The following is a 115343-nucleotide window of genomic DNA, read 5'->3' as shown; positions in this document are numbered from 1 at the left end:
GGCTCAGCATCAACCGTCGGGTTGATCGACAAGCTAATGCACGTCTCGGAATCGTATGTGCGGCAAGAGATCCACGGCTTCAACAAGGTGGGATTCGAGGCGTTGGATCCAGAAGGGAGCGGGGCAGGCCGGGCAAGACCAATCAAGCGACACGTGATCGGATCTGTCAGATCGCCCGGTGCAGTTCCCCAAGACGTGGGATGGCTATTCAGTATGTGGGGCTTGTCGAAGCTGGTAGAAGTGTTGCGGGGCAACGAGATCGCCGACATCAGCCGAGAGACACTGCGGCAGATACTCAAGGCTGGTGGGGAGTCAGTGGCAAGCGACGAAACATGGAAGACCAGCAACGACCCCGAATTCGTAACCAAGATGAACCGAGTCCTGGACCTGTATAACAACCCCTCCGCGCACGGGCGGGTCATCTGTGTCGACGAGTCCGGGCCGCTGAACCTGCAGCCCCGCACCGGCCGCGGCTGGTGCGCTGCCTGCCGACCCAAGCGGCTACGGGCGACCTACAACCGCACCCAGGGTGTTCGGCACATGTTCGGTGCCTTGAACCTGGGAACCGGGCGGTTATGGAACCACATCAGAGACCGGAAGCGGTGGACGGAGCTCCTGGCGTTTCTGAAGTCGTTGCGGGCTCGTTGGCCGGGCGAGAAACTGTAACTGATCTGCGATAGCTACTCGGTCCACAACCGAGCCGACGATCTAGCGTGGTGTTTAGAGAAGCTAGCTCGAGTTGGTGTTCTTGCCGACGTATTCATCGCGGTTGAACCGGATCGAGTGCGAGTGCACGGTGTCGCATTACTTCGCGCTCAATGGCACTGATCACCGCAGCCATCGAACAAGACGCCACGATCGGTGACGACATCCGGTGGCGTAACCAACACGCCGGAGACCGGTCGCGACTTCGCCGTCGGTTCCACGATCTGGCGTACGGATTACCTACCCAACGTCGCTTGACGCGGCGCTAGCTGCTCGTCAAGTATGTTGTTGCGCTTGATGGTTCGCTAGCAGCCGATGAGTATCGTCGCAGCGTTTACGTTCGCGGAGGGGGAGATCTGAACGTCGACGAAGTGTGGAGACTCAGCCGAAATGCCCTGCTAGAAGTCGGCATACAACGCCAATGGCCGGCTGGGACCGTGCTGATGCACGAAGGCGAACGGTCAGAGCACGTCGTGGTCATCGAGGTCGGCCGCGTAAAGGTGACCTCGGTGGCGGCCAGCGGCAAACAGGCTTTGCTGGCGATTCGCGGACCCGGTGACTTGATCGGCGAGTTCTCCGCTATCGATGGCCGAGCGCGCTCGGCGACAGTGACCGCTTTGTCGTCGGTCACCGCGACGTCGGTGTCTGGCTCAGCCTTTCGCGACTTGCTCATCGGCGACGGCAAGATCGCGTTCACGCTCCTGCAGGTGGTGGTCAACCGCCTGCGCGAAGCCGATATTCAGCGCCTCGAGTTCGGCGCCTACAGCGTCACCGAGCGGATCGCGCGCCTGCTGATCGACTATGCCCGGCGCTATGGCGAGCGCGGTGATGACCGGGTGATCATCACTCTGGCGTTGTCGCAAGAGGAACTGGCCCATGCCGCGGGGGCATCCAGAGAAGCAGTTTCCAAGGCTTTGAAACGGCTCCGCGACCTGGGCGCGGTACGGACCGGGAGACGGCGAGTGGAGTTGCTGCGAACAGATCTCCTCGCCGACATCGTAGAAGGCCTGCCGAGTGTGCATTTGGACGCAGACGCGGCGGGACACGCCCGATAAACATGAGGCGACCCACACCGTATGGAGGTAGACCATGAACGGACCGGTGCACCGCACATTTGTCGTCGTCGATGTCGAGAACTCGAGTCGGCTGAGCAACCCGGAAATCACAGCGATGCGTTCGAACCTGTACCGAATCCTCGACGAGGTGACCGATCGCACCGGATCCGTTGTCGCCAATGATGATCGGGGCGACGGCTGCCTGCTTGTCCTCGAGCTTCCAGTGCTGGAGGTGCTCGACAAGGTTGTCGAGTCGGTCGTAACGGGGGTTCGTGCCCACAACCACACAGTCGGCCCGCTCGAGTGGATCCGAGTACGCGTCGCCGTGCACGAGGGCTACGTGAACAGGGACGATCGGGGCTGGTCGAGCGATGCGCTGACTGCCACGTTCCGCCTCAACGAAACCTCGGTAGTCAAAGGCACTCTGAAGAACGCGAGCAGGGCCGTCGGGGTCGTCGTCGTCTCCGATGTCGTGTATCAGGGAGTCGTGCGGCACAACTACCGGCCGACGGTGACTGCCGCTGAGTATCGCGCCGCCGACATCAGGACCTCAGAAGGCGAGGTCAGAGCATGGCTTCGGGTGCCTGGCTACCCTGAGCCGCCGCTTCCCGTCGACATCGCCGAGCCGACGAAGACAAGGACCAAGCACAACGTCCGGGCAGATGAGTTCGGAGCGATCAACGCCAACAACATGATCATCGGGGATGTTCGGGCCCGCACCATTATCGGCGGCGACAACCGAGGAGGGGCCGCGTGAGTGATTCTGAGGAGCCGGTCGCAGGTGAGACGATCGCACCAGATCCGGAGCCGATCGAGGACGCGGAGTCGGAGGCGAACAAGATTCGCGAACGAGCCACCGATGCTGAACGCAGACGCGAATCGCGCGCTGCAGCGAACGCCAGGTTCGACGCGTTAGGAGCATTGAGCGGGCTCTCGCTCAACGCAAATACCGTGATCTTCGGTGACGCACAGGTCGGCACTCTGATCGGCCGCGACAGCTACCGGGGTGGGTCCGGGGTGGGTTTCGAGCGAAGCGGTCGAGTGGAACCACGCAGGCTCCACGATCTCGACCAGATTTTCGTACCACCGCCGAAGTTCGAGCAGTTGTGCGATCGGCTGGGGGCGCAGTCAGTACTGCTGCTACGCGCTCCGAGAGGCTGGGGAAGAACCGCCACCGCTTTGCGGGCGCTGAGCCGGCAATGCGCATCAGGTGTGCACAAGCTCAGCCCTGACGTGGAGTTGAGATCGCTGGACCTCGAGTTCGATCACTGCACGGGCTACTTGTTCGATACACCGGACAGCCAGCAGCTACGCACGCTGAGTGAATTCCACCTCGAGCAGCTCGGTCGGCGGTTGGTCGAGGTCGAGAGTCGATTGATCGTCGTAGTCGATGATCAGGCTGAGGTCAGCCCCGATGTTGGCGCATTCGTGCACGACGTCGGTGAGCCAGCCGACGTTACGGCGATACTGAGAAAGCACCTGCGCCAGCAGCTCGCCGATGACGATCTCGGCGTGCTCTCGCGCCTCGAGGTAACGGCGCTGCTGAGCTTGGTGACAGAACATCGTCCGTCCGCCCATGAACTCGTCAACCTGGCCGCGCTGCTTGTCGATGTTGCGGCAGATCGAATCGACATCGCCGAGGTGGTCAGCCGGTACGTGGCCGCCGAGGACAATCGGTTCCGGCAGTGGTTCGACGAGCTCGATACCGATACTCGCCCATTCGCGATCGCCTTGGCGGTGTTCAACAACATGCCGCTGCACATCGTGTCCGAAGCCGGCCGAGCACTGGCCAGTTCGATCGTCGATGCGGAGGTTCTCGGCGAGGGCGCCAGGTCAGGTCAGACGGTGTTCGGCGTGCGGAGCGCCGAATTGATGAGTAGAGCTCAGGCACAGTCGTATCGGTCCCATGAGGACACGTTGTACGGCCGAATCACCGTCGACGCAGTGCGATTCGTGGACGAACGTTTTCCACAGCGGCTGCTCGAATACATATGGCAGGAGTATTCGGCGGCGCACCAGGTGGTTCGTGACTGGCTGCGTGAACTCGGCGGCGCAGACGACCTCAGAGTGAGCACGCGTGCGGGCGTCGCCGTCGGGTTGTTGTCCACCTTCGAGTTCGAATACGCCAGACGGTTGGTGATCGAACCATGGGCTGACAGCGGTCAGCGGCACGACCAGTACGCCGCGATCGGCGCGCTGCAGTTTTCCAGTCTGCAGCCCGAGCTCGCGCCGCTGGTCGCAGAGATGCTCGAGGCATGGGTCCAGCCGACGCAGCCGATGGCTCGGCGGGTCACGGCGACGGCTGCTCTGGGCAGCACCGTGGGGCAACTCATGCCGGACCGTGCACTCCGGCTGTTACGACGCTCAGCTCGTAGCTCCGACCCGGATCTGCGAGATGCTGTGTGTTACAGCATGATCGAACTCTTCAGTAGTCGTGAGCTGGATGTCCGTGTGTTGCGTGATCTGCGGAGGTGGACCGTGTCGCGACGGCGGGGGGTGCGCTACACCGGATTCTTGTGCATCCTGCAACTGAGTTTCGATCTGGTAGCCGAGACAGTCGGCGGTGTTCAGCCGTGGCCGAGGCTCGTCTGGCTGGCCGATCAATCCGACGAGCACCGTGATCACATCGTCGTGCTCTTCGCCCGCCTCATGCAAGCGCCATACTACCCGCCCGCGGCATATGCCGAAATCAAGCGATGGGTTCATGTCGCCGAACGCGACCCGCAGTTCCGCGGGCCGCTGGGACGGCTACTCGTCGACCTGGAAACGGCAGATCAGAACAACGGAATGGTGCCGTTTCACCTCCGTGAATGGGCTGGCGAGGACGGCGGTCCGAGGGCGGCCGTCGACGAACTGCTGACAATGCTCGACGCGAAACAGGGGGTTTGACATGACAACCGACCGGACACGGCAACTTATCCAATATGCGGAAGTGCAGAGGTCCGCATGGCGCGCCTTCCGCCCTCCGACAGACGGGCATGCGGCCGTATCGGTAGACCGGGCAGGGAGACTGACGCTACTGACGCGCCAACCCTCGGCAGGGGAGATATTCTTCCGGCCCCCAATGGGCGTGTACTGGGTGGACGTCGCCGTCCACCACAACTCGTGCAGATTCGATCTGCCCACGGCTGAGGGCGTATTCACCTTCGCCGCCGACGTCGATGTGACCTGGCGGGTAGTCGATCCCGAGAAGGCGGTCAAAGACCGACCGGCCACCGGTGAACTGGTGTATCGGCCCTACCTCGAACAGCAACTACGCCGGCTGAGTCGCGAATACCAGGTGGAGCACTTCGCGATAGCAGAGCGTGAGATCAATGATCACTTCGACAAACCAATCGCGTTGGATTGCGGCATATCGCTATTGAACTGCTCGGTGAAGCTGTCTCCCGAAGCCGGCACGCACGCGTATCTCCAAGAGGCCACTTTCGATCACCGGAAAGCTCAACGTCGTGAAGCCGAACACGGTGCCCGCATGCACACTGCGCATTTGCAGTCGAGTGAGAACGAAACCCAGCATGGGTTGCAGCTGCAGACGTCCCACCAGAGCTATGAGCTCACCAAGTTCGCCCAGCAGCGCAGCCTCGAGCTGGAGCAGCAGCGGATGAGCTTCTATGCCGAGGCGATTCAGTGCGGTGACCTCAGCCCTCTCGCGCACCGGCTGGCATCCAACCGCAACGATGTCAACGAGGTCATCGGGCTGATGATGCAGCAGAAGCAGATGGATTTCGATGCCGCGCACGCCATGTTGAAGGCGCTGCTCAACCAGAACCTGGTCAACAAACGTGATGTCCAGGACATCCTGTCGCACGCGTCCGCGGCGTTCGCCGACCAGGTGAATCCGGCGTCGGTGGGGCCTGGTTCAGTGGCGTCGCCGAAGCCCGAGCTGGTCGTATCGCCGATGGCGGCGCTCGTGCAGAATGCCGAGGTGCTCGACCGGTCCGACGACGACGATGACGATGACTAACCCCGGCATCACGGTGAACCCGTTGACCGAGCTTCCTTTCGGCGGCGGACTGATCAGGCAGTTCGACAAGCTTCTGCTCGACCTGGGATTCACGGTGAGGTGGGCCGAGACGGTCGAATTCTTGATCATCGTGGGGGTGGTGTTCGCCGTGCTGACCCTTGCTGTGGGCAAGTTGGTGCCATGGGTGAGCGGCAAACTGGCTGGGCACGAAGAACGTCTCACGGCTCCTGTTCCGGCCGTGCTGCTGGCGCCGGAATGGGTGGTTACCAAGGCTCTGGTGAGGGCTGGGCGCGTACCAGGGTCCTTCGTGCATGGCTACGGTGAGAGTGTGCTCGTGCTGGCCGATTGGCTGCAGGCGGCTTTGGCCGCTTTCCTGCGACTACTCGGATCGGTCGGCAAGCATGGCCGACCGATCGCGGCTGTGCTGCTCGTGCTGGGATTTCTGTCGTGGAACAGCAATTCATGCGTGACCGATACGCTGCCCTGCGTGTCTCCGGTCCAGCACTGGACCACGCAGTTCGAAGGACCACTGGTCAGGCCGGCGCGCTGAGTAGTGCTGCGGTGAACCAGGCCAGAAAGAAGACGAGGCTGATCGCCGTCCAGCGGAGTGCCACACCGAAGCGGCGGTACTTGTGCTGGGCGATCTGGGCGAGAGTGCCAGCCTGCTGCCACGCCTGGTCGGCCAGCGTCGGAGCTGTCGGCCGACTGCTCACGTCGGTAGGGAAGCTCGGAAAACAAAACCAGTTCCCGGGACCAGCACTACTGAGCCGCGGCCGCAGTGTCGCGGCGAGGTAGCCCATGCACACGAGCAGGCTCGCCGCGAGTCCGATGGCTATCACGACCAGAGCGGTGCTCATGGATGTGCGTGCGGTGGTAACCAGTCCCGTTAGTGCGAATCCGTTGGCGGTCAACAACAGTCCCGCTTTGGTATCAGCGGCGAGTATGACGCGGTTGAACTCGGCGACGGTACGGAGTGCGGCGTTGAGGTCGTCGACTGGGCTGAGGCTGTTGCGAAACATCATGGGATCAGCACAGCAGTGGTTTGAGGTGCACTCCAGGTACAAAGGCACACTTCAGCATCAAAATCTTACTGCTGCTCCAAGACCGTCGCGAACCATGGGAACGCCACCACGCGGCCGAGGCGGCGATACTGGTTCGACACCGGTCGCGCAGTTGCCGTCGATTTGGCGACCTGACAAAGCCCTCCCGCCGACCTGGCCGAGATGCGAGCCGCCATGGGCACTTTACGAGCACTGGGTATTACCCGCTCGGACACGAATCTTCTGGCGCTGCAAACCAGACTGATCGAACGCGGCCGCCGCGAGGCCGCCGACATCGCTCCATACAGCTGTGAGGCACCTCCCAGCGCGTAAGTCAACACTCCTCAGGAATTGGAATGCCCAAACCAAGTTGCCTTGCTGTTGGCTGGAGCCCCATAAGTAGGTCGAAAGGTTTGTGAAAGTTCTGATGGACCAGGATGGTCACGGTGACGCACTACGGAGTATGTAACCAACATCTCGCCCCAGCGAGCAGGGCCGACTCTGCACTCTTAGGGCTCGGAGCAGCCCGCGCGATCAGTGGCATTTCAGTGCTTTCGGGCGGCCCCGGATGTCGATCCGATGTGCTCGGTGCCGAGGGCCACCTCGCCGCGCGGCAAGGATGGTCGCCAGTGGTAGCAAGTCCGGTGATCTGCTGACCCTGGCGGACCGGCCCGGCGAGTCGCTCGGATGTCAACGGAGCCACGGGATTCCGCGCTGAGGACAGTGGGTCGATCAGGCGTTCCAGACGATCGAATAGTTGTCGGTGGGGTCTGCCACTATGACCCATATGGCGACAACTGATCCCCTGGCCCCATTCCAGTGGCTCAACGCATCCGAGAGCCAAGCGGACCCGCTGGGCGAGATCTTCAGCGTCGGCTTCTTCCGAAACCTCGACCCGTCGGAGGTGGTGCGCCGCTTCAGCAAAGGCGACGACTCCGGCCAGGAGTTGGACTTCGAAGAGCTCAACGACAGGATGGTCGAGTTCCTCGGCAAGACTGGCGGCGGGCACGGAGGCGGTCACGTGGGCGTGTTTCGGGCCGGTGCATGGAGCGTGGCCATCGAACCGGTCGGGTGGTGGATGACTGACCGCACGGCGCTGGCGGAACTATCGCGAGACTGTGAGGTCCTGGCGATCACCATCCACGGCTACGCCGAGCACAGCCTCGAGTACGCGATCGACGGGACGATCGTGACCGGCCACCGACTGGAGTACCCGCATATCCGTTGGGGTTGCGACCCCGACCGGCTCAACGACTACATGCGCGAGCTGGGGATGGAGCTGGACACGACCGACGATGACTATGTTTATGACGCCGATGAAGACGAGAGCGACTCGGACACCTGGGACATCAGCTACAGCACCGTCGTGCCGAGAGCCTTCGCCCTGGCGGCGAAGGTCACTGGGGTGTCGTTCACGGCAGACATGCTGGACCAGCGCCTGCTCGTCGGACCTATCGCCTACCGATGGTCACCGCCCGACCACACCACCGCTTGACCCGGTGCGCTTGCTGGTACGGCCGGTGAAGTCGTAGAACGCATCTCGGTCCGCTCTACATCCACCTGCCGGGCGACGTAGTCGACCGCGGCGTCGGAGATCTCGGCCCGGGCACGCGGAACCCGACCCCGCTCGGTATAGAACCGGTGACATCGTCGTCTGTCTCCTGTGTTCGGGTATTCGAGGAGTGTGTAACCGACATCTCACCCCGGACAGGTGCGCGACCTCCTCACGGCGCAGCCCTTCGACCCGGCGACGCGAGTCGACGGGAATGCCGACAGACCCCGGATCGACTCCGGTCCGCCGCGTGCGCAGGGAGTCTGCAAGATCATCCATCACTCCAGCATCCCGACCAGGCGGTCCGCGAGGGTGGCCGCGCAGACACCGGGAAAGTCCTGTCGGATGTAAGAAACAGTCCCGAACACCGCCCTCGACGGTTCGGCGAGGGCACCCGCGAGCGCGCGATGCTCGCGGTGACCATCGGCGGCCAGGAGTCGCATTACACCGATCGCGGAATCAACGGCACCATCGAGGAGTGCTGTTCCCGATCCACCACGGCATCCTCTGCTCCCCCGGCATGGATGTGCTGCCGCCGTTGGTCGTGTACGGAAACCACGCAAGTGTCATCCGACGATTTTCGCGAATGCGGCCGAGGCGTGGAACAGCGGCTGCTGATGATCGAGGAGACCGCCCCGTCCCCTTTCGCAAACAGACCGGCGGCGATGACGAGCTGCCGGCGCTTCGGCTCCGGGAAGGGCTGGAAGCCTCGGACGGCAAGGGTTTCAACCTGTATCACCATCGCTGATCGACCCTCCCATCATTGGGAAGCAGCGGCCACAGGAGCTCGGCCGCACTTGCTACTTTCGGCGCGGAAGTCGGGCTCGGCACGGCTCGCCGAGCCCGCGGACCAGGTGGTATTCACAAGCTCATGTCGATAGCGATCGTCAATGGAATTCGGTTGAGCCACCACGTGGTCGGCGAGGGACCCTTGGTCCTGCTGATCATGGGAAGCGGCAGTCCTGGTCGAGTGTGGCGGACCTACCAGGTGCCCGCCCTGGTTGAGGCCGGTTTCCGGGTGGCGACGATGGACAATCGAGGGATCGCGCCGTCCGAGGAGAGTGCGGACGGCATCACGCTCGACGATCTGGTTGCCGATTCGGCCGCGCTGATCGAATACTTGGGCGCGCCTGCGCATGTCGTGGGTACCTCACTCGGCGCACTCGTAGCGCAGGACCTGGCCCTCGAACGCCCCGAATTGATAGATCACGCGGTAATGATGGCGACTGCGGGTCGCCCGCACCCCATGCTGCTCGCCCTCAATGCCGGCGAGGCGGCTCTCCACGATCAGGGTGTTCGGTTGCCACCCCAATACGCTGCGGCGATCAAGGCGACGCTCAATCTGTCACCTCGGACGCTCGAAGATCCCGAGGCAGCCGAACACTGGCTCGACATGTTCGAGTTCTCGGCCTCGGCGACGGCGGCGCCCGGGGTGCGTGCGCAACTCGACATCGACTACTCGCGCGATCGACTCCACGACTACACCAGAATCACCGCGCCCAGCTTGATCATCGGCTTCACCGACGATCAGCTTGCGCCGCCGGTGTACTGCCGGGAAGTTGCCGACGTGATACCCGGCGCCCGGTATGTCGAAATCGATCGATGCGGCCATCTCGGGTATCTCGAGCGGCCCGAAGAAGTCAATCGGGTGGTGATCGACTTCCTGTCCAGCCGGGAGTAACCGAGATCACCGAGTGATGTAAACCCAAGGCTATTCCCATTGTTGGTGGTGCCGTAACGCGTCGGACCGGTCGGTCGCTTACAGTCACGACCGTGCAAACACCTGATGAGGTGCCGCTCCAACCACCGAATCGGTCCTGGTTGCAACGGTTAGACGAACAAACTGTCGGTGTGGCGCACGAGGTTGCGCTGATAGGTAGCCAGTTAACGCTGACATACCGGGATCTGGATCACTGGGTCGGTCGAATCTGCCGGGAATTGACCGAAGCCGGTGTTGCCGAGTCGGATTCGGTCGCCGTGGTGGTGCCCTCGCGCCGCAGTCCCTATACAACCGCGGCGATGGTGGCGATCTGGCGTCTCGGCGCGGTGTATGTACCACTCGCCGCGGATCAACCCCGAGAACGAACGCGAGCCATCCTCGCGGTGTGCGCGATTCGAGTCGCCCTGCTGGAGCCGGGAAACCCGCCGCCGGAGCTACCCGAACAGATTGTCACGGTGACGATCCCGTCGCCCGACACGGTGGCTGACACCGTCCAAGATCCACCGACCTACCCGGCTATCGATCCGGACGACCTCGCATACGTCATCTTCACCTCCGGCTCCTCGGGCGCGCCGAAGGGTGTCGCGGTGCCGCATCGAGGCATCGCGGCGATGGCGGACGCCACCGCGGCGGCGCTCGAACTCCGGCCCGGCGCTCGCATGCTGCAATTCGCCCCGCCTTCCTTCGACGCCTCGATCTCGGAAATCACCTCGACGCTCGGAGCGGGCGCGACCGCAGTGTTCGCCGCGCACGATGCGCTGACCGACGGTGTCGGCATCGCCGAAGTCATTGTCGCGCATCGCATCAGCCACGCGATCATGGTGCCTTCCGTCCTCGCGGCGATACCGGAGCACAAGGTGCCCCCGGGCTTGCGACTCATCATCGCGGGCGAGGCGGCGAACTCCGCCGTGGTCGAGGAATGGACCGTCCGGCACCATCTCATCAATTCCTACGGCCCCACCGAAACCACCGTGTGTGCCACCATCAGCGATCCGCTGATCGGTACGGCACGACCCATCCCGATCGGCCGCGCCATCGAGGGCACCACCTTGCGGATCGTCGGCGACGATGGCACGAACGTGGAGCCGGGCACCGTGGGCGAGCTCTGGATCGGCGGCCTCGGAGTCGCGCACGGATATCTGGGATTGCCACGGGAGACCGCCGCAGCGTTCATCGACGAACCGGTGACCGGCCGAAGGTTCTATCGGTCGGGCGATCTCGTGCGACAGCTCCCCGATGGCCAGCTCGAATTCCTCGGGCGCATGGACCGGCGCATCAAGTTGCGCGGGCGGCGGATCGAGCCCGGTGACATCGAAACCATCGCACTGCGCTGCCCCGGTGTTCGCCAAGCGGCCGTGGTGTCGACCGACACTCAGCTGGTCTGCTGCGTCGTGGTCGACGATGCGATCGGGGCAAGCGAGGTCAAGGGTTTCCTCACCGAACACCTTCCCGGCTATCTGCTGCCCGAGCGCGTCGAGATCCGCACCGAAATGCCGCGCACACCACACGGCAAGACCGACTACGCCGCTGTGACGGAATCGGTCCGCCAGACCGCCTCCCCTCGCACCGCGCCGGAGACGATGACACCGGCGGAGCGGGTGCTGTGCGCACTGTTCGCGGAGACGTTGAGCCTGCCCGAGTTCCATCCCGCGGACAGCTTTTTCGACCTCGGCGGCGAATCGATGGAGGCCGCCAAACTCACCCGCCGGATCCGGAAGGTCCTCGGCGTGCAGATGACGATGCGCATGCTGCTGGATGCCCCGTCGCCCACGCAACTGGCTGCGCTGCTGTCGATTTCGGAACCGGAGTTGGTGATCAGGGGATGACCGGAGCAGTCCGGTCGACGAGCCCGGATGACACACGGATCTGGAATCTCACCGAACCGACGACGCACTTGCGCACCGACATATCGGAATTCTGGCGCGACCGACGTCGTCGACAACCGATCTTCTGGCACGAAGGTGCCGCCGACCACCCCGGATTCTGGGTGGTCTGCGGCTACGACCCGGCGGTGACCATATACCGCGACAGCAAGCGATTCACCTCGCAACGGGGCAATGTCCTGCTCACCCTGCTGGCGGGCCGGGACAACGCGGCGGGCGCCATGCTGGCGGTGACCGATCCACCCCGGCACACCCGCCTGCGTCGCCTGATGACAGCGGCACTGACACGAGATGCGGTGCGCGCGTTGGCCCCTCGCATTCAGGAACGCACCAGGCGATTACTGGCCGAGTGGTCGGGTTCGGGCACTTTCGATTTCGCGGAGGAGATCGCCTCTCGGATCCCGATCTGGACGATCTGCGATCTACTCGGTATTCCGGACAGTGATCACGATCTGTTGGTGTCATTGACCAAGCAGGCCCTGAGCTCCGACGACGCCGCGCAGTCGGATGTCTCGGCCATGGCCGCGCGCCAGGAAATACTGCTGTGCCTGCTCGACCATGTGGAGGACCAGCGCCGACAGCCGGCCGACGGCCTGATCACCGCGCTGATCGGCGCGGAATTCGAGGACGCGCCACTGTCGGACGACCAGATCGTCACCAATTGCTACAGCATCATTCTGGGCGGCGACGAGACGAGCCGGTTGACCATGATCAACGCCGTCCACGCCTTCGCCGAGTACGCGGGCCTCTGGGAGGGCTTCGAGGCGGCGAGCGACCTCGCCACCGCGGTCGAGGAAATCATCCGATGCTTCGCTCCCACCATGCATTTCGGACGGGTCGCGAACACCGACGTAGAAATACACGGCACGCACATCACCGCGGGAGAAGTCGTCACGATGTGGAATGTCTCCGCGAACCGGGACGCGACCCGATTCGCCGACCCCGACACGGTGCAGTTCGATCGAAAGCCCAATCCCCATCTGGCGTTCGGATACGGTCCACACTTCTGTGTCGGCGCGCATCTGGCTCGCTTGGAGATTGCGATCGTGCTGGAGGAGATGCGGCGCACTGCCCGAACCATCATCCCCACCGGCAACCCGAGACCGCTGTACTCGAACTTTCTGCACGGGTATGCCACCTTGCCGATCGAGCTCGTGTAGCTCTCCCCCCTCAGGCGGTACACATGAACCTTTCGAACTCCGACCGGTACCGGATCGGCCACTCCCCTCGACCGGCGCAGGAATCGTGCGCGCCGCTGGACACGTTCATTGCCGACATGCGGGCCGAAGCGTCCTACATCGTGGGGTTCCCCGCCAATCTCGACTTCGGCTTCAGCAGGTTCGCCGGTCTGCTCGACATTTTCGCCACCAATGTCGGCGACCCGGACAGCGAGGACAAGGCTCGCGTCGGTGTCAAGGACATGGAGCTGGCCGTCGTCGACTTCGTCGCCCGGCTCGCCAATGGAGATCCGAGCCGGACTTACGGATACGTCACCGGCGGCGGCACCGAGGCCAATCAGTTCGGCCTCGACCGCGGGTGTGATCTGCTACCGGAAGCCAAAATCTATTGCAGTCGAGCAACCCACTATTCGGTCCGCAAGAGCGCCAAACTGATGCGCAAGGAATTGGTCGTCGTCGACTGTGACGAGCAGGGCCGGATCGACATCGACGCGTTGGCCCACGCGTGCGCCGCCGACGCAGGCCGCGGCGCCGTCGTCGTCGCGAACATCGGGACCACCATGACGGGCGCGATCGACGACGTGGACGCGATCATCAGGGCGGCATCGGCGGCGGGCCGGGTGTATGTGCACCTGGATGCGGCACTGAGCGGACTGATCCTGCCATTCACCCCGGAGCGGGCGTCATGGGGTTTCGTGCGCGAGGAAGTCGGCAGCGTCACGGTCTGCATGCACAAGGCGCTGGGCATGCCGCTGCCGAGCGCACTCGCGCTGTGCCGATCCGAACTGGTCAGCTCCGAAGTGGCAGGCGAGTACATCGGCGCGACCGATGCCACTCTTGCCGGATGTCGCAGCGGACTGGCTGTCGCACTGATCTGGCAATCGTTGGCCGCACAGGGAATGGCGGGGTTGGAGCTGACCGCACAGACTGCTCTCGAGATGGCCGAGCGGGCTGTCGAGAAACTCGCAGGCGCCGGGCTGCGGCCGGCCCGGAACCCTTTGTCGATCATGGTCACTTTCGACCGGCCCGCCGAATGGATCTGTCGGAAGTACCATTTGGCCACTGTCGGCGACCGGGCTCGCATCGTCACCGTGTCCCATGTGCGCAAGCAGGTGATCGACGAGCTGTGCCATGACGTCACGACCGATCGTCGATAGCCACCGACGGTCGTGGTCAGGATGCCGTCGGTGTGGCCTCGTCATGGGTCGGGGGGTGCCGGTGAATCGGTAGCGGCGTCACCGGCGCAGCGTCGTTCGCCGCGACAGGTACGAATGCCGCCGCGGGGTGATGGTGCAGCATGCGTGCGAACGTTCGCGCCGAGGCAGGCCATGGGTTGGTGACACGCCCCTTCTCGTGTTTGTACCAACTCGCGCCGGCCGCGGGCCATACGGTCTTCGCGATGGCTCGTTCCAGCCATTGCCGGTACTGCCGCATCGCATCGCCGCTCACCTCGATCGCGGGTGCGCCGATCGCGTCGCGCCACCTCAGACACGCCATGATGTAGGCGATCTGGCGTTCCTTCATGCCGGGATTGCTGCCCGCCGGATTGAACGAGTTCGGTCCGGCAATGAGGAAGGCGTTGGGGAATCCGGGCACCGCCAATCCCAGAAACGCCTCCGCCCCGTCCGACCATTGCTCGCGCAGGAGTCGACCGCCCCGGCCGCGGACCGTCATCGGCGTCAGGAACTCCGACGCCCGAAAACCGGTGGCCCACACGATGACATCCGCGCGCCGATGGGTGCCGTCGCCGGTTTCGATCCCGTTGCGGGTGATGCGCGCGATGGGATCGGTGACCAGCTCGACATTCTCCCGGCCCAGGGTGGAGTGGAACCGGCTGTCGAAAACGATCCGCTTGCTGCCGATCGGGTAATCGGGAGTGAGTGCCGCGCGTAGTGCCGGATCACTGACGTGTCGGCGCAGGTGGATACGTGCCAGCCAGTGGGCAGGTCGGGCCGACCAGCCGCGGTGCACGATCGGCGCCAACGCAATGTCGGCGCCGTAGTACAGGGCCTGCCGGTAGAGCCGATGCGCGCCCGGCATCCGCAACACCCAGCGGCTGATCGCACCGAACTCGGCCGCGGGTTTCGGCAACACCCAGTGCGGTGTGCGTTGATACACGGTCACCGTGCGGGCATCGGCGGCGATCTTCGGCAGCAGCTGTCCGGCGCTGGATCCGGTGCCGACCACCGCCACATCCCGGCCGCGCAGGTTCTGGCGATGATCCCAGTGCGCCGAGTGGAAGGCCGCGCCGGTGAAGTCCTCGCGGCCAGGGATATCCGGGACATAGCGGCGATGCAACTGGCCTACGGCGAAGACGAGGAGGTCGGCCACGATGTGCTCTCCGGTACCGGTGGTCAATTCCCACCGAGCGATGTCCTCACGATAGGACGCTTCGACGACGGTGGTGTGCAGGCGCAGGTGCGGTAGCAGGTCGTAGGTGTCGGCGACTCCGCGGAGATAGGCCAGGATCCGTTCCTGGCTCGGGTACCGCGTCTTCGCGCTGCGGTAGGGCGCGAACGAGAACGAGTACAGGTGCGAAGGAACGTCGCACGAGCAGCCGGGGTAGGTGTTCTCCCGCCACACCCCGCCGACATCACCGCCCTTCTCCACTATCGCGAAGCTGTCGATTCCGGCCTTCTTCAGCGCGACCCCCATGCCGAGTCCGCCGAACCCGCCGCCGACGATCACCACCTTCAGGTCCAGCTGCTTGTCCATGACGTTCCTCGATTCGTCGGCCGCACCGGTGGACAACACTCGTGTCAGCAAACTATCCGCTGCGGCGTTATTACCAGATTAATGGTTATGAAATCGAAAACCAGTAACAGTTCAGCCTTCGGCGTTTCATCGATATGAGCGGGAGTTAGTCGTGCCGATGCCTCACATCAACGAGACATGCAGGAAGCTAGTCGCGTCCTACCACTTAACCCACCAACGTAGATAGTTAGGCACAGCACACATACAGCTATCAATCATGGAAACCGGGGCCTGCACGACCACCTCGACTGAGCCCGACGCGTCGACTCGGCGGGTGTGTTCGTCATCGTGGCGACCGAAGGGGTAGAAAGGTCGAGGCCGAACAGCTTCGCGCGGTCACGCACATTGCACCTGTCGAACGAAGAGAGCGGATTCATGGCGACCTCTACAGCGCGCGCACAGATCGGGGTTACCGGCCTGGCAGTCATGGGCAGCAACATCGCCCGAAACTTCGCCAAGCACGGCTATACAGTGGCGCTGCACAACCGCAGCGTGGCCAAGACAGACGCCCTGCTCGAGGCGCACGCCGGCGACGGCGACTTCGTGCGCACCGAGACCATCGAGGAATTCGTCGCGGCGCTGGAGAAGCCACGCCGGGTGCTGATCATGGTCAAGGCGGGCGATCCGACCGACGCCGTCATCGAGGAGCTCGCGGCGGCAATGGAGCCGGGCGACATCATCATCGACGGCGGCAATGCGCTCTACACCGACACCATTCGCCGTGAAGCGGCCATGAAGGAACGCGGACTGAACTTCGTCGGCGCGGGCATCTCCGGCGGCGAAGAAGGCGCGCTCAACGGTCCCTCGATCATGCCCGGTGGCCCGAAAGAGTCCTACGACTCGCTCGGCCCACTGCTGGAATCTATTGCGGCACAGGTCGACGGCACGCCCTGCTGCACCCACATCGGGCCCGACGGCTCGGGGCACTTCGTCAAAATGGTCCACAACGGCATCGAGTACGCCGACATGCAGCTGATCGGTGAGGCCTACCACCTGTTCCGTGATGCGCTCGGCTTCGGTGCCAAGCAGATCGCCAAAGTGTTCACCCAGTGGAACGCCGGCGACCTGGAGAGCTACCTCGTCGAGATCACCGCCGAGGTGCTCGAACAAGTCGACGCGAAGACGGGCAAGCCGCTGGTCGATGTCATCGTCGATGCCGCCGAGCAGAAGGGCACCGGCCGCTGGACGGTGAAGGCGGCGCTCGATCTCGGTATTCCGGTGACCGGTATCGCCGAGGCGGTGTTCGCGCGGGCGCTGTCCGGGTCCAGGGCCCAGCGCAAAGCCGCGGTCGGCCTCGCCTCGGGCAAGCTGGCCGACAAGCCTACCGACGTAGCGCAATTCACCGAAGACATCCGGCAGGCACTCTATGCGTCGAAGGTCGTCGCCTATGCGCAGGGCTTCGATCAGATCGCCGCGGGCAGTGTGGAATACAACTGGGACCTGCACCCCGGCGACCTGGCGACGATCTGGCGCGGCGGATGCATCATCCGGGCTCGCTTCCTGAATCGGATCAAAGAGGCCTACGACCAGAACCCTGCCCTGCCGAGCCTGATTCTCGCTCCGTACTTCCGCGAAGCGATCGAAACGGCCATCGACAGCTGGCGGCGCGTGGTCTCTACCGCAACCCTGCTCGGCATTCCGGTGCCCGCATTCGCCTCGTCGCTGTCGTACTACGACGCCCTGCGGGCCGAGCGTCTCCCGGCGGCACTGACCCAGGGCCAGCGCGATTTCTTCGGTGCACACACCTACGAGCGCACCGACGCCGAAGGCAAGTTCCACACTCTCTGGAGCGGTGACCGCAGCGAAGTCTCGGCCGACTGACATCCCTACCGATATCGACAGCATGACCGGCGTGCGGTAGCCATTCACGTCGGTCATGCTCTGCGCAGGACTTCCGCCGACAGTGTCGGCGCCTGCCGCACGTCCGACCCACCGGCTGCTGCGGATCCCAGCCTTGGCAAGCCCTACGGTTGCTCACCACGCGCAGAGCCTGTACAAAACGGTGCGGCGCGCGGGATCTCGCGTTGCCTTGCCTAGCGGAGTGGTGATGTGAGCTTCTGGATCGACGTACGTGCCGAGACCGATGAACAGCGGGTGGCGGCCTGGCAGCGGCAGCTCGCGCCGTTGGTGGCGGATGTGTTCACGGCCTATTCGGCTGGGTTCTTCGCCGACTACTCGCCGGAGTCGTTGGACGACCTGGAGCAGTTCGTCCTTGCGGCACTGCGAGATCCGGGCGTCATGATGGAACCCTCCGCCTTACCCGTCGTCAAGGCCGCCGTCGGGTACCTCGGCGAGACGCTATTGCGAGCGGGCGGCGGCGAGTGGCTCTGGGGGCAGGGGAAATACGCGGGCATGCCGTGTGTCACGCTCGAAGCGGAGTCCGCGCAGCTGGCTCCCTTAGAATACATCACCGAAGCCGTCCGCGTCCGCGACGGCAAGCAGTTCACCCAGCTGTGGTCGCGCATCGAGGCCGGACACGACGCCGACTCCTCGGATCTGCTGCTCACGTTGGTCGAGACGATCGTGCAGAACCACGGCTATTCCTGCACAATCGAATCCGACGAATTGCTGCTGTCCGGGTCCGACTGGGTGCTGCCGTTGGACAATCTGCGCCGCAAGGTCGCCGCTGAGCCGCAGGACCAGTGGCCCGCCTTGGTGGCCGATCATCTGACCACGATGTTCAATGAGCTGGACGTGACGACGACGGACCCGCTCGACATGGACGACTTCGAACGGATACGGCCACTATTGCGGGCACGGATGTATCCGGAGGATATGGCGGACGTCGGTATCCCGGTTGTGGCACGAACCCTGGCTCCCGGACTCGTACAGCGGGTGGTGATCGATCAGGTCCAGACGATGGTGGCCGTCACCTCCGACCGCCTGTCCCACTGGCGAATTCAAGAACAGGACCTGTTCCAGCTCGCGGAGGACAATACCTACGACGACGGACTTCTCACGGTCGAAGATCTCGAAGACGAGGACGGCGAGCGGATTTTCGGCCTCTACGGCTCAGCCGACTACGCCAGCGCACATGTGCGCTGGCGTAGCGAATATCCAGTGATCGGTCGATGGGGCGCGGCATTCGTGGTCCCGTGCGAGGGCACGGTCTTTATTCACCCGCTCGATGGCACGGACGCCTATGTCACCGTGGGCACGCTGGCGAAAATGGCGATGGTGACGCATGCCCAACGGCCTTCCCCCGTGAGCCCGTCGGTCTATTGGTGGAACGACGGCATCATCGAACTCGCGGCCGATGTCCGTGAGATGGGCGACGAGCTCGAGCTGCACGTCTCGGCGGAATTTCAGGAAGTGATGGAGCAGATCGCCGAATATGCCGACGACCCGAGCTGATGGGTAACCGAATGATGTCATTGCCCGGCTGAGTCTGCTCGATTCCCCGGCCGCCGGGACCGGCGGCCGGGAATCCGCCATCGATAGAGTTCGTCCGCCCAGAGCGTAATGACTAGGCACACTGGGCCGAGGTGGCCTTACGCTCTGACTATGACCGAGCATCCGAGACTGCACTCGATCCCCGGTGGACGCGACGAGCGGCATCGACAACCGGAGCAGCAGTCCGAACGGGAGCCGCTGTGGCGTGAAGTGCTCGGGCAACAGTTACGCATGCTTCGCCAGGACCAGCGCGACACCATCGCCGAAACGGCAGCGCGCGCAGGCGTCTCACCGCAATACCTGTCCGAGGTGGAGCGTGGCCGCAAGGAACCCTCCAGCGAGATGATCGCCGCGCTGGCCGGGGCTCTCGGCACCACCCTCGGTGGACTGACCGAGCAGGTGGCCGACGCACTGCGCGCTCATCGCCGGCTCACCCTTCTCCCCCGGCCCACACCGCGGTCGGGCACCGCACCGACACTGCTGTTGCTCGCGGCTTAGTCACTCCCGATCATCCAGTTTTGCAGGGCAATTCAACGCCGCGGAATCACGAGCGCGCTACCAGCAGGCGGTCGACGAGACCGTAGTCGACGGCAGCCTGCGCGGTGAAGACTCGATCGCGGTCGGTGTCGTGCCGCAGCCGTTCCGGCGGCTGCCCGGTGTGCTCGGACAGAATGGACTCGATCTCCGCGCGCATCCGCACCAGCTCGTCGGCCTGCAGGATCAGGTCGGGAATCGCGCCCTGCCCGCGCGAAGCGGGCTGGTGCAACACCACTCGGGCATGCGGCAGCATCGCGCGGCGGCCGGACGCCCCACCCGCCAGCAACACCGCACCGACGGCGATGGCCTGACCGACACAGGTGGTCTGCACCGGTGCACTGATGTGCTGCATGGTGTCGTACACGGCGAGCATCGCAGACAGGTCGCCACCCTCGCAGTTGATGTACAGGTCGATCGCCTGCTCAGGGGCCTCCGAATCCAGGTGCAGCAGCTGTGCGATCAGCGCATTCGCCACACCCGAGTCGATCGGCGTGCCGAGGTAGACGATCCGCTCGGCGAGCAGGTGCGAGTAGATGTCGGTGATCCGCTCACCGCCGCGCGGATGCTGCGCGATGACATTGGGAATCGTGTAGCTGGTCATGCCGAAATTCCGATCCGCTGGCGTTGGGGCACGATCTGCCCGAACGAGTCGACAATGTGGTCGATAAAGCCGTACTCCTTGGCCTGTGTCGCGGTGAACCAGCGGTCGTGCAGCGAATCCTCGTAGATCCGATCGAAAGGCTGCCCGGTGTCCTCGGCGATGATGCCGAGCACGGTGTCCACCGTGTACCGCAGGTCTTCGGCCTGGACCTCGACGTCGACCGCGCTGCCACCGATGCCGGCCGAGCCCTGATGCATGAGCACCCTGGCGCGCGGCAAGGCGAAACGACGTCCTTTGCTGCCGGAGGACAACAGGAATTGCCCTGCACTGCATGCTAATCCGAGTGCGAGCGTGGACACCTCGCACGGCACGAGCCGCATGACGTCACGGATCGCGAGCATCGCGGGCACCGAGCCGCCGGGAGAATGAATCCACAGCGAAATATCCGCCTCCGGGTCCTCCGCGGCGAGCGTGAGCAGCTGTGTCATCAGCAACGTGCCGTTGTCGTCGTCGAGTGGACCGTCGAGCACGAGTATTCGGCGGCTGAGCAGTTGCTCGCGAGCTCGCCAGCTGAACATTCGAGTGTTGTCATCGTGAGCCATACGTCCACCGTGCCGCACCGACCGCCTGAAAAGCGGCCCCCGCTGCTGTCAGCAGATCTGCCCACAGCAGCGACGTCGAGCTCGCCCCGCGACGTAACCATCGCATCCGGCTGGAAGGCACATGACATCTCAACGTTTTTGGGCGCGGGTGCGGACGTGGATGCGTTCGCCGTGCTTTCCGAAGAGGCTGAGGACTTCGACGCTGCCGCGTCCGGCGGCGCCGAACCAGTGTGGAACCTGGCATTCGAACTCGGATGCTTCACCGGCGCCCATGATGAAGTCGTGGTCGCCGAGTTTGACGCGGAGTTGTCCACGGAGCACGTAGAGCCACTCGTAGCCTGCGTGGGTCCGCAGGTGGGGTTCCTCGTCGTGTGCGGGGATGGTCATCTTGTATGCACGTGGTTCTCCCTGTCGACCCGACAGCGGAATCAGCACTCGGCCCTCTTTTCTGGTGGGATGCTGCGGCACGCGAGGGTCGAGGATCCTGGGTGCTGTGGCGATCTCGTCGAGTGGGATGCCGAGGGCGGCGGTGATCGGCAAGAGGAGTTCGAGGCTGGGCTTGCGCTGAGCTGATTCCAGTCGGGACAGGGTGCTGGTCGAGATACCAGTGGCCCGGGCAAGGTCGGACAGACTGACACCCTTCTTCTCGCGGGCGCGCCGCAACCGGGGAGCAATCTGCTCGATCACGGCAACGACACTCGGTTGCTCTTCCATGAGATCCATTCAAATCACTGTGTCCCGGATTTCCATCAATGTGTCCCGGATTCAGCAACAGTGTTTGTCGGTTCCGGGTGGCATCCCTGATGCTCCTGCTCGGAGGTGATCCGAATGAACGCAACAACGGATACAACGAACAGCTCAGTGTCAGAGGTGTTTTGGGACACAATCATTATCGGTGGTGGGGCTGCTGGGCTATCGGCCGGCATCGTTCTCGCGAGAGCACAGTTCGCGACCTTGGTCGTTGATGGTGGTCCGCCCCGGAACGCGTCTGCCGACCACATGCACGGGTACCTGACACGCGATGGCATGTCGCCGAGCGAGTTCATCACGGCCGGAAAAGCCGAGTTCACGGCGTTCGGCGGGTCGCTCGTGAAGGCTTCAGTGGTCGACGCGCAGCGCAAGCCGGACGGCACGCTCGAGATGCGGCTGGCCGACGGGGGCACATTGCGGGCACGGTCGGTGCTGGTCGCAACCGGCATTACCGACGATCTCCCCGACGTCCCGGGGCTATCCGAGCGTTGGGCATCCGAGGTGCACCACTGCCCTCACTGCCACGGCTACGAGGTGCGGGGCAAGACGATCGTCGTCATCGGCAGCACTATGGCGGCGGTATCGACACATCTGGCAGCACTGCTGCGCCGCTACAGCTCATCGGTGACCTTCTGCCTCAACGGCATAGAACTCAGCGACGCGCAGCGGCAACGGCTCACGGCATACGGCGTGCGGTTGATCGACGGATACGTAACCCAGGTCGTGACGAGTACCGGCGCCGAGACCCGAGGCCTCGTCGGAATCGAACTCGACAACGGCGAAATCGTCCCGTGCGAAGCCATCTTCGTCGCACCTCGCCCGAGACCGCATGACGCGATCTTGACCGCACTAGGCGTGACCACGGTCGGTGGACTTCTTGCCGTCGACGCCCAGGGTGCCACCGACATCCCCGGGGTCTGGGCAGCCGGGAACGTGGTCAACCCCCGAGCGCAGGTCATCGCCGCCGCTGGCGCGGGCTCGACTGCCGCGATCAGCATGACCGGTTGGCTGCTGGAACAAGAGCTGTCCGCTGCGGTCGCTCGCGACGGGCTCGATGTCGGGGGTGTCTACTGATGGCCACCACCGTAGAGTCGTCCCGGACCAGTCGCTCCGACAGGCTGCCCGCCGGGGTGTACCTGCTGGGTTTCAGCCTGTTCGCGATGGGCAGTGCCGAATTCCTGATGGCTGGAGTCCTGCCCGCGGTCGCCACCGATCTCGACGTCGCGCTCTCCTCAGCCGGAATGCTCATCACCGCGTTCGCGTTAGGCGTTGTCTTCGGCGGTCCGCTTTTCGCCGTGTTCAGCCTCCGCTGGCCACGTCGCACCGCCCTGGTGGCCACTCAGGTGGTCTTTGCTGTCAGCATCAGCGTCGGACTGCTGGGCAACTACCAAGTCATGCTGCTCTCCAGGGTCGTTTCCGGACTCGCCTACGCCGGCTTCTTCGCTGTGGCGTCGGTGACCGCGATCAGCTTGGTAACCCCGGATCGAAACGCTCGCGCGTCCGGCGTCGTCGTCAGCGGCCTCAGCGTAGCTATGGTCGCCGGTGGTCCCGCCGGGACGCTGCTCAGCCACTTCACCGAATGGCGCGGAGGATTCTGGGCCGTCGTGGTCCTGACGCTGGCCGGAGCCATTGCCTGCATAGTCGGACTCCCCGCCGGCACATCGGCCGCCGACCCTGCCACCGGGTCGAGCCTGTCGCGGGAACTCGCCACGATGCGGAAACCATCGCTGTGGGGCGTTTACGGAATCACCATCCTGACCACCGCGGCGTACATGATCTCGTTCAACTATCTCGCGGCCATGCTCGCCGACATCACCGGTATCCCTGAGGTCTGGATTCCGGCCATCCTCGCGCTGTTCGGGGTGGGCGCGTTCATCGGACTTTCCATCGGTGGCAGGATCTCCGATCAGCGCCCTCACTTCGCACTGCTCACCGGCGCGGTCGGCGTCGTGATTCTGTCGGTCGTCATGGTTGTCGTGATCGAGCAGATCTGGGCGGTGGCGCCTGCGGTGTTTCTGACAGGTATCGCGGCGTTCGTGCTCAACCCCGCCCTCTACGGGCGCGTATTCGCCATCGCTGCCGAAGCCCCCACCATCGCGGGCGCCACAACCGTGTCGGCTTTCCAGCTCGGCATCAGCATCACACCCGTTCTCGCCGCCGCGACACTCACACACGGTGCCGCTCTCACCTCGGTGTACTTGATCGGAACCGCTCTCGCCGCAGCTGCTGTCCCGCTCATCCTCCTTGACCGAGCACGACAGGCACGATCAACGGCAACGGGCAACAGCTGACATCACCCACCACCCAAACCACCAACCGTTCGGCGTGTACTCGCGCTGCTGTGAGCAGATTTGCTCACAGCAGCGCGTCCAGCACATCGAGCGCAAGGGGAAAGCCGGCTTTCGACCCTTCCACCCGCTCGAGTCCTATACTTAGCTACCTCCGTCACTATCGATGGACGCCAACGCGGGTCGGGAGATCGGCGAGATTCTTATTCGATCAAGGCAACCAGCGGCGGGACCCCGGAGCACAGATGAGCGCTTCGGTATTTCACCGAATTCCGAAGCGCGACAAGCGATCTCGGCCGAACTATCGAGCAGTGCCGAAGCTTACGCACCATTCGCCGCACGATAGGGGAATATCGATGGGCACGACATTGCAAGAATTGCGTGAACAGGTGCGCGCACCTGTCATTACCGCCGACGATCCGGGTTACCACGAGGCACGCACGGTCCACAATGGAATGTTCGATCGCCATCCGCTGGTCATCGTGCGACCGGAGCAGGTCGCCGATGTCGTCGCGGCGGTGAACTTCGCGCGCGACGCAGGACACGATCTCTCGATCAAGGGCGGCGGGCACAGCGCGCCCGGATTCGGTACCAACGACGATGGCGTCGTCATCGACTTGTCGCTGATGCGCTGGGTGCACGTCGACCCGAGGTTTCGCACCGCACGGGCCGGGGCCGGGGCAACCTGGGGCGACTTCAATTACGCGACACACACCTATGGGCTCGCAACGACCGGCGGGATCGTGTCGACCACCGGCATTGCCGGGCTCACCCTCGGTGGCGGTATCGGATATCTTTCCCGCGCATATGGATTGACGATCGACAACTTGCTGTCGGCCGATGTGGTCACCGCCGACGGGCAGGCACTGACCGCGAGCCCGACCGAGAACGAAGACCTCTTCTGGGCGCTGCGCGGCGGCGGTGGCAACTTCGGCGTTGTCACCTCGTTCGAGTACCGGCTGCACCCCGTCGACGAAGTCTACGTCGGCCTGTTCTTCTACGAACTCGAGCACGCAGGCGCGCTGCTGCGCTTCTTCCGCGACTTCATCCCCGTCGCGTCCGAAGCCTACGGCGCATTTCCTGCCTTCCAGATCGCTCCGCCGCTGGAGTTCATCCCCGCTGACCGGCACGGTGACACGCTCTGCGCCGCGATCGCGCATTGGGCCGGACCGCTCGACAAAGGCGAGGAAGCGATGCAGCCGTTCCGGGACCTGGCACCCAGGGTCGGCGAAATGGTCGGGCCGATGCCCTATCCAGCCCTGAACACCGCGTTCGATGCGATCTTCCCCAAAGGCATCCGCAGCTACTGGAAAGGCAGCTTCGTCACCGAATTGACCGATGCCGCCATCGAACAACACCTGATCTACGGCCCGAAAGTGCCCGAGGTGAGTGCGACGATGCATATGTATCCGATCAACGGCGCCTGCCATCGAATCGCGACAGCGGACACCGCATTCCCTTATCGCCACGCGACGTTCGCGACCGTCTTTCTGGCCTCCTGGCAGAATCCCGCCGACGACGCGGCGCGCATTCAATGGGTTCGCGATTACTACAACGCGACCGCACCGTACTCCGAGCCCGGCGGCTACATCAATTTCATGGACGACGACGACCGGTCCCGCGTACCGGAGAATTACGGCCGGAATTACCAACGGCTGGCCGAGGTCAAACGAACCTATGACCCGGACAACCTGTTCCACCTCAATCAGAACATCAGCCCGAGCAGATGACCGAGCAGATGACCGAGCTCGTCTCGCGTGCGGAGGGCGTGCGATTCGACGAGCTCGCCCTCGCCACGCGCAACCATGGCATGCCGCTGGAAGGCATGCGTTACGACATCACGCCGATCGGCATGCACTACTTGCTGATCCATTTCGATATCCCCGAGGTCGACGCGTCGACCTGGCGGTTACATGTCACCGGAAACGTCGAGCGAGAACTCGAGTTGTCTGTCGAAGACATCAGATCGCGGCCCGCGACGACGATGGCGGTCACCCTGGAATGCGCGGGCAATGGACGCACTGCGATGGACCCGCGCAATATCAGCCAGCCGTGGGGACTGGAGGCGATCGGCACCGCTTCGTGGACGGGCACACCGCTGCGCGGCATCCTCGACGAGTGTGGTGTGCGAGACGGGGCGGTCGAGGTGGTCTTCACCGGCGCCGATCGCGGTTTCCAGGACAACGTCGAGCACAACTACCAGCGCTCGCTCGGCCTCGGCGAATGCCGTCGACCCGAAACACTGCTCGCGTACGAGATGAACGGTTCGCCGCTACCGCCGCAGCACGGCTTTCCGCTACGGCTGCTCGTGCCCGGGTGGTACGGCATGACAAGCGTCAAATGGCTGCGAGACATCGAGGTCGTCGACCGGCCGTTCATCGGGTTCCAGCAAACGTCGGCCTACCGCTACCAACAGCACAATCACGATCCCGGACAACCGGTTTCACGCATCAGAGTGCGTGCGTTGATGATTCCGCCAGGCATTCCGGACTTCCAGACTCGGCGGCGCACGGTCGATGCAGGCGCCGTGACGATTCGCGGCCGGGCATGGTGCGGCACGGCCCCCGTGGCAGGCGTCGAGGTCGGCATCGATGGCGTGTGGCAGGACGCTCGAATGAGTCCTGCGCTCGCCGAATTCGCCTGGCGCGGCTGGAGCTACGGGTGGGACGCCCGACCGGGTGAGCACCTGCTGAGCTGCCGTGCCACCGATGCGGACGGCGGCATCCAGCCGGCCGGATCGGTGTGGAACCTCCAGGGAATGGGAAATAATCTGATGCACAGCGTTGCCGTAACGGTCCGCTGACCGGGGTCGGGAAGCGGCACCTTCTGCTGCGCCGTGCCCATCGCGTGTGCGCGCCGACGTTTCGACAGCGCCTCCGATGCGCGCCGTTTGTGGCATGCCAGGAGGTTTCCACGAAGGTGCCGACGGGCTCGGTGCTGTCGTCGCCGACGTGAACGATTACCCGCGGACGAGGTCGTCGTCGGGCGCACCCAGCACAGCCACTGCACAAATGACGGGAACAGACGCGGGCGTCGAGATGTTGCCAGATGGTGGCCGGGGGCGACAACGTGAGAGGATGACCGTGCAGGTCGAGATCTGGACCGATATCAACTGCCCCTTCTGTTACCTGGGGAAAGAACGCTTCGAGCAGGCGTTGACGGCGTTCGCGCACCGCGACGACGTCGAGGTGGTGCATCGTTCGTTCGAATTGGACCCGACGCTGCCTGCCGACGAATCCGGTCCGGTGATCGCGAAGATCGCGCGTAAATACGGAATCAGCGAAGCGCAAGCGGCGGCCAATGAACGCGGCATCGGCGCCCAGGCCGCCGAGCTCGGCCTCCCGTATCTGACCGAGGGGCGTGACTACGGCAGTTCCTTCGATATGCATCGGCTGCTGCACCACGCACTGGCGCAGGACAAGCAGGACGAACTGCTCGACGCCCTCTACCGCGCGAACTTCGCGCAGCAGCAGTCCTTGTTCGGCAACCACGAGCGATTGGTCGAGGTCGCCGTCGGCGCCGGGCTCGACGAATCGGGCGCCCGCGCGGTACTCGCCGACCCCGATGCCTACGCCGACGCGGTGCGTGCCGACGAACAGGAAGCGGCCCAGCTCGGCGCCACCGGTGTGCCGTTTTTCGTCATCGACCGAAAGTACGGCGTCTCCGGTGCCCAGCCATCCACGGTGTTCACCCGAGCGCTGGAGCAGGCATGGGGCGATCGTCAACCCCTCGTGCAGATGGCCGGCGGTGCGGATGTCTGCGGCCCGGATGGATGCGAGCTGCCTACTCGCGATTGAACTGCGGGACAGCCGAATCCGGATCGCGACGCAGCGGCGCACCCGGGCAGCTTCCACCGCGGAAGAGTTCGCCGTTAGCCGGCCGGGGGCTTGCGCCAGACCAAAAGATAGCGCCAGAAGAGCAAGCGCCGGACGTCTGCGCCGGGTAGCGCCGCAGTCGCGCCGGCGCGGACTTGGCGCGTCGTCAGGGACGGGTCGAGCATGACGGGCATCTCGTCATGCGCGGGTTCTCGCGCGTACCAATCGCCTCCGCTGGTGGCCCTGGCCACCGCGAATACCGCGGCGAAAACCCGCTGCGCGGCGAAGGCGGCGAACTCGACGGGGAGTTCTCGGGGCAGGTCGGTTCTCGGCAGTGCGATCGCGGCGAGTACTCCGCCGGGACGTAGCGCTGCCGCCATGCGGGGCAACGCGTCCGCCAGCGTCATGTGGTGCAGCGCGGTTACCGAGAAGACCGCGTCGTAGCGCCCCTCGGGCACGACGCCATCGGACAGGAAGTCGGCGCGCACGCACGTGACATTGGCGGGCACCGTGCGTTGGGCCGCCGCGATCATCTCCGGCGAGCGGTCGAGCGCGTCGACATGAGGAACCCGGGCGGCGAGCGCTGTGGCGAAAGCACCTGCGCCGCAACCCACATCCAGCACATCCGCGCATGGTGTCGGCAGGTGGCGCAGCAAGGTCCGGTGGTAGTACGCATTGTGGTCCCAGGCGAATCGGCTCACCCCGGCAAGCCTAGTGCGTCGGCGAGCCTGCGCCCCTGTCCGATCAGGACAGCGCCACGTGGCGGAACACGTTCTCGACGACGAGTGCGATCGCTCCACGCTGCTGCCTACCGTTGCGGTGGTCGACATTTCACTGAGTGGGGCGACGGTCGACGCTGTTCGGCGCCACCTGTGTACCGATGCCATTCTCGTGGATGAATTGCCGTATCCGTGCAAGCTCTCCGAGTCGGTGCCCACCTGAGCGGGCTGCGCGGGCCATAGTGGTTCCTATGGGCCACCGAGCAACTGTCGCCGACATGTTTCGACCTTTGCTGCGCGCCGCTCTAGGGCCCCGACCGGCGATCGGGTTCGAGTTCTGGGACGGAAGCGTAATCCGGCCCGAGGGCGAGTATCCGGGCACGATGCGCGTGCGATCCAAAGACGCGCTCAGTCACCTGGTGTGGGCGCCGGGCGAACTCGGCCTCGGCCGCGCTTTCATCTCCGGCACTGTCGATCTCGACGGCGACCTTTTCCAGATCCTTCGATCACTGCAGTCGACAGCGCCCCGCGACGCTCGCCTCGGTCTCGGCGCCGCATGGCAGGCCATCGGCGCCGCGCGGCGACTCGGCGCGCTCGGCCGTCCGCCGCAACCACCTCCCGAGGAGGCGCGGCCCCGGCGCGGACGACTACACACCGAACGCCGCGACGCGGCGGCGATCAGCCATCACTACGACGTCGGCAACGACTTCTACCGGCTGGTACTCGGGCCGAGCATGACCTACTCCTGCGCACGGTTCGCCACGGCGGACGACGACGGTCGCGGCGGCGCGCACGCCACGCTGTCGCTCGAAGACGCCCAGCGCGCCAAGCACGACCTGATCTGCCGCAAACTCGGTCTGGCCGAGCAACGGGGGATGCGACTGCTCGACGTCGGCTGCGGCTGGGGCGCTATGGCGATGCACGCGGCGTCGACGTACGGCGCGCGGGTGGTCGGTGTCACGATCAGCAAGGCGCAGGCCGCGCTCGCGCGCGAGCGCGTCTCGGAGGCCGGGCTGTCCGCGAGCGTCGAGATCAGGCTCGCCGACTATCGCGAGCTGCGCGGCGAGACATTCGACGCCATCTCCTCGATCGGCATGTTCGAGCACGTCGGCACCGAGCGCGCCGCAGAGTACTTCGACACCCTGCGCACCTTGCTTCGCCCGGAAGGACGTCTGCTCAACCACGCGATCTCTTCCCCGGGCGGGTCCACCATGCGCAGCCGCTCCTTCATCGGACGCTACGTCTTCCCGGATGGCGAACTCGTGGACGTCGGCGAGGTCCTGCTCGCCATGGAGCGCGCCGGCTTCGAAGTGCGCGACGTGGAGTCGCTGCGCGAGCATTACGCGTTGACCCTGCGCACCTGGGTAGCCAATCTGGAAGAGGCTTGGGATCAGGCGGTTTCACTGGTCGGCGCGGGCCGCGCACGGGTGTGGCGGCTGTACATGGCAGCCTCGGCACTCGGCTTCGAGGACGGCGGCCTCGGACTCCATCAGGTGCTCGCAGTAGTGCCCGATGCGCAAGGACGGGCGGGCATGCCCGCGACCCGCCGCGCCTGGGGCTGAACCCTGATTCCGCCGGGCGATCGACCAACAGGGGGCGCAGCCGGTTGCCGCCGCGGACATCCGGAGGTAATCACCGCCGAGGGCAACCTGAACGAATGCCGTTGCTTCGGTGTGTATTACGTGCGCGGTACCCGCGGCGAAGTGAGATCGTCGACGAAGCTCGGCGGACCGAGCCATCGCCTGTCACGGTTGCACGACTACACCACCGGTAACGGCGGCGCCGCCGGGAAGACGACCGGCAGCGCGGTCAATGCCCGGTGGAATGGACCAGGCCGCCAGGTCAAGTCCGAAGGTGATCCGGCCAATCGGATCTCGGGTAGCGCATCGAGGAGTTGGTCGATGGCATCCTGGGCGATCATGTAGGCCATCGAGCTGGCGGGACACACGTGCGGGCCCGCGCCCCAGGATAGGTGAGACCGGTTGCCGGAGTGCTGGTGGACGCTGATCTCGGGATCGCTGTTGCAGGCGGCCATGCTGATGACGACCGGTTGATGGGCGGGCAGCCAGACGCCGTCGATCAGGATCGGCTGTCGCGGAAAGCTGATGCAGAAGTTCGCCATCGGTGGATCGGTGAACAACACTTCATCGAGGGCGTCCCTGGTCGAGAGACTACCGCCGAGCACCTCGCCGCCGAATCGCTCGTCGGTCAGGATCAGCAACATGGTGTTGACGATCAGGTTCTGCTGCGGTTCGATGCCCGCGCCGTAGAGCGTGGCCAACTGGTGCACCATCTCCGTATCGCTCAGGCCCGAAGGATGCTGCACCATCCGTGTGGTGACATCGTTGCCAGGTTCGGCGCGCTTGAGCTGCGTCAGCTCCAGCAGCGCACCGACGAGCATCTTGTTGCCACGATCGGCATCGACACCTTCGAAGACTGCTGCCATACCGGTCGCGGCTTTCTCCGCGATCTCGGCCGGACAGCCGAGCATGGCGTTGAGCACCGCGAAGGCGAGCGGAAACGCATACCCGCGAACCAGATCCGCGGACCCCGCCGTACAGAACGAATTGATCAGCGGGGTCGCGATCTGGGCGACGGTGTCGTGCAACCAATATGGATCGACCTTATCCAAACCGGCGGTATTGGTCTGCCGATAGCGGACGTGTTCATTGCCGGCATTACGCAAGGCGTTCGGCCGCCACTGCATCATCGGCAACACCGGGCAGTCGGTCGGAATGTTCTGCTGCCAGACGCGCGGGTCGGCCGGAAAATGGTCTTGGTCGTTGAAAATCCGAAGCGCCGTGTAGTACCCGACCACCAACGTGGCGGGCACACCCGGCGCCAAATCCACCGGCACCAAAGACCCATATCTCTTCCGCATCTCGCGATAGGCGCCATGCGGGTCCGCCGCGAACTCCGGCGAATACAGCGACGCCCGTGGGCCATCGGTATCGATCGGCGAACCCAGCTGCACGCGACCGGAGTGGTCGGACGTTGAGGACGGGGGCATTGTCATCGGAGGAACTCCAGGCGGTTGGTCAACAAAGCTCAGTGAGCCTAGGCAGCTACCGGCGGGTACGCACCCGGAATCATTCCCCGATCAGGTAACGATGCGGAGCGGATGTTCGAGTAGACCCTTCAGTTGCTGGAGGAAGGTGGCGGCGGTGGCGCCGTCGACCGCGCGATGGTCGGCGGACAACGTTACTCGCAGAATCTTGCGACCGACAACCTGACCGTCGACCAGTTGCACCTCGTCCGCGGCGGCGCCGACGGCGAGAATGGCCGCCTGAGGTGGGTTGATCACGGCGGTGAATTGTTCGATACCGAACATCCCGAGGTTGGAGATGGTGAAAGTGCCGCCGCTCATTTCGTCCGCGCGCAGCTTGCGAGCGCGGGCCCGTTCGGCCTTGTCCCGGCTCTCGGCGGCGATCTCGGAGATGCTCTTACGGTCGGCATCCCGGATGACCGGCACGACGAGCCCGGCCGGAATCGCGACTGCCACCCCGATATGAACGCCGTTGTGCCGCAACAGCTTGTCTCCGGCATAAGAGACGTTCACCGACGAGTCGGCGCGCAGCGTCGCAGCGACTGCCTTGACGATCAGGTCGTTGACGCTGACCTTTCCGGCACCGGCGATGCGCAGTGTCTCGTTGATGTCGGCGCGGAAGGCCAGCAGGTCGGTGACATCGATGGCGCTCGTCAGGTAGATGTGCGGTGCCTGCTGCATGCTCTCGGTGAGGCGTTTGGCCGACACCTGCTGGACCGTGGTGAGCGGCACTTCCTCGAAATCGTCGTATCCGACCGGAATCCCTTGGGCAGGAGATGATTCAGCGGCATTCGGTCCCGCTGCCGCCGTCGCTTCGGCGCCTGCGTGCACAGCGACACGCTGCGCGGCCGATTCCACATCCTGTCGAGTGATCCGACCGGCAGGGCCCGTCCCTGTCACGGTGGCCAGATCGACGCCCAATTCGCGTGCCACCTTACGAGCGAGTGGCGAGGACTTCGGGCGGCCACCCTGAGCGGCGGCGGTCGAAGTCTCCTGTGTTCGAACGAATTCGACTGTCGTGGCTGCCGCAGCAGCGCCGTCGGTTGCCGATTCGGTCGACACCGGCGGAGCAGACACCGGCGGAACGGATTTCGCGGCCGAACCGGTACCGTCCCCGATCAGCGCGATCGGGTTGCCGATGGAGACACGGGTCCCCGGCTCGGCCAGGATCTGTTCGAGCACCCCGTCGTCGTAGGCCTCCAGCTCCATGAGGGCCTTGTCGGTCTCGATCTCGGCAAGGACCTCACCGCGGGTGACCTTGTCGCCGACCTGCTTGAGCCAGGCGACGACGACGCCCTCCTCCATCGTGTCGGAGAGCCGGGGCATGGTGATTTCTGGCATGTTGTCGTCCTCGGTTCTCAGCGGCGGCGGCCGACGGCGGCGAGCGTTTCCAACGCGGCCGTGTGCAGGGATTCGGCCGACGGCAGCGCGGCCTGCTCGAGCGATTTGGCATACGGCAGTGGCACTTCCGCCGCGGCAACCCGCCGGACCGGTGCGTCGAGGTAGTCGAAGGCGCCGTCGGAGATGGTCGCCGCGACCTCGGCGCCGATGCCGTAGGTCAGCCAATCGTCTTCCGCCACCACAGCACAGCCGGTCTTGCGCACCGAGGCCACGATGGTCTCGCGATCGAGTGGACGCAGACTGCGCAGATCGACGACCTCGGCGCGGATACCGGATTCGGCCAACCGCTCGGCAACCTGGGTGGCGATTGTCGCCATCCGCGAGTAGCCGATGAGCGTGATGTCGGCGCCCTCGCGAGTGACCGCCGCCTTGCCGATCTCGGCAGGCGGAAGATCATCCGGCACTTCACCTTTAGTGTTGTAGAGCGCGAGGTTTTCCAGGAAGAGCACTGGGTCGTCATCCTCGATCGCGGCCCGTAGCAGAGCGCGGGCGTCGGCCGGGGTGCTGGGGGCGACCACTTTGAGGCCGGGCACGAAGGCGTAGTAGAGCTCGATGTTCTGCGAATGTGTCGCGCCCAGTTGCTGACCGCCGCCGCCAGGGGTGCGGATAACCATCGGCACGCTGGTCTGCCCGCCGAACATGCCGTAGATCTTGGCGGCATGATTGACGATCTGGTCCAGCGCCAGCAGCGAGAAATTGATCGTCATGATCTCCACGACCGGGCGCAGCCCCAGCATCGCGGCGCCGACCGCGGCGCCGACGAAACCCTCCTCGGCGATCGGAGTGTCGCGCACCCGCTTCTCGCCGAACTCGGCGAGCAAGCCCGCGGTGATCTTGTAGGAGCCTTCGAAGACTCCGATCTCCTCCCCGATCAGGAAGACATCCTCGTCGCGTTGCATTTCCTGGCGCAGGGTTTCGCGCAGCGCTTCGCGATAGGTGATGACAGGCACGGTTGTCCTTTGCGATTCAGAAGAGCGTGCGGTCAGAAGAGCGGATCGGCCGGCAGCCTGCGTGACGCTCCCCCCGCCACCGGGGTGGCGTAGGTGTAGTCGAACAGGGTCGACGGGTCCGGGTGCGGGCTCGCGTCGGCGAAGGCCACCGCCGCGTCCACCTCGGCCTCGACGGCCGACTCGATGGCCGTGACATCGGATTCGTCCAGCACGCCCGCGCCGATCAGTTCCCCGCGCAACCGCACCACCGGGTCGGACTCGCGGGCGGCCGCGGTATCCTCGCCACTGCGATACTTCGCCGGATCGACCACCGAGTGCCCCTTGAGCCGGTAGCTCACCGTCTCCAGTAGCGCCGGTTTACCCTCGCGCCGAGCGGTTTCCAGCAGTTCCCTGGCCATGTCGCGGACGGCGAGCACATCGGTGCCGTCGACCTGTTCCCCGCGCATCCGGTAGGCGGCGGCCCGCTTGTAAAGATCGGGTTCGGCCGAGGACTTCTCGACCGTGGTGCCCATCCCTAGCTGGTTGTTGATCACTACGAACACGACCGGCAGATTCCACAGCGCCGCGATATTGAGGGATTCGTGGAACGCACCGATATTTGTTGTGCCCTCACCCATTTGGCACACCACCACGTCGTCCTCGCCGCGGTAGTCGATGGCAAGCGCGGCGCCGACGGCGAGCGGAAGCTGACCACCGACGATGCCGTAGCCGCCGAGCAGGCGGGTAGCGGTGTCGAACATGTGCATCGAACCGCCCCAGCCCTTGGAGGTGCCGGTGGTGCGACCGTACAGTTCGGCCATCACCCGCCCGGGCTCGATGCCTTTCGCGAGGGCGTAACCGTGTTCGCGATAGTTGGTGAACAGGTAGTCGGTGGGCCGCATTGCCGCGCCGAGGCCGACGACGGTAGCTTCCTCACCGAGATTGAGATGGCAGTAGCCGCCGATCTTGGCCTGGGAGTATCCCTGCGCCGCGCGTTCTTCGAAGCGCCGGATGAACATCATGTCGCGCAGGTAACCGCGCAGGGTGTCGGGCTCCTCGACGGCGAAGGCGTGGGGAGCGCGGTCCATTGTTTCGGTCACGGTGATCCTCCTCAGCGCTTCCGCGGCGCGATGTGTACGGGCAGGCCGAGCGCGGTCAGCGCGGCCTCCATCCCGATCTCGCCGAGGGTGGGGTGGGCATGGATGGTGTCGGCGAGTTCGTCGAGCGTCGCCTCGAGACTGATTGCGAGGGCGCCCTCGGTGATCAGATCGCTTGCCGAAGGTCCGATGATGTGGACGCCGAGAACTTCCTGATACTGCTTCCCCGCAATGATTTTGACGAAGCCTTCGGTGTCGCCGAAGGTCTTCGCCCGACCCAGCGCCGCGAACGGGAACCGCGCGGTGACGATTTCGCGTCCGGCCGCGCGCGCCGCGGCCTCCGTCAGGCCGACACTGGCGATCTCGGGATGGGTGAACGTCGCAGCGGGGATGGCGGTGTAGTCGATGTGACTGTCGTGTCCGGCAATGACATCGGCCGCGGTGAGGCCCTGGTGCGAGGCGACGTGCGCGAGCAGTGCCCGGCCGGTGACGTCGCCGATCGCGTAGACATGCTCGACGCCGGTGCGCAACCGATCGTCGACGGGAATGAATCCCCTTTCGTCGGTGGCGATTCCGGCGCGCTCGAGTCCGAGGTCGGCAATGTTGGGCCGACGTCCCACGCCGACGAGCACCACATCGGCGTCGAGTTCACGTGCATGCTTCCCTGTCACCGTGACCCGCAGCGCCTCGCCCTGCTCGATCGAGGCGACCGTTGTTCCGGTCAGCACCGCGATGCCATGCTTGGTGAAGGAACGGCCGAGGGCGGCGCCGATGTCGCTGTCTTCGGCGGGAACCAGGCGGTCCTGCATCTCCACGATGGTGACGTCGCTGCCGAAAGTGGCGAACAGGCTTGCCCATTCGGCGCCTACGGCGCTGCCGCCGACGATCACCAGCCGGTCCGGAACGGCTGTCAGTCCGAACGCACCGTCGGAGGTGATCACCCCGGGCAGGTCGGATCCTGGCACGGGCAGGCGCGCGGGCACGGACCCGGTGGCGACGATGATGTCGCGTGCGGTGAGCTGCCGGATCGCCGCGGCGGGCGCGGCCGCGTAGCGCGGGCCATCGGGACCGATCGGGGACGGACCGACCTCGTGCACGTCGACGGTGGTCGGTCCGGTGAAACGAGCGTGTCCCTCGATGACGGTGACACCGTTGGCCGCGAGCAGCCCGGCGACACCGTCGGTAAGCTCCTTGACGATGCCGTCCTTGCGCTGCCGGACCGCGGGGAAATCGAACCGCGCATTGTCGGCGTACACGCCGTAATCCGCTGCGGCCTTGACTGTTTGGAACACCTCGGCCGACCGCAGCATTGCCTTCGTCGGAATGCAGCCCCAGTTCAGGCACACCCCCCCTGGTCGTTCCTTCTCCACCAGGCCCACCGACAGGCCACGCTGGGCCGCACGGATGGCGGCGACATAGCCGCCAGGCCCGCCTCCGATCACCAGCAGGTCGAACTCCGGCACTCGTGGTGCTCCTCAATCTCGAATGAATCGACTACGCCGAGGTGGTGGCATAGGTCGTTTCGATCGAGTCTTGCCGGACCGGAATGCACATACAATGCCTTCGAAGCCCAGCAATCAGGCCGTGAAAATGGGCGCAGCGCCCAATCCGCCTGCTCCCGGATCGGTGCGCAGGCGGGGTCAGTCGGTGCGGCCCATCAGCTCGAGCGCCGATAGTGCGAGCGAAAGTTCGAGATAGGCGCGCTGTCCGTCCACCGGGCGGCCGATCAGGCCGGAGACGCGCTGCAGGCGGTTGAGCACGGTGTTGCGGTGGCAGTGCAGGCGGATCGATGCATTGGCTGCCGAACAGTTTTCGGCCAGCCAGGCCGCGAGGGTCTGCAGCAGCACGTCACGTTCTCGCGGCGGCAGCTCCAAGACCGGGCCGAGCGTGCGGGCGACCAGCAGTCGGGTCAGGTCCGGGGAGTTCACCAGCAGGGCCTCGGGATAGCGCTTCTCGAGCGACACCAGCTCGACCGCGCTCTCGGGCAGCGTGTCCATGGCAATTCGGGCCAGCGCGTGGCCCCTGTCCACCTGGGCAAGCCCGGGTACCGCAGGCGACGATGCGGCCCGGCCGCGGACCAGGGGACGCAACGGGTCGAGCACGGCGGCGACGTCCCGCTGTTCCAGCGACACCAGCCCGATCATGCTGTCGACGCGGGTGTGCCACACCGACCGGATACCCAGTGCCGCCAGGACGGTCTCGGGCCCGACCAAGGCGGGCCTGCCGTCTGCGCGTACATCCGCTGCCACCACCAGATACGCGCCGTTCACCGGCAGCTCGAGCTCACGGGCCGCCCGCGCGGCGAACGTGGCATCCTGGGCGCGCCCGGCCAGCAGATCCTCGATCAGCGCATGCCTGCGTCGCTCATCTCTGCGCACCTGCTCGAGTTCGGTGTTCCGATACGACGTGGACAACGCCGAGGACAACCCATCGATCACCGTCCACATGGCGGTACCGGCTTCGCGGATCTCGTGCGGCTGCGAGCCTGCGCTTTCGGCGTTGTCCAGCAACGCTTCCCACACGATTCGTCCGCCGAGCCGGAAGGTGCGCAGCATCGCTTCCAGCGGTACTCCCTGTTCGGCGCGATGCCTACCGATCGAGGCGGCGACATCGTCGCGTTCGGGATCGGTCGCTGCGCCGCTGAGCAGTTCCAGGATGCGCGTCAGGTAGCGACGGCAACCGTCACGCAGATCCGCGCGCGGCACCGAGGTGTAGTCGGTCCATTCCGGGTTGTCGGTGAAGATCGCCGCCAGCAGGCGACGGGTGAGCACCGGAATGTCGGCGAGGCATTCCGCGGCGAGCTTCCGCGTGCCCACCGTGGATAATGCGGATCGAGGCGCTCCCATGTCGATCGACGCTACTCACCGGGCGTCGTTTCTTCGCGATCCGGCCGCGACAGCGCGGCCAGCGTGTCAGCTATCGCCCGGTAGCCCTCGTCCGCCGCACCCAGTATCGCCTGCTGCACGGGTGCATCGATGACGGCGTCGTTCATCCGTGCGGCGAAAGCCGCCCAGCGTTGCCGGTCGCCGCTGCTGTAATAGGCGAGGCCGCGACCGTCCGCCAATCCGAACGTGGCCCGGACATGTGCGGTCAGCTCCAAGCCGCCCATCGTGGACCCTTCCATCACATACAGGAACCCGAGCGCGGCAGCGGGAGCCGCGGTGATCCGATCGGAGATCAGTGCCGCGAACTGTGCTGCCTCGGTAACGGCCGCGACATCATCGATCACCGCCTCGAAGTACCCCAAATCCTGCTCCAGCAGTGGCACTTTGACAAGATCGGAGCGCCACACCGCGGTCACTGTCGCGTCGGCGGAGCCGGCCAGTCCGGCCTCCAGGGCGCCGAGGATGATTCGATAGGCCCGCAGCTGGCCGACATATCGGCCCAGTGGCAGCGTCCTGCTCAGGAGTTCGAGGTTGAACGGCGTCGCCTCCAGCGCGTCGTGCCAGGCCCGGGTTTCGGCACGTAGCCGTTGCATGATCATGGTTGCCACGTCGCGCTACTCGTTCGAGTACTGGGCTCGAACGACGTCGTGCAACCGCTCCATCACGTGACCCTTGCGATCGATCGTCATGTCGAAATACGCTGCGCTGTCGGTCGATCGGCACAGTTGATGGATCCGACTCTTGGCCTGTTCCTTGAGCTCGACCGCCTGTGCCGCGAGCTCGACCAGCGTCGCACCGAACCCGGGGTGTCCGAGGGTGAAGGTCTTCAGTCGCTCGCCGACCATGTCGGCGCCGAGCTCGGAGAGTGAGGGTTCGGCACCGAGCAATTCGAGGCACACCCGGTTGGTCAGCCCATCGAAGTCCTCGTGGGTGTTGGCGCCGCCGAACTCGGGCACGAAATCGGTGAGGTCGTTGAAGATCTGGCTTGCCAGGCCCAACTCCCGCATGGCGTCGTCGAGCACGGCCAGTTCCTCCTCCGGCACCTGTAGCGCGGTCGCGGCCGCGTTGAGCGGCATCCGGAACAGGGTCGAGGTCTTCAACGTCGCGACCGACTCCCAGAACTTCACCCGATCGCTCACGTGTGCCGCGACGATCTCGCGTCGGACCTCGGCCAGCCGGGTGGACATGTCTATCGACTGACCGATGAAGCCGTTCTCGACGGCCTGCACGAGGTAGCCGACGACGGCAGGGGTTTGCGCGTGTCGCAGCGCCGCCAGCACCATCCAGGCTCCGGTGTTGAGGGCGAGCGGCACCCCATGGGTGGTATGCAACGCGGGCTCGCCGTAGCGCACCGCACTGCCGTCCTCGATATCGTCGAGGACGACTGCGGCCTTCAAGAGAATTCGAACCGCCACCGCTACTCGGCGGATGACCGCCAGATCAGCGGCCGCCTCGCCGGAACCCGCGAAACCCCGGTAGTTGCGGAAGACCCAGTACACGATCGATGGCCGAAAGCCGGCGCCGCCTGCCGGGCGCAGGGCCTCCTGCCCCACCTTCGACCCCAGTGCGTCGGTGATCGGGTCGTGAAATGCCTGCCGCAGCGCGGTATCCAGTTCCCGCGGCCCGTAGGCAGCGCCTGCCACCTTCGATGCCGAGACCGTCAATTCAGCGAGAAATACCCGCAGATCGGTCTCCAGCAGTTCCGAGTCGCCGCGCACGAAGTCGCCTACCTGCGCGCCATTGCCGACGGCTGTCATCTTTGACCTCCTTATCGTCCGGACCGGCCCGGAGGCGGTCCGGCTCCGGCCTCAGTCCAGCTGTGGAGGCCGTGCACCATGGAGGAGTTTATGGACGACGCAAACTGGACGGTTTCCCAATTGCGGGGAGGGTTTTGTCCGCTTGGCCCGATCAGCAATGCGGCTCGGTCAGCGCGCCATAGTGCGTAAACGCAGCGTTCGCGGAGCGAGCACAAACCTGGGTGCGGCTACGGTTCGCGTGTCGGCGACCGCTTCGAAGCGCCAGCGCGCGGCGAGAGTGGCCAGGGCAAGAATTGTTTCGGCCAAGGCGAAGCTCTCACCGATGCATTTGCGGGCACCGACGCCGAACGGGACGAGCGCGCCGCGGGCGGGCCGCCCGTCGTGTCGGTCGGGGTCGAAACGCCCTGGCTCGGAGTGCAAGTCGCCGCGGTGATGGATGAGATAGGGGCTGCAGACGACTGTGGCGCCCGCCGGGATGCGGTGCCCGGCCAGCTCGGTGGCGGCCGTCGTGACACGCGTGAGAAACCACAGCGGCGGGTATAGGCGCAGCGTCTCCATAACGACCCGGCCGGTGAACTCGAGTGCGGGCAGATCGGCCAGCGTGGCAGTGCGGCCCGACAGCACCGCATCGGCCTCCTGATGCACGCGGTCCGCGACGTCCGGATAATCGGTCAACAGGTGCAATGCCCAAGCCAGGGCAACCGCGGTGGTGTCGACCGAAGCCGCGAAGAACGTCACGACCTGGTCGGCCAGCTCCGCCGCCGACAGCCCGACACCGTGCTCGTCGCGCGCTGCCATGAGAACCGACAGGATGGCGCCGCGGTCGGCGACCCGCCCCTCGTCGACGATCTCCTCGCCGAGGCCGCGCAGGCGCGTCACGGCCTCGTCATAGCGGCGTTTGCCCGGCGTAGGAATCCGGTCCAGCAGTGGCGGGAGGAGAACACGCCGATACACCCCAGACATGAAGGTGTCCAGATCGCTGGTCACCTGGGCGAGGCGGTCGGCAGGCATTTCGGTGGCAAACATCGTCGCGCAGCTGATCCGCGTGGTGATCGCGTACATGGCCGCGAGCGCATCGACAATCCCACCGTCTTTCCAGGGCTCGGTCACCGCCGCGACCTGTTCGGCCATCACCTCCGCGTAGCCGGGCAGCAGGTCCCGCCCGAAGGCCGGCTGCACCAGCCGCCGCTGCCTGCGGTGGTCGGCGTGACTGCACGTGACCAGGCCGTTGCCCGCGATCTCCCTGGCCCGCTCGGCGAGCACGCCGCCTTTGTCATACATCCGGTCGTCGACAAGGACCTGTCTGGTCAACTCGGGATCGCAGACAACGAACACCTGCCACCGCCCCAACCCGATCGGGACGATGTCGCCGTAGGCGGGCAGTTCGGCCAGCGCTCGCAGTGGATCGGTCACCAAGCGGACGGTACTGCCGAACAGCCGCAATCGCCCCGGCGCGGACGTGGTCTCGGTGGTCACCGGACCGACAGTAGACGGGCGCGGGCTACTACCCAGTGTCGAGAACTCGGTTCGGACAGCGACGCGACCTACCCCTTCGACCAGCATCGACATCGCATGGCGTGCCATTGACTACGGCCGAGCCCGAGGCAATCATGAACCATGGGAAACGACCAGGTGTACAGCAGTCGAACTACCGAACACCTTGCGGTGCAGGTCAATTGATACGGATAGCCGATGCTCGACGAGTCCGACATAGAACAGGCGCGCGTGTTCTATGACCTGCTCACCCAGGAGGCCACAAACCTGACCAGCACCATCGAAAGGTTGACGACTCGACGCGGAGTTCTCCGATCGACCGCGCAGGCACAGCTGTTCGGTAGAGAGTTGGATGAGGTTCGCCGCTGCTTGGACCAACTCCGAGCCAGATTCCCGGAGGTCGGCAATCCGGTCGACTGAACCGCAGGGCCACCGAGCCGGGCTACCCGACCGGCTCGGTGTTACCGCTGCACCATGTGATCAGTATCGATTGTCGCGCTGCGGCCACTGACCGCCCTGACGCTGGGCGACTCGCCCGCGCGGACGGCGACGTTCGTCAGGATCATCATCCCAATCATCCTGTTCTCGACGACTTTTCGGATCCCAGTTCATTGCCGTGGCCACCACGACCAGCAGCACAGCGACCAGCAACACAACGAGAACGACTACGAAGAGTCCCCCGTCAAACACAGATTCCCGCTTCCTTCGATCCGACAATTGCCTACCCGGCACCGTTGCGCGGATGGCGCACTCGCACAGATCTTTTCACGGCCGACGGCACGGTCCTCACCCGCGCTGAGAAGTATGCCCTGGGCGCGGGAGCGGATATCGGTTATTGCTGCACGAGCAACCCGAGTTCCTCGGTGAGGATCTTGACCGTGTCGCGAATCTGGTCCTCGGTATGGCAGGCGGTGACGAAGAACCGCAGTCGTGCAAGGTCTTCCGGGACGGCGGGATAGATGATCGGGTTGACGTTGATGCCACGGGCCAGCAAAGCATTGGACAGTTTCAGCGTCCTGAGCGAGTCACCGACGATGCACGGTATGACCGGGGTGTCGTTGCTGTCACCGGTGTTGATGCCCGCGTCACGGGCCAGCCGCAGGAAAAGTCGTGAGTTATGCCGCAGGCGTTCGAGTGGCTCGCGGTCGGCCCGCAGCTGTCGCATCGCCGCCAGCGAGGCGGCCGCGTTCATCGGTGTCATACCGACGCTGTAGACGAATCCGGGTGTCGTGTACTTCAGGAAGCGGATCAGCTCCGCGGTGCCTGCCACGTAGCCACCACATCCGGCGAGTGCCTTCGACATGGTGCCGGACCACAATTCGACGTCACGCCGATCGACATCGAAGTATTCGCCGATCCCGCCACCGTGCGCGCCGAGCACACCGATGCTGTGCGCCTCATCGATCATCAACAACGCCTTGTGCTTTTTCTTGATCTCGATGATCGCGGGCAGATCGGGGATGTCGCCGTCCTGGCTGTAGATACCCTCGATGAGGATAAGGACGCGACGATACTGGTGACGGATGTCATTCAGCAGCGCATCGAGTGCCGCGTGGTCGTTGTGCGGGAACGGCCGCCGGGTCGCGCCCGAGAGTTTGCAGCCCTGCATGATGCTGTCGTGCGCGAGGCTGTCGTGGATCACGAGATCTTCCGGCCCGACGATATGGCCGATAATCGTGACGTTCGTGGAGTGACCGCCGACGAGTGCGATCGCATCCTCGGTGCCGAGCAGCGTGGCGAGTTCGGCCTCCAGCTCGCGGTGCACCGGCTTCTCACCGGAGAGCACCCGGCTGGCCGAGACCGAACTGCCGTAGCGGGCGACCGCGTCCTGAACGGCCTCGACGACCGCAGGATGGCCGGACATGCCCAGATAGTTGTAGCTGGAGAAGTTGACCACCTGCGCGCCGCCGATGATCGAGGTGTCCCTGGTGACGCCATCGTTGATCAGGAAGTACGGATTGGACAGGCCGAGCGCCTCGGCGCCGGAAAGCCGATCGGCGATGGCCTTCACCTCGGCGAACTCGGCGATCAGGCATTCCGGCTGCACAGCGGTGGATCGAGGTTCGGGTGCGATACCGGGACCGGCGGTGGCGATGGTCGGCGCGGATACGGCGGCATGGACAGCAGGCGCTGCGCCGTCAGGGGAAGACCGACCAGCGAACTGATCCGTGGCGTAGCTAACGACGTCACCCATGGTCGTCGCCGCCGTGAACCAGGTCGGGTCGATGGTGAGTCCAGGAAGTTTGCGGACGAGCCCGGCGAACAGGTCGGTCAGCATGAGGGAGTCGAATCCGAGTCCGTCACTGAGGGTTTGGGTTTCACGGAGCCGGTCGACAGGGAATCCGCTGACCCTGGCAAGTTCTGCACGCACGATTCCCGCGACGGCGTCCGGGGCACGGGCGGCAGACGCGGAACTGGACCGTTCGGCGACAGCCTGCGGCGCGCGCGCTTCGGCGGGTGCCGTGACCATGCGTGCCAATACGGCGTTCTGCTCACGGAAGAGTGCGATCAGTTGGTCCATCGTAGTGTCCTCGCGTTGTGCGAACGATGCTGGGAGAGTGTGCAGTTCGGCATGATTCGCGGTTGCGTAGGTCGACGACCCCAGCGCGTCCGCGGCCGTCGCGCTGAAGGCGGGCGGCTCGACCCAGAACCGGTGCTCGGTCGAGAATTCGTACACCGGCAGGCGACGGCGGATGCGCTGTGCCGGTTCGTAGAGTTCGTCCCAGGCGGGGTCCGCACCATCGCGATACAGCGCAGCGATCACCTCCGCGAGTTCGCTGCCGGTCGCGCCGGGACCCGGACTCGGCGCCAGGCAGCGCGCAATCATGTCGGGCCGGAGTCGACCGACGAGCGGGACCAGGACACAACGCGGACCGATCTCGATGACATGGGTGGGCTCGGTGCCCAGTGCGGCCTCGACAGCCGCGCCGAAAAATACAGTGGCACGGACATGTTCGGTCCAGTATGCGGCATCCATCGGTTCGTCCGCGTCGAGCAGACGGCCTCGCACGGTCGAGTAGACCGGGAGCCCGGGTGCGCGGAAAGTGCACGCGCGCGCGATGGCTTCGAATTCGGCCAGCATCGGATCCATCAGCGGGCTGTGGAACGCGTGGGACACCGTAAGCGTTTTCGTGGTCACCGCACGCGCGTCCAGTGTTGCCCTGATGCGCGTGATCGCGTCCGCGGCGCCGGAAATCACCACCTCCTCGCGACCGTTGACAGCGGCGAGCGCGACCATCGGTTCGGCGGCGAGCGCATCCGCGATGTGCGCCGGGGCAGTTCGCGCGGCGAGCATCATGCCGCCCGGCGGCAACTGCTGCGTCAGTCGGCCGCGCGCGACGACGAGACGGCACGCGTCCTCGAGGCCGACCACCCCCGCCACTGCCGCGGCCGCGAACTCGCCGACGCTGTGACCGATCACCCACGCGGGCCGGAGGCCCGCATCGGCGAGCGACTTGGCCAGTGCGTATTCCATCGCGAAGATCGCGGGCTGCGCGAGTTCGGTGTGGTCGATGTCGGCACGCTCATCGAGCAGCAGATCCCGCACCGAGCGGCCGAGGTGAGCGGCCATGGCGTCGTCGACCAGTGCCAGGGCACGCCGGAACGAGGGGCTCGCCGCATACAGGGCCCCGGCCATTCCGGCGAACTGCGATCCTTGTCCGGTGAACATCCAGCCGGCCGCGATCGGGTGCGCGACACCGGATTCCGCACCCGACCGCAGGCAGGCAATGGCCTGGTCGCGGTCGTTCCCGACGATCGCGAGCCGGCTGCGGCCGGACGATTTGACCTGGTTGCTCGTCCAGCAGAACTGCGCGAACCGGTCATCCGGAACCGACCCCAACGTTTCGGCCAGCCGAAGGGCGTTGCGCCGCAGGCCCTCCTCGTTGTCCGACGACAGCGTCAGCACCGCACTCCCCGAAGCCGCCGCTGCGGTCCGGCCGGGCACGCCGCCACCTGGCAGCGGCGCGATCGTGGGCGCGGTCGCCAGCACCATGTGCGCGTTCGTGCCGCCGATGCCGAAACTGCTGACGCCGCCGTATGCAGACCCGTCCAGCGACATCGGCTCGGCAAGCAGGCGCAGACCGTGCTCGGCCATCCGCAGCCGCGGGTTCTCCTGGTCGGCGAACCGCGACGGCGGAACAACACCGTGGTGCAGGCTGAGCGCGACCTTGATGAGGCCCGCAACCCCGGCAGCACCCTCGGTGTGGCCGAGATTGCCTTTGATGGAACCGATCCCGCAGGGCCGCCGCCGGCCGTTGGCATGCAGCTTGCCGAGTGCCTTGACCTCGATCATGTCGCCGAGCACCGTTCCAGTGCCGTGCGCCTCGATGAAGTCCACGTCCTCGGATCGGACTCCGGCCCGCTCATACGCCTCGCCGATCACCTGCTGCTGCGCCCACCGGTTCGGGGCGGTGATGCCGTTGCTTCGCCCGTCGGAGTTGACCGCACTGCCTTTGATCACCGCATAGATCGGCAGGCCCGCAGCCTGCGCGTCCGAGAGGCGACGCAGCACCAGCACTGCGACACCCTCACCGCGCACGATCCCGTCGGCGTTGCCGCTGAACGGTTTACACCGGGCATCCGGGGCGGAGAGACCGGCCTGGGTGTAGAACACTCCGACGGCCGGGGTCAACACGAGGTTCACCCCACCCGCGACCGCCTGGTCACATTCGCCGGAAGCCAAAGCGGCGCAGGCGAGATGGACCGCGACCAGGGAGGACGAGCAGGCCGTGTCGACCGCGATGCTCGGACCCTTCAAATCGAACTGGTAGGACAGCCGGTTGGCGGTCATGAAGTATCCGTTGCCCGATCCGTGCTGCGGGGTGATCGCGCTGTAGTCGCTCATCTGCAGGTTGGCCCATTCATTGGCCATGACGCCCACGAAAACCCCTGTTCGCGAACCGGACTGGGCGCGCGGATCGAGTGTGGCATCCTCGAATGCGCGCCAGGTGGCCTGCAGCAGCAACCGCTGTTGCGGATCCATCGCCTCGGCCTCACGCGGTGTGATGCTGAAGAAATCGTGGTCGAACGCATCCGCGTCGTCGATGAATCCGCCACTACGGGTGTTGATCGTGCCGGGCGCTCCGGCCGGGTCGTGGAAGGCCTCGGCGTTCCAGCGACTGGGCGGGACCTCCGAAATCACCTCACGCCCATCGATCAGCAACTGCCAGAAAGCAGCTGGATCGGCTGCTTGCGGGAACCGGCAGTCGAGACCGACGATGGCGATATCGTTCATGCGGCGACGGTGAACTCGGCAGCGAGGTAGGCGGCGATTTCGGCGATGGTGGGGTAATCGAAGACCAGGGTCGGGTCGATGTCCAATGACCACCGGTCCTCGATCTCGCCGCACAGGGTCACGGCCGATACGGAGTCCATGCCGAGCTCAGCGAGCGGGACTGTCGGATCCACCTGGTGCGGTTCGCGTTCGGTGTAGTCGGCAATGCGCTCCACGAGCCAACCCTGAATCGTCGACGGGTGGGTGACGTTTGTGCTGAACATATTTCGGCTCCTCGGCGGGGCAGGTCGATCAGACGGTCAGTGCTCGGCTCAGCGCCGGTTCGAGGTCTTCGTGCAAGACACCTCCGACGCCGTCCTCCAGAAACGCGGCGCGCATCGAGCTGCGCTGGACCTTGCCGCTGGTGGTGTGGTGCACCGATCGGGCCTCTACGAGAACGACACTCGGTGCAGGCACATCGAATCCGCGAGCGACCGCGATTTTGATCGCCGCAGTCAGCTCGGCGAGCGTGGTGTCACCCAGCAGGCCCTTCTTGACGCCCTGCACCACGACCAGTCGTTCCCGTCCGCCCGCATCGACGGATACCGCGACCCCGGCGGTGAGGGCCGGGTGTAGCTCGCTGACCAGTTCCTCGATGTCCTGGGGATACAGGTTGCGGCCGTTGACGATCAGCAGATCCTTGAGGCGGCCCGCGACGAACAACTCGCCGTCACGCAGCAGGCCGAGATCACCGGTGCGCAGGAACGGCCCCTCGCTGCCGATGTGGGCATCGAAGGTCTCACGGGTCTGCTGCGGTCGGTTCCAGTACCCGGCGGCGACGCTGTCGCCGCGAATCCAGATCTCGCCGACGCTGCCGTCCGGCACCTGCTGATGAGTACTCGGGTCGACGATGCGGATGTCGAGACCGCGAGCCGCACTCCCGCACCCGACGAGCCTGCCGTCATTTCCGTGGTCCATGACTACGGGAGCCGCGTTGACCTCGTGTCTGGCGCTGGCGAGCAGCGTCACCTCGGCCAGGCCATAGGCAGGCAGAAATACTGTCGACCGCCAGCCCACGGGCCCGAACCGCTCCAGCACCGCCGCCATGGTTCGTTCGCGGACCGGCTCGGCGCCACACAGCGCGACCTCGAGCGTGGACAGATCGAGATCGGCCAACTGCTCGTCGGTCACTCTTCGAGCGATGAGTTCGTAGGCAAAGTTCGGCGCGCTGGTAAACGTTGCGCGGTACTTGTCGATGGCCTGCAGCCAGCGCACCGGGCGCTTGAGGAAGGTCGTCGGCGACATGAACACCAGGTTCGCTCCGGCATACATCGTGCCGAGCAGCATGCCGATCAGTCCCATGTCATGGAACTGCGGGATCCAGCTGACTCCGGTCGCGGCATCATTGAGCCCCCCGTTCGCGGTGATCGCGGCCTCGTTGTGCATGAGGTTGCCGTGGGTAACGACGACGCCCTTCGGGGTACCCGTCGACCCTGAGGTGTACTGCAGGAAAGCGATGGTTGCCGAGTCGATATCGGGCATCCGCCATGCGTCGGGATCGCCGAGCGGTTCGTTGGTCGCCACGACGGTCGCGGTCGTCGCGGTCGCCGCGACCATCGGCTGGAAGTTGGCGGTCGTCAGGACCAAGCGCGCACCGGAATCCGCGATCACGCTCGCCACTCGTTGGGTACTGCGCTCGTCGTGCGGCACGGGCGCGGGCACCGCAACAACGCCGGCATACAGGCAGCCGAGGAAGGCTCTGAGGAACTCCATTCCATCCAGATAGAGCAGCACGACAGGCTCCGCCGATTCCGGGCGGCCGGCCAGCCAGGCGGCCACAGCCCTGGCATCGCGATCGAGTTCACGATAGGTGACGATCTCCTCGGTGAGTTCGCGTCCGGACTCACGAAGATAGGTGTACGACCGGGTCTCCCCGTATTTCACAACTTGCTGCCTGACGTGGTGAACGTAACTTGGCTGCATTCCGTAGGTCCTTCGTGATGGAGATCGTCATAGGGGACGACTATTACTATCCGCTCTCCACGCGCCTGGAGATAGAGACCACAGGTATCGCCCAGCTAACCCCGGGGGTGAGCCCAAATCCACCCTGGGTGGGCAGACGGGCACCGATTCCGCGCGCCGATGCGAAGTCCGCTATGTCGGCAGAACCCGCTTCGAGCACACCTCGGGTAAATCAGAGGTTCTTCCCTGCCAGGTCCAGGGATACCCGGCCGATGAGCCAGGAGGTCGACGACCGCGAGCGCGACTACGCTTCGTAGGCGGCCACGCCCGACTCGACACCTCAGGTATCCGCGAGTAGCAGCCCCGCGGCTCATCGACTCAGAGAATCCGGTTAGCGGCTCCTCGGCACTACATCAATGTTCTTGTCCGCGCCAAACTTGGCGACGCTCGTCATCAATCGCCGCTCGATGGCACCCGCGCCAGGCCCGCCGACGGCGTCCTTCACCAAGAACTCGAGCGCGACATCAGCGAACACGAAGTGGAAATCCGCAGGCGCGACCACCACGGCAGGTAGCCACTCGAACACCTCGGCACAGGTGCCTCGCCCACGAGCGCCGTCATTGCCTCGGGCCCTGAGCGCATTTCGCGCTGTGCGCGGTCCGGGTGCCCGACGCTTGCAGTTTGCGTCCCACTTCGCCGAGCACGACGACCGTTGCCACGAGGACCAGGGCGAAGGAGAAACCGGCGAGCGGTGAATCCTGGAAGGTGTTGCCGCCGAAGTAGCCGAGCAGAGCACCCGTCGCACCCCAGAGCACAGCTCCGATGATGTCGAATGCTGCGAAGGTTCGTGGTGGGACGCCGACCGCGCCCGCGGTCAGCGTCATGATCGACCGCATGCCGGGCAGGAACCGGCCGATCACGATGAAGACCGGTCCGCGCCGTTCCAGCACGCTCGCGATCCAGCCAACCGCTCTGTACCGCTTGGTTCCCACCGGAATCTTGCGCAGCAGCGGGCGTCCCGCGTGCCTCCCGATCCGATAGCTCACCTGGTCGCCGACCGCCGCACCCGCCGACGCGGCGAGGACGAGTAGTCCGAGATTCGGACGACCGGTCGCCGCGATACCTCCAGCGGCAAGCAGCACGACTTCGCTGGGGAATATCGGAAGGACTCCGTCCAGCGCGGCGACGGCGAAAACAACGAGATAGACCGAAGGCGAGCTCATTACCTCGCGCGCCAGATCCAGCAGCTGAGCACTCATGCCAGAATGATACTCATATCATTTGTTACTAGTATCATAATGGGAGTGGGTGGGGACACTCCCCCACCAGCACCGAGAGGATCCACCGTGACCGAGAACCTGTCCCCGTTCGACGGCCGCGCGGCATACACGCCTTTCGAGGAGTACGCCGAGCGGTACCGCGAGTTCTTCGTGATGACCCGCCGCGATGGGATCATCGAGCTGAGGATGCACACCGACGGCGGACCGTTCCGGCACAGCTGGCGCGGCCACAACGCCTGGCATCGGGTGTGGACCGAGGTCGGCAACGACCCGGAGAACGAGGTCGTCATCATCACCGGAACCGGCGATTGGTGGCATACCGGCGATCCGTCGCAGCTGTGGCACACGCCCTTTCCCGACTGGACAATAGACAGTCAGCTGAAGATGTACGACGACATGGTGTTGCTGCTGCAGAACCTCTTGTTCGCCATCGGCGTACCGACAATCGCCGCCGTCAACGGACCGGGAACCCATTGCGAATTCGCGACAGCCTGCGATATCACACTCTGTGTCGAGGACGCCGATTTCTTCGACCCGCACTTCCTCGCCGGTGGCGTCCCCGGCGACGGCATGGCATTGACCCTGCAGCGCACCATCGGCGTCAAGCGCGCGTCCTACTACATGTACACCGGTGAGCCGATAAGCGGCCGCACCGCAATGGAATTGGGCCTGGTCAACGAGATCCTCCCTCGGGATCGACTACTGCCGAGGGCGTGGCAGATCGCCGAAATGATGATGGCGCGACCGCGTAGCTCCCGCCGGCTGACGCACGCGATCGCCACCCACCCATGGAAGCGCGCCCTCGTCGAAGATCTGGGGTTCCACGCCGCACACCAGCTCTGGGGTATGACAATGGGCGAAGCAGGTGACCTCGATAAACTGCGCACAATGAACAGCCGGTTCGGTACCTCGTGACGTCACCAGATCGTTCGACCTCAACAACAGGGTCGCACCGCGAACGAAAGAAGGCGCTGGTACAGGCCACGTTGCAACGCGAAGCACTACGACTGTTCCGCGAACAGGGCTACACCGCGACCACCATCGACCAGATCGCCGCCGCCGCAGGCGTGTCACGCGTGACCTTCTTCCGCTACTTCCCGACCAAGGCCGATGTGGTGCTGCACGACGTCGCCGACCTCGCGGTGCTCGCCGCACTCCCGGAAAACCTCGAAGGCATCAATCCCGTTCGGGCACTTCGCGACACAGTGCGGTCACTGACCGAATCGGCAACACCCGCCGACAGGGCCGTGAGCGCGGAACGCGAACACCTCCTGCGCACTGTCCCCGAACTCCGCGCTCGCGTCCCCGAGCAAATGGCCGCCGCGATCCCGCTGCTCGCAGGCGAACTGGCCGAACGCCTCGGCAGGCCCGCCCCCGACCTGCCGACCACCACCCTCGCCGGCGCCATCATCGGCGTCGCGATCGCAGCATGGACCGCAGCGGCCGACGACCTGTCGGAAGGGTTCATGCAGCGCCACCGACAATTACTCGACGACTGCCTCGCCCTGCTGGAGAACGGGATGGCGAGCCCGGACTAACTACCCGGAAGTCCGGGACTGCCGGGGATCCGGAAGCCTGCCTCGAACCGCGGACCTGGCGGAAGACCACGCAGGCCCCGCCGGTCCACGCCACCGACGGCGGTATCAGCTCGTCCCACATCCCATGCCACCAGAAGAGGGACTGTCCGGAATCTGTTGACCGAGACTTTGCTCCTCGAGCACCTGCATGACCTCGGGAATGGATTCCAACGTCTTGCCCGGCTAGTCGCCGATGAGTCGGTACATTCCGGTCAGCGCAATGGTGTAGCAGCGGCGCTGCACATCCTGCAGAATGCTTTGCCCCTTCACGGTCAGCATCTTCTTTGCGTCGAATACCTCAGGGCATTCACGCGACAGACCCGCGAGACCGAGCCACATGGGGAAGTTGCTGATTCCGGTGAGTCCGGGTTGCTGCATGGTCGCGTAGCGCGCCTGCAATTGCGGATTTCCCGGTGTACCGCCGGTAGCTGTACCCAACAGCCGCACATCGGGAGCGTAGGTTTGCGCAGTTCGGTCGCCCGGATCGGACCGGAACCGCCGCCGGAGTAGCCGTACAGCGCGATTCCCGAATCGGCAATCCCCGGCGCCGATCGTTTTTCATGGCGCGAAGACTGTCGAGCACCCTCTTACCTTCGTCGAAAGAAGGTGTTGAACGTGCCATCGAAATCCGGGACGTTCAGCGCAAAGCCCTGCATCAGCCTATATTGCGCAAGCAGACTTTCTTTCATGGCGCCCGCTGACAGCGTGAACGACGGATTGCACGACGAGTCGGTCGAGTCGATCGCTTCCTGACTCCGGGCGGGGGCTACCGAGCCGCGGGATGCCCGGAGTTATCACCGAGGGGACGGTCGCGATGGGGGCGACCCCGGCGGACACCGGAAGGCATAGCACCACCAAGGGCGCCGCGACCCACTCGAACCTACGCCGAACCCCGAACATATAGCCCTCACCTCGACGCGTGATCCAGCCATCCGACCACCGGACTGCTGACAAATAGACCGCCCGACCGAGCTACGACGCCATCCGCATTCCGACAGCTTCCGCCGCGATCCAGTTGTGCACATCGCCAACCGACAGCGCAGCGCCGCCCGTGCTGTCCACGCCTTCGCCGCCGGTTCCCCCGCGTATCGGTGCCGCCGAAGGACGCGGCAGCGACGTGACGTGTCCCTGCCGACCGCGCCCTGAGTACGCGGCCACCGAACCGAACCGATGCCGTACCGATTCACCGCGAATTCCATTTCGGAACAGGAGTTTCCCCCCGTTTCCGAACAGCAGTTTCCGCGACATCAACCATCGGAAGGACAATTGCAACCAATAATCGACCGTTTCGATACCCATTCGTTATAAAAGGAGGGCGGTAACCGAAACTAGTACTGCGCTACATTCGTATTTCGCGAGGTAGCGCCCTTGTTATCTGCCATTTCATACTCGAAGTCGGCAATGCTCACAGTTTGCCCCCAGTCTGGACCAAATATCACACAACTGTTTGCGGCGACGCCGTAGAGTACGAATCCTCGGTCGCCAAACCCTTTCGAGCGATCACACGCAGAGTGTGACCGTTCGGGCAATCCGCCGAATTCGGGCGCGTGCTTTCCATCGCTCCCATTCGGTAGAATTGCGGACAGCCTCGAATGCCCAGCGTCGGCGCGCATTACCAAAGGCTGCGCCAAACCACAATGCCGACGCGCCACGAACTGGACGTTAACCGAGCCGTCCGGAATGAGGAAGCAGCGATGGTCGTTATGACACCGAGCACACCCGTTCGGCTAGACGCGACACCTCGGCCGTCAGACAACGGCCTGCCGATCGATTCGCGACACCGGCTCGGCGAGCTGCTCGCCGAGATCGCCGCAGGCGATCGGGCCGCGTTCACCGAGTTTTATCACGCAACCAGCCATCGGGTCTTCGGGCTCGCGGTACACATCGTGCGCAGCCGCACGATAGCGGAGGACATCACCCAGGAGGTCTACCTACAGGCCTGGACCACCGCCGATCGCTACGACCGCACTCGATCCGCCCCGCTGACCTGGCTGATGATGCTCACTCATCGGCGCGCGGTCGACCTGGTGCGAGCCGAGCATGCCATCGCTGCCCGGGAGAACAACTACGGCAAAACCGAAACGCGGCGCGGTCACGATGTCGTCGCCGAACAGGTCGACGATCATTTCGACCACCAATCCATCCGAGACAATCTAGCGAGATTGAATGCGCGCGAACGCGAATCGATCGCCTTGGCCTACTACGGTGACCATACTTACCGCGAAGTCGCCGACCTCCTGGGAATCCCATTACCGACGGTCAAGAGCCGCATTCGCGTCGGACTGAAGCAGATGGAGGTATGGCTGAGCAACGAATGACAGGGAGGTGCTGCGCTAGGTCCGGTGGCGCGAGGAATCCAACTTGACCTTCCCGCCTTCCACCAAAGCTCTGAGCGCGGCAGCCTTACGGTCGCAGATGTCGACGCCACAATTGCGGTGCCGCTGCATTTCGTCATGCGCCTCCGCGATCGTGAACGGTTGCGGTGGAGCCTCATGGGTCCAGGCTGCAGGCCAAATATCATGCCGAACAACCTTTTTCGTCGGCGTTCGATTCACGGCCGCAGTGCGCCTTCGTATTCCGGCCCCAGTGACCCCCGGCGGATGGTGCAGAGTCCGTAGATGAATCGCGCTGATGGCGACTGTCACCACCAGAACCATCAAGACGACAAGTATGAAGAAAATACGTGAGTCGAGCATGGGACATCAACTTTCCTGCGCACGTGACGACAGGTTGTTTCGCACCGCACCGCCGTCGAGGGCGATTGATCGGCACTTCACTGTCGACCCCTTCGAGTCTCCTCTTGCCGACCACCACACATTTCCCAGTACAGGGAAGAATCGTCCGGCCGGCGACCACCTTCGAGCAGGCCACAGCCCAGAGCCCATCGACTCTCCCCTGGCAGCATCCGGACATGTACGGGCGCAAGAGCACAGTCCCGATCGGCTGACGCGAAGGCGGTCGATCCGTCAGCTGGTGAATCTGAAGCTATGCCAAGTCTCACCGAGATACTTGCTGCTATGTGAGTTCAAATAGTCGGAGTTTCCCCGGCAATCCGGTTCGGAGTAGAGCGTGACAGTGGCAGTTGTCTGATTGTCTACCGACCCATTGCCAATAACTATGTTATAGGTCTGATATTCGTCAGGATTCTCGATCCGCTCGGGGTATCCGTCGTCATTGTTGAAGGTGAAGGTTCCCGTAGCCATAGCCTGCTCCATTCTTGTCGCGACTGCAAAAACAGCCCTGAACTGCGATTTTCGGCCGAAGCCTACGCTCGAGATCTCAGCACGCCGCATATCGTCGACCCTCGAATCAAAAAGCATCGATGCCACAATCAAGATCATTTACCGATACAGAGCTTTACGCTGCATAGCAAATCGGCAGGGACCCAACAGGTTTCACTGTGCAGAATTCGCCGAGCCGCTGCGGACGTCGGCGCACGCCGAACGCTCGAATGACGCATCCGTGACTATCCCCAAGCCTGAGAACTCAGGTGACCAGGTATTTCGGCCGAGCACCGAGGTCCGACCGACCGGTCAACCGGGCCACGCACCCGGGCCGATCAACCCAGGATCAGGCCCACTACCGCCTTGGGAGCGGCAAGCCACTCACGGATATTGTTGCGCACCAGAGTTATCCGCCTACACTCGCAATACGCGGTTACTCCGTCGGCATCGATTCCTTCCGCACGGCACAACGCGACAGCCCGCGGCACATGTCGATACTGAGTAACGATGATCGCGCGCTCGACATCGAACAAACGTTCTGCTCGCGCACAGGTCTCCCGCGTCGACAGCCCCTCCCCGTCGGAGCGTACGAGCGCCGGATCGACACCGTGGTCGAGGAGGTACCTCGTCATCGAAGCAATTTCGTCCCCCGAGGCACCCGCCGCATCGCCGGACACCAGGATCTCGCGGGCTTTCCCGACCCGCACCAACTCGATCGCGACATCGAGCCGCCCGCGCAGGTACGCCATCGGCGCACCATCGGGCCCCACCTTCGCCCCCGGCACGATAACCACTGGAACCGTTGGCGCCTCCGCAGGCTCGAACCGGTGCCCGGACGACATCACCGACAGCCGCACGTTCGCCCCGACCACGACCAGTACCACCCCCGCCGCCAGCGCAACGCCGAACTCGAGACCCCTGCGCACCGGCCGTCGCACCGCCCCACCCCCGGACCTCCCGCCCCGCGCCGCCCGACCATCCACCACGGCAACCTCTTTCAGTCATCGCGAAGGGGCACTGGACCACGAAAGCCGTGCACCGGGCTAGCCGATCCGCGACGATCGTAAGCGAATAGCCGAACCGCACGCCATAGCCACGCTCGAGGAAAACGTGGTCGCGAAGCCCCGGCTCGATCCAATCGAAGTGCGCCGGGCGGATCGCCGGCCGGTGCCCGTCCTCCTGGCGGAGGGCCGCTACGACGCCGATAGTTAGTTTCTTCACCAAATGAGCCTCCGCGCGCGTAGCCCGGCGCCTCGGTGTCGTCGGGCGGTCACCGACGCCGTCGACCACCGCGAATCCGTGCACGATCTTGCGCATATCTGTCGGATTCGTGGGCATTCGCAGATTAGGAGAACTGGGAGTTACAGAGAAGAGCGCCGATGCCAGAGTTCGCGCTGCTCGGACGTGGTCCGGAAGGCGGCGGGGCCGCCCTGGATCAAGTCGCGCTGATGACCGGGGCCGCGATGGTGGTCGCCGTCGCGTTGTTCTGGGTCGCCTACCTCCATCGCACCCGCAGGATCACCTGGTTGACAACCACGGCCGATCGGCTGGGTCGGCTCGCCAATCGGCCGGGCTGGGTGGCATTGCCGCTGGCGCTGTTCATCGCCACCACCCTCACGGCGCTGTTCGGCTTCATCTGGGATGTGAGCCTGCACATCGGCAAGGGCCGCGATCAAGGTCCGCTGGCCAATCCGGCCCACTACTTCATCCTGGTGGGGTTGTTCTTCCTGTTCATCGCGGGGATGTCAGCCATCGTCCTACCGCTCGACGAGAAGCCTGGTCCGGCCGCCATCCGAATCACCCGCGACTGGCACGCACCGGTCGGTGGCGTGCTCATGGCGGGCGCGGGGCTCTACGCCCTGATCGGCTTCCCGCTCGACGACATCTGGCACCGGCTCTTCGGCCAGGACGTCACTCTCTGGGGGCCGACGCATCTGATGCTGATCGGTGGGGCAGGGCTATCGCTGATCGCGGTCCTGCTGCTCGAATTCGAGGGCCGCTTCGACCGACCCGACCCGGAACGCGCGGATGGCCCGTTGATGTGGCTGGTGCGGGCCTTCGCCTTCGGCGGATTGCTGATCGGACTATCGGTGTACCAGGTCGAATTCGACTTCGGTGTCGAGCAGTTCCGCCTCGTCTTCCAGCCGGTGCTGATCGCCGCCGCGAGCACGATCGCCCTGGTCGCGGCGCGCTACACCCTCGGGCGCGGGGGCGCACTGGTGGTCGTCGCGTTCGCGTTCGTGGTGCGCGGGTCTGTTGCGGTGCTGGTCGGTCCCGTGCTGGGCGCACCGCACAATGTGTTCCCGCTGTACCTCGGCATCGCGCTGGTGGTGGAGTCGATGGGGGTGCTGCCGCTGATCGGTAGACCCGTGTGGTGGGGTGCGCTCACCGGGCTGGTAGCCGCCACCGCCGGACTCTGGCTCGAATCCTTGTGGGTACGGCGAATGTTCGTCGCCCCCTGGCCCCGCGCCATGTGGCCGGAACTGCTCGCAATGGCGGTGCCGGTCGGGGTCGCGGGCGGCGTACTCGGGGCGATGCTCGGCCTCGTCCTGCGCGGCGAGCCTTTGCCTGCGCCCTCGGTGCGGCGCGTGATCGTCATCGGCGCCGTGGCGATTGCCGCCCTGGCCACTGCCAACGGTCTGCGCATCGACGTCCCCGAGAATGCCTCCGCGACAGTGCAATTGCGCGATGCCGAACCGGTGGACGGCGGGCGAACGGTGACCGCCGATGTCACATTATCCCCGGCCGATCTGGTCAGCGCGGATCCGGAGTGGGTGCAGATCCTCGCATGGCAGGGCGGTATCGGCCTAGCGAGTCCTGGTCGCGGACTGGTGGTCGATCGGCTGCAGCAGGTCGGTCCCGGACACTACGTCAGCACGAAACCGGTTCCGGCCTACGGCAACTGGAAGACGATCCTGCGAGTGCACGACGCCCGCACACTGACCGGACTGCCGATCTACATGCCACACGACCGCGGCATCGATGCGGCCGAGGTTCCCGCGCTGGCTCAGTTCACCCGGCCGTTCGTCGCGGAAGTCACCGTGCTGCAGCGAGAACGATCCTTCGATCACCCGGCCTGGCTGCTCACGACCGCGTCGATGGTCGTGCTGCTCTGTTCGCTCGCCCTCATCTGGGCGTTGTCATGGGGCGCGGCTCGCATCAACCTCGCCTACCACCGTGCCGCGCAGCCCGACTCGTCGACGCCGACGGCACCGCGGTGAGAGTCGAAGACGGCGTGGAGGTTCTCGCCGATCACACTGTCTTGCTGGCCATCCCCGCGTTCGTGCCGGCGCTGGCGCTGGTGGGTGTCATCGTGGTGATCGCGGTGCGTGATCGCCGCGCCGAGGCCCGCGAGGCGGCCGCCGACGACGACAGCGAATCACGCTCGGAGGAGAAACAGAATTGATGCGCGAAGCCGGGCGAATACTTGCCGCGCTCATTGTCGAGTCGGCGATCGTCGCCGCGTGTTCGACGACTTCCGATTCAGACGCAGACCGAGTGTCGCCGACCGTATCCCCTGGCGCAGAGGTCAGCATCGCGGTGCGAATCGCCGGAGGGACGGTCACTCCCACGAACTCACGCACCGAGGCACGAGTATTTCAGCCGATCGTCCTTCGCGTCGACAGCGACACCACCGAGGAACTGCATGTGCACTCCGAGCCGAGCTACACCTTTTCTGTCGAACCCCGCGCCGGGCAGGAATTCCGGTTCACGGTCCTGGTGCCCGCTCGTGTCGACGTGGAACTGCACCATGCCGGTAAGACCGTGACCACGCTGCTGATTCGCCGGTGACCTCGCTGGCGCACGGTATCGACGGCGCCGCCGATCTGCCGATTCCGTTGTCCTACGCGCTGATCGGAGCGGCCTGGACGCTGACGTTCTCGTTCGCGGTACTGCTGGTGGTGTGGCGGCGGCCCCGGCTGGACCCGGACTCACCCGGCGTGCTGTTGCCTGCCGTCGTCGGGTCCATGGTCGATTCTCGGACGGTTCGGGCACTGATCGCCGCGGCGAGCGTCGTTGCCGCGAGTGTGGTCGGACTGATCGTGGTATCGGGTTCGCCTTCGCCGCAGCGCAATCCGGTCCCCGGCGTGGTGTACATCTACCTGTGGGTCGGGGTGATGCTGGCGTCACTGCTACTCGGGCCGGTCTGGAAGGTGGTCTCACCGGTGCGGGCAATACACCGATTCGGCTGCCTGATGTCGGGTCGTAGTCCCGACGACGGCGTCTTCGGCTACCCGTCGTCGTGGGGGTGCCGCCCTGCGGTGCTGGGACTGTTCGCCTTCGTCTGGCTGGAACTGGCGGCACCCGATCCCGGTTCGGTTGCGGCCGTCGGCTGGTGGCTGCTCGGGTATGTGCTGATCACGAGCGCGGGTACGGTTCTATTCGGCACGGTGTGGGCCGAGCGTGCCGACCCCTTCGAGGTCTACAGCAGTCTGCTGGCCCGCCTCGGCCCGCTGGGACGCCGTCGTCGGTCGGGTGCCCTGGTGTTGCGCGCACCGTTGAACAACCTGGCCGGGACTCCGGTACTGCCCGGGTCCGTGGCGCTCGCGGCGACGCTGTTGGGTTCCACCGCCTTCGACAGCCTCTCCGCGCTGCCCGCCTGGCGGAATCTCCGCGACTCGCTCAGCGGCGATTCGGTCGTGGCTGCCACGATGATTCGCACCATCGGACTGCTCACCGTAATCCTGGTCGTGGGAACAGTTTTCAGCCTGTCGGCCCGCGCGACCGGTGGTCTCGACCGCGTCGAGCGGGCTCGGCTGCCCGGTCTGCTCGCCCACAGCATCACACCGATCATCGCGGGCTACGTGATCGCGCACTACCTAACCTTTCTCGTCGAGAAAGGCCAGAACACGCTGCTGCTCTTCGAAGATCCGTTGCAGCGCGGCTGGAACCTTCTCGGGCTCGCGGGCCACCGCGTGCACTACGTGCTGTCGAACCATCCCTCCGTGCTGGCCACCACGAAGGTGCTCGCCGTCCTCACCGGCCACGTACTCGGCGTCACCGCCGCCCACGATCGCTGCCTGTACCTGCTCCCGCCCGCCCATCGCGCCACCGGCCAGCTCGCCCTGATGCTGACCATGGTCGGATTCACCTTCACCGGGTTGTATCTGCTGTTCGGCGGATGAATCAACCGCGGGACGGGTTGGCGCACTACCGAAACGGCCGTCGTTCAGTCGTCGATGGTCCAGACCTTGGCCGCTGCTTCCCTGGTGAGCTTCGCGAGCAATACACATCGCGGAATCGTCTGGCCGGCAAAATGATCGAGCGATGGCACCACCACATGGTGCGCGTCGGCCCGCTTGAGCTCCTGCGTGAGCTCGGCGAACGCGGCGCCGTCACCCGAAGTCGATTCATGGAACGTTGCTGCGAAGCAGAGGCCCGCCTCGCGGGCGAGGGTGCTCATCGCATCCTCTAGCTCCGCACTCCGACCATCGGCCAAATCTTCACGCAAGTACCCATAGATCAACGCCTCCACCCGAACCTCCATTGGATTGGGATCGGTGTTCTTTGGTGTGGAACACCCCGCCTTCCGTGGCGTACGGTACTCCTGCAAGGACAGATGTACTTGCAAAAGCAATCTGGCGACCTTCCCACACCGACATCCAGTATTGCGAACTCCACACTGCGAATGCAGCTGTCAACTCGCGGACACCTGCATGCCCTGGCCCGCCTCGTCGGCGCTACGGCGCCTTGGCTATTGGGCCGCACATCACTTGCCGAGACGATTTATCACGATATCGACCAACCTCCGCCGATTCGAGCTGACTCGAGTTCACTTCTGGCTATCCTCATGCGCCATGGACGAGATCGAACTGCAACCGCCGACAGTCACGTCCCCACGCCACACCGGACTCATCGTGGACGTCGCGGACGTCGGCCTCGGCGACCCGATGGCCACAACGGGCGAACCGACCCGCCCGTACATTCGCTGCACCGACAGCACCCTGCTACAGCTGCCCGAACAACTGCACGACTGGGCGATCACGGTCATCGCAACCACCCACGCCCACTTGGCCACTCGTCATCCGACGATGTTCCCCCGCCAGATCGAGTTCGGCGTCCTCGACGGCGCCATGTACGCCGAACTGCTATAGGCACCCGCCGACCGCGCGGCCCGCGGGTGCCGTGCCGGTGGCAGGATGGGACCGGTCAGAATCCTTGGGGCCGAGATGCCCGCTCCCATTCATGCTCCAGCATCGCGTAAACCGCGGTATCGCCCCATTCGTTCTCGAGCCACATGTCTTGCGCGTGCAAAGCTTCGCGACGCATTCCGATTCGCTCCAGCACACGGGCAGAAGCATGATCGCGCGCATCCAGCCTTGCGGTAATGCGGTGCAGCGACAGCTCTTCGAATCCCAATCGCAAGAGCACGCACGCCGCCCCGGTGGCATAACCGCGCCCTGCCGCATCCGGCGAAAAAACGAACCCGATCTCACCGGTGCGGTTGTGCGCATCGCGCCAGAACAAGACAACATCGCCGAGCAGCCGACCCGACGCCACCTCCTCGACGCATAGATTGAGCGCCTGACCAACTTCGGTGAGCTCAGTTCTGGCCCACACTCCCGAGATCCGCTCCGCCATCTCCGCGCGAGACATCGGCTCGTACGGCAAATACCGACAGACGTCGGGGCGGGATTCATAGGCATGCATGTCGTCGATGTCCGCGACGGTTGCCGGCCGAAGTGCGAGCCGCTCGGCCACGATCGGATAGTCCGGTTGCAGCACGCCTTCCGACCCTAGCGGCCGCCGATTTTCGGCAACGTCGCCACAGCGAGTCACAAGCGGCTTTCACATCCATCGGGGATAGGTCCGGCAAACTCCGCAGCCCTTGAATAAACGATATGTGACCGGCGTTACAGTGGTTGCGGGCAAACACGAAGGAAACCGATTGAACACAGCAGCGCGCGGCAATCCCTGGGTCGCCGTCAGACCGGATGACGACCTCACACAGTTGGCGCAAAGGGTGTCGTCCGCGCACCGCTCCTTCCTGGAAGGCGTCGACCGTCTGCCGACGCTGCGCCCCGACGGCGACTCGGTGCGTTCGGTGGTTCTCGATTCCTGGCGGCGTAGCCGCAACAACGGTGTGAATCCGGACGGCTTCGGCGATGCGGTGGATCTCGACGGACTGGAACTACAGCGGTATCGGGCCGCGCATCCGACAGCGCTCATCCGGCCGGTGGTACGAAAACTGCTGGTCGAAGACGCCGCTGAGGCCGGATTGCTCGTGGCGATCAGTGACGCCGAGGGCCGGTTGCTGTGGGTCGAGGGTGATTCGAAGGTCAAGGACCGAGCCCTTGCGATGAACTTCGTGGAGGGCGCGGACTGGAGTGAGGACAGGGTCGGCACCAACGCCCCCGGTACCGCACTCGCCCTCGATCACCATGTGCAGATCTTCGGGGCCGAACACTTCAGCCGCATCGCGCACGAGTGGAGCTGCTCGGCCGCCCCCGTGCACGATCCGCTCACCGGCCGGATCATCGGAGCCATCGACATCACCGGCGGGCCGCGCGTCGCCGCGGTAGAGGTGTTATCGCTGATCAGAGCGACGGTGCTGGCCGCGGAATCCGAGCTGCGGCTCCACCTGCTCAACTCGCCCGAACCGCTCGATGCGACGACGCCGCGGTTGCGGGTGCTCGGCTCGGAGCGGCCGTCGCTGACCCGCGACGGTGAGCGCATCCGCCTGTCGCAGCGACATGCCGAGATCCTGTTGCTGCTGGCCGACCACCCGGAAGGCCTGAGCGCCGACCACCTCGCGATGCTGCTCGACGAATCGGAGCTGGATCCGGTGACAGTACGAGCGGAGCTGTCCCGAGTGCGAAAGCTGTTGGGTGCCCACGGTCTCGGCTCGCGACCGTATCGACTGCTGATGGAGCTCGACACCGATGTCGACGAGGTCCGGCGCGCACTCGCGCGCGGCGATACGGCGGCGGCGTTGCGCGCCTACCCGGGCCCGATCCTGCCCCGTTCGCTGGCGCCCGGCATCACCGAGCTGCGCGCCGAGTTGCGTGCTCGCCTACGCGCCGCCCTGCTGACGGCAGGCGACCGCCGACTGCTCGGCCGGTGGACCAGTTCGGTCGACGGGCGCGACGACGTGGCAGCATGGACCGCCTACCTCGCTTCCCTCGACCGCCAGTCCTCGATGTATGCCCAGGTCAAGTCCCAGCTGACGCTGCTCGACCACAAATTGGGCATTTGACCAATTTCTTGCAACTGTCGTGCAACATGAACGCTCGTAGTGTTCCGGATCACACCTGCCGCAGGAAATGGCACCAGACCGAGGAGCATTCGATGACCGTCTTCGCCCGCCCAGGAACGCCCGACGCCGCCATGGCGTTCCAGGCCCGCTACGACAATTGGATCGGCGGTGAATGGGTAGCGCCTGTCAAGGGGCAATACTTCGAGAATCCGACCCCGATCACGGGTCAGCCGTTCTGCGAGGTCGCCCGCGGCACCGCCGAGGACATCGAACTCGCCCTCGATGCCGCTCACGCCGCCGCGCCGGCTTGGGGCAAGTCCTCGGTCGCCGAACGCGCCATCGTCCTCAACAAGATCGCCGACCGGATGGAGCAGCACCTCGAGGCGATCGCCCTCGCGGAGACCTGGGACAACGGCAAGCCGATCCGCGAAACCCTGGCCGCCGATATTCCGCTCGCGATCGATCATTTCCGCTACTTCGCCGGCGCCATCCGCGCCCAGGAGGGCTCGCTGTCGGAGATCAATGTCGACACGGTCGCCTACCACTTCCACGAGCCGCTCGGTGTGGTCGGCCAGATCATTCCGTGGAACTTCCCGATTCTGATGGCGGTCTGGAAGCTGGCACCCGCCCTCGCCGCGGGCAATGCTGTCGTGCTCAAGCCCGCCGAGCAGACGCCTGCCTCGATCCTGTTCCTGATCAGCCTCATCGGCGATCTGCTGCCGCCCGGCGTCGTCAATATCGTCAACGGCTTCGGTGTCGAGGCGGGCAAACCACTGGCATCGAGCCCGCGGATCAAGAAGATCGCGTTCACCGGCGAGACCACGACCGGCCGCTTGATCATGCAGTACGCCTCCCAGAACCTGATTCCGGTCACCCTGGAGCTCGGCGGTAAGAGCCCGAACATCTTCTTCTCCGATGTGCTCGCCGCGAATGACGACTACCAGGACAAGGCCCTGGAAGGCTTCACCATGTTCGCGCTCAATCAGGGCGAGGTCTGCACCTGCCCGTCGCGCGCGCTCATCCAGGCCGATATCTACGACGAATTCCTGGCCTCGGCCGTGGTGCGCACCAAGGCCGTGCGGCAGGGCGATCCGCTGGACACCGAGACCATGATCGGCGCGCAGGCCAGCAACGACCAGCTCGAAAAGATCCTGTCCTACATCGAGATCGGCAAGGGTGAGGGCGCCACACTGCTCACCGGCGGTGAGCGCGCCGACCTCGGCGGCGACCTGTCCGGCGGCTACTACGTGCAGCCAACGGTCTTCGCGGGACACAACGCGATGCGGATCTTCCAGGAAGAAATCTTCGGCCCCGTCGTCTCGGTCACGTCGTTCGCCGACTACGACGACGCCATCAAGATCGCCAACGACACCCTCTACGGACTCGGCGCCGGCGTGTGGTCGCGTGACGGCGCGGTGGCCTACCGGGCAGGCCGCGATATCCAGGCCGGGCGGGTGTGGACCAACACCTACCACCAGTACCCCGCGCATGCGGCGTTCGGCGGCTACAAGCAGTCCGGGATCGGCCGCGAGAACCACCACATGATGCTCGACCACTACCAGCAGACGAAGAACCTCTTGGTCGGCTACGCGTCGAAGGCGCAAGGCTTCTTCTGATGGTCGATGCCGCTGCGGCAATCCCCCGGCGGGTGCGTGCCACCGCGGCGGCGATGGATTTGCTCCGTCGCCTCCGCGGTCTGCACGGGCCGCTGATGCTGCACCAGTCCGGCGGCTGCTGTGACGGCTCTGCGCCGATGTGCTATCCGGCAGGTGAATTCGTGGTCGGCGACCGCGATGTGCTGCTCGGACTGCTCGACCTGCGGTTGCTGGTCGACGAACTGCCCGACACTGCGCCCGAACCGGACGATATCGCGCCGGTGTGGATCTCGGGCCCGCAGTTCGCCGCCTGGCAGCACACCCAGCTCGTCCTCGACGTCGTGTCGGGACGTGGTTCCGGATTCAGCCTGGAATCGCCCGAGGGGTTCCGATTCCTCAGTCGCGGACGAGTTTTCGAGCAAGCCGAACTCCTTGCACTGGCCACGGTCGACACCGTGACCGGCGCGGACTGGGAGCGCGGTGAACGTCCCGCACCACCAACCCAACCGCAGGTCGTCGCAGAAGCGGCCGATGCCTGCCCCGTTCCCGATCGCGGAACATCCCAGAACACCCTGTGATTCATCCAGCAAGAAGGAGGTCGCGATGGCGATCCCCACCAATAAGCCCACCCACGAGGACTTCCACACCGAGGACAGTGCCTACCTCGCGAAGCGAACCCTGAAGTCGGGGTCCGCGGGCTGGCTACTCCTCGCCGGTCTCGGCGTCAGCTATGTGATCTCCGGCGATTACGCCGGCTGGAACAACGGCCTGGCGCAGGGCGGTTTCGGCGGATTGCTCATCGCCACCGTGGTCATCGCGGGCATGTACCTGGCCATGGTGCTCGGCATGGCCGAGATGTCCTCGGCGTTGCCCGCGGCGGGTGGTGGCTACACCTTCGCCCGGCGCGCGCTCGGGCCATGGGGCGGCTTCGCCACCGGCGCTGCCGTTCTCATCGAGTACGCCATCGCGCCCGCCGCCATCGCGACGTTCATCGGCGCGTATGTCGAATCGCTGAATCTGTTCGGCATCACCGACGGCTGGTGGGTCTATCTGGCGGTGTACGCGTTATTCATCGGCATTCATCTCACTGGTGCCGGTGAGGCGCTCAAGGCGATGTTCGTCATCACCGCGATCGCGTTGGTCGGTTTGGCTGTGTTCGCGGTGTCGGCATGGGGGTTGTTCGACGCGGGGAAGCTGACCGACATCCCCGCCGATCCCGCCGCAATGGGCAGTTCGTCGTTCCTGCCGTTCGGATACTTCGGGATCTGGGCAGCGGTGCCGTTCGCGATCTGGTTCTTCCTGGCCGTCGAGGGCGTGCCGCTGGCCGCCGAAGAAGCGCGGGAGCCGGAGAAGAACGTGCCCAAGGGCATCATCATCAGCATGCTGGTGCTGATCGTGACCGGCGCGATTGTGCTGTTCCTTGCGACCGGAGCGCTCGGCGCCCAGGCGATTTCGACCTCGGGTAACCCACTGGTCGAAGCCCTCGGTGATTCCGGCGCCGCCAAGCTCGTCAACTACATCGGCCTGGCCGGATTGGTGGCAAGCTTCTTCTCGATCGTCTACGCCTACTCGCGGCAGACCTTCGCGCTCTCGCGGGCCGGATACCTGCCGACGAGCCTGTCGGTCACCAACGCGCGCAAAGCTCCGATGCTCGCCCTGATCGTGCCCGGCATCATCGGCTTCGCACTCTCGCTCACCGGTGAGGGCGCCATGCTGCTGAACATGGCCGTGTTCGGCGCGGCGCTGAGCTACGTGCTCATGATGATCAGCCATATCGTGCTGCGTGTCCGCGAGCCGCACATGCCGCGGCCCTACCGCACCCCGGGCGGCATTCTCACCACGGCCTTCGCCCTCGTGATCGCCTGCGCCGCCGTCATCGCCACCTTCCTCGTCGACCGCACGGCCGCGACCTGGACCTTGCTCGCCTTCGCCGGGTTCATGGCCTACTTCGGCTTCTACAGTCGCCATCGCCTGGTCGCCAACTCGCCCGACGAGGAATTCGCCGCCCTGGCCAAGGCGGAAGAGGAACTCGAATGACGATCTATCACCAGCAGATCGGCGGCACCAACTACACCTTCGACGGCCTAGTCGACTTGATGGCCAAGGCGACGCCGCGGCGTGGCGGCGACGAATTGGCCGGCTGCGCGGCGGCATCCGACGCCGAGCGGGCGGCCGCGCAGTGGGCGCTGGCCGAAGTGCCGCTCGAGTGGTTCCTGCGCGAACTCTTGGTGCCCTACGAGGACGACGAGGTCACCCGGCTGATCATCGACTCGCACGATCGCGTCGCCTTCCAAGCGATCTCGCATCTGACCGTCGGCGGCCTGCGGGACTGGCTGATGGAAACATCGGCCCGCGAGGATGCCGCTGCCAGGCTGCGTGCGGTATCCCCCGGGCTGACACCGGAAATGGTAGCCGCGGTCAGCAAGATCATGCGCAATCAGGATCTCATCGCGGTCGCCCGCGCCACCGAGGTGACGGCGGGCTTCCGTACGACGATCGGGCTGCCCGGACGACTGAGCACCCGCTTGCAGCCCAACCATCCGACCGACGACCCGCGCGGTATCGCCGCCGCCACCCTCGATGGACTGCTGCTCGGCTGCGGTGACGCCGTGATCGGCATCAATCCGGCGACCGATTCCCCGCACGCCACCGCGGAGCTACTGCACCTGCTCGACGAGATCCGGCAACGCTTCGCCATTCCGACCCAGTCGTGTGTGCTCTCGCATGTGACCACCACGATCGAGCTGATCGAGCAGGGCGTTCCGGTGGATCTGGTGTTCCAGTCCATCGCGGGGACCGAAGGCGCGAATGCCGGTTTCGGGGTGAACATCTCGCTGCTGCGCGAAGGCAACGAAGCGGGACGATCGCTACATCGCGGCACTGTCGGCGACAACGTGATGTATCTGGAAACAGGGCAAGGATCGGCGCTGTCGGCGGGGGCGCACCTGGGCACCGGTGGCAAACCGGTCGACCAGCAGACCTTGGAGGCTCGCGCATACGCGGTGGCAAGGGACCTACAGCCACTGCTGGTGAATACGGTCGTCGGCTTCATCGGCCCCGAATATCTCTACGACGGCAAACAGATCATCCGCGCCGGTCTCGAAGACCACTTCTGCGGCAAATTGCTCGGACTACCCATGGGCGTCGACGTCTGCTACACCAATCACGCCGAGGCCGACCAGGACGATATGGACACCCTGCTGACCCTCCTGGGGGCGGCCGGAGCGGCGTTCGTCATCGCGGTGCCCGGCGCCGACGACGTGATGCTCGGCTACCAGAGTCTCAGCTTCCACGACGCCCTGTACGCGCGGCGGGTACTCGGCCTGCGCGCCGCACCCGAGTTCGAGACGTGGCTGCAAGGACTCGGCATGGCCGATGCGACGGGCCGAATACTTCCGGTGGAAATCGCCTCCTCCCCGCTGCGCGAACTGACGGGAGCGCTATGAGTATCGAGCGCAGACACCGAGCGCCGCAGGACTTCTGGGACACGCTGCGCCCGAGCACCCAGTCCAGGATCGGTTTGGGCCGAGTCGGCGATGCGCTGCCGACCGCGAGTGTGCTCGAATTCCGCTCGGCCCATGCCGCGGCCCGCGACGCGGTACACCTGCCACTCGACGTGTCCGCCTTGGCAACTCGGGTCGAAGCGGTCGGCCTCGGCACCCCCGTGACGGTCCGCAGCCGAGCCACCTCTCGACCGGAATACCTGCGCCGGCCTGACCTCGGCCGACTCCCCGCCGACCTGACCCCTATCCCCCACACCGGCGCCGACCTCGGCTTCGTCCTAGGCGACGGACTGTCCCCCCGCGCACTCATGGACCATGGCGCACCGCTACTTGCCGCCCTCGCGGAAGAACTCGCCGGCACCTATTCGATCGCACCTCCGGTCATCGCCACCCAAGCTCGCGTCGCCCTCGGCGATCACATCGCCACCGCGATGGGCGTGCGTACCCTGGTCGTCCTCATCGGCGAACGCCCGGGCCTCTCGGTCGCAGACAGCCTCGGCATATACCTCACCCACCTGCCCGAGCCCGGCCGGACCGATGCCGACCGCAACTGCATCTCCAATATTCATCCGCCCGAGGGCCTCGGCTACCGCCAGGCCGCAAAGGTGGTGTCCAGCTTGATTTCCGGCGCACGGAAGCTGGGCAGATCCGGCGTCGACCTCAAGGACACCTCCCGTACCGACGAGCTGGTTGCCACCGAGGTGCTGACGATTCCGGGGCCTGCCGTATAGCAAGGTAAAGAATCGACGACAATTGTGTGCCAACCGTTTGATGGATCCACCACGCAGTGCGGCGATCGTGGCATTCCTACAGCCCGCCAAGCGAATCGACGTCAGCGCACTCCGGCGGGGGTACGTACGTATACCGACCCGTCGATGGCCCTCATCGTTCGGCCATCGCGATGTTGTCGGCTGTTGAAAACCCTGATTGCGACCTGTGACCTGCGGCTCGGCGATCCGACGAGCAGGATGATCCATTCGAGGCTCTTGCCGTAGCCACTCGTAGGTCTTTCCCTCGACTACCTACGCAGCACAGGGTGCGGACATACCGCGAGCTACCGATGCGCAACGTCGGCCGCTCAGCAATGCTCATTACACCGACCGACGCAGCCCACAGGCCGTGTGGCGACAATCCACCCGCACTTATTCATCATTCAGGAAGTACCTCAGATGACCGAACAACCGGTGCAAACAAGGCCCGTTCGCCCGTGTGGCATTGCGGTAGATCGCATCGGCGCAAAGAGCGCAGCGACCAGAAACCGGCCTGGCGTGAAAACACAGGGCAAAGTCAGTCTGGTCGATGTCGCCATGGAATGCGGAATCGCGGCCATTCAGCAAAGGATTGCCGATCTACGTTCCGACGGCCATTACACGGCAGCGCTGTGTATCGAGCGAGAACTCGCTCAATTGCGGCCGGACTCGATGCCGTGATGCCCCGAGTCGGAGCACCAACTCAATCCCACAGCCGCGAATAGGGCAGACTCGGCAGCACGGCGGAGATGTCGCTATCGATGGTCACCTGCAGTGCGGGTGACCATTTCGCCAGTGCCGCAGTGAAATTGCGAGCCTGATCCAAGGTCGCGCGGAAGGCGAGAGCCAGCGCTCCGGATGTGATCCGGAGGCGGCATTCGGCGGGTTGCCTCGTGACGGTGCTCTCCCGGCGATCGAAGGTCGAATGCGGGCGGGCAGCCCCTTCGGGCGAATCCTGGCGAAGGGGCGGACGAACGGTCCGGCCGACAGCAGTGGCATCGATGTGCCCGAAGTCCTTCATCGGATTGCCTCCCAGTGCTCCTCCATGGTCGCCGTGTTCGACAGGTCGATGCCCACCGACGACATGTCCGGCGTCATGAGACGCTCGACGGTCTCCCTATTCGCCTGGGTCATCTCTGATCCTTCGATCGCTGTCTGGACAGGAAGACAAATCTGTCCGCGGTAGACATAGTTCATGGCGGCAATTCCGCCCACCTGTGGTGGACGGCAGGCGTCGAGCGCCGACTTCGCCGTCCGCCACACCCGGCGAACGCGAACCGCGGCGGCGCTTGCGACGGGACAGGGTGGTCGGCTGCCCAGCCGAAGGGACAGCGCAGAACCGGCGAGACGTCAGCGGCGGCAACTTGTTCAGCCACTCCCAGCTTCACGCGATGGTGGCGGCGGTGTCACAGCGAGTCTCACCTACCGGGACGCACTGCCGGCGCCGAGACCCTTACCGCGCGGTCTCGGCACTGGCGCCAGTGTCATGACCACGGTCGTGACACCGAAATCCCGGTCATGCGCGCTGGATCACCTGTTTTCCCTGGTCGGATCATTCGCCTGAAAAGGGGAATTTATCGTGGTGAAGTATTGGACAACGGCACCGATGGCAATCGGGGCCGTGACGAGCAGTTGACCAGCAAGGGTGCCGAGTGCGCCCACCGCGATGATGCCACCGATACAGCCGACGGCAGCGGCCGGGATGAACGGCCCGAACATGCCGATGATGGTGGCAGCGGCCACGGTCGCACCGGCGATGCCACCGAGTACGCAGCCGACGATACCGCCGCCGACCCCGCCGACCGTCGTGCCGATCGCGGCGCCGGTCGCGATGGTGTCCTTCAGCCGAGTGAAGGCCGCGACTTCCCGTTCGTACGGCGTTCGCCATAGCGCCTGGTCTTCGAACGGGAGGGCAACCGGCTCGTAATTCGCATGCTCGATGTCGAATTTCGGTGTGAACGTTGCCGTCCGGTCCTCGATTACGGCGGCAATGGGAAAAACGAAATCGTCGACGCGGAACTCGAGCGGAGTGCCTGCGAGAACGGTTCCGTCTGCTGCTCGTACTTCGAATGTTCCGTTTTCGATCGCCATCGAACCCGAATCGATCTGCATGACCGCGCCTTCATCGGAAGCCGTTGTCGTGTAATTGATTACGCCGCTATCGGCGGTCGGCGGAGCGGCGCCGGCCGTTCCCGCCGTGATGCCGACAACCGCGATGGCCAGCGTCGACACTGTAGAAATTTTGCTCAGAAGCATGTTCCTGGACCCTAACTCAGTCGTGTGGATGGTGGCGAATACCTGCCGTTCGGAGCCGGATCACCGGCTCCGAACGCCCTGCTGTCAATCCTGGTGTGCCTTGCCGAGCACGGCGCCGGTGTTCGAGTCGATGGTCACCTCGTACTCGATGCCGTCGGGCGCTCTGAGTTCGACCTCCCAGACCGTGGTGCCCTGGTCGGCGTCGAGTTCTGCGGAGATCAGCGTGCTGCCCGGTAATGCCCCGAGCGCCTTGTCGATGGCCTGCTGCCGGTCGATCGCCGGGGCCGCGGTGAGTACCAAATCGTGGTCCGGCGGGAACAAGGCTACAGTGCGCTGGTCGTGCCACCGGCTATCGGTGCTCGTACTCAAAGCCACAGCGCCGCCGACGAAGAGGGCCGACACCGCCGCGCCGACGAGCAGCCAACGCAGACCCGCGAATATGCGGCGGAGAATGGGATCCATGAGGAAACCTCCTGTGAGAGTGGTTGTCTCGAAGCTGATGAGCACTGTCGCAGGGTGTGGCTGAAGGCAGCCTGAAGGCACCTGAAATCCGTTTCAGGAACGGTCTGCCAGGCTGTGCGCATGCGTTTGCTGATCGTGGAAGACGAGCAGCGCCTGGCTGAGACCTTGGCCAAGGGGCTTGCGGCAGAAGGTTTTGCGGTGGATGTCGTGCATAACGGAATCGACGGCCTACACCGCGCGAGGACCGGCGACTACGACCTGGTGCTCTTGGACATCATGCTGCCCGGCATGAACGGCTACCGAGTGTGTGCCGAACTGCGCGCCGCGGGCGACGAGACACCGGTGCTGATGCTCACCGCGAAGGACGGCGAATACGACGAAGCGGAAGGGCTGGACACCGGCGCCGACGACTATCTCAGCAAGCCGTTCTCGTATGTGGTGCTGCTGGCCCGTATTCGCGCCCTGCTGCGCCGCAGAACCCGCGGCGGCGCACCGGTGTTGAGCGTCGGCGACCTGACAGTCGACCCGAACACCCACACCTGTCGACGAGGGACACAGGAAGTGACACTGACCGCGAAGGAGCTCGCGGTCCTGGAGTACCTCGCCGTGCACGCCGGGGCGATAGTGTCGAAATCCGAAATCCTTCAGCATGTCTGGGACTTCGCCTACGACGGCGACCCCAACATCGTCGAGGTGTACATCAGCACGCTACGGCGAAAGATCGACGCGCCGTTCGGGCGCCGGTCGATCACCACCGTGCGTGGCGCCGGTTACCGCTTGGTGGCCGACCGTGGCTGACCGGACACGATGGTGGAGTTCGGTCCGTGCCCGCACCACCGCGATGGCCACCGCCGTCGTCGCGATCGCCCTGGTGGCCGCCGGTCTGGCCGTGCTCGCGGTGCTGCGGCACAACCTGGTCGACAGTGCAGGTCTGCAGGCGGAGTCGACCGCACGGCATGTCGCCGCCCAGCTCGCCACCGGGACCGACTTCGCGAATCTGAAGCTGCCCGACGCGGACAGTCAACCGGTGCAGGTGGTTTCGGCCGACGGGCGGGTCTTGGCAGCCGATGACGACCTGCTCGGCCACGGGCCCATGGCCCAATTCTCCCCTATCGCCGAATCGGAGTCCGAAGACGACGAGGAGGACGACGAGGACGACGAGCCGCAGCCAGCATCCGTACGAGGCTCGGGCACCATCGCATTCCGCGATATGCGACTGCCGGTGGCCCACGAGGACACCGGAAGCCACGACTTCCGGGTCGCCGCGCTCGACGCCGACATGCCTCGTGGACAGCACATCACGATCTACGCCGGCGCCTCGCTCGCGATCGCCGACAACGCCGTCGCGGGCGTGAGCCGTGCCATGGCGATCGGTCTGGTTCCGTTGCTCGCCCTCGTCGCGGGCGTGACCTGGCTGGTCACCAGACGGGCTCTGCGCCCGGTGGAGGCGATCAGGAGCGAACTCGCCGAAATCATGGGAGGTGACCTCTCCCGCCGGGTGCCGGTGCCCGCCTCGCACGACGAAATCGCCCGGCTCGCGACCACAACCAACACGACGCTGACCGCTTTGGAGGAATCCGCGCAACGCCAACGCCGCTTCATCGCCGATGCCGCGCACGAGCTGCGCAGCCCCATTGCGAGCCTGCGCACCCAACTCGAGGTCGCCCAAGCCCATCCGCAACTACTCGAATTGGATGGACTGATCGCCGATTCCGTGCGACTGGAGCATCTCGCCGCCGATCTCTTGCTGCTGGCCCGCCTCGACGCAGGCGAACAACCCCGCAGGGACCAAGTGGACCTCTCCGCGCTGGCTCGCGACGAATTGTCCCACCGCAACGGCGACCGCCACCCTGTTGAGGTGGCTATACCCGACGACTGTGTCGCCGTGCGTGGCAGCCGGATTCAGCTCAGCCGCGTGTTGGCCAACCTTGTCGACAACGCGCAGCGCCACGCTGCCACCGCGGTGCGCGTCACGCTGACACGCACCGACGGGAGGGTGGTTCTGGCGGTCAGCGACGACGGCGGCGGTGTGCCGGAGTCCGATCGGGACCGGATCTTCCAGCGGTTCGTCCGGCTCGACGAGGCCCGCAGCCGCGACGACGGCGGCGCGGGACTCGGTCTCGCCATCGTTCGTGACGTCGTCCAGCGTCACGGCGGCGAGATCCAGGTGGGTGCGAGCGCCGAAGGCGGCGCCCGCTTCGCGGTCACCCTGCCTGCTGCCGACCAATGAAGCGAGTTACCGAACGCGAGAGATCGCACCGTACCCGCCTCCACACCCGAGTGGAGGTCGTTTCTGGCGAAACCCGTCACGCGGCAACAGATTACCGAGCAGCCCAGTGGGAGCGAGGCCGGCTCGACGCTATGGCACAGCCGGTGTTCCTCCAGCAATCACCGGCAAACCGGCCGCTTTCCACGCACGGAAACCACCGATGAGGTCCGTAGCGTTTCGCAACCCCAACTCGCGGGCATCGCGGGCGGCCAGACTCGAGGCGTAACCCTCGTTGCACAGGATCACCACTGCGGAATCCTCGGTGAGGCCGGGCAGGCGGTGATCACCCTGTGGGTCCAAACGCCATTCGAGCACGATCCGCTCGACCACCACCGAGCCGGGGATCTCGCCCTCGGCGGCGCGATTCGCGTGCGGCCTGATGTCCACCACCAAGGCTCCGGCCGTCCGCAACGCCTCGGCTTGTTCCGGATCGACACGGACCAGCAGCTCACGGGCTCGCGCGAGCATTTCCTCGGCGCTCATATGCCCGCGAAATCCGTCAGGGCGCGGTACTCGCGCATCGGCCGCAGAGGTGGGGAATACGCATGCACCGTCGCGGTCTGCTCCCCCGCTACGTTGCGGAGCAGGTGCGCCCTGTTGGGCCCGAACGCGACAGTGGCACCCGCCCGCCGCTCGGCGGTCCGCACCCGGTCGTTCGGGAACGCGAATTCCTCGTGCAGTTCGCCGCGCAATATCGTGAACGAACCGGATGCGCCGCCGTGGTCGTGTGGTTCGGTGCCCTGTCCCGAGGTCCAGGACAGCAGCCACAGTTCGACGCCCATGGTCAGCGCGAGCCGCGTCCACCAGCGCTGACGAGAGTCGAATCGCACGATGCCGAGCAGCGGTTCGGCCAGCTCGCGAGTCACCGCGCTGGTCAGCTCGCGCAGTTCGTCCGGTGTCCACAGTGGTCGTTCCGCGCGAACAAGGTCGTTGAGCAGTGGAAAATCAATATCGGGATGGATGTCCTTGGTGTGCTTGAGGTTCACCGGAAGGGACGTCGTCACAGGGCGCTCCTGGCATTGTGGTGCGGTGGAAGTATGCAGCGTCACCGGCAACACGCACAGGCCACGACGCGAAGCAGGTCGACGACCCGATTTCGCGTGAGAAGCAGCCTTGGCACGTCGGACACCTTACACACCCCTTCGGCGACCTCCCAGCACCGGCAACGGTGCGAGCTCGTCGGCGAGATCCATTCCCCATCTTGACAATTCAGCGACGCGCCTGGCGAGAACCCCTTCCGACCCGAGCCGGAAGGGGTTCGCACCCACGGGATACATGTCTACTTGGTCGCCGCCAGCGCGATCAGATCACTGACCTCACCCGGGTGGGAGACACTGACCGCATGCGAGGCAGAAACCTCGACGGTGTGAGCGGTAGCCCGCTCGGCCATAAACCGTTGCGCCTGCAGAGGGATGTTCTTGTCCTCGGTGGCGAGCAGGGCGAAGGTGGACATGGTTCGCCACGCGGCCGCGGTCGCCGGTTCCTGTAGCGCCGCCAGAGCAACGGGCCGCTGGGTCGCGGCCATCAACTCGGCGGTAGCGACGGGGACATCGGCGGCGAACTGTGCGGGGTATTCCTCCTGCCGGATATAGAGTTCGGTGCCCTGGCTCGCATCCGACAGCGGGTACCGGGCCGGACGGGTGGTCGGCGCCAGCGTGGAGCCGGGGAATTTGTCGGTCAATTGCAGCGCGCTCTCGCCCTCGGCGGGGATGAAAGCGGCTATATAGACGAGCGCTGTCACACTCGCTTTCCCGGCGGCGGCAACGGTGATGACGCTGCCGCCGTAGGAGTGGCCGACCAGGACACACGGCCCTTCGATGCCGTCGAGGACCGAGCCGATATAGGCAGCGTCGCTGTCGAGGCCGCGCAATGGGTTTGCCGCAGCAATGACGGAATACCCCTGTGCGCGTGGCTTTCCGACGACGCCGTTCCAACTGGAGGAGTCGGCGAATGCGCCGTGCACGAGCACGATGGTCGGGGTCGCGGACGCGGGTTCGGTAGTCACGAATGTCTTCCTTCGAGTCGGTCGTTGTGGGTCATCGCGCGGCTCACGCTGGATGCAAGGCGGCCCGCAGCACCGCAACAGCTTGGGCGACAGCGGCTTTGGCTGCGGAGGTGTCGTGCATCGAGTTGACCATGACGAAATCGTGGATGATGCCCCCGTAGCGGGCCTGGACCACCGGGACACCCGCGGCCCGCAGCTTGCCCGCGAATGCTTCGCCCTCGTCACGCAGCACGTCCGCCTCGGCGGTGATGACCAGTGCGGGTGGCAGGCCCGACAGTTGCTCGGTAGTCGCGCGCAATGGCGACGCGGTGATCTGCGCCCGGTCGGCCTCGCTGGTGGTGTACTGATCCCAGAACCACCGCATGCCCTCACGGGTGAGGAAGTACCCTTCCGCGAACTGCTGGTAGGAGCCGGTGTCGAAGGCGGCATCGGTGACGGGATAGAACAGCACCTGCTGTGCGAACGAGACGTCGCCACGCTCCTTGGCCATCAGCGTCAGCGCGATGGCCATATTGCCGCCGACCGAATCACCCGCGATCGCGATCCGGGACGGGTCGAGCGCCTTCTCGGCACCCTGGGCGGTGACCCACTGGGCGACCCGGTAGGACTGCTCGTTGGCCACCGGGTATCGCACCTCCGGCGAGCGGTCGTATTCGGGGAACACCACCGCCGCGTCTGCGCCGACGGCCAGATCCCGGACCAAGCGGTCGTGGGTGTGCGCGTCACCGAACACCCAACCGGCGCCATGGGTGTAGATCAGCACGGGCAGGGCCTCGGTGACACCCTGCGGCTTGACAATCCTGGCCCGCACCGAGCCGGTCGGGCCGCCCTCGATGGTGATCCACTCCTCGTCGATCTCCGGCTTGTCGATCGCCGAGTCCTGCACCGAATCCACAGCCTTGCGGCCTTCTTCCGGCGGCAACTGGTAGAGGAACGGAGGCTGAGATGTCGCGTCGACGAACTCTTGCGCTGCCTGCTCGAGCGCGATTCCCAAGGGGTTTCCCGTCATCGTCGTTCCTTCCGGTAGGAAATTAATGTGGTGTGGTACTGCCGTTTTCGAAAGATCACGCGAGTTCGGCGAGCGCGTCGGCGAGGACGGCAACCACCTCGTCGGGGTGGGTTTGCATGACAAGGTGCGGTGCGTCGATCTCGACGACCGATCGCAGCCCGGCTCGCTGGTATCCGAACCGTTCGACGTCTGGGTTGATGGTGCGGTCTGCGCTCGACACGATTCCCCAGCTCGGCTTGGTCTTCCATGCTGCCACCGACGCGGGTTCATCGAAGGCGATTGCCGACAACGGCCGCTGGGAGACTGCGAGCACCTTCGCCCGCGCGGTGTCGAGGCCCGCAGCGAATACGTCGCGGAAGGCTTCGATATCGACCGATACGTCGGTTCCCGGCTCGCCGTCGGCGGTCGGATAGGACGCGTAGACGAGGTTCGCGGCCAGCTCCGAGTCCGGGAAACCGCCTTGCAGCTGCCCCAAACTTTCGCCCTCTTCCAGGGCATAACCCGATACGAAGACGAGACCGACGACGTTGTCGGCCACCCCGGCGACGGTGATCACCGCGCCGCCGTAGGAGTGCCCTGCCAGGAGCACCGGACCATCGATCTGCTCGACGAAGGACCTGATGTAGGCGGCGTCCGCCGACAGGCTGCGGTTGGACACCGGCGGTGCGACTACCCGGTACCCCTTGGCCAGCAGCCGTGCGGTGACCGGATGCCAGCTGGAGGCATCGGCGAAAGCGCCGTGCACGAGAACAATGGTTGCCGCGAAGGACATGGCGTTCCTTTCTCGATCGCTCGGATCGATATGGATGGCGTCGGCCGCACTAGTTTTCACGCAGCCTTCCGCGCCTCGCCCCTCTCTACGGGCCGCAAAAACCTCGGATCAGGACACGGCTGCCACGACCGGCGATTCGAAAACGGCGCCCGAGCCGGTAGAACGGAAACGCTGCTGGTACTTGCGCGGCGAGATCCCGAGCCTGGCCACGAACGCGCGGCGCAACGCTTCACTATTGCCGTAGCCTGCGGCCATCGCGGCCTCGGTGACGGTATGCCCGGCGTGCAACATATCCCTCGCGACGCCGAATCGGATGAAAGCGACGTACTCGGCGGGCGATCGTTCGAGTTCAGCGCGGAACAGCCGCGTCAGGTGCCGGACGCTGACCCGGACATGGTCGGCCAAAGTCTGGACCGTATGGGGGAAGGCGGGGTCTGCGCAGATCAGATCGACGGCCTTGCGGACAACGGGGCTGCGCGGCACCGGTCCACTCAGCGAGGCGGAGAATTGCGATTGTCCACCGGCTCGCTGCATGTGCACCACCAGCAACTGGGCAACGCGGCGGGCGATGTCGGCGCCGTAGTCCTCCTCGACGAGCGCCAGCGCGAGGTCGACACCCGCCGCGACACCGGCCGAGCTGTACAGGTTGCCGTCACGCGCGAAGATCGCATCCGGTTCCACCACCACCGAGGGATACCGCCGCGCGAGGTCAGCGGCAAATTTCCAGTGAGTCGTCGCACGTCTGCCATCGAAAAGACCGAGGTCGGCCAGGACGAAAGCGCCACTGCAGATCGAGGCCAGCCGCCGCGTGTTGCAGGAAAGGTGCCGCGCCGCCGCAATCACCTCGGGCGTCACGAACTTCGTCGACGGTAGCTCGCTGCCGGGAATCACGATGGTGTCGAAACGACCGGCGGCGGCGGCCGCGCCACTCACTTCGATCCGCGCGCCGATCGAGGTCTGCACGCTTTCGCCATCGGCTGAGACCAGGACGAGCTCGTAACCAGACACCGCCTGGTTGGCCTCCACGAAAACCTCTGCCGGGCCGACGAAGTCGAGCATCTTGACACCATCGAAGACCAAAATGCCGATGCGCCGCCGAGGCGGCTCCGCAAAATTAGGGGCCATGTCAACCATTATTATGGAGGGGCGCCTCCAGAACAAGTCACGTGGGCCATCTCGCACTCCGATTGGTACGGTGAGCGCATGGGCAGGCCGCGGCAGTTCGATGAATCGAATCTGCTCGACGCCGCCACAGAGTTGTTCTGGACGCAAGGATTCGACGGAACATCGGTGGAGGATGTCTCGCGGGCGACCGGCGTCGGAAACGGCAGCATCTACGCCGCCTACGGCAACAAACGAGACCTGTTCCTCGCGGCGTTCGAACGCTACTGCGAGCGTCGCGCCCGATTCGTTCGCGAGGTCATCAGGTCCGCGCCCGGCTCGGCGCGCGCCGCGGTGCAGACGCTTTTTCAAGCGATCATCGAGGACTGCGCCTCACACCCGGATCGGCGCGGCTGCCTGATGATCAACAGCATCGCCCAGCTCGGCACCCGGATCCCGGAGGTCGCGACCATCAGCACCCGGACCACGACAGCCATGGAGCAGGGCGTCGCCGAGCGGCTGCACAACGCCGCCCGCCTCGGCCGGGGCACCATCGACGAGGCCGCGCTCTCGGCGTACAGCGCCAATATCGTGGTGGTGACACAGGGCCTGATCCAACTGAGCCGCTTAGGAACTCCACCGCGACGGTTGCGCGAAATCGCCGATGTGTCGAGCCGGTCGCTGCCGTCGGCGTGGGCCGATCACGTCGTCCACTGACTATTCAGCCCTGATCGAGCTGTCCCAGCTCCCGGATGACTCGGGAAAAGGCACGGACCTGCTCGGTTTCCCTATCGCTGCGCCAGACCGGCGCCCATCGCACCAAGACGGAATCGGTGATGGGTAGATAGGTGATGCCAGGGCGGTTGTAATAGCGGGCGATATGACTCATGCCGCTGGTGAGGATACCGCCGGTACTGGCGGTGGTCAGGATGTCTTCGAGCGTCGAGATCGGGGCGACACGGTGGATCGGTCTGCCCGAAGGGGTCTGGAAGGGACTGACGGCGTCCTCCCAGTAGTCGGGCAGCGGTGCGCTGGGTTCGAGCACGCCACGGTCGCCGAAAACCTCCAGCGACAGCCATTTCTCGCCCGCGAGTTCGTGATGGTCGGGCATCACCGCCACCATCGGCTCCACAGAGATGATCGGCCCGACGGTCAGGCCGGGTTCTTCGACGGGCAACCACGCGATGATGATGTCGGCTTCGTCGCGGTGCAGCGGTCCGAACTGATCGCTGAACTCGCTGCTGCGGATCTGTAGCTCCCAGGACGGGTGCCTGCTGCGGAAGATATCCCAGAACGGCTGGTAGTCATAGGGGTTGTAGCCGATCATGGCAACGCGGAGCACACCGGAGATGCCCCTGGCCGCCTGGCGGGCATGCTCGATCGCCTGAACGACGCCGTGATAGGCCGGCTGCAGTTCGGCAAGCAACTGGCGACCCAGCAGCGTGAGCTGGACGTTGCGGGGGTTGGACCGGTCGACCAGGCGGCCGCCGATCCGACGTTCCTGACTCTTGATCGACTGGCTGACGCGGGCCTGCGAGATGTGCAGCCGCCAAGCGGTTCTCCCGAAATGCAGCTCTTCGGCCAGCGTCAGAAAGATCTCTATATCTCGCAGTTCCACCGGGATGCTCCTGACAAGCCGTGCGCCATCACGAGCGAAGACTACGACGTTTTCGCTGATCGTGCGGCGGGTACCCCCAAGGTCCTCTTCGCCGCGCCGACCAATCCATGTCCACCACGGCGATCACCGCTCGCCCGCTGCATGAGCCCGCCCCCGTTCCGGAAAAAATTTCCCCGAATCACCCCCACCCAATACTTGAATGAGTAATACTTCGGAATGTGTCCACCAAATCGGATTTCGAGCGCATGCTGCGCGGAGCTGCTCTACGTGTGACGGCGCCGCGGCTTGCGGTGCTGACCGCGGTGCACAACCATCCGCACTCCGACACGGACTCGATCCTCGGACGAGTGCGCGAGACGCTCGGTGCGGTGTCCCATCAGGCCGTGTACGACGTGCTACGGGCGCTGACCGCGGCAGGTCTGCTGCGGCGCATCCAGCCGATGGGCACGGTGGCGCGCTACGAGACGCGCGTCGGCGACAACCACCATCACCTCGTGTGCCGGTCGTGCGGCGTCATCACCGACGTCGACTGTGCCGTCGGCGAGGCGCCCTGTCTGACCGCCTCGGATCACAACGGTTTCGTCCTCGACGAGGCCGAGGTCATCTATTGGGGCCTGTGCCCCGACTGCTCCGCGAAACAAACGTCACCAACGCCCCAGTAGTCACAGCCCGATTCACTCACTCCCGAAAGGAATTGCCGTGCCCCAGGAACACCCGCCCATCGGAGAGGCGCAAACCGAACCCACCGAGAGTGGTTGCCCCGTCATGTCAGGTCGCCTCAAGTACCCGACCGAGGGCGGCGGTAGCAACCGTGACTGGTGGCCCAACCAGCTCAACCTGAAAATCCTCCAGAAAAACCCTGCCGTGGCCAATCCCATGGGCGAGGACTTCGACTACGCGGCAGAATTCGCGACCCTCGATCTGGCCGCGGTCAAGCAGGACATCGAGGAGGTGATGACCACCTCGCAAGACTGGTGGCCCGCCGACTACGGCCACTACGGCCCGTTGTTCATCCGAATGGCCTGGCATGCCGCGGGCACCTACCGCATCAACGACGGTCGCGGTGGAGCGGGCGCAGGCATGCAGCGGTTCGCGCCGCTCAACAGCTGGCCCGACAACGCCAGCCTCGACAAGGCGCGCCGCCTGCTGTGGCCGGTCAAGCAGAAGTACGGCAAGAAGCTCTCCTGGGCCGACCTGATCGTCTACGCGGGCAATGTCGCGCTGGAGTCGATGGGCTTCGACACCTTCGGCTTCGGCGGCGGCCGCGTCGACCAGTGGGAGCCCGAGGAAGATGTCTACTGGGGTCCTGAGCAGACCTGGCTCGCCGACGAGCGGTACACCGGCACCAGGGACCTCGAGAACCCCCTCGCCGCAGTCCAGATGGGCCTGATCTACGTGAACCCGGAGGGTCCCAACGGCAACCCGGACCCCCTCCTCGCGGCCACCGACATCCGTGAGACGTTCCGTCGCATGGCGATGAACGATGTCGAGACGGCGGCGCTCATCGTCGGCGGCCACACCTTCGGCAAGACGCACGGCGCGGGCGACGCCGACCTCGTCGGCCCCGAGCCGGAGGCCGCTCCCCTCGAAGAACAGGGCCTCGGCTGGAAGAGCTCCTTCGGCACCGGTGTGGGCAAGGATGCGATCACCAGTGGCTTGGAGGGCACTTGGACGCCCACCCCGACCACGTGGGACAACAGCTTCCTCGAAACCCTCTACGGCTACGAGTGGGAGAAGACCAAGAGTCCCGCTGGTGCGTGGCAGTACATTCCCAAGGACGGCGCCGGTGCGGGCACCGTGGCCGACGCCCACGACCCGTCGAAGAGCCACACCCCGGTGATGCTGACCACGGACCTCTCGCTGCGGGTCGATCCCGTCTACGAGCAGATCACCCGGCGTTGGCTCGACCACCCCGAAGAGCTCGCGGACGAGTTCGCCAAGGCTTGGTACAAGCTGACCCACCGCGATATGGGACCGATCGTCCGCTACCTCGGGCCGCTGGTCCCGCAGGAGGCGCTGCTGTGGCAGGACCCGGTCCCCGCGGTGACCGACGACCTCATCGGGGCAGCCGATATCGCCGCTCTGAAGAGCCAGATCCTGTCGTCGGGTCTGTCTGTCTCGCAGCTTGTTTCGACCGCGTGGGCGGCGGCGTCGTCGTTCCGCGGCAGTGACAAGCGTGGCGGCGCGAACGGCGGACGTATCCGCCTGCAGCCACAGAGTGGGTGGGAGGTCAACAACCCCGACGAGCTCGCACAGGTGGTGCGAACCCTGGAGGGGATCCAGGAGTCCTTCAACGCGGCCCAGACCGGGAACACGCGGGTGTCGTTCGCCGATCTCGTCGTGCTCGCCGGGTCCGCGGCGGTCGAGCAGGCCGCCAGGAACGCCGGCCACGACCTCGACGTGCCGTTCACGCCGGGACGCACGGACGCCACGCAGGAGCAGACCGATGTGGAGTCCTTCTCCGCGCTGGAGCCGAATGCGGACGGCTTCCGCAACTACCTCGGCAAGGCCAGCAAGCTCCCGGCCGAGTACCTGCTGATCGACAAGGCGAACCTGCTGACCCTGAGCGGTCCGGAGATGACCGTTCTCGTCGGTGGCCTGCGCGTGCTCGGCGCGAACCACAAGCAGTCGCCGCTGGGCGTATTCACCGCGACCCCCGAGTCGTTGACCAACGACTTCTTCGTCAACCTGCTCGACATGGGCACGAAGTGGGAGCCGACGTCCCCCGACGACGGGACCTACGAGGGCAAGGATCGCAGCAGCGGCGAGGTGAAGTGGACCGGCAGCCGCGTCGACCTGGTCTTCGGGTCGAACTCGCAGCTGCGCGCTCTCGCAGAGGTCTACGCGACCGATGATGCGAAGCAGAAGTTCGTCGAGGACTTCATCGCCGCGTGGACCAAGGTGATGAACCTGGACCGGTTCGACCTCGCCTGATCACGGCGTGAGGAGCGGCCGACGGGCCGGTCGTCCATGCCTCGCACGGCACCCCGCGAGCAGACACCGCTCGCGGGGTGTCGTGGCTTATTATCCAGTGGCAGAGGCGGTTTCGTGGACCGCGCACCGCTGGTAGCCGTGGTCGACAACGCTCGGTGTCGCCCTGGCCGTTCGGGCGGGTTCGCCGACGGGATGCGCAGGCACAGTGGCGATCTCGTTCACGAGTCCTCGGTGACGATGTGGACGCCACTCGCGATCACGGCAGTCGCGGTCAGGCCGAAGATGGCATGGAATGTGTCGCTGAAGTGGCTGGGGGAAGCGAACCCGGCCTCGGTGGCGGCCCGGGTGAGATCCATCCCTTTGCCAACGGCCGTGGCGACGTACAGCATTCGTGCCCACACGCGGTATCGACGAAAACTGGTGCCCGCGTGTGCCGAGAAGAGATGGAGAAATCGGGAGGTCGACAGCCCCGCCGCGGTGGCGAGTTCGGCCGCAGTGGGGTTGCGGGCCGGTTGATCTCTGATCGTGAGCATGGCGGCGCGGATACGTGCATCGATGATCGGAGGTTCCGGTGCGCCGAGAACTTGTTCGAGCAGCACGACCGAATCCGGCTTCTGCGAATCACGCAGATAACCGCGGATCGACGACTCGGCTCGATGGTGGAAACAGAGGCCGGGTGACCGGTCGAGCATCGCGGCGCGGAGGTTGCGACCACGGGCCGCGCCGGGGTCGAGGTACAAGAACAGCATTCGACCATCACCGGAGAGGACCTGATGCCTGGTCCGCGCAGGGATCAACGCACTGTGGACGTGGCGTTCTCCGCATTCCGGCGCGCGCAGCGTGAACGGAGCATCCACCCCCATGGTGAAGCAATCCACGGCAGTGGTGTGTGCGTCGAGATGAAATGACGGTCCGAGGTACGCGGCGTGCCCGGGCCACAGCCAGATCGTCGGAGTCATACGCGTCATGATCGCACCGCGGGAACGCCTCATGCGATCGCGATCAACAATCCCGCACCGACCGCTTCGACGCAGAAATAGAACCAGATCGGATAGAACGGTGTCGCGGTGTCCAGTATCCGCGACAGCAGCCTGCCGCAGGCCATGCCGGCCAACGCAATTCCGACCGCGGTCACGATTCCGGCGTGACGGTCGGTGCCGCCTGTGGCCGCCCACCACAGCATGGCCGCCACCGCGATGCCGAATCCGCCGTACACGGCTCGGATTTCGGAACGGCTCGTCGGCGTCTCGACTCGGATGCCGAACGGCCGGCCCAGCGCAGCCGGAGCAATCAGCGCGAAACCGCCCATGGCACAGAACATCACACCGATGACAACGATGGCTGCGGTCCTCATCGCGACACCGCCACCCGGATCGATACGGGATCGGAAGCCTCGCGCGTCACGAATGCGAACCCGATGGCGAGCGCGATCAATCCCGCGACATCGAACCACGCGATCCGGTCGAGCGACGAGTTTCCTGAAGGCTGGGCCAACACCAGAATGATGAAACTCGTCGCATTCGCCGTCATCGCGGCGTTGCGCAGATGCGGCAGATAGACGGCAACGACCAATCCGACACCGACTATCCCGAACAGCAACCCCCGATGCCGCAGCAGCACCTCGACATCGCCGCTCACCGCATCGATGCCATACGCCGAGCGGTCCCAGTGCGGCGATATCGCGCCGAGCATCGGCACCACGTTGAGCAATCCGGCTGCTACGAGCAGCCCCGATCCGCACCGTCGCAATCTCATATCTCCTCCGATTTCCATCGCTGCGATCATGACGGGCGCACGGCACCTTCCGCTTCCAGAAACGTGTCGCGGCGGAAGGGGGTCCTTCTTTAGGAGGTTGTGGCCCGGAGTCGGTATCGCCGAGGCTGGATCGCAACCGATCCAGTGCCTCGAAGGAGACCGCTCCATTGCCCAGCCTCGACGTTCGGAATGCCGATACCGCAGCGGCTGGTTTGTCCGCGCTGCGCCGAGTAGCGCAAAACAGAGGTGGACTGGTACTCGCGGCCGGGCTGGCGGTGTTCGTCGGCGCCGTGGTCGGCCTGCTCGTCAGCGGTCACGACTCGATCGTCCCGTCCACGGATTCCGATGATCAGCTGCCGCTGGCGGGCGCGTTGTTGCCGGTGGCCGCGGGGCTGCTGCTGGTGCGACTCGTGCCGCCGCGCGCGACCGTGCTCGCGCCCGAGGTCGTCGGAGACCGGCGGGTGCTGGTCAGAGAGACCGCGGTGACCGTCTGGGTGGCGGCGCTGATCCCGATGGTGTTGTTCGCACTTGTCGTCGCGGGGACCTCGAGTGACATCGTCCAAACCCTCTGGGCGCTCGGCAAGCCGATATTCTTTGTGATCTTGCCCTGGCTCGCATTCCGAGCATTCCGCTCGGCGCGTGACACATCGGCGCCACACCGGGACCAGTACGTGTGGTGGCCGCGCCACGGGTGGCGCTGGCTCGCACCGATTCCCGCACTACTGGTCTTCGGCTACCTCAGTTCGGTCGGGCCGTTCGCCGGTCCGCTCCCGAGTGCGGCGGATTATCCGGATCCGGTGGTGCTGGTCATCGGCGCCACGGTGACCTTGTTGACCGCCAATATCTGCGAAGAAGTGTTCTACCGCGTCATGCTGCAGACCCGGCTGGAAGCGCTGCTCGGCCGCTGGCCGGCAATCGTGCTCGCCGCGTTGCTGTTTGCCTGGCTGCACCTCCCGACACACGGTCAGAGTTCGGCCGCATTGAGCGGACTGCCGCTCACGGTGGGCGCCATCGTGGCATTCCAAGGCACCTACGCGCTGTTCGCCGGGTACCTCTGGGCTCGATATCGCAATGTGTGGGCGTTGGTGACGGCGCACACCATCATCAACACCGTTCCGTTGCTCCTGATGTAGACCGATGGTCGGGCAAGGACCGATCTAGCGCATCCCGCCGATCCCGCCCGAACGGTCCGCGCCATCCGCCGCCGCGGGTGCGGTGTCGGCGGCCAGCAGCATGCGGATGGCGTCAGCCCAATGACGCAGCGTCGTTTCAACCGAGGTGTCGGAGGTGTGCAGCACCCTGGCGATCGCTGTGCCGCGCAGCATCGTGATGGTGAGGTCGCGGACGACCGGATACCGCGGGTGTGCGGTGATCAGCGGGCCGAACAGGTCATCGACAACGCGGAACAGATCGCGGCCCGCCGCGCGCTCGGCCGCGAGCAGCACCACCGCTAGGTCGGGGTCGGTGCGCGCGGCCGCCCACAACTCGAACTCCGCTTGCGCCGGCGGTCGGGTCATCGTCTCGTGCAGCGCCGTCAACGCGCGTTGCACCGGGTCGGCGGAATCCCCGAGCCGTGCGGCAGCGGCGCGCGCCGCCTGTTCGTTCAGCTCGACCAGATTGGCGATGAGTGCCTTTGACAGCTCCTGGATGGTTGGGAAGTGGTGCAGGAGCGCGCCGCGGCTGAGACCCGCCGCGTGCTGGACACCGACCGTGGTCAGGGCCGAGTAGCCACGCTCGACCAATAGCCGGGTTGCCACCTCGAGGATGCGGGCCCGGGTGGCTCGCTTCTGTGCGTCGCGTGTGGTCAATGCCGGCCCTCCGCTGTGTTCGGCCATCGAGGCCCGAGAATTTCACAGTCACTATTGACTGTCAATGTCGCAATCGGTCAAGCTCCATACGAACGCCCGGCTTCCTCACGCCGACCCGGACGCAGCGGCACCCGCCGCACTTCCGTCCCCAGCGAAGGGAAAAACCTTGACCGACAACAACACTCATTCCGGGCAGCGCCCGGCAGCGTGGTATGAGAACTGGACGGAGGTGCCCGATTCACCCTGGCAGAATCGGCCCGATCCCGGCGGCGACCGCGAATACCGGACGCTCACCTACGAGCGCGACGGGCGCATCGCACGAATCACCTTCAACCGCCCACAGAAGGGCAACACCATCACACCCGACACCCCGATCGATCTGGCGCACGCGGTCGAGCGCGCCGATCTGGATCCTCGGGTGCACGTGATCGTGGTGTCGGGGCGTGGCAAGGGTTTCTGCGGCGGCTACGACCTGGACATGTTCGCCGAACAAGGCTTCAGCGGTGCCGACGCCGCGGTCGACACCACGGGCACCGTTGCCGACCCGGTGGTGCAGGCGGTCAACCACAACCCCTGGGGCACCTGGGATCCGATGATCGACTACGCGATGATGAGCCGGTTCAATCGCGGCTTCGCCAGCCTCATGCACGCCAACAAACCCACCGTCGCCAAACTCCACGGCTTCGCCATCGCGGGCGGCACCGATATCGCGCTGTACGCCGACCAGATAATCTGCGCCGACGACACCAAGATCGGCTACCCACCCACCCGAGTCTGGGGCATCCCCGCCGCGGGCATGTGGGCACACCGGCTCGGCGACCAGCGCGCCAAACGACTGCTCTTCACCGGCGACTGTCTCAGCGGCAAACAGGCCGAGGAATGGGGTCTCGCGGTCGAATCGTGGCCCGCCGACGAGCTCGACGCACGCACCGAAGCCCTCGTCGAGCGGATCGCCCGCATGCCGGTGAATCAACTGATGATGGCCAAACTCGCCCTCAACTCGGCACTGCAGTCCCAGGGCGTCGCCAACTCCGCCATGATCAGCACCGTCTTCGACGGCATCTCCCGCCACACGCGCGAGGGATACGCCTTCCAACTGCGTTCGGCCACTGTCGGTTTCCGCGAGGCTGTCCGTGAACGCGACGAGCCCTACGGTGACCACAAGCGCGCCCAATTCGACCGCTGACCACCTGCGCGACGGACCGCGAACGACAGCGTTCACCGGCCCATGCCGTAACGCCGACCGGGAGTTGGATGCCACACCGATCCGTGCGCGCCCGGGTACCAAGGCCGTCGTGCGGATGAATAAAGGATCGAGAAACATCGAGACTATGCGGCCATGAGTGACCCGAAGTGTGACGCCGCCGCTGAGTGGGACTTTCCCGACCGCGGCCAAGGTTGTACGAGGCGTCGATATGAGGAGGTCATGTGGCATCGGAATACAACAGGAACCCCGCCGCGGTCACCGCGCTGTCGCCGGAGCAGTATCACGTCACGCAGGAGAACGGGACGGAGCGGGCGTTCACGGGCGAGTACTGGGACAATCACGAACCGGGTATCTATGTGGATGTGGTGTCCGGTGAGCCGTTGTTCGCCTCGGTCGACAAATACGACAGTGGCTCGGGGTGGCCGAGTTTCACCAAGCCGATCGACGCCGCGAATGTGGTCGAGAAGCGGGACTTCAGTCATCTGATGATCCGCACCGAGGCGCGTTCGGCGCACGGCGACAGCCATCTCGGGCATGTATTCACCGACGGGCCGCCCGCGGCGGGCGGCCTGCGGTACTGCATCAACTCGGCGGCGCTTCGGTTTATCCACCTCGACGACCTCGAGGCGGCAGGTTATGGGAAGTACCGAACTCTCTTCACGAAGGAGCAGGCGTGACCGACACGCAGAAGGCGATTCTGGCAGGCGGATGCTTCTGGGGCATGGAGGATTTGATCCGCAAGCAGCCAGGGGTGGTGTCGACGCGGGTCGGCTACACCGGTGGACGCAATGACCACCCCACCTATCGCAATCACCCGGGCCACGCGGAGGCGGTAGAGATCGTCTACGACCCGACGCGGACGGACTACCGGGCGCTGTTGGAGTTCTTCTTCCAGATCCACGATCCGTCGACGAAGGACCGTCAGGGCAACGACATCGGCACCAGCTACCGTTCGGCGATCTTCTATCTCGACGACGATCAGCACCGTGTGGCGCTGGACACCATCGCCGATGTCGACGCCTCGGGCCTGTGGCCGGGCAAGGTCGTGAGCGAGGTGACCCCGGCAAGCGAGTTCTGGGAGGCCGAGCCCGAGCACCAGGACTACCTACTGCGCTACCCCGACGGCTACACCTGCCACTTCCCACGACCGGGCTGGAAGCTGCCGAAGCGGCAGGCCACCACGCAGTAGGCAGGCACGCCGTGCCGCCCCAGACGAAGCCGCTGGGTCATCATTCGAACGCGGGGCGGCCGGATTCGTCTGCCGAACAGCGTCGCCGTGGTGGACGGTGACCTGTTCAGCGGAGATCTCGGTCGACCGGGTTGGTCGGCCCGAGAGCTCGCGCCGCTGTCCTGAGCTGCTCGGCTTCAGGGTTCCGGCCCAGGTCCTCCAAACGTTCTGCCTGGCGGGTCATGGCGTCGAGGAGAACGTTGGTCATGGAGGCCCTGGCTTCGGTGGCGCTGTCGCGGAGGGCGGCCAGGAGGCGCCGGTCCAGGGCGATCTGCTCGGTAGCGACGGCAACGGCGGCGTCGGTTCGGCCGGAAAGGTCGAGGAAGTAGGTTTCGAGGGTGAGCGAATCGGCGAACTGGCCGAGGTAGGGGCGACCGAGAACGGTTCCGGTGATGCGCCGGCGTAGCGCCGCGGATTCGGCACTGTGCGTCACAGCCTGTGCGAGTTCACCTGCGGCGCCGAGCTTTCTGGCCGTTTGCAGCTGGAATTCCGCGACATCGTCGAGTATTTGATGGTAGTCGAGGACGAACGGAGGCACCCGTACCCCGATCAGCTCCCTGGCGGTGGGGAGCGTGGCATACAGGGCGCGGGCGGCGTCGGATTCCGAGGTGCTCGGCTTGACCAGTTCGGTATGGATCGTGAACCGCAGCAAAGGCCCCTGCAACCACGCGCGACCGACCTCGGTCGCCACCGCTCTGGCCATGATCGCCGCCGCGATCAGACCTGTACCGACGGCCGCGGGCCACACCCAGGGCGATTCGTGCAGGACTTTCACCACCGCGACAATGGCCTCGAGCACACCGAGCACAATGAACAACCACCCGCTCGCCGCGATCACCCCGCGCCGTTTCGCACCGAGCGCGATCTCCACCAGGCCCTGGAATGTTCCGACCAATCCGATACCGGGTAGCAGCACGAGGATAAAGTATTCGTTTCCGGTCAGCAGGATCAGCGGAACGACGATCGCCAGGATGACGACCGTTCCGATCAGAACCGCGCTGAGTCTGGGAAGCTCGTCACCCACGCGACCACTCTCGCACGAGACCCGGTACCGGACAGGGGTTTTCGCGGGAGATCTACCGACGGCAGCAGCGGACTCGATGGTCCCGATCGGTTACGGCTGCGAGCGGTACCTGGCGTCGGTGGACACGGCCTCACGGTCCTCGACCGGCCACAATACGACCGGACCGAACCAAAAGCAGAGCAACAGAGCGAGTTCGACGTCGAGACGGTCCTCGGTAATCGGGCGGCCGCGGCGGTCGACGGCGCGCTGCACGCGGTACTTCACCGAATTGAAATGCAGGTTCAGTTCATCGGCGGCGGCCTTATAGCTGGCGCCGTGATGCAGGAAGACGCGCAGAGTGTCGCGCAATCGCGCATCGTTGTCGGAATGGGTGGCAAGCGGTCCGAGAATGTCACGCACCCAGGCCCGCGCCGCTGCCAGGTCGCCGCCGAGCAGGGCGGCGGCGGCGAGCCCCGGGTCGCCCGCGGCCGTGACGCGCGGTGCCCGCGGTCCGGCGGCAATGGCGACGTTGCGCGCGTTCCCTGCCTGGTGATGCGAGCGGCGGAAGCCATCGACACCAGGTAACGCCGTGCCGAGTGCGAGGCACGGCGCATCGTGACGGTCGGCGACGAATCGGCGGATCCGGCCGTCTACCGATGGCGCGTCCTCGGAGCCGAGCGGAATCCATCCCCACGCACTGACCCGATCGGCGGCGACGAACAGCGCCTTTCCTTGATTCGGCATCGATTCGGTGAGATCGCGCAGGAATTGTTCCAGCCGCACGAGCTCGCTACCTGCGTTCGTGTCATCCGCATACCAAAGAATGAGTGCGAGGTGAATTCGCCTGAGCGGGTAGCAGATTGCGGCGGTCACCGCATCCGGATCGACATCGCCGTTGTCGAGCAATTCACGAACGCGCACGGCACGCAAATTATTGCGGTTCTCCGACCATAGATCGCGCTCGACCTCGTAAACACCGACCACCTCCTGAGTTATCCAGTCTATGTAACGGAAGATGACCGTTGTCATCCGTTCATAGACATCCAGACTCAGCGCCGGTTCGAATTCAGCGGCTCGGATCTCGTCCAGAATCAGGTCGAGCAGTGCCTGTTGACCGAGCCGATATGCACGTACCAGTGCATTCGCGGGCACTTCGTGCTGAGCCAGTCGTCGCGCGTATTCTAGCGCGGCGGTCGGCGGTTCGACCCGCTCGATCGGGATGTCGTAGCGCAGCGCACGGAAGATCGTATCGATATTTCCTTCGATGCTGGCGCCCATTAATTCGACGAGTTGAGAATCACCCCGCAAATCCGATATCTCGGCGGCCAGGGTCTGCTGAATCGACCGGGTAACCTCACCGAGCCGGGACCGGAGTTGCCCCACGATCGCCGCGGCGTGCTCGCTGACGACTGCCTCGTCGAACCGTCGCCGGTCAGCCATACCTGAACATTAGATCGCCGCACGCACCGAGGGGCCGATTTCCTGGGAGTATGCCGCCGATATCGCCGCGGCCACGTACGGCGGCAGCACATCCACCGATCCGGAACTCATCGCCGAACTGCTTCGTCGCCGGCCGCACGCCCGCCTCCAACGCAACTACCTGTTCCCGCTACTCGCAGGCCAGGTACGCACCAGCCTGCCCGCATGGTGAGCGATCCAATAGCCCTCACTCATCATCGCAGGCACCGACGATCCGAGCTGCGGCGTTGACGAACGCGATCGGGTGCGAGGCGTTCGATTTCGCCACGCTCAGGGGTTGTCTTCTTCGCCAGGGCCGACCGGCACCATCTCCACGACCGGCACCACCGGCAGGTCCTGGGGAATCGGTCCCAACTCTCCGAATTGTGGCTCCGCGGGAAGATTGACCGGTATGTCTTCCAGCAGCCCTCCCCCGGGGATGTTCTCCCAACGCGCTCTGTACGTACCGGCGACAGTGCCGATCAGCGATTGGACCATAATCGAATAGATCCCTGCCGGCACCGCATCGAACCTTATCTCCACCGACGCACCCGAAACAAAAGATACTGCGGAGCCCTTCACCCATTCGGGTCCGCCATTCGGTATACGAAGTACCAGTCCGAGAACAAACCCGCCGTCGTTCTGGTCGACCTGCAGTCCGAGGACGACATCGACGGTCCTATCGAGGACGAACTCGGTCACCTTGCTCGGAAAAGGGGGACTATTTGTAAATGACCCGGCATCGAACTCTACTCCCATTGCGGTCACCGCCTTCAGTAAAGATAAATGGATGGATGCTCCTCGAGGCGCACAGCGTGTGCTCCGGCCACATCGAAACCTCCCGGTCCGAACGTGACAGGCTCCCGATACGGGTAGTAGCGTCGCACCGCCGCAGCGACTTTGTATCGAGTAGTGGTCTACTCGACTTGGCGACGCCGCCCGCCGCACCCTCCACCCGATGCGCCACCTCGGGAGAGCAACAGCCGGGCGCGCAGCACAAGTCCACGGCGACCGGAGCTTCGGATTCGGCCACCGTCTCGGGGCCGGTTCGACGGCTGTGATGATTGCGGAGTGCGTGCCATCAGCGCCCTGATGGTTCTAGATGATCTCGAAGTCGATGAATCCGGCTGCAGCGAGGTGGTTTCGGTACCCCGTGCACGACAGCGACCCCAGCGATCCGGCCGACGCGTTCGGCGCGCCGAGCGGGGTCAATTTGTCCTCGGCAACAACATCGGCGATACCGATGTGCCCGCCCGGGGTCAGCGCCCGGGCCATTTCGGCGAAAGCGGCAGGTTTATCGCCGACAGGTTGATCACACAGTTCGAGATCACGATGTCGATGGAAATCCTCGACCACCCCGCCCGCGGTGACGGTTCCAGCTGCCTGCCCACAGCGAGCCCGCACGGCTTCGCGGAGTTCGTCCCGCTGCTGGTCTGCCATGGCACCACGTCCCCGATCGGCCCGAATACAGGCCTGCGCAGGTAACCAACCTGGTTATATCGGTGAATGTCTATATAAGTTGCTGCACCAAATAGACGTCTGTCAATATAGATGAATGTCTAAACAGGATCTGTCGGTGATCGCCTCCACCGATTGCCACAGCACCCTCGCCCGCCCGCTGGACCACGAGGTGGCCGTGGAGTTGGCCAGCGCGTTCAAAGCACTGGCCGACCCGGTGCGACTGCGGTTGCTGTCGCTGATCGCCTCCCGCCTCGGCGAGGAGGTATGCGTCTGCGAGCTGACCCCGCAGTTCGAGCTATCGCAGCCCACTATCTCCCACCATCTCAAAGTGCTGCGCGAAGCCGGGTTGATCGACTGTCAGCGGCGCGGCACCTGGGTGTATTACTGGGCGATTCCCGCAGCGCTACAACGGCTTTCCGATATCCTGGTCACTACCGGTGCCGACCGGATCGAAGCTCCCGCATGACCGACCTCGCTTTCACACCCGCACCACTGAAGCGCCGACTGCTGGCGGAGTTCACCGGGACTGCTTCGCTGGTGACCGTGGTCGTCGGCTCGGGCATTGCGGCCAGTATGCATTCGCCCAACGATGTCGGATTGCAGCTGCTCGAGAACTCCACCGCCACCGTCCTCGGGCTCGCGGTGTTGATCCTGGTCTTCGGGCCCGTTTCCGGCGCCCACTTCAACCCGGCTGTCTCGGCCGCGGATTGGCTGCTGGGCCGTCGCCACGGCACCGGCCTGACCGGCGTCGATGTCGCCGCCTACACGATCGCGCAGATCGCGGGAAGCGTGGCGGGCGCGATGCTCGCGAACATCATGTTCGCTCGAGAACTGGTGCAGATTGCCACCAATCACCGCACCACCAACGGGCATCTGGTCGGCGAAGTAGTTGCCACCGCAGGGCTGATCGCTGTCATTTTCGCCCTCGCGCGCACCGGCCGTGCCACCTATTCCGCAGCTGCGGTCGGCGCCTACATCGGAGCCGCCTACTGGTTTACCAGCTCCACATCCTTCGCCAACCCCGCGGTTACCCTCGGGCGGATGTTCTCCGACACCTTCGCCGGGATCGCTCCCGCCTCGACCCTCGGATTCATCGCGGCGCAAGTCCTCGGCGCGCTGATCGGGCTCAATCTGATCGCCATCCTGTATCCGCACGCCACCACCGCCGACAATGTCGTCGTCCCGCACACCGTCACTGCTGACTGAAAAGGCGCTGTCCGACAATGTCATCCAAACCCAGCGTCTTGTTCGTATGCGTCCACAACGCCGGCCGCTCCCAAATGGCCGCCGGATTTCTCACCCACCTCGCGGGCACGGCGGTCGAAGTCCGATCTGCCGGAACCGCGCCCGCCGAAACCATCAACCCTGCGGCCGTCGACGCGATGGCCGAGATCGGTATCGACATCGCTGATCAGACTCCGAAAGTCCTCATCCCCGACACCGTCGAAACCTCCACAGTCGTCATCACCATGGGTTGCGGTGACACCTGCCCAGTCTTCCCCGGCGTCACCTACCGCGACTGGAAGCTCGACGACCCCGCAGGCAGGGACCTCGACGCCGTCCGGTCTATCCGCGACGAGATCGGACAAAGAATTCGCAACCTGCTCACCGAACTCGGCATCGACTGACAACACCGGACCATCGAGACCAGCGCCGCCGAGATCCCTGCTCCTAGACGTCCGCCGTGATCAGAACGGGCACCGGCTCTTCGGTTACCGGAGTCGTGTGGGCATCGATACCGCGGCGGAAGAAGTCGGGGTTGCGGCGGCGGGCCACCAGCATCAGCGCGGCGCCGAGTATCAGTATGCCGAAGCCCATGTAGAACACGAGTCCGATGCCGCCGATCGAGGCACCGCTACCGTTGTCCGGGTCCATGCTTTCGCGGACCGACACCAGGAACACCGCCAGCAGCATCGCGCCACCGAGCAGCGGGAAGAGGAATTTGAAGACGACGTTTCGGACACTGGTGAACAGTTCCTTGCGGAAGTACCACACGCAGGCGAAGGCCGTGATGCCGTAATACCAGCAGATCATGATCCCCAGTGCCGCAACGGTATCCAGCAGCGCTCGCTCGGAAAGCAGGCACACGACGGCGTAGAAGGCTCCGGTCACCACACCGGCGACGACGGTGCTGAAGGTCGGCACCAGGTAGCGCGGGCTCACCTTGCTGAACTTCTTCGGGAACGCGCCGTAGGCGCCCATGGCGAGCATCGTGCGGGCCGCGGGTAGGAAGGTTGTCTGCAGGCTCGCGGCCGAGGAGGCGAGGATCGCGAGCAGCAGCAGCGGACCCGCCCAGCCGAGTACCGGGTCGGCGAGCGCACCGAAGACATTGTCGGCATTCTCCTCGTTGCCGAGGCCGAGCCCGGTATTGCCGACACCGGCGTACATCATCACCGCGACCGCGACGAGCAAGTAGGTCAGCAGGATCGAGAGCACGCAGAGCAGTCCGGCCCGGCCGGGTACTCGCTTCGGGTCCTTGGATTCCTCGCCCAGGGTCAGGCAGGTGTCCCAGCCCCAGAAGGCGAAGATGGAGCCGGTCACTCCGATCATGAACGCGCTCAACGTGAGTCCGGTGAACGGGTCGAACCAATCGAGATCGAAACTCAGCTGCGTGGGTGACCCGTGGCGGACCACGTGTACCAGCGCGGTGACCGCGAAGGCCAGCAGAATGATCATCTGGAATCCGACGAGTACATACTGCACCCGCTCGCTGGTGGTGATGCCGCGACCGGCGATCAGGGTCGCGATCGCGACGAACACCAGCGTAGTGGCGATATTGATGCCCTTGTTGTCGGCCAACTCGGCAATGCCCGGACTGCCGAAGATCCGCCCGAGGAACAGATAGAAGAACTCCACCGCGATCGCGGCCAGGTTGGAGAGCACGATGACCGTCGCCATCACCATGCCCCAGCCGCACATCCAGCCGACATAGGGCCCGAAGGCCTTGGTGGACCAGGTGAACGAGGCCCCACAGTCGGGCATCCGCGCGTTCAGCTCGCGGTAGGCGTACGCAGTCAAGAACATCGGGACGAAGCCGACGAGGAGAATGGCCGGCATCTTCAATCCGACCGCCGCGACGATCAGACCGATGCTGGCGGTCAGTGTGTAGCCGGGCGCGACCGTCGAGATCCCGAGGACCGCACCGGAGAAGGTGCCGATAGTGCCTGCGGCAAGCCCCTTGTCGACCGGTCGCTCGCTGGTTCGCACGGCGGGCGGGAGCTCGCTGACGATGCTCATTCGTTTCCTCCTTCGGAAACCACGACCATTGGCACCTGGCGGACTCCGAGCAACGTCACGGCCGTAGCGGATAACGCTGCGAATTCGCCGTCGACGCAGTTCCGGAGCGCGGGACCGGTCATCGATTCACCGCCCGCTCAACGGGCGTTGTCTGAAATTTGCGTGGTCTTCAGTGTGCGCTGCGACACAGCCCACGACCCGCGCCGAGTTGGACACTTGGTCGGCCATTCTTCGACAATCTGTACAACCACGCACTGACGCCGCGACTGTTAGCTGAGCGCTACCCAGACGTCGGCAGCAGCGTCTCCACCGCACCGCGCAGGTGCGCGCGGGCCACCTCTGCGGCAAGCTCTCCCCCTAACCACCGCGCGGCCAAGCCCTCGGTCAGCGCCGTGATGATGAGCCCGACCTGTAGTGCGTCCACGGCACTGGACACATCACCGACCGCCTGGGCTACCCGAATCGCATCGGCGATCTCGTGGGTCCACTGCCGCGAAGTACGGGTCAACGGCTCACGCAAGGGCTGTTCATAGACCGCGCTTGCTCGTAGTTCGTTCCAGGCCATCGAGTTCTCGACCATCTCCGGAGTCTCCTCGAGCTCCGCCAGCAATTGACCGATGAGCTGCTCGCGCGGTGCCCCGGAGTCGCCCGCCGCTTTCCGGTACCTGCGCGACCGGTCGTTGATAAAGGTCAACGCGGCGGCCAGCAGTCCGTCACGGTCTTTGAAGTAGTAGTAGAGCAACCCGGGTGACACCCCGGCCACCTGTGCGACATCACCCACGCGCAGACCACGCACTCCGCGCTCGGCGATCGCGGCGGCGGCGGCCCGCAGGATCGCCTCCCGCCGGCTTGTCATGCCAGGCACTTGCCTTCCTGCCCTTCATCATTCGCAGCCGCCATGGTGTCCCGCAACGGCCGTCACCCACCGGCGCGTGGGCTGCCGAGGACACGGCACGACGCGGGCTGCTGCTGGGTAATGCAGTGGATGCCGCCACCACGCGCGAATATCTCGCGAGCGTCGACGGATACCACCTGTCGTCCCGGGTACGCATCGGCGAGGATGTCGTGTGCGGTGGCATCGTTCGGATCATCGAAGGAACAACAGATGACACCGTCGTTTACGACGAGGTGGTTGATGTAGCTGTAGTCCACCCAGCCCTCGTCGTCCCGCAGCACCCGCGGTGCGGGCACTTCGACTATCTCCCAAGGCTTTCCGTCGACATCGTGGCTGTCGCGCAGCACCGCCATGATCTCCTGGGTCACCCGCGCATCGGGGTGGGAGCGGTCGGACTGGGAGTGCACGAGCAGCCGTCCCGGTGCGGAGATCGCGGCGACGATATCGACATGACCGCGGGTGCCGAACCGCTCGCTGTCGCGCGTGAGCCCGCACGGTAGCCAGATGACATGTTCGGCACCGATGGTGCGGGCCAATTCGGCTTCCACCGCGGCCTTGTCCAGCTCGGGATTGCGGCCGGGATCGAGCTGGACTGTCTCGGTGACAAGTACCGTGCCCTGTCCATCGACCTGGATCCCGCCGCCTTCGTTGACCAGATTCGAGGCAATGACCTCGGCCCCGGCCAGCCCGCCGACGGTCGCCCCTAGGTGGCGGTCGTTTGTCCAGCGGGCCCAGTCCTGTCCGCCCCAGCCGTTGAACACCCAGTCGACCGCGCCGAGGCGTCCGGCTTCGTCGCGGACGAAGGTCGGGCCGATATCGCGCATCCAGGCGTCGTCCAGAGGAGCCTCGACGATCTCGACGGCCTGCGACAGGTACTGGCGCGCTGCCTCCCGGTCGATGGGATCAACCACCATGGTGACGGGTTCGAAGTCGAGGATCGCGTGCGCGACCGCAGACCACGCGAGCCGGGCGACGTGCGCGGACTGGGGAGTCGCCGAAATAGACGCGCCCAGCGGCGGGAATGCCATCCAGATCCGTTCCTGCGGTGCGGTTTCCGACGGCATCTTCCAACTCATACCTCCTCCCCGTACGGACGGGCGGTATCGACCGGCGCGGTGAGGCGGGCGTAGGTGTCCGGCCTCCGAGTGGCCAGGAAGGGAAACAGGCCGAGCCAGTCGCGGCGCTGTTCCAGGTCGAGATCGGCGACCAGCACCGCCGCGGTGTCGCGCGGAGCGCGAACCAGCACGCGGCCGTAAGGGTCGGAGATGAACGACGAACCGTAGAAGCTCACGCCGCCCTCGTCGCCGAACCGGTTCGGCACAACCATGAAAGTGCCTGCGGTGATACCGTTTCCGACAATCACGTGCTGCCACAGCGGTTGCGTGTCGAAGTCCGGGAACGACGGCTCCGATCCGATCGCGGTGGGGTAGACGAGGATCTCCGCGCCACCGAGCGAGTAGGCCCTCGATACCTCAGGGAACCATTCGTCCCAGCAGGTCGGTAAGCCGATCGCGGCGCCGTCGAGCACCTCGGGCCGGTATACCGGGTAGGGGTCGTCGGCGGGTCCGGGGCGGAAATAGGTGTCCTCGTAGTAGCCGTCGGTCACCGGGATGTGCAGCTTGCGGGTTCGGCCGATGAGTTCACCCTCGGGCGAGACCAGGACGGCGGTGTTGAATCCGAGCCCGTCGGCAGCCTCCGCGCGCTCGTAGAGCGAGGCATGGACAGCGACACCGTTCTCTTTCGCGGCCTCGGCGGCGAAGGCAAAGGTCGGGCCCGAGAGCAGCTCCTCCGTATCCCCGCCCGGATTCGCGCCTGCCCGCACGTCCGCCGGGTAGCGCGACAGGGTCAACTCGGGGAGAAACACCGCCTGCGCGCCCTGTTCCGCGGCGATCCGGATGCCCGTGGCGAGCTGAGCGCGCAGTTCGACGGGGTCGGCCAGCCAGCAGTGTTGCACGACACCGACCCGGACGGGCCGACGCACTGCGGCAGTGGTCCGCGCGAATGAAGTCGGTGGTGCGAACGCGGTCTCGAGGACGAACGTCGATCCACTCATGGCTTCGATACCTCCTGGAATCGATGAACTGAAAATTCAGTCAAAGCAATCGGCAAGCGACGCCGACTGCGGCGCACGGCCGACGTACCCGAACCACTCGGGGACCAGATCGCCTCGAACGCCACCTCCGCCGCGACCCTTGTGGAAATGCCCCGATCCGGAATGCCCATGAGGAGCGACGGTAGATATCGCACAGACAACAGTGCGAAATCGATACTGTCAACCGCAAAGGACAACTGATTTCGTTGCATGTGCACGATAGTTAGGGCGAAGTGTGCTGTGGCTTCTGCCCCGAACAGAGCCGCTGGCCGGTTCGCACTGCGCTCTCCAACAAGGGGCGCCCCCACCCTTTCGCCGCCGACTGTGTGGTCGACTGCGCGGATCGCGACGACCTTCTGCGCGAGGCGGTCCGGGTCGACGATGACGCGCTGCCATCCGCGATGGCCACGCGTCTACACACGTGAGCAGCATGCGGTACGGAGGCCGTGGCAGCTGCCCGAATCCGCGCCGCAACCCACCGACCACTGACCCCCTTGACGAGGCAACGAAATTCGCAGCCGTGTCCAGGAAAATTTTGCCCCCGCCGTATCAGCTACCGCGCGAGTCACCCGATCGACCCGCGATAGTTCGCCCCCACATAGGCTGACCGATCGGTTCGAGCTGTCGAGGCCTGCCTCCCCTGCGGCGCTCGTGCGCTGCCGGACCCCGGCAGCGCCGCGCCGGTACAGTCCGAGTGCGGGCATCGCCGCGCGCAGATCCGACGCTCGGTCACGAGCGTCGAGATGAGGGGGCCTGCGATGGAGACATCACGTGTGCGCAGTGCGCAGCCCGACCTCGGACAGGACGCCGCCACTGCACCGGGTTTCGCGGTCCTCACGAGCGCGGCCGGTGGTGTGGCGGTCCTCGTGTGCGTCCACTGCGGCTGGGCTCCGCTCCTCGGCAACGCGACCGGTGCCGACCAGTTCATCGGTCTGGTGATCGGCGGGATTGTGTTGAGCACTTCCCTGCTCGTGTGGGCGCTCGAGACCCTGTATCTGGTCGGCAGGAGCACCGGTGATCATGGAAGGTCGCCGCCGTGCCTGCGGTTGTCCTCGCGGGGATGGTGGCCGGGATCGTCTTTGGGCTCCACCGTCGGCGGCTGGGTGTATTCCCCTGGCACCGAGCCGGTAGCCGACAACGCCCGGCAGTTCGAGGAGCTGTCCGGAGACTGGTACACCTTCGTCTTCAGCACCGAATGAGACCCAGGCGGGCTCAGCGACAGCGGCGGACCACGCCGAAGAGCCGCCCGCAGTCGAAGCAAGCACGGCAATGCCGAATCGCCGCAGCGCCGGGATGCGCACGCCCCGTCATCATCCCGCGCCGGTAATGTGCTGCGGCACTTCGACTTCGGTGTCATTCGTGAATCGACGTTCGAGTTCGGCACCTTCGATATCGAGATCAGGTACGTAGCGAGCGAACCACTGCGGGTGATACCACATACGGCTTCCGATCAACGCCATGAAAGCCGGGACCAGCGTCAGCCGGACGACGAACGCGTCGAGCAGGACACCCACGGCGAGGGTGAACGCCAGCGGTTCGACGATCGGATTGTCAACGGTGGTGAATCCGACGAAGACCGCGAACATGATCAGCGCGGCGGCCGTCACGACGCGCGCCGAGTGCGCGACACCGTTGCGCACCGAGGCGATCGCGTCGGCGGTGCGGCTGTGTTCTTCCTTGATCCGAGAGACGACAAAGATCTGATAGTCGCTCGAGAGCCCGAAGATGATGGCCAGGATGATGATCGGAAGGAAGCTCAGCGTCTGCGTTTTTGTCGTGCCCAAAAGGGATGCCCCCCAACCCCATTGGAAGACGGCAACCTGAGTTCCGAGGGCGGCGAAGACCGACAGGATGAAACCGACGATCGATGAGAGCGGCACCAGCACCGTGCGGAACGCGACCGTCAACAGCACCAGTGCCAGACCCACGACGACCACGAGGAAGATCGGCAGTGCATCGGCCAGCCGGTCGGAGGTGTCGATATTCGCTGCCGTCGTGCCACCGACCAGATACGTTGCCCCGGTACCGATCTCGATATCGCCGCGATCGTCCCGCAGTCGGGACACCAGATCGGCGGTCGCGATGTCGTCCGGACCGGTCTTCGGTATGACCTGGATCAATACGAGCCCATCTCCGGTACCGGCGGGCTGCACCACCGCGACATTCGGTTCCTGCCGCAATCGACTCATCACTGTCTGGGCCGCGTCGGGGCTGGTGGCATGTGAAAGGTCGGTCACCACCAGCAGCGGACCGTTGAACCCGGGACCGAACGCCGCCCCGACCATGTTGCCTGCCTTGTGCGCGGTACTCGAATCCGGTTGGGAAGCACCGGTGGGCAGCCCCAGATGAATGCGCGTCACCGGAACGGACAAGACAACCAGCACCGCGATGCCGAGCACCAGCAACGGGATGCGAAATCGGGTGACGAACCGTCCCCACATATGCCCCATGGTGCGCTCGGGTTCGTAGGCAGCGATCCGTGCCACCTCCTGCGGGCGGCCGGGATGCAGAGGCGGTGAGATGAACCGCGCGACCGTCTCTCCGGCGAATCCGAGCAGCGCGGGCAGCAGTGTCAGCGCGACGAGCATCGCCACCAACACCGCGCCCGCCGCTGTCGTACCCATCACCGTCAGGAACGGGATGCCCGCCACCGATAGCCCGCACAACGCGATGATCACCGTGACGGCAGCGAACACCACCGAACTACCCGCGGTACCGACCGCCAGCGGTATCGATGCCGCAGCCCCCATTCCCAGCACCATGTTGTGCCGATGCCGCGACAGTATGAACAGCGCGTAGTCGATTCCACACGACAGGCCCAGCATCAACGCCAACGATGTTGCCGCCGCGGGCACGTCGACAAAAGCCGCGAGCCCCAGAATCCCCGCCAACCCGATGCCGACGCCGATCAATGCGGTGAGGATGGGCAAGCCCGCGGCCACCACGGCACCGAAGGTGATCAGCAGAATCACGAATGCCGCGATAACACCGACGATCTCCGGCGTCTCGGGAAGTTCGGTGGTGAAGCCCGGATACACCGCGCCGGAGAATTCCAGCTTCATGCCCGCATCCCGCACCGGTTCGGCGATGCGATCCACCTCGTTCAGAGTGTCTTCGGTGACTTCTCCGGCCGAGACCCGAAACAGCACGCTACCCAGAGCGACATGCTGATCCGGTGACAGAGATTTGGCCTCGAACGGATCGACCACGGTCGCGACCTGCGGCAGGCCCTTCAACTCGGTCATCACCTGCTCGATCTGAGCGCTCGACTGCGGGTCGGTCACCTTGCCCGTGCCGGGCGCGGCGAACACCACCTGCATCTGGGCCCCACTGAACGTAGGCATCCGCTCGTGCAACAACGACACCGCATCCTGGGACTCGGTGCCCGGAATCGTGAAGTCGTCGGTCGTCCTGCCACCGGTTCCGGCGGCGAATCCGATGGCTCCGGCCAAGAGCACGATCCACATCACCAGTACCCACCAGCGACGACGTGCTACCAACCCGCCAAAGGCGAAAAGGTGCCGAGACATGCAGATCCTCTCGTCGAGACACTTCACCGAACGGAATCACACGCAGATTGCGGTACATTAGCACGTCTTGTGATGTTTTCCTCAAGAATGTGGGAATACTCAGAAACTGGGCTCGCGGCCGGCCCGTGGACATTCACCGCGGCCGCGAGATCTGCCCTACGAAACAAAGCCGCCCGGTCGAGTACATTGATCGGCGCAGGTTGATCGGATTCTGTGCAACGCTTCACCTTTGCCGTGAGGGGCGTCTCGCTATGAGGATCGTTTCGCCGGTCGATGCCATGTTCTTGCTGACCGAATCGGGTGCCCGGCCGATGCACGTCGGTTCTGTGCTCCTTTTCGAGCCGCCTCCGGAGTCCGGGCCGGACTTCGCGCAGGCGGCCTACGCGATCCTGACTGCCGGATCGGTTGTGCATCCCAGGTTCCGAACACGCCCCACCCGCACGTTCGGGTCACCGCAGCTGATGTGGACGACCGATCGCGACGTCGACCTCGACTATCACGTTCGGCGCTGGGCGCTACCCGCTCCCGGCGGGCTCGATGAGTTGTTCGAGCTGACCTCCCAACTGCACGGCGCATTGCTCGACCGCGACCGCCCGCTATGGGAAATGCATCTGATCGAGGGACTGCGCGACGGGCGAATCGCACTCTATTCGAAGATGCACCACGCGCTGATCGACGGAGTATCGGCACTGAGGCTGGTCCAATCGACCTTGACCAGCGATCCGACGTCGACTCGGACTCGGCCGCCATGGCAGCTGCCGCCGCCCCGGCACCATCGGACGCAGTCGCGATCACTGGTCGGTACCGCAGCGAACAGCCTGTTGTCGGCTGTCACCGCCGGGCCCGCTGCGCTCCGGATAGTGCGCGCGGCGTTCGATCAGCAGCTGATTTCGCCATTCGACGTGCCGCGAACGTTGTTCAACGTCCCCGTCAGCGCGCCACGGCGCTGCGCAGGCAGGTCCTGGCCACTCGAACGGATAAAACTGGTGAAGAAGGCGACGGGCTGCACGATCAACGACATCGTCCTCGCCATGTCCGCCGGCGCGTTGCGTGACTACCTCTCCGAACGAAATGCCCTGCCCACCAAGCCTTTAGTTGCGATGGTTCCGGTTTCGTTGCGGCCCATCGACGATGAAGACGATACAACGGACAACCAAGTCGCAGCGTTGCTGTGCAATTTGGCGACCGATGAGCGGGATCCGGTCAAACGGCTCGAGACGATCACCCAGTCGATGCGGTGCGGCAAGGAGCTCTACCGCAGTTTGTCCCGCATCGAGGCCACCGCACTGTCGGCGCTTCTGCTGAGCCCCCTCACCCTGACTCAGTTGCCCGGCCTCGCGGCCAGAACCAACCCACCGTTCAATATCGTCATCTCCACTGTGCCCGGCCCCCAAGAAGCCCTGTACTGGAACGGAGCACGACACGACGCCACCTACCCGATGTCGATTCCGGTGCACGGTCTGGCCGCCGGCATCACTGTCACCAGCAACGCGAGCACCCTCGATTTCGGCCTCACCAGTTGCCGGCGCGCCCTACCCGACCTGCACCCGATCTTCGACCACCTCGATCGCACCCTGACCGTGTTGGAACAAGTCTGCTGAACAACGCGCGTCGTCATGATGAAATGCGATGCGATATGTACTGGGGTCAGTGCGTAAGTCCGGGTCGGTAGTGTCGCCCGCGCGTTTGCGTGGGAGACAACTGCGGCAGCAGTAGCCCGAGCGCCACCATCGCCAGGCCGAGTCCGAGGTGCAGCCAATTGTCCGCGGTGTTGACCGGGACGAAATTCGCATCGCTCGCTCGATCGATGATCAGCCCGTACACCGACAACGCCAGATAGATGAAGCCGCCGCCTACGAGGTACGCCCGCGCTGCGGGCGTAGTCCGAGCCGCAACTATTCCGACGAGACCAAAAAGTAGGTGCACGATATTGTGCAGCACCGAGACCTGGAACAGGTCGAACAGCCGAGCCTCCGAGTGATGTCCAGACCAAGCCAGGGTGTCGTAATCAGCGACGACACCCGGGATAAAGCCGAGCACGCCCACCAGCAGGAAGACCCCGCCGACACCGAGAGCGGCGAGTTGTAACGAAGAACGTCGTGAAGTGCTTGTCCTCGAGTTTGCCATGACAGCTCCTTTTCGCGTGAAGCGTTCGGTGGGGCAAGACACCCCGCCGGTCATCCCGATATCTGTCGCCATGCCCGGACCGCCCCGTTCGAACCCAGCTACCGACCCAATAGCCTCGCCGGCCATGCACTCATGTCGAGAAATTCAGCGGTCTGCGGAAATTCTCGTGCCAGACGCTCGACGGCACCGCGGCCGCCGCCCACCGATCGGCTCGATTTCGACTGGATGATGATAGACAGGTCGACTGTTCCTGGTGTGCAGATCATGCGATCGCCTGTCCGGCGGCATCGCGCCCGGGTTCACTGGAACATGACTCAGTCGTCCCGGTGACCCTAATCGTCATCGTTTGCCACAGGATTTCCTGTAGGCACGGTTCCCATTCGGTCCACGGGTGCCGAACCACCGGGGCGCATCAGGAAGTGGTAACTCCTCCTGGCACCGGGTTTCCTGTTGACGAGCGTGATGTCGCCACCGTAGTGGGCCAGCACCCGATGATTCATGACCGCGCGCCACAGCGGCGGCACCGCCGCCAGCACGACCATAGTGGCGTAGCCGGCTGGCAACTGAGGCGCCTCCTCGCTGCTGCGCAGAGTCTGGTAGCGACGCCCCGGGTTCGCGTGGTGGTCACTGTGACGTTGGAGATGGAACAGGAAGACGTTCGTGATCAACCGATCACTGTTCCAGCTATCGCGTGGTGAGCACCGCACATAGTTGCCGTTGGCGCGGCGCGCGCGCAGCAACCCGTAGTGCTCGACGTAGTTCACTGTCTCCAACAATCCGGCGCCGATTATCGCCTGCAATAGCAAATAGGGGATGACGGTGGGCCCGAAGAGCAGAATCATCGTGCCGAACAGCACGACGCTCATCGACCACGCTTGCAGCAGGTAGTTGTGTGGGCTGAACCAGCGTTTTCCTTTGCGGGATAAGCGTTCCCGTTCCAAGGTCAGCGCGGAGCGGAAACCGCCGACTATGCTGCGCGGCAAGAACTCCCACAGCGACTCACCGAATCGGCCGCTGGCCGGGTCCTCGGGCGTGGCGACACGGACGTGGTGGCCGCGATTGTGTTCGACGAAGAAATGCCCGTACCCGGATTGTGCCAGAGCAATTTTCGCCAGCCATCGTTCGAGATGCTCGGCCCGGTGGCCGAGTTCGTGGGCAGCGTTGATACCGATACCCGACACAACGCCCATCGTCACCGCCAACCCAAGTTTGTCGGTGAGGCTCAGTGCCGGCCTGGCCCACAGGTATCCGGCGATCAGCAAGCCGATGAACTGGAGCGGCAGGAAGAGGAAAGTGCACCAACGATAGTAACGATCGTTGGATAACGTCTCGTAGTCCTCTTCGCGTGGATTGCTGCCGTCATCGCCCACTGCCAAGTCCAGCAGTGGAATCACCACGAACACAATGATCGGGCCGATCCACCAGAAAAGTTCCAGCCCGGTATGGGCCACTAGTTGTGAGGGCAGTAGCGCGCAGCCCGGTGCGATCAAACCAAGAACCCACATATAACGTTTGGGGTCGCGCGCGTCCGTATTCTCAAAGATTGCCATAGTCGTCCCGTAATCCGACATACCCGGTTGAGAGTGTGGCGACGAAGACGGTTCCGTCTAATCTTGTTGATCTAGAATAAACGTTTTCTCGTCGCATACCAGCGATCCGTTGAAATAGCTGCCTGACCGGCCGGTTGCCCAACCGCTCCGGATCACCGGAGATCGGTAGAGCCGAATTTTCTCCGAGAATCGTATGGCCGCACGGCTTCCCGCCTCGGCGCGCGAATAGTGGAACTCCGAGAAGACTTTCGCCGCTGTATCGCTCTTCGGCATCGCTGCCGGCTGAGCGTGGCGCTACCCAGGATGCGCCCGGCTCACCAAGGGCCGTCGGGGCGAGTGCACTCAGAGCACGAGAATCCGATGCGGCCGCACTGGTTCCGGCAGGCACGGATCGCACATCTCGCTGTCGATCGGCGCGGTCTACCGGCTGCGGGTCGACCCAAAGGCCGACCCGCCACCTGCATCGTGCACACATCACGCACACAGGTGCACGAGCCGACAACACACGGGCATACACCGGACGCGGTGTATCCGATCGCAGTCCCCACGACACAGGAATTGCCGTGCACCGGAAACTACGGCAATGCACCACAGTTGGACGGAGCGGGAACACCCGCCAGCCGATCGGTCATCCATTGTTGCGAGGCCGACAGCGATGGGAAAAAGGCGAGCACGTGGGTACCGACGACTCCGGACATCGGGGGGATGTCCGCATTCGACTCCAGCTGAACCGGCACACCGCGACCGCACCAGTTGGCGGCCATGTCCCGGATCGGTGTGTACGGCGCGCCCTCGTCGTTCCTGGCCGAGGCGATCAATACGGGAGTCGACGGGGTGAGCGTGCCGACACGCTGCTCGTCGAATGCCGCTTTCAACACCGGGGACTGATCGATCACGGCGATGAGTGGCTGTCCACTGGTGGTCCACTGGGACGTGTACTGATGAGCCTGCGCCAGCCCCACCGGGACGGCGCATTTGAACTGGGAGTCGTCCAGGATCGCCTTGCCGATGTCGTTGAGTTCAGCATCGAGCACCGGCCGGGTGTCGGGATAGTTGGCGGCGATGCCGTTGAGAATCCACGCGTAGGTGGGTGCAACGGTGGGTCGGCCGTCGTTGTACCCGATGAAGTACTCGTCATCCACCACCGGCCCCCCGACGTAGGAGCCGCGCACATTCAGCTCCGGTGCGTAGCTCGACTGCAACTCCGCCGCGCCTGCCGAGGCCATACCGCCCTGGGAATACCCGTAGAGAATGACCGGTGAATTCGGGTTGAGGCTGCTCGGCAACCGCAAGGCGGCACGCGCGGAGTCCAGCAACGCGTGGGCTTGTGCCTTCCGGTTGAGATAGTCGTGAATGTCGGGCGTGCCGAGGCCGTGGTAGTCGGTCACCACTACCGCCATACCGCGCGCCAGCAGGGAGTAGAGCGCTACCACGTCGTATTCGAAAATCACATCGAGCGGCGGCTGGAAATGGACGAGCGCCGGCAACAACTTCGAAGGCGCACACTGATCGCCCTGCCCCTTCGTGCCGACCCCGTACGCGATCAGCGGACGCTCTCCCGGGCCGGTCCACGGCACGGCCGGCTCCAGATAGGTGCCCACCACCGCGGTCGGGGCGTCCTGAGCATCGCTGCTGAGGTACATCATGCGTGTCCCCATCGCGGGGATTATTCCGGGCTGTCCGGGGGCCGACAGCGCCACCGGCGCTGGTTCGGTCCGGATGATGGTGCCTGCGTCTCCCGCCGGTAGCGGCACCGGCGGTAGGTAGAAGCCGGTGGCCTCCACGGCCGGAAGCATCCATGGGTCGGCCGCGGAAAAGAACGCCCCGCTCCCGACCGCGAGAAAAGCTCCGGCCAAAACTGCGGTCATGCTGTGTAGTCGACTCCTCACGAAACAATCCCTTCCTTCGATGGGGGATAGCCATGACTTCGAGAATCGGATACCGAGACTAGCTGCCTTCGAGCCCGCAGCCAGGCACAACGCGCCTCGTGTTGATCATGACCGCATCGTCGGGCGCCGTCAGCCGCTTTCGGATTCCCGGTCCGCGTCGGTTTCGCCGACCGACGAGGCCGAGCCCCTGGCGTGCCGCAGCAGGCCGCCAGAGGCTCGGTCGTTGGCGAATCGTGGTCAGCCCTTGACCAGTTCGGGGGCCGCGGTTTCGGGCTCGCCAGCCGCTTCCGGGGCGGCTGCCCGGCTCGGCAGGAGCACTGCCATCACAATCACGATCAGCGCCAAGGCGGCGGAGACAACGAAGGCCAGGCGCATACCGTCGAGGTGGGCGGTGACAGGGTCGGTGCCGTCGGCGACGAGCTCGGTGCTGCGGGCCGACATCACCGTCACGACCAGGGCGGTGCCGAAGGCCGCGGCGACCTGCTGCAGGGTGCCGAGCATGGAGCTGCCGTGCGAGTACAGATGCGGTGGGAGAGCGCCGAGCCCGAGAGTGAAGACCGGGGTGAAGGTCGCCGCCAGCGACACCATCAGCAGCACATGCAGGGCGATCAACTGCCAATATGGCATGGTCATCGAGATCTGGGTGAAACCGGCCAGCGCCGCGGCGATCCCGATCGACCCCGGAATCACCAGCAAGCGTCCGCCGAACCGGTCGAACAGGCGCCCGACGGACGGTCCGAGTAGACCCATCGCCAACCCGCCCGGCATCACGAGCAGGCCGGTCTCCAATGGGCTCAGGCCACGCAGGTTCTGCAGATACAACGGCAGCAGGATCATCGACCCGAGCATCGCCATGAATGCGATCGACATCAGCACCAGCGCCTTCGAATAGGTGCCGGATCGCAAGACCCGCAGATCCAGCAGCGGGGTGCCGGTGCGCTGCGTGCGCAGCTGACGGAACACGAACGCGGCGATCAGGGCCGAGCCCGCAGCGACGATCAGCGCCGGGCTGGTGAAGTTGCTGCTCTCGAACCGGCTGAGCCCGAACACCAGCCCACCGAATCCGACTGCGGCCAGCACCACGCTGACCGAGTCGATCGCCCCGGCCTGCGGTTCCCCGATGTTCTCCAGTTTGCGCAGGCCCAGCCAGGTGACTACCGCCGTGATCGGCAGTACCAGCACGAATAGCCAACGCCACGAGCCGATCTGCAGCACCAACCCGGAAACCACCGGCCCCAGCGCGGGCGCCACGGAAATGGCAAGGGTGACATTGCCCATCACCCGGCCGCGGTCCTGCTCAGGCACGACGGTCATCAGCGTGGTCATCAGCAGCGGCATCATGACCGCGGTGCCGCCTGCCTGGATGATCCGCCCGAGCAGCAGCACCGCGAACGACGGCGCGACGGCCGACAACGCGGTACCTGCCAGGAAGACCACCATCGCCACGGCATACGCCTGCCGGGTCGACACCCGCTGCAGGAACCAGCCGGTGGTCGGGATGACCGCCGCCATCGTGAGCATGAACGCGGTGGACACCCACTGCGCCGCTCGTTCGGTGACCGCGAGGTCCTCCATCAAGCGCGGGATCGCGTTGATCATGATGGTCTCGTTCAGAATCACCACGAAGGTCGCGAGTACGAGCACCCGGATGACGGTTGGCGTCCGCCTTCCCGAGACGGGAGCGGATGGTTCGGCGGGCATCGGGTACCTCCGGAGCAGGGTGTGTTGGCAGTTATACATGTGGCCCGTTGCCGAGTCACCGGATCGCGTCCCGGCGCCACAGTGGTTGAGACGGAATCGGCCACTCGAACTCATCGGGCGCGCGTCAGTATTCCGGTAGGCACCGACAAAACTCACACGATTTTCCCGCCCATCGACCCGCGAGCACCTCGGAAGCTACTGGTCAACAGCCTTTCTCACAGTTGTCGGTATCGGATCGTGAGCCTGGTCACGTACCTCTGAGTGACGTCGGCGCCACGCCACCCTGCCCACGCTCTCCCCGCCACTACCGGGTGTGAGCAAACTCGGCGCAAGTTAAGTGTCACTGCGCGTCATGTTTTGTTGTGCCATCATCTGTTGGCACGCTATGTAACGAGTCGATGGTTGCGCCGTCCCGGCGCGGCCTGAGTTCCTACGGTCCGGGCGGTGAAGCGCGTTGCCAATGCGGGAATCGAGACTGCAGTCCAGGCCTTTCGACGGGCTTGCGCGGACCGGTCGCCGCGACCGATACGGAAATCCGTTGCCGGACTCGATATTCGACACCGACCCGAACGATCCCCCGGCAACTCCGGCCGAGCGGTTCACTGTACGGCCGGAGTGGCCAGGCGGCAGCGAATATCCCCCTCTCAGCACCTCGGGCCGATGTCGGCCGGGGAACCAACCAATCTCCAATGATTGAGGTGATCACGAAATGTCAAGGCCACCTGTCGAAGTCGTTCGAAGCCTGGTCCCTGCTCGAATGGATCGGCTGCCGTGGACGAGATTCCACTCGTTGATAGTCGTCGGACTGGGGGTGTCCTGGATCCTGGACGGACTCGAGATCCAGATCGTCAGCAGCATGGGTGGTGTGTTGGAGAGCCCGAGCACCCTACATCTGACGAGTGGGCAAGTCGGCGCAGCCGCATCGTGGTATCTGGCCGGTCAAGTGGTCGGCGCCCTGGTCTTCGGCAGAATCACCGACAAACTCGGACGCAAGAAACTCTTCATCCTGACGTTGGCGATCTATCTTGTCGGCAGCGGATTGGCCGGCCTGTCGTGGAGCGCCTGGTCGCTGTACTTCTTCCGTTTCATCGCCGGCACCGGAATCGGCGGCGAGTACACGGCAATCAACTCGGCGATCGATGAGATCATGCCCTCGAAATACCGAGGGCGAGTCGACATCGCCATCAACGGTACCTATTGGGGTGGAGCCGCATTGGGTGCGGCGGCCAGTCTGGTGCTCTTCAATGAAAACTTCGTCCCACTGCACTGGGGATGGCGAATCGGCTTCTTCATCGGACCGGTTCTGGGGCTGATCATCATCTTCCTGCGCCGCCAGGTGCCGGAGAGCCCGCGATGGCTGCTCACACACGGTCGGGCCGCCGAAGCCGAACAAACGGTAGACGAGATCGAGGAGCGTATCCGAAGCCGAGGTGTCGACCTGCCCCCCGTCGACGAAAGCAAAGCCTTGGACATCGTCGACGCGGGCCGGCTCTCCTATCTGCAAATGGCTCGTATCTTCTTCGGCAAGTACCCCTCCCGGTCCTTCCTCGGGTTCACCATGATGGCCACACAGGCCTTCTTGTACAACTCGATCTTCTTCACTCAAGGCATGGTGCTGATCTACTTCTATGACGTGCCGCTCGATCACACCGGGTATTACTTCTTCCCGTTCGCGGTAGGCAACCTGATCGGACCGTTGGTGCTCGGACCGCTTTTCGACAGCATCGGACGCCGAAAAATGATCTGTGCCACCTACGTTGGCTCCGGCACACTTCTGCTCCTCTCGGCGTGGGCGTTCAATGCGGGACTACTGAATGCCGTCACCCAGACCGCGCTCTGGTGTGTCATCTTCTTCTTCGCGTCGGCGGGGGCATCCTCGGCATATCTCACCGTCAGCGAGATCTTCCCGTTGGAGTTGCGCGGCCAAGCCATTTCGTTCTTCTTCGCGATCGCGCAGGGCACCGGCGGTGTGGTCGCACCGTACTTCTTCAGTCGGTTGATCGGCGGCGCCGACAATGTCGACCTGGACCGCCTCCCCCTGACCTGGGGGTACATAATCGGCGCCGCAACGATGGTCATCGGCGGACTGGTCGCCTGGCGCTTCGGCGTCGACGCCGAAGGTAAATCGCTGGAGGACATCGCCGATCCACTGAGCACAGCACACCGCGCCGACGAACCGTCGACGCCGGAACCGACACGGTCCATCTGACGCAGGTGCCGAGCCGGCGGTGGGTGTCACACAGCCCGCCGCCGCTCACAGTGCTGGAATTCGGTCCGACCGACGACGGTGACGAGAAATCACACCGCCGTCTGCTCATGTCCCCTGCGCGCGCAACAACTGCGAATTGGTGACGAACCGATAGCCGCCCGCCCTAAGTTTGTCGATCATCGGGGCGATCGCGTCTCGCGTCTGCTGCCGCCCGCCGTACATGGCGTGCCGCAACACGATCGAACCCGGCCGTACCTGGGCCGCCGTCTAGTCGGCGATCGCCGCCGCGCTGCTGTCGACCTCCGGATACGAATTGGGTTCGACGTCCCACAGAATCGTTTTCCGGTCGTGCTCATGCAAGTAATACGGCAATGTCAGCAGCTTCTTGCCGTTGGGCGGACGGACAGGGATCTCGCCGGTATACCCGGTGTTGCGAATCAGCTCGTCCGTGCGCTCGATTTCGCCGGCTACCGTTCCCGGCGTCACGAACACCATGCGCTGATGCGAGTAGGTGTGATTGCCGATCTCATGTCCGGCTTTCGCGATGGCCACTCCGAGTTCCGGATGATCGTCCAACTCCTGCCCGATCAGGAAGAACGTCGCGGGCACCTCCTTCTCAGCGAGCACATCCAGAACAGATTTCGCACCGGCGGGATCCGGTCCGTCATCGAATGTCAGTGCGACGACCTTCGATGTGGTGTCCACATGGTCGGTCAGACCACCGAAGAACTGGAAGGTCCTGGAGTTCATCACCCGGTATAGGCCGAGGCCGCCGCTGAGCAGCACAACGAGCACCATCGCCAGAAAGATCGGCCATCTGCGGGCGCGGCGGGAGAGCCGGCGACGAAGCAACATGCCATTGAGCATGTCGGCTCGCACGCACGTGCGGAAGCGACGGACGTACCAGTACCTCCGCGTCGGCGACTGCGGAAGCACATGAAACCTCCTCGGCCGCGGTGTCACTCGACCCGAGCAGGTACGGAATGGTTGACGGTGGAGAATTTCGCCAGATCGCCGACGCCCATCTCAACGGTGCGACCATCGGCCTCGCCGGCCCGAACCTACAGCGCGGCCAGGACCCCTACGGTGAGGATGCCGAGGCCGGGGACGATGGCCAGCGCGCCGAGGAGCCCCAATGGCCCGGTGCGGGCCTCTTCGGCGAACTCGTCGCGCACGCCTGTGAGCCAGTTGATGGTGTCCTTGGCGGCGATAAACACCCCGGACGCGACCAGTAGCCAGGCAGCGACGGTTTCCCAGCCGTCCGACAGCCCCGACAAGCGCACCGCCCACACCAGACCGAGCAGGATCACGCCTTGCATGACAGCACCGACATGCGCAACCGTGAGATACCTGGGCGTGGGCGGATTTCCCTCACGCCTGCGTAGCGCAGTCATCGGAAAGCCGAGCAGTGTCCCGTATCCGAGCGTTAGCATCCCACCGACGATGAGGATCTTCTCCGCAACGGTCATGGCAACCCCTTTCCGGATGCCTTCACGATAGGCGCCTGGGCTCCGAAAAAGGCGCAGACCTGCGAATTTCGTGCGCCGATCGACTATCTCACCGATCAGCTCCCCATGTGCTTCTTTTCTTTCACGACAACCGGCGTGGTGCGGGTGCCGGCCGATCGGATCAACCGACCAGGCGTGGGTCAGTTGCGCTCGATCGGCCGGACGCGTCAGTCGATCGAGGGGACGCATGCAGTCGGTGCGCCATCGCCCGGTCCGATCGGGTGCCCGCTTGCCGATCTTGGGCGGGTGCTATTCGCTCAGCTTCGTGAGCAGGAAATCCCGGGCGACACAGGATGCTTGCTGGAACCGCTCCTCGTACACGGCGAAATGGGTGCCCGGGATCAGCGCCAATTGTTTGGGCTCCAGCGCCTCGGCGTAGCTCTGCAAAGCGATGTCGCTGGGCGTCAAGGTGTCCTGCTCGGCGATCACCATCAGCAGTGGTGTCGGGGACACGCGACGCAGGAACGCTTCCGGGGTGTAGGACTGGAACTTATCGACGCTGGAGAGGGTGACCTCGTTGCGCCAGGTAGGGACTTGCGGGCCGTTGGCCATCAACCAGTCGTATACCTCGGCGCCAGGCATAGCGACGAGTTCGGTGGGATCGTCGGAGGCCGCCTTGATCGTCTCGTGCGGTTTTCCGGCGGCGCGGGCTCGGCGATCTGCGGCGATGGCCGCGTGGACGGCGGGCAGCATGATGGAGGGAACCAAGCTGCGGAAGTTGGCCCAGCCGTTGGTGATCGGCACCTGCGAGACGACTGCGCGCACGCGCCGGTCGGTCGCCGCGACGACCAAGACATGGCCGCCCGCGTAGCTGGTTCCCCAGATGCCGATGCGTTCCGGGTCGATGCCGTCAAGGGTCTGGGCGAAGGTGATCGCATCGCGGTAACCCTCGATCTGGGCGGTGGGGTCGACCTCGTAGCGGGGTTCACCATCGGAGGTCCCGAATCCCGGGTGGTCGTAGACAAGACAGGCCAGGCCTGCTGCGCTGAACACTTCGGCAAACGGGGCGACCCATTCCTTGACGCCCGCGAAGCCGTGTGTCATCACCACCAGCGGGGTGCTGCCCGACATTCGTTCCGGCCGGTACAGCCAGCCACGCAAGGTTACTGCGCCACTAGTGAATTCGACATCGACGCGCATCATGATCCCTTCGACAACAGCCGTCCTGCAATCAACCTACGCCGTGCGTGACGTGACCACTCGTGGTCGAGACACGAATCTGCTCCCAGCGCATCGCGACGCCCCGGGAGCAGTCCACGTAGTTATTCGCGTTCGTTGTGGACCACAACCTGGTCGCTCGACTCGTGATCAGGCGTCGGACGCTCGGCGAGCACCGGGAATTGACCGGTGTAACCCTCCCGCTGCAGCGCGATGCTCGCAACCCGCTTGCGGGCGAGAAACCACCCGACGACCAGCGTCGGAACTACGATGACGCCCACGGCGATCACCGCGCCACGCTGCAACTCGTCATCACTGACGGCCATCAGCACAACCACCGCGGCGAGGAACAGCAGCGTCGCGTAGCTCGTATAGGGCGCACCCATCAGCCGGAACTTCGGCCGCTCCACCTTGCCGTCACGCGCCCAGCGCCACAATTGCAACTGGCAGACCACGATCGCCGTCCACGCCACGATCGTGCCCAGCGCCGACATGTTCAGCACGATCTCGAATGCTTTGTCGGGCACCACCACGTTCAAGCCGACACCGAACAGTGCGATCGCACCGGTGGCCAGGATGCCGACATAGGGCACACCACCACTGGACATCCGCGACGCGATAGCGGGCGCACTAC

At 64.9% G+C, this 115343-nt stretch carries 108 protein-coding genes and 1 pseudogene; 53 read left to right on the top strand and 56 right to left on the bottom strand.

The window, feature by feature from the left end:
- Window positions 1-222: 222 nt before the first annotated feature.
- The 6 genes from AB0M74_RS07840 (at window position 223) to AB0M74_RS07815 (ending at window position 6274) form a co-directional block, all read left to right on the top strand.
- Entirely contained in the window at window positions 223-666 is a 444-nt protein-coding gene (locus tag AB0M74_RS07840) for a hypothetical protein (RefSeq protein WP_364903023.1), read from the top strand.
- Window positions 667-1076: 410 nt separating this feature from the next.
- Window positions 1077-1760 (top strand): Crp/Fnr family transcriptional regulator, encoded by a 684-nt coding sequence (locus AB0M74_RS07835; RefSeq protein ID WP_364903020.1) that lies wholly within the window; start codon window positions 1077-1079, stop codon window positions 1758-1760.
- A gap of 34 nt (window positions 1761-1794) precedes the next feature.
- Window positions 1795-2517, top strand: coding sequence for a hypothetical protein (locus tag AB0M74_RS07830; RefSeq protein WP_364903017.1), 723 nt, complete (start codon window positions 1795-1797; stop codon window positions 2515-2517).
- Complete coding sequence (locus AB0M74_RS07825) at window positions 2514-4649, top strand: hypothetical protein (RefSeq protein WP_364903014.1); 2136 nt, start codon at window positions 2514-2516, stop codon at window positions 4647-4649. Before AB0M74_RS07830 ends, AB0M74_RS07825 begins: the two co-directional genes overlap by 4 nt.
- A 175-nt stretch (window positions 4650-4824) precedes the next feature.
- Complete coding sequence (locus AB0M74_RS07820) at window positions 4825-5724, top strand: hypothetical protein (RefSeq protein ID WP_364903011.1); 900 nt, start codon at window positions 4825-4827, stop codon at window positions 5722-5724.
- Window positions 5711-6274, top strand: coding sequence for a hypothetical protein (locus AB0M74_RS07815; protein ID WP_364903008.1), 564 nt, complete (start codon window positions 5711-5713; stop codon window positions 6272-6274). The genes AB0M74_RS07820 and AB0M74_RS07815 overlap by 14 nt, the downstream gene beginning before the upstream one ends.
- On the opposite strand, the gene AB0M74_RS07810 is transcribed toward AB0M74_RS07815, so the two are convergent.
- On the bottom strand, window positions 6258-6746 hold the full coding sequence (locus tag AB0M74_RS07810; RefSeq protein ID WP_364903006.1) for a Pycsar system effector family protein: 489 nt from the start codon (window positions 6744-6746) through the stop codon (window positions 6258-6260). The two genes, AB0M74_RS07815 and AB0M74_RS07810, sit on opposite strands and share 17 nt — an antisense overlap.
- Before the next feature lie 805 nt (window positions 6747-7551).
- On the opposite strand from AB0M74_RS07810, the gene AB0M74_RS07805 reads away from it, so the two are divergent.
- Window positions 7552-8259 (top strand): DUF6461 domain-containing protein, encoded by a 708-nt coding sequence (locus AB0M74_RS07805; RefSeq protein ID WP_364903003.1) that lies wholly within the window; start codon window positions 7552-7554, stop codon window positions 8257-8259.
- Between the two features lie 335 nt (window positions 8260-8594).
- Here the strand turns inward: AB0M74_RS07805 and AB0M74_RS07800 are convergent, their stop codons facing one another.
- Window positions 8595-8759, bottom strand: coding sequence for a hypothetical protein (locus AB0M74_RS07800; protein WP_364903000.1), 165 nt, complete (start codon window positions 8757-8759; stop codon window positions 8595-8597).
- Window positions 8760-8794: 35 nt separating this feature from the next.
- On the opposite strand from AB0M74_RS07800, the gene AB0M74_RS07795 reads away from it, so the two are divergent.
- The 5 genes from AB0M74_RS07795 to AB0M74_RS07775 all read left to right on the top strand — a co-directional run bounded on the left by AB0M74_RS07795 (window position 8795) and on the right by AB0M74_RS07775 (window position 14254).
- A complete protein-coding gene (locus AB0M74_RS07795) occupies window positions 8795-9064 on the top strand; it encodes a hypothetical protein (RefSeq protein ID WP_364902998.1) in 270 nt (89 codons plus the stop codon).
- Window positions 9065-9187: 123 nt separating this feature from the next.
- Window positions 9188-9997, top strand: coding sequence for an alpha/beta fold hydrolase (locus tag AB0M74_RS07790; RefSeq protein ID WP_364902995.1), 810 nt, complete (start codon window positions 9188-9190; stop codon window positions 9995-9997).
- Window positions 9998-10167: 170 nt separating this feature from the next.
- The gene (locus tag AB0M74_RS07785; RefSeq protein ID WP_364902993.1) at window positions 10168-11862 is read left to right on the top strand and encodes a non-ribosomal peptide synthetase; all 1695 of its coding nucleotides are present in this window, start codon (window positions 10168-10170) and stop codon (window positions 11860-11862) included.
- Window positions 11859-13079 carry a cytochrome P450 gene (locus AB0M74_RS07780; protein WP_364902990.1) on the top strand — a complete coding sequence of 407 codons (1221 nt, stop codon included), beginning with the start codon at window positions 11859-11861 and terminating at the stop codon, window positions 13077-13079. The genes AB0M74_RS07785 and AB0M74_RS07780 overlap by 4 nt, the downstream gene beginning before the upstream one ends.
- A gap of 23 nt (window positions 13080-13102) precedes the next feature.
- Window positions 13103-14254: an aminotransferase class I/II-fold pyridoxal phosphate-dependent enzyme gene (locus AB0M74_RS07775; RefSeq protein ID WP_364902987.1), complete on the top strand. Its 1152-nt coding sequence runs from the start codon at window positions 13103-13105 to the stop codon at window positions 14252-14254.
- Between the two features lie 16 nt (window positions 14255-14270).
- Here AB0M74_RS07775 and AB0M74_RS07770 read toward each other — a convergent pair whose 3' ends face one another.
- Window positions 14271-15812: an NAD(P)/FAD-dependent oxidoreductase gene (locus AB0M74_RS07770; RefSeq protein WP_364902984.1), complete on the bottom strand. Its 1542-nt coding sequence runs from the start codon at window positions 15810-15812 to the stop codon at window positions 14271-14273.
- Window positions 15813-16226: 414 nt separating this feature from the next.
- On the opposite strand from AB0M74_RS07770, the gene gndA reads away from it, so the two are divergent.
- The 3 genes from gndA to AB0M74_RS07755 all read left to right on the top strand — a co-directional run bounded on the left by gndA (window position 16227) and on the right by AB0M74_RS07755 (window position 19742).
- Entirely contained in the window at window positions 16227-17672 is a 1446-nt protein-coding gene (gene gndA / locus AB0M74_RS07765; protein ID WP_364902981.1) for an NADP-dependent phosphogluconate dehydrogenase, read from the top strand.
- A gap of 228 nt (window positions 17673-17900) precedes the next feature.
- Window positions 17901-19205 (top strand): hypothetical protein, encoded by a 1305-nt coding sequence (locus AB0M74_RS07760; RefSeq protein ID WP_364902979.1) that lies wholly within the window; start codon window positions 17901-17903, stop codon window positions 19203-19205.
- A gap of 150 nt (window positions 19206-19355) precedes the next feature.
- A complete protein-coding gene (locus AB0M74_RS07755) occupies window positions 19356-19742 on the top strand; it encodes a helix-turn-helix transcriptional regulator (protein WP_364902977.1) in 387 nt (128 codons plus the stop codon).
- Window positions 19743-19788: 46 nt separating this feature from the next.
- Here AB0M74_RS07755 and AB0M74_RS07750 read toward each other — a convergent pair whose 3' ends face one another.
- From AB0M74_RS07750 to AB0M74_RS07740, 3 genes are all read right to left on the bottom strand, one after another.
- Window positions 19789-20382 carry an ATP-dependent Clp protease proteolytic subunit gene (locus AB0M74_RS07750; RefSeq protein WP_364902974.1) on the bottom strand — a complete coding sequence of 198 codons (594 nt, stop codon included), beginning with the start codon at window positions 20380-20382 and terminating at the stop codon, window positions 19789-19791.
- The gene (locus AB0M74_RS07745) at window positions 20379-20984 is read right to left on the bottom strand and encodes an ATP-dependent Clp protease proteolytic subunit (protein WP_364902971.1); all 606 of its coding nucleotides are present in this window, start codon (window positions 20982-20984) and stop codon (window positions 20379-20381) included. Before AB0M74_RS07745 ends, AB0M74_RS07750 begins: the two co-directional genes overlap by 4 nt.
- Before the next feature lie 129 nt (window positions 20985-21113).
- Window positions 21114-21698 (bottom strand): XRE family transcriptional regulator, encoded by a 585-nt coding sequence (locus AB0M74_RS07740; RefSeq protein WP_364903657.1) that lies wholly within the window; start codon window positions 21696-21698, stop codon window positions 21114-21116.
- 114 nt (window positions 21699-21812) lie between these two features.
- Here AB0M74_RS07740 and AB0M74_RS07735 point away from each other — a divergent pair, with 114 nt between their 5' ends.
- The 5 genes from AB0M74_RS07735 (at window position 21813) to AB0M74_RS07715 (ending at window position 27819) form a co-directional block, all read left to right on the top strand.
- The gene (locus AB0M74_RS07735; RefSeq protein WP_364902969.1) at window positions 21813-22808 is read left to right on the top strand and encodes an NAD(P)/FAD-dependent oxidoreductase; all 996 of its coding nucleotides are present in this window, start codon (window positions 21813-21815) and stop codon (window positions 22806-22808) included.
- Entirely contained in the window at window positions 22808-24025 is a 1218-nt protein-coding gene (locus AB0M74_RS07730) for an MFS transporter (RefSeq protein WP_364902966.1), read from the top strand. Before AB0M74_RS07735 ends, AB0M74_RS07730 begins: the two co-directional genes overlap by 1 nt.
- 353 nt (window positions 24026-24378) lie before the next feature.
- Window positions 24379-25752 (top strand): FAD-binding oxidoreductase, encoded by a 1374-nt coding sequence (locus tag AB0M74_RS07725; RefSeq protein ID WP_364902963.1) that lies wholly within the window; start codon window positions 24379-24381, stop codon window positions 25750-25752.
- A complete protein-coding gene (locus AB0M74_RS07720; protein ID WP_364902962.1) occupies window positions 25749-26825 on the top strand; it encodes a sulfite oxidase in 1077 nt (358 codons plus the stop codon). Before AB0M74_RS07725 ends, AB0M74_RS07720 begins: the two co-directional genes overlap by 4 nt.
- A gap of 274 nt (window positions 26826-27099) precedes the next feature.
- Window positions 27100-27819: a DsbA family oxidoreductase gene (locus tag AB0M74_RS07715; RefSeq protein ID WP_364902959.1), complete on the top strand. Its 720-nt coding sequence runs from the start codon at window positions 27100-27102 to the stop codon at window positions 27817-27819.
- 74 nt (window positions 27820-27893) lie between these two features.
- Here the strand turns inward: AB0M74_RS07715 and AB0M74_RS07710 are convergent, their stop codons facing one another.
- The gene (locus AB0M74_RS07710; RefSeq protein ID WP_364902956.1) at window positions 27894-28538 is read right to left on the bottom strand and encodes a class I SAM-dependent methyltransferase; all 645 of its coding nucleotides are present in this window, start codon (window positions 28536-28538) and stop codon (window positions 27894-27896) included.
- Window positions 28539-28596: 58 nt separating this feature from the next.
- Here AB0M74_RS07710 and AB0M74_RS07705 point away from each other — a divergent pair, with 58 nt between their 5' ends.
- Together AB0M74_RS07705 and AB0M74_RS07700 are read left to right on the top strand one after the other, a co-directional pair.
- On the top strand, window positions 28597-28779 hold the full coding sequence (locus AB0M74_RS07705; protein ID WP_364902954.1) for a hypothetical protein: 183 nt from the start codon (window positions 28597-28599) through the stop codon (window positions 28777-28779).
- Between the two features lie 55 nt (window positions 28780-28834).
- The gene (locus AB0M74_RS07700; RefSeq protein WP_364902951.1) at window positions 28835-30118 is read left to right on the top strand and encodes a cyclopropane-fatty-acyl-phospholipid synthase family protein; all 1284 of its coding nucleotides are present in this window, start codon (window positions 28835-28837) and stop codon (window positions 30116-30118) included.
- 197 nt (window positions 30119-30315) lie between these two features.
- Here AB0M74_RS07700 and AB0M74_RS07695 read toward each other — a convergent pair whose 3' ends face one another.
- The 9 genes from AB0M74_RS07695 to AB0M74_RS07655 form a co-directional block, all read right to left on the bottom strand.
- Window positions 30316-31572 carry a cytochrome P450 gene (locus AB0M74_RS07695; RefSeq protein WP_364902948.1) on the bottom strand — a complete coding sequence of 419 codons (1257 nt, stop codon included), beginning with the start codon at window positions 31570-31572 and terminating at the stop codon, window positions 30316-30318.
- 84 nt (window positions 31573-31656) lie between these two features.
- Window positions 31657-32943, bottom strand: coding sequence for a dihydrolipoamide acetyltransferase family protein (locus AB0M74_RS07690; protein WP_364902945.1), 1287 nt, complete (start codon window positions 32941-32943; stop codon window positions 31657-31659).
- 17 nt (window positions 32944-32960) lie between these two features.
- Window positions 32961-33944 carry an alpha-ketoacid dehydrogenase subunit beta gene (locus AB0M74_RS07685; RefSeq protein ID WP_364903654.1) on the bottom strand — a complete coding sequence of 328 codons (984 nt, stop codon included), beginning with the start codon at window positions 33942-33944 and terminating at the stop codon, window positions 32961-32963.
- A gap of 41 nt (window positions 33945-33985) precedes the next feature.
- The gene (gene pdhA / locus AB0M74_RS07680; RefSeq protein WP_364902942.1) at window positions 33986-35032 is read right to left on the bottom strand and encodes a pyruvate dehydrogenase (acetyl-transferring) E1 component subunit alpha; all 1047 of its coding nucleotides are present in this window, start codon (window positions 35030-35032) and stop codon (window positions 33986-33988) included.
- Between the two features lie 11 nt (window positions 35033-35043).
- The gene (gene lpdA, locus AB0M74_RS07675; protein WP_364902940.1) at window positions 35044-36492 is read right to left on the bottom strand and encodes a dihydrolipoyl dehydrogenase; all 1449 of its coding nucleotides are present in this window, start codon (window positions 36490-36492) and stop codon (window positions 35044-35046) included.
- 177 nt (window positions 36493-36669) lie between these two features.
- Window positions 36670-37875 carry a helix-turn-helix domain-containing protein gene (locus AB0M74_RS07670; protein WP_364902937.1) on the bottom strand — a complete coding sequence of 402 codons (1206 nt, stop codon included), beginning with the start codon at window positions 37873-37875 and terminating at the stop codon, window positions 36670-36672.
- A gap of 11 nt (window positions 37876-37886) precedes the next feature.
- The gene (locus AB0M74_RS07665; RefSeq protein ID WP_364903651.1) at window positions 37887-38513 is read right to left on the bottom strand and encodes a biliverdin-producing heme oxygenase; all 627 of its coding nucleotides are present in this window, start codon (window positions 38511-38513) and stop codon (window positions 37887-37889) included.
- A 15-nt stretch (window positions 38514-38528) separates the two neighbouring features.
- Entirely contained in the window at window positions 38529-39671 is a 1143-nt protein-coding gene (locus AB0M74_RS07660; protein WP_364902934.1) for a polyprenyl synthetase family protein, read from the bottom strand.
- Between the two features lie 168 nt (window positions 39672-39839).
- Complete coding sequence (locus AB0M74_RS07655; RefSeq protein WP_364902931.1) at window positions 39840-41147, bottom strand: cytochrome P450; 1308 nt, start codon at window positions 41145-41147, stop codon at window positions 39840-39842.
- A gap of 216 nt (window positions 41148-41363) precedes the next feature.
- Here AB0M74_RS07655 and AB0M74_RS07650 point away from each other — a divergent pair, with 216 nt between their 5' ends.
- The gene (locus tag AB0M74_RS07650; protein ID WP_364902928.1) at window positions 41364-41585 is read left to right on the top strand and encodes a hypothetical protein; all 222 of its coding nucleotides are present in this window, start codon (window positions 41364-41366) and stop codon (window positions 41583-41585) included.
- Window positions 41586-41997: 412 nt separating this feature from the next.
- On the opposite strand, the gene AB0M74_RS07645 is transcribed toward AB0M74_RS07650, so the two are convergent.
- The 5 genes from AB0M74_RS07645 to AB0M74_RS07625 form a co-directional block, all read right to left on the bottom strand.
- Window positions 41998-46401, bottom strand: a complete 4404-nt coding sequence (locus AB0M74_RS07645; protein ID WP_364902925.1) for an aminotransferase class I/II-fold pyridoxal phosphate-dependent enzyme — start codon at window positions 46399-46401, stop codon at window positions 41998-42000.
- The gene (locus AB0M74_RS07640; RefSeq protein WP_364902922.1) at window positions 46398-46664 is read right to left on the bottom strand and encodes an acyl carrier protein; all 267 of its coding nucleotides are present in this window, start codon (window positions 46662-46664) and stop codon (window positions 46398-46400) included. Before AB0M74_RS07640 ends, AB0M74_RS07645 begins: the two co-directional genes overlap by 4 nt.
- A gap of 28 nt (window positions 46665-46692) precedes the next feature.
- On the bottom strand, window positions 46693-48324 hold the full coding sequence (locus tag AB0M74_RS07635) for a fatty acyl-AMP ligase (protein WP_364902919.1): 1632 nt from the start codon (window positions 48322-48324) through the stop codon (window positions 46693-46695).
- Between the two features lie 409 nt (window positions 48325-48733).
- Window positions 48734-48928 carry a hypothetical protein gene (locus AB0M74_RS07630; RefSeq protein ID WP_364902917.1) on the bottom strand — a complete coding sequence of 65 codons (195 nt, stop codon included), beginning with the start codon at window positions 48926-48928 and terminating at the stop codon, window positions 48734-48736.
- 31 nt (window positions 48929-48959) lie between these two features.
- On the bottom strand, window positions 48960-49601 hold the full coding sequence (locus tag AB0M74_RS07625) for a DedA family protein (protein ID WP_364902915.1): 642 nt from the start codon (window positions 49599-49601) through the stop codon (window positions 48960-48962).
- Between the two features lie 87 nt (window positions 49602-49688).
- Between AB0M74_RS07625 and AB0M74_RS07620 the strand changes: the two genes are divergently transcribed.
- Window positions 49689-50537 carry an enoyl-CoA hydratase/isomerase family protein gene (locus AB0M74_RS07620; RefSeq protein ID WP_364902912.1) on the top strand — a complete coding sequence of 283 codons (849 nt, stop codon included), beginning with the start codon at window positions 49689-49691 and terminating at the stop codon, window positions 50535-50537.
- Window positions 50534-51160, top strand: coding sequence for a TetR family transcriptional regulator (locus tag AB0M74_RS07615; protein ID WP_364902910.1), 627 nt, complete (start codon window positions 50534-50536; stop codon window positions 51158-51160). The genes AB0M74_RS07620 and AB0M74_RS07615 overlap by 4 nt, the downstream gene beginning before the upstream one ends.
- Before the next feature lie 222 nt (window positions 51161-51382).
- Here the strand turns inward: AB0M74_RS07615 and AB0M74_RS07610 are convergent, their stop codons facing one another.
- Window positions 51383-51646, bottom strand: coding sequence for a hypothetical protein (locus AB0M74_RS07610; RefSeq protein WP_364902907.1), 264 nt, complete (start codon window positions 51644-51646; stop codon window positions 51383-51385).
- A 1247-nt stretch (window positions 51647-52893) separates the two neighbouring features.
- Here AB0M74_RS07610 and AB0M74_RS07605 point away from each other — a divergent pair.
- Entirely contained in the window at window positions 52894-53517 is a 624-nt protein-coding gene (locus AB0M74_RS07605) for a sigma-70 family RNA polymerase sigma factor (protein ID WP_364902904.1), read from the top strand.
- A 1241-nt stretch (window positions 53518-54758) separates the two neighbouring features.
- Here the strand turns inward: AB0M74_RS07605 and AB0M74_RS07600 are convergent.
- A complete protein-coding gene (locus AB0M74_RS07600; protein ID WP_364902902.1) occupies window positions 54759-55349 on the bottom strand; it encodes an ElyC/SanA/YdcF family protein in 591 nt (196 codons plus the stop codon).
- A 453-nt stretch (window positions 55350-55802) separates the two neighbouring features.
- Here AB0M74_RS07600 and AB0M74_RS07595 point away from each other — a divergent pair, with 453 nt between their 5' ends.
- The 4 genes from AB0M74_RS07595 to AB0M74_RS07580 are packed head-to-tail and all read left to right on the top strand — an operon-like array spanning window position 55803 to window position 59549.
- Complete coding sequence (locus AB0M74_RS07595; protein ID WP_364902899.1) at window positions 55803-57644, top strand: hypothetical protein; 1842 nt, start codon at window positions 55803-55805, stop codon at window positions 57642-57644.
- Window positions 57641-57829, top strand: a complete 189-nt coding sequence (locus tag AB0M74_RS07590; protein WP_364902897.1) for a hypothetical protein — start codon at window positions 57641-57643, stop codon at window positions 57827-57829. Before AB0M74_RS07595 ends, AB0M74_RS07590 begins: the two co-directional genes overlap by 4 nt.
- Complete coding sequence (locus AB0M74_RS07585) at window positions 57829-58215, top strand: hypothetical protein (protein ID WP_364902894.1); 387 nt, start codon at window positions 57829-57831, stop codon at window positions 58213-58215. Before AB0M74_RS07590 ends, AB0M74_RS07585 begins: the two co-directional genes overlap by 1 nt.
- Complete coding sequence (locus tag AB0M74_RS07580; RefSeq protein WP_364902893.1) at window positions 58212-59549, top strand: hypothetical protein; 1338 nt, start codon at window positions 58212-58214, stop codon at window positions 59547-59549. Before AB0M74_RS07585 ends, AB0M74_RS07580 begins: the two co-directional genes overlap by 4 nt.
- A gap of 44 nt (window positions 59550-59593) precedes the next feature.
- Here AB0M74_RS07580 and AB0M74_RS07575 read toward each other — a convergent pair whose 3' ends face one another.
- Window positions 59594-59899, bottom strand: a complete 306-nt coding sequence (locus AB0M74_RS07575) for a hypothetical protein (protein WP_364902890.1) — start codon at window positions 59897-59899, stop codon at window positions 59594-59596.
- A gap of 322 nt (window positions 59900-60221) precedes the next feature.
- On the opposite strand from AB0M74_RS07575, the gene AB0M74_RS07570 reads away from it, so the two are divergent.
- Window positions 60222-60518, top strand: coding sequence for a hypothetical protein (locus AB0M74_RS07570; protein WP_364902888.1), 297 nt, complete (start codon window positions 60222-60224; stop codon window positions 60516-60518).
- Between the two features lie 55 nt (window positions 60519-60573).
- Here AB0M74_RS07570 and AB0M74_RS07565 read toward each other — a convergent pair whose 3' ends face one another.
- Window positions 60574-61149, bottom strand: coding sequence for a GNAT family N-acetyltransferase (locus tag AB0M74_RS07565; protein ID WP_364902885.1), 576 nt, complete (start codon window positions 61147-61149; stop codon window positions 60574-60576).
- A 163-nt stretch (window positions 61150-61312) separates the two neighbouring features.
- On the opposite strand from AB0M74_RS07565, the gene AB0M74_RS07560 reads away from it, so the two are divergent.
- The 7 genes from AB0M74_RS07560 to AB0M74_RS07530 all read left to right on the top strand — a co-directional run bounded on the left by AB0M74_RS07560 (window position 61313) and on the right by AB0M74_RS07530 (window position 69148).
- Window positions 61313-62620, top strand: coding sequence for a transcriptional regulator (locus AB0M74_RS07560; protein ID WP_364902883.1), 1308 nt, complete (start codon window positions 61313-61315; stop codon window positions 62618-62620).
- A gap of 92 nt (window positions 62621-62712) precedes the next feature.
- Window positions 62713-64236 carry an aldehyde dehydrogenase gene (gene adh, locus AB0M74_RS07555; RefSeq protein WP_364902881.1) on the top strand — a complete coding sequence of 508 codons (1524 nt, stop codon included), beginning with the start codon at window positions 62713-62715 and terminating at the stop codon, window positions 64234-64236.
- Complete coding sequence (locus AB0M74_RS07550; protein ID WP_364902878.1) at window positions 64236-64793, top strand: DUF779 domain-containing protein; 558 nt, start codon at window positions 64236-64238, stop codon at window positions 64791-64793. The genes adh and AB0M74_RS07550 overlap by 1 nt, the downstream gene beginning before the upstream one ends.
- 25 nt (window positions 64794-64818) lie before the next feature.
- The gene (gene eat / locus AB0M74_RS07545; protein ID WP_364902876.1) at window positions 64819-66252 is read left to right on the top strand and encodes an ethanolamine permease; all 1434 of its coding nucleotides are present in this window, start codon (window positions 64819-64821) and stop codon (window positions 66250-66252) included.
- Window positions 66249-67661 (top strand): ethanolamine ammonia-lyase subunit EutB, encoded by a 1413-nt coding sequence (locus AB0M74_RS07540; protein WP_364902873.1) that lies wholly within the window; start codon window positions 66249-66251, stop codon window positions 67659-67661. Before eat ends, AB0M74_RS07540 begins: the two co-directional genes overlap by 4 nt.
- Window positions 67658-68449 (top strand): ethanolamine ammonia-lyase subunit EutC, encoded by a 792-nt coding sequence (eutC, locus tag AB0M74_RS07535; RefSeq protein WP_364902870.1) that lies wholly within the window; start codon window positions 67658-67660, stop codon window positions 68447-68449. Before AB0M74_RS07540 ends, eutC begins: the two co-directional genes overlap by 4 nt.
- Before the next feature lie 438 nt (window positions 68450-68887).
- The gene (locus AB0M74_RS07530; protein WP_364902867.1) at window positions 68888-69148 is read left to right on the top strand and encodes a hypothetical protein; all 261 of its coding nucleotides are present in this window, start codon (window positions 68888-68890) and stop codon (window positions 69146-69148) included.
- Between the two features lie 22 nt (window positions 69149-69170).
- Here the strand turns inward: AB0M74_RS07530 and AB0M74_RS07525 are convergent, their stop codons facing one another.
- From AB0M74_RS07525 to AB0M74_RS07515, 3 genes are all read right to left on the bottom strand, one after another.
- The gene (locus AB0M74_RS07525; protein ID WP_364902864.1) at window positions 69171-69488 is read right to left on the bottom strand and encodes a hypothetical protein; all 318 of its coding nucleotides are present in this window, start codon (window positions 69486-69488) and stop codon (window positions 69171-69173) included.
- A gap of 509 nt (window positions 69489-69997) precedes the next feature.
- On the bottom strand, window positions 69998-70723 hold the full coding sequence (locus AB0M74_RS07520) for a hypothetical protein (protein ID WP_364902861.1): 726 nt from the start codon (window positions 70721-70723) through the stop codon (window positions 69998-70000).
- Between the two features lie 84 nt (window positions 70724-70807).
- A complete protein-coding gene (locus AB0M74_RS07515) occupies window positions 70808-71185 on the bottom strand; it encodes a PepSY domain-containing protein (RefSeq protein WP_364902858.1) in 378 nt (125 codons plus the stop codon).
- Between the two features lie 120 nt (window positions 71186-71305).
- Between AB0M74_RS07515 and AB0M74_RS07510 the strand changes: the two genes are divergently transcribed.
- Entirely contained in the window at window positions 71306-71983 is a 678-nt protein-coding gene (locus tag AB0M74_RS07510; protein ID WP_364902855.1) for a response regulator transcription factor, read from the top strand.
- Complete coding sequence (locus AB0M74_RS07505; protein ID WP_364902853.1) at window positions 71976-73415, top strand: HAMP domain-containing sensor histidine kinase; 1440 nt, start codon at window positions 71976-71978, stop codon at window positions 73413-73415. The genes AB0M74_RS07510 and AB0M74_RS07505 overlap by 8 nt, the downstream gene beginning before the upstream one ends.
- 129 nt (window positions 73416-73544) lie before the next feature.
- Here the strand turns inward: AB0M74_RS07505 and AB0M74_RS07500 are convergent, their stop codons facing one another.
- The 6 genes from AB0M74_RS07500 to AB0M74_RS07475 form a co-directional block, all read right to left on the bottom strand.
- Window positions 73545-73937 (bottom strand): rhodanese-like domain-containing protein, encoded by a 393-nt coding sequence (locus AB0M74_RS07500; protein WP_364902849.1) that lies wholly within the window; start codon window positions 73935-73937, stop codon window positions 73545-73547.
- Window positions 73934-74458 (bottom strand): cysteine dioxygenase family protein, encoded by a 525-nt coding sequence (locus tag AB0M74_RS07495; protein WP_364902846.1) that lies wholly within the window; start codon window positions 74456-74458, stop codon window positions 73934-73936. The genes AB0M74_RS07500 and AB0M74_RS07495 overlap by 4 nt, the downstream gene beginning before the upstream one ends.
- Before the next feature lie 275 nt (window positions 74459-74733).
- Window positions 74734-75459, bottom strand: a complete 726-nt coding sequence (locus AB0M74_RS07490) for an alpha/beta hydrolase (RefSeq protein ID WP_364902843.1) — start codon at window positions 75457-75459, stop codon at window positions 74734-74736.
- A 43-nt stretch (window positions 75460-75502) separates the two neighbouring features.
- The gene (locus AB0M74_RS07485) at window positions 75503-76468 is read right to left on the bottom strand and encodes an alpha/beta hydrolase (protein ID WP_364902840.1); all 966 of its coding nucleotides are present in this window, start codon (window positions 76466-76468) and stop codon (window positions 75503-75505) included.
- 55 nt (window positions 76469-76523) lie between these two features.
- Window positions 76524-77300 (bottom strand): alpha/beta hydrolase, encoded by a 777-nt coding sequence (locus AB0M74_RS07480; protein WP_364902837.1) that lies wholly within the window; start codon window positions 77298-77300, stop codon window positions 76524-76526.
- A 48-nt stretch (window positions 77301-77348) separates the two neighbouring features.
- The gene (locus AB0M74_RS07475) at window positions 77349-78365 is read right to left on the bottom strand and encodes a GlxA family transcriptional regulator (RefSeq protein WP_364903648.1); all 1017 of its coding nucleotides are present in this window, start codon (window positions 78363-78365) and stop codon (window positions 77349-77351) included.
- A 78-nt stretch (window positions 78366-78443) separates the two neighbouring features.
- Between AB0M74_RS07475 and AB0M74_RS07470 the strand changes: the two genes are divergently transcribed.
- The gene (locus AB0M74_RS07470; protein WP_364902834.1) at window positions 78444-79058 is read left to right on the top strand and encodes a TetR/AcrR family transcriptional regulator; all 615 of its coding nucleotides are present in this window, start codon (window positions 78444-78446) and stop codon (window positions 79056-79058) included.
- A 4-nt stretch (window positions 79059-79062) separates the two neighbouring features.
- Here the strand turns inward: AB0M74_RS07470 and AB0M74_RS07465 are convergent, their stop codons facing one another.
- Window positions 79063-79959 (bottom strand): LysR family transcriptional regulator, encoded by an 897-nt coding sequence (locus AB0M74_RS07465; RefSeq protein ID WP_364902831.1) that lies wholly within the window; start codon window positions 79957-79959, stop codon window positions 79063-79065.
- Window positions 79960-80177: 218 nt separating this feature from the next.
- Between AB0M74_RS07465 and AB0M74_RS07460 the strand changes: the two genes are divergently transcribed.
- Both AB0M74_RS07460 and katG read left to right on the top strand, forming a co-directional pair.
- On the top strand, window positions 80178-80621 hold the full coding sequence (locus tag AB0M74_RS07460) for a Fur family transcriptional regulator (RefSeq protein WP_328412400.1): 444 nt from the start codon (window positions 80178-80180) through the stop codon (window positions 80619-80621).
- Between the two features lie 37 nt (window positions 80622-80658).
- On the top strand, window positions 80659-82893 hold the full coding sequence (gene katG / locus AB0M74_RS07455; RefSeq protein WP_364902827.1) for a catalase/peroxidase HPI: 2235 nt from the start codon (window positions 80659-80661) through the stop codon (window positions 82891-82893).
- 218 nt (window positions 82894-83111) lie between these two features.
- On the opposite strand, the gene AB0M74_RS07450 is transcribed toward katG, so the two are convergent.
- Genes AB0M74_RS07450 through AB0M74_RS07440 form a run of 3 tightly spaced genes read right to left on the bottom strand, consistent with a single transcriptional unit; the run spans window position 83112 to window position 84648 of the window.
- The gene (locus tag AB0M74_RS07450) at window positions 83112-83861 is read right to left on the bottom strand and encodes an AraC family transcriptional regulator (RefSeq protein ID WP_364902824.1); all 750 of its coding nucleotides are present in this window, start codon (window positions 83859-83861) and stop codon (window positions 83112-83114) included.
- A gap of 20 nt (window positions 83862-83881) precedes the next feature.
- Window positions 83882-84247 (bottom strand): DUF4345 domain-containing protein, encoded by a 366-nt coding sequence (locus AB0M74_RS07445; RefSeq protein WP_364902821.1) that lies wholly within the window; start codon window positions 84245-84247, stop codon window positions 83882-83884.
- A complete protein-coding gene (locus AB0M74_RS07440) occupies window positions 84244-84648 on the bottom strand; it encodes a hypothetical protein (RefSeq protein ID WP_364902819.1) in 405 nt (134 codons plus the stop codon). The genes AB0M74_RS07445 and AB0M74_RS07440 overlap by 4 nt, the downstream gene beginning before the upstream one ends.
- A gap of 167 nt (window positions 84649-84815) precedes the next feature.
- Between AB0M74_RS07440 and AB0M74_RS07435 the strand changes: the two genes are divergently transcribed.
- Window positions 84816-85781, top strand: coding sequence for a type II CAAX endopeptidase family protein (locus AB0M74_RS07435; RefSeq protein ID WP_364902816.1), 966 nt, complete (start codon window positions 84816-84818; stop codon window positions 85779-85781).
- A 24-nt stretch (window positions 85782-85805) separates the two neighbouring features.
- On the opposite strand, the gene AB0M74_RS07430 is transcribed toward AB0M74_RS07435, so the two are convergent.
- Complete coding sequence (locus AB0M74_RS07430) at window positions 85806-86456, bottom strand: TetR/AcrR family transcriptional regulator (RefSeq protein WP_364902813.1); 651 nt, start codon at window positions 86454-86456, stop codon at window positions 85806-85808.
- A 166-nt stretch (window positions 86457-86622) separates the two neighbouring features.
- Here AB0M74_RS07430 and AB0M74_RS07425 point away from each other — a divergent pair, with 166 nt between their 5' ends.
- The 3 genes from AB0M74_RS07425 (at window position 86623) to msrA (ending at window position 88852) form a co-directional block, all read left to right on the top strand.
- Complete coding sequence (locus AB0M74_RS07425; RefSeq protein WP_364902810.1) at window positions 86623-87642, top strand: crotonase/enoyl-CoA hydratase family protein; 1020 nt, start codon at window positions 86623-86625, stop codon at window positions 87640-87642.
- 242 nt (window positions 87643-87884) lie between these two features.
- Window positions 87885-88340 carry a peptide-methionine (R)-S-oxide reductase MsrB gene (gene msrB, locus AB0M74_RS07420; protein WP_364902807.1) on the top strand — a complete coding sequence of 152 codons (456 nt, stop codon included), beginning with the start codon at window positions 87885-87887 and terminating at the stop codon, window positions 88338-88340.
- Complete coding sequence (gene msrA / locus AB0M74_RS07415) at window positions 88337-88852, top strand: peptide-methionine (S)-S-oxide reductase MsrA (RefSeq protein WP_364902804.1); 516 nt, start codon at window positions 88337-88339, stop codon at window positions 88850-88852. The genes msrB and msrA overlap by 4 nt, the downstream gene beginning before the upstream one ends.
- A gap of 106 nt (window positions 88853-88958) precedes the next feature.
- Here the strand turns inward: msrA and AB0M74_RS07410 are convergent, their stop codons facing one another.
- The 4 genes from AB0M74_RS07410 to AB0M74_RS07395 all read right to left on the bottom strand — a co-directional run bounded on the left by AB0M74_RS07410 (window position 88959) and on the right by AB0M74_RS07395 (window position 92792).
- A complete protein-coding gene (locus tag AB0M74_RS07410) occupies window positions 88959-89915 on the bottom strand; it encodes a hypothetical protein (RefSeq protein WP_364902802.1) in 957 nt (318 codons plus the stop codon).
- A 90-nt stretch (window positions 89916-90005) separates the two neighbouring features.
- The gene (locus AB0M74_RS07405) at window positions 90006-91334 is read right to left on the bottom strand and encodes a helix-turn-helix domain-containing protein (protein ID WP_364902799.1); all 1329 of its coding nucleotides are present in this window, start codon (window positions 91332-91334) and stop codon (window positions 90006-90008) included.
- Window positions 91335-91643: 309 nt separating this feature from the next.
- A complete protein-coding gene (locus AB0M74_RS07400; protein ID WP_364902797.1) occupies window positions 91644-92120 on the bottom strand; it encodes a hypothetical protein in 477 nt (158 codons plus the stop codon).
- Window positions 92121-92450: 330 nt separating this feature from the next.
- Window positions 92451-92792: a hypothetical protein gene (locus AB0M74_RS07395; RefSeq protein WP_364902795.1), complete on the bottom strand. Its 342-nt coding sequence runs from the start codon at window positions 92790-92792 to the stop codon at window positions 92451-92453.
- Between the two features lie 115 nt (window positions 92793-92907).
- Between AB0M74_RS07395 and AB0M74_RS07390 the strand changes: the two genes are divergently transcribed.
- The 3 genes from AB0M74_RS07390 to AB0M74_RS07380 are packed head-to-tail and all read left to right on the top strand — an operon-like array spanning window position 92908 to window position 94441.
- Complete coding sequence (locus AB0M74_RS07390) at window positions 92908-93279, top strand: metalloregulator ArsR/SmtB family transcription factor (protein WP_364902793.1); 372 nt, start codon at window positions 92908-92910, stop codon at window positions 93277-93279.
- Window positions 93276-94019 carry an MIP/aquaporin family protein gene (locus AB0M74_RS07385; protein WP_364902792.1) on the top strand — a complete coding sequence of 248 codons (744 nt, stop codon included), beginning with the start codon at window positions 93276-93278 and terminating at the stop codon, window positions 94017-94019. The genes AB0M74_RS07390 and AB0M74_RS07385 overlap by 4 nt, the downstream gene beginning before the upstream one ends.
- Before the next feature lie 17 nt (window positions 94020-94036).
- Complete coding sequence (locus AB0M74_RS07380) at window positions 94037-94441, top strand: arsenate reductase ArsC (protein WP_364902789.1); 405 nt, start codon at window positions 94037-94039, stop codon at window positions 94439-94441.
- A 43-nt stretch (window positions 94442-94484) separates the two neighbouring features.
- Here the strand turns inward: AB0M74_RS07380 and AB0M74_RS07375 are convergent, their stop codons facing one another.
- The 4 genes from AB0M74_RS07375 to AB0M74_RS07360 form a co-directional block, all read right to left on the bottom strand.
- On the bottom strand, window positions 94485-96050 hold the full coding sequence (locus AB0M74_RS07375) for an APC family permease (protein WP_364902787.1): 1566 nt from the start codon (window positions 96048-96050) through the stop codon (window positions 94485-94487).
- A 280-nt stretch (window positions 96051-96330) separates the two neighbouring features.
- Window positions 96331-96906 carry a TetR/AcrR family transcriptional regulator gene (locus AB0M74_RS07370; protein WP_364902784.1) on the bottom strand — a complete coding sequence of 192 codons (576 nt, stop codon included), beginning with the start codon at window positions 96904-96906 and terminating at the stop codon, window positions 96331-96333.
- 62 nt (window positions 96907-96968) lie between these two features.
- Window positions 96969-98021 (bottom strand): agmatine deiminase family protein, encoded by a 1053-nt coding sequence (locus tag AB0M74_RS07365; protein ID WP_364902781.1) that lies wholly within the window; start codon window positions 98019-98021, stop codon window positions 96969-96971.
- Window positions 98018-98998, bottom strand: coding sequence for a nitrilase-related carbon-nitrogen hydrolase (locus AB0M74_RS07360; protein WP_364902779.1), 981 nt, complete (start codon window positions 98996-98998; stop codon window positions 98018-98020). Before AB0M74_RS07360 ends, AB0M74_RS07365 begins: the two co-directional genes overlap by 4 nt.
- A 797-nt stretch (window positions 98999-99795) precedes the next feature.
- Here AB0M74_RS07360 and AB0M74_RS07355 point away from each other — a divergent pair.
- Entirely contained in the window at window positions 99796-100236 is a 441-nt protein-coding gene (locus AB0M74_RS07355; protein WP_364902777.1) for a hypothetical protein, read from the top strand.
- A 111-nt stretch (window positions 100237-100347) separates the two neighbouring features.
- On the opposite strand, the gene AB0M74_RS07350 is transcribed toward AB0M74_RS07355, so the two are convergent.
- Window positions 100348-102567: an MMPL family transporter gene (locus AB0M74_RS07350; protein ID WP_364902774.1), complete on the bottom strand. Its 2220-nt coding sequence runs from the start codon at window positions 102565-102567 to the stop codon at window positions 100348-100350.
- 251 nt (window positions 102568-102818) lie between these two features.
- On the opposite strand from AB0M74_RS07350, the gene AB0M74_RS07345 reads away from it, so the two are divergent.
- Window positions 102819-104168 carry a wax ester/triacylglycerol synthase family O-acyltransferase gene (locus AB0M74_RS07345; protein ID WP_364902771.1) on the top strand — a complete coding sequence of 450 codons (1350 nt, stop codon included), beginning with the start codon at window positions 102819-102821 and terminating at the stop codon, window positions 104166-104168.
- Between the two features lie 46 nt (window positions 104169-104214).
- On the opposite strand, the gene AB0M74_RS07340 is transcribed toward AB0M74_RS07345, so the two are convergent.
- From AB0M74_RS07340 to AB0M74_RS07325, 4 genes are all read right to left on the bottom strand, one after another.
- Entirely contained in the window at window positions 104215-104694 is a 480-nt protein-coding gene (locus tag AB0M74_RS07340) for a DUF4383 domain-containing protein (protein ID WP_364902769.1), read from the bottom strand.
- Window positions 104695-105026: 332 nt separating this feature from the next.
- Entirely contained in the window at window positions 105027-106244 is a 1218-nt protein-coding gene (locus AB0M74_RS07335; RefSeq protein WP_364902766.1) for an alkane 1-monooxygenase, read from the bottom strand.
- Between the two features lie 575 nt (window positions 106245-106819).
- Complete coding sequence (locus AB0M74_RS07330) at window positions 106820-108112, bottom strand: lipase family protein (protein ID WP_364902764.1); 1293 nt, start codon at window positions 108110-108112, stop codon at window positions 106820-106822.
- Window positions 108113-108370: 258 nt separating this feature from the next.
- Window positions 108371-109834 (bottom strand): MDR family MFS transporter, encoded by a 1464-nt coding sequence (locus tag AB0M74_RS07325; protein WP_364902760.1) that lies wholly within the window; start codon window positions 109832-109834, stop codon window positions 108371-108373.
- A 757-nt stretch (window positions 109835-110591) separates the two neighbouring features.
- On the opposite strand from AB0M74_RS07325, the gene AB0M74_RS07320 reads away from it, so the two are divergent.
- Window positions 110592-112043, top strand: coding sequence for an MFS transporter (locus AB0M74_RS07320; RefSeq protein WP_364902758.1), 1452 nt, complete (start codon window positions 110592-110594; stop codon window positions 112041-112043).
- A gap of 267 nt (window positions 112044-112310) precedes the next feature.
- On the opposite strand, the gene AB0M74_RS07315 is transcribed toward AB0M74_RS07320, so the two are convergent.
- The 4 genes and pseudogenes from AB0M74_RS07315 to AB0M74_RS07300 form a co-directional block, all read right to left on the bottom strand.
- Window positions 112311-112898 (bottom strand): polysaccharide deacetylase family protein, encoded by a 588-nt coding sequence (locus AB0M74_RS07315; protein WP_364902755.1) that lies wholly within the window; start codon window positions 112896-112898, stop codon window positions 112311-112313.
- A gap of 206 nt (window positions 112899-113104) precedes the next feature.
- A complete protein-coding gene (locus AB0M74_RS07310) occupies window positions 113105-113512 on the bottom strand; it encodes a hypothetical protein (RefSeq protein WP_364902753.1) in 408 nt (135 codons plus the stop codon).
- 288 nt (window positions 113513-113800) lie between these two features.
- A complete protein-coding gene (locus AB0M74_RS07305; protein WP_364902750.1) occupies window positions 113801-114694 on the bottom strand; it encodes an alpha/beta fold hydrolase in 894 nt (297 codons plus the stop codon).
- Between the two features lie 119 nt (window positions 114695-114813).
- A pseudogene (locus AB0M74_RS07300) lies at window positions 114814-115343 on the bottom strand (L-asparagine permease); the annotation flags it as partial.

It is taken from the genome of Nocardia sp. NPDC051463 (assembly GCF_040681975.1).
In the GTDB taxonomy this organism is placed as follows: domain Bacteria; phylum Actinomycetota; class Actinomycetes; order Mycobacteriales; family Mycobacteriaceae; genus Nocardia.
The sequence above is the reverse complement of the archived record's forward strand: the minus strand, read 5'-3'. Positions and strand labels throughout refer to the sequence as shown.

Excerpts from the sequence above, each read along its gene's own strand:
- AB0M74_RS07830 (WP_364903017.1), top strand. The coding sequence starts at position 1,795 with ATGAACGGACCGGTGCACCGCACATTTGTCGTCGTCGATGTCGAGAAC.
- AB0M74_RS07820 (WP_364903011.1), top strand. The coding sequence starts at position 4,825 with ATGGGCGTGTACTGGGTGGACGTCGCCGTCCACCACAACTCGTGCAGA.
- AB0M74_RS07815 (WP_364903008.1), top strand. The coding sequence starts at position 5,711 with ATGACGATGACTAACCCCGGCATCACGGTGAACCCGTTGACCGAGCTT.
- AB0M74_RS07810 (WP_364903006.1), bottom strand. The coding sequence starts at position 6,746 with ATGATGTTTCGCAACAGCCTCAGCCCAGTCGACGACCTCAACGCCGCA.
- AB0M74_RS07805 (WP_364903003.1), top strand. The coding sequence starts at position 7,552 with ATGGCGACAACTGATCCCCTGGCCCCATTCCAGTGGCTCAACGCATCC.
- AB0M74_RS07800 (WP_364903000.1), bottom strand. The coding sequence starts at position 8,759 with ATGCGACTCCTGGCCGCCGATGGTCACCGCGAGCATCGCGCGCTCGCG.
- AB0M74_RS07790 (WP_364902995.1), top strand. The coding sequence starts at position 9,188 with ATGTCGATAGCGATCGTCAATGGAATTCGGTTGAGCCACCACGTGGTC.
- AB0M74_RS07780 (WP_364902990.1), top strand. The coding sequence starts at position 11,859 with ATGACCGGAGCAGTCCGGTCGACGAGCCCGGATGACACACGGATCTGG.
- AB0M74_RS07775 (WP_364902987.1), top strand. The coding sequence starts at position 13,103 with ATGAACCTTTCGAACTCCGACCGGTACCGGATCGGCCACTCCCCTCGA.
- AB0M74_RS07770 (WP_364902984.1), bottom strand. The coding sequence starts at position 15,812 with ATGGACAAGCAGCTGGACCTGAAGGTGGTGATCGTCGGCGGCGGGTTC.
- gndA (WP_364902981.1), top strand. The coding sequence starts at position 16,227 with ATGGCGACCTCTACAGCGCGCGCACAGATCGGGGTTACCGGCCTGGCA.
- AB0M74_RS07755 (WP_364902977.1), top strand. The coding sequence starts at position 19,356 with ATGACCGAGCATCCGAGACTGCACTCGATCCCCGGTGGACGCGACGAG.
- AB0M74_RS07750 (WP_364902974.1), bottom strand. The coding sequence starts at position 20,382 with ATGACCAGCTACACGATTCCCAATGTCATCGCGCAGCATCCGCGCGGC.
- AB0M74_RS07745 (WP_364902971.1), bottom strand. The coding sequence starts at position 20,984 with ATGGCTCACGATGACAACACTCGAATGTTCAGCTGGCGAGCTCGCGAG.
- AB0M74_RS07740 (WP_364903657.1), bottom strand. The coding sequence starts at position 21,698 with ATGGAAGAGCAACCGAGTGTCGTTGCCGTGATCGAGCAGATTGCTCCC.
- AB0M74_RS07735 (WP_364902969.1), top strand. The coding sequence starts at position 21,813 with ATGAACGCAACAACGGATACAACGAACAGCTCAGTGTCAGAGGTGTTT.
- AB0M74_RS07730 (WP_364902966.1), top strand. The coding sequence starts at position 22,808 with ATGGCCACCACCGTAGAGTCGTCCCGGACCAGTCGCTCCGACAGGCTG.
- AB0M74_RS07725 (WP_364902963.1), top strand. The coding sequence starts at position 24,379 with ATGGGCACGACATTGCAAGAATTGCGTGAACAGGTGCGCGCACCTGTC.
- AB0M74_RS07720 (WP_364902962.1), top strand. The coding sequence starts at position 25,749 with ATGACCGAGCAGATGACCGAGCTCGTCTCGCGTGCGGAGGGCGTGCGA.
- AB0M74_RS07715 (WP_364902959.1), top strand. The coding sequence starts at position 27,100 with ATGACCGTGCAGGTCGAGATCTGGACCGATATCAACTGCCCCTTCTGT.
- AB0M74_RS07700 (WP_364902951.1), top strand. The coding sequence starts at position 28,835 with ATGTTTCGACCTTTGCTGCGCGCCGCTCTAGGGCCCCGACCGGCGATC.
- AB0M74_RS07695 (WP_364902948.1), bottom strand. The coding sequence starts at position 31,572 with ATGACAATGCCCCCGTCCTCAACGTCCGACCACTCCGGTCGCGTGCAG.
- AB0M74_RS07690 (WP_364902945.1), bottom strand. The coding sequence starts at position 32,943 with ATGCCAGAAATCACCATGCCCCGGCTCTCCGACACGATGGAGGAGGGC.
- AB0M74_RS07670 (WP_364902937.1), bottom strand. The coding sequence starts at position 37,875 with ATGGGAGCGCCTCGATCCGCATTATCCACGGTGGGCACGCGGAAGCTC.
- AB0M74_RS07665 (WP_364903651.1), bottom strand. The coding sequence starts at position 38,513 with ATGATCATGCAACGGCTACGTGCCGAAACCCGGGCCTGGCACGACGCG.
- AB0M74_RS07660 (WP_364902934.1), bottom strand. The coding sequence starts at position 39,671 with ATGACAGCCGTCGGCAATGGCGCGCAGGTAGGCGACTTCGTGCGCGGC.
- AB0M74_RS07650 (WP_364902928.1), top strand. The coding sequence starts at position 41,364 with ATGCTCGACGAGTCCGACATAGAACAGGCGCGCGTGTTCTATGACCTG.
- AB0M74_RS07645 (WP_364902925.1), bottom strand. The coding sequence starts at position 46,401 with ATGAACGATATCGCCATCGTCGGTCTCGACTGCCGGTTCCCGCAAGCA.
- AB0M74_RS07640 (WP_364902922.1), bottom strand. The coding sequence starts at position 46,664 with ATGTTCAGCACAAACGTCACCCACCCGTCGACGATTCAGGGTTGGCTC.
- AB0M74_RS07625 (WP_364902915.1), bottom strand. The coding sequence starts at position 49,601 with ATGAGTGCTCAGCTGCTGGATCTGGCGCGCGAGGTAATGAGCTCGCCT.
- AB0M74_RS07605 (WP_364902904.1), top strand. The coding sequence starts at position 52,894 with ATGGTCGTTATGACACCGAGCACACCCGTTCGGCTAGACGCGACACCT.
- AB0M74_RS07595 (WP_364902899.1), top strand. The coding sequence starts at position 55,803 with ATGCCAGAGTTCGCGCTGCTCGGACGTGGTCCGGAAGGCGGCGGGGCC.
- AB0M74_RS07585 (WP_364902894.1), top strand. The coding sequence starts at position 57,829 with ATGCGCGAAGCCGGGCGAATACTTGCCGCGCTCATTGTCGAGTCGGCG.
- AB0M74_RS07570 (WP_364902888.1), top strand. The coding sequence starts at position 60,222 with ATGGACGAGATCGAACTGCAACCGCCGACAGTCACGTCCCCACGCCAC.
- adh (WP_364902881.1), top strand. The coding sequence starts at position 62,713 with ATGACCGTCTTCGCCCGCCCAGGAACGCCCGACGCCGCCATGGCGTTC.
- AB0M74_RS07550 (WP_364902878.1), top strand. The coding sequence starts at position 64,236 with ATGGTCGATGCCGCTGCGGCAATCCCCCGGCGGGTGCGTGCCACCGCG.
- eat (WP_364902876.1), top strand. The coding sequence starts at position 64,819 with ATGGCGATCCCCACCAATAAGCCCACCCACGAGGACTTCCACACCGAG.
- AB0M74_RS07540 (WP_364902873.1), top strand. The coding sequence starts at position 66,249 with ATGACGATCTATCACCAGCAGATCGGCGGCACCAACTACACCTTCGAC.
- eutC (WP_364902870.1), top strand. The coding sequence starts at position 67,658 with ATGAGTATCGAGCGCAGACACCGAGCGCCGCAGGACTTCTGGGACACG.
- AB0M74_RS07530 (WP_364902867.1), top strand. The coding sequence starts at position 68,888 with ATGACCGAACAACCGGTGCAAACAAGGCCCGTTCGCCCGTGTGGCATT.
- AB0M74_RS07525 (WP_364902864.1), bottom strand. The coding sequence starts at position 69,488 with ATGAAGGACTTCGGGCACATCGATGCCACTGCTGTCGGCCGGACCGTT.
- AB0M74_RS07520 (WP_364902861.1), bottom strand. The coding sequence starts at position 70,723 with ATGCTTCTGAGCAAAATTTCTACAGTGTCGACGCTGGCCATCGCGGTT.
- AB0M74_RS07515 (WP_364902858.1), bottom strand. The coding sequence starts at position 71,185 with ATGGATCCCATTCTCCGCCGCATATTCGCGGGTCTGCGTTGGCTGCTC.
- AB0M74_RS07510 (WP_364902855.1), top strand. The coding sequence starts at position 71,306 with ATGCGTTTGCTGATCGTGGAAGACGAGCAGCGCCTGGCTGAGACCTTG.
- AB0M74_RS07500 (WP_364902849.1), bottom strand. The coding sequence starts at position 73,937 with ATGAGCGCCGAGGAAATGCTCGCGCGAGCCCGTGAGCTGCTGGTCCGT.
- AB0M74_RS07485 (WP_364902840.1), bottom strand. The coding sequence starts at position 76,468 with ATGACGGGAAACCCCTTGGGAATCGCGCTCGAGCAGGCAGCGCAAGAG.
- AB0M74_RS07475 (WP_364903648.1), bottom strand. The coding sequence starts at position 78,365 with ATGGCCCCTAATTTTGCGGAGCCGCCTCGGCGGCGCATCGGCATTTTG.
- AB0M74_RS07470 (WP_364902834.1), top strand. The coding sequence starts at position 78,444 with ATGGGCAGGCCGCGGCAGTTCGATGAATCGAATCTGCTCGACGCCGCC.
- AB0M74_RS07450 (WP_364902824.1), bottom strand. The coding sequence starts at position 83,861 with ATGACGCGTATGACTCCGACGATCTGGCTGTGGCCCGGGCACGCCGCG.
- AB0M74_RS07445 (WP_364902821.1), bottom strand. The coding sequence starts at position 84,247 with ATGAGGACCGCAGCCATCGTTGTCATCGGTGTGATGTTCTGTGCCATG.
- AB0M74_RS07440 (WP_364902819.1), bottom strand. The coding sequence starts at position 84,648 with ATGAGATTGCGACGGTGCGGATCGGGGCTGCTCGTAGCAGCCGGATTG.
- AB0M74_RS07405 (WP_364902799.1), bottom strand. The coding sequence starts at position 91,334 with ATGGCTGACCGGCGACGGTTCGACGAGGCAGTCGTCAGCGAGCACGCC.
- AB0M74_RS07395 (WP_364902795.1), bottom strand. The coding sequence starts at position 92,792 with ATGGCAGACCAGCAGCGGGACGAACTCCGCGAAGCCGTGCGGGCTCGC.
- AB0M74_RS07390 (WP_364902793.1), top strand. The coding sequence starts at position 92,908 with ATGTCTAAACAGGATCTGTCGGTGATCGCCTCCACCGATTGCCACAGC.
- AB0M74_RS07385 (WP_364902792.1), top strand. The coding sequence starts at position 93,276 with ATGACCGACCTCGCTTTCACACCCGCACCACTGAAGCGCCGACTGCTG.
- AB0M74_RS07380 (WP_364902789.1), top strand. The coding sequence starts at position 94,037 with ATGTCATCCAAACCCAGCGTCTTGTTCGTATGCGTCCACAACGCCGGC.
- AB0M74_RS07375 (WP_364902787.1), bottom strand. The coding sequence starts at position 96,050 with ATGAGCATCGTCAGCGAGCTCCCGCCCGCCGTGCGAACCAGCGAGCGA.
- AB0M74_RS07370 (WP_364902784.1), bottom strand. The coding sequence starts at position 96,906 with ATGACAAGCCGGCGGGAGGCGATCCTGCGGGCCGCCGCCGCCGCGATC.
- AB0M74_RS07365 (WP_364902781.1), bottom strand. The coding sequence starts at position 98,021 with ATGAGTTGGAAGATGCCGTCGGAAACCGCACCGCAGGAACGGATCTGG.
- AB0M74_RS07360 (WP_364902779.1), bottom strand. The coding sequence starts at position 98,998 with ATGAGTGGATCGACGTTCGTCCTCGAGACCGCGTTCGCACCACCGACT.
- AB0M74_RS07355 (WP_364902777.1), top strand. The coding sequence starts at position 99,796 with ATGGAGACATCACGTGTGCGCAGTGCGCAGCCCGACCTCGGACAGGAC.
- AB0M74_RS07350 (WP_364902774.1), bottom strand. The coding sequence starts at position 102,567 with ATGTCTCGGCACCTTTTCGCCTTTGGCGGGTTGGTAGCACGTCGTCGC.
- AB0M74_RS07345 (WP_364902771.1), top strand. The coding sequence starts at position 102,819 with ATGAGGATCGTTTCGCCGGTCGATGCCATGTTCTTGCTGACCGAATCG.
- AB0M74_RS07340 (WP_364902769.1), bottom strand. The coding sequence starts at position 104,694 with ATGGCAAACTCGAGGACAAGCACTTCACGACGTTCTTCGTTACAACTC.
- AB0M74_RS07335 (WP_364902766.1), bottom strand. The coding sequence starts at position 106,244 with ATGGCAATCTTTGAGAATACGGACGCGCGCGACCCCAAACGTTATATG.
- AB0M74_RS07330 (WP_364902764.1), bottom strand. The coding sequence starts at position 108,112 with ATGACCGCAGTTTTGGCCGGAGCTTTTCTCGCGGTCGGGAGCGGGGCG.
- AB0M74_RS07325 (WP_364902760.1), bottom strand. The coding sequence starts at position 109,834 with ATGCCCGCCGAACCATCCGCTCCCGTCTCGGGAAGGCGGACGCCAACC.
- AB0M74_RS07320 (WP_364902758.1), top strand. The coding sequence starts at position 110,592 with ATGGATCGGCTGCCGTGGACGAGATTCCACTCGTTGATAGTCGTCGGA.
- AB0M74_RS07315 (WP_364902755.1), bottom strand. The coding sequence starts at position 112,898 with ATGTTGCTTCGTCGCCGGCTCTCCCGCCGCGCCCGCAGATGGCCGATC.
- AB0M74_RS07310 (WP_364902753.1), bottom strand. The coding sequence starts at position 113,512 with ATGACCGTTGCGGAGAAGATCCTCATCGTCGGTGGGATGCTAACGCTC.
- AB0M74_RS07305 (WP_364902750.1), bottom strand. The coding sequence starts at position 114,694 with ATGATGCGCGTCGATGTCGAATTCACTAGTGGCGCAGTAACCTTGCGT.